106 protein-coding genes and 5 pseudogenes (1 of these 111 cut by a window edge) are annotated in these 115,343 nt (G+C 69.2%); 54 read left to right on the top strand and 57 right to left on the bottom strand.

Annotated features, from left to right (window positions below):
- Window positions 1-145 precede the first annotated feature (145 nt).
- From EV376_RS23720 to EV376_RS23775, 12 genes and pseudogenes are all read right to left on the bottom strand, one after another.
- The gene (locus tag EV376_RS23720) at window positions 146-1,072 is read right to left on the bottom strand and encodes an SGNH/GDSL hydrolase family protein (protein ID WP_130326700.1); all 927 of its coding nucleotides are present in this window, start codon (window positions 1,070-1,072) and stop codon (window positions 146-148) included.
- A 66-nt stretch (window positions 1,073-1,138) separates the two neighbouring features.
- A complete protein-coding gene (locus EV376_RS23725; protein ID WP_130326702.1) occupies window positions 1,139-4,348 on the bottom strand; it encodes a LamG-like jellyroll fold domain-containing protein in 3,210 nt (1,069 codons plus the stop codon).
- A 122-nt stretch (window positions 4,349-4,470) separates the two neighbouring features.
- Window positions 4,471-5,295 carry an exo-alpha-sialidase gene (locus EV376_RS31030; RefSeq protein ID WP_486482774.1) on the bottom strand — a complete coding sequence of 275 codons (825 nt, stop codon included), beginning with the start codon at window positions 5,293-5,295 and terminating at the stop codon, window positions 4,471-4,473.
- Window positions 5,178-5,807, bottom strand: a pseudogene (locus EV376_RS31035) (exo-alpha-sialidase); the annotation flags it as partial. The pseudogene EV376_RS31035 and the gene EV376_RS31030, both read right to left, overlap by 118 nt.
- A gap of 176 nt (window positions 5,808-5,983) precedes the next feature.
- Window positions 5,984-7,492 (bottom strand): FGGY-family carbohydrate kinase, encoded by a 1,509-nt coding sequence (locus EV376_RS23740; protein WP_130326708.1) that lies wholly within the window; start codon window positions 7,490-7,492, stop codon window positions 5,984-5,986.
- Window positions 7,492-9,126 (bottom strand): fucose isomerase, encoded by a 1,635-nt coding sequence (locus tag EV376_RS23745; protein WP_130326710.1) that lies wholly within the window; start codon window positions 9,124-9,126, stop codon window positions 7,492-7,494. The genes EV376_RS23740 and EV376_RS23745 overlap by 1 nt, the downstream gene beginning before the upstream one ends.
- 30 nt (window positions 9,127-9,156) lie before the next feature.
- Window positions 9,157-10,035 carry a dihydrodipicolinate synthase family protein gene (locus EV376_RS23750; RefSeq protein ID WP_165438088.1) on the bottom strand — a complete coding sequence of 293 codons (879 nt, stop codon included), beginning with the start codon at window positions 10,033-10,035 and terminating at the stop codon, window positions 9,157-9,159.
- A complete protein-coding gene (locus EV376_RS23755; protein WP_130326714.1) occupies window positions 10,032-11,057 on the bottom strand; it encodes a sialidase family protein in 1,026 nt (341 codons plus the stop codon). The genes EV376_RS23750 and EV376_RS23755 overlap by 4 nt, the downstream gene beginning before the upstream one ends.
- Window positions 11,054-12,580, bottom strand: a complete 1,527-nt coding sequence (locus EV376_RS23760) for a tripartite tricarboxylate transporter permease (protein ID WP_130326716.1) — start codon at window positions 12,578-12,580, stop codon at window positions 11,054-11,056. Before EV376_RS23760 ends, EV376_RS23755 begins: the two co-directional genes overlap by 4 nt.
- The gene (locus tag EV376_RS23765) at window positions 12,577-13,059 is read right to left on the bottom strand and encodes a tripartite tricarboxylate transporter TctB family protein (RefSeq protein ID WP_130326718.1); all 483 of its coding nucleotides are present in this window, start codon (window positions 13,057-13,059) and stop codon (window positions 12,577-12,579) included. Before EV376_RS23765 ends, EV376_RS23760 begins: the two co-directional genes overlap by 4 nt.
- Entirely contained in the window at window positions 13,059-14,021 is a 963-nt protein-coding gene (locus EV376_RS23770) for a tripartite tricarboxylate transporter substrate binding protein (RefSeq protein WP_130326720.1), read from the bottom strand. Before EV376_RS23770 ends, EV376_RS23765 begins: the two co-directional genes overlap by 1 nt.
- Before the next feature lie 7 nt (window positions 14,022-14,028).
- A complete protein-coding gene (locus EV376_RS23775) occupies window positions 14,029-14,703 on the bottom strand; it encodes a GntR family transcriptional regulator (protein ID WP_165438089.1) in 675 nt (224 codons plus the stop codon).
- Between the two features lie 1,027 nt (window positions 14,704-15,730).
- Between EV376_RS23775 and EV376_RS23780 the strand changes: the two genes are divergently transcribed.
- Both EV376_RS23780 and EV376_RS23785 read left to right on the top strand, forming a co-directional pair.
- Window positions 15,731-17,059, top strand: coding sequence for a toll/interleukin-1 receptor domain-containing protein (locus EV376_RS23780; RefSeq protein WP_130326724.1), 1,329 nt, complete (start codon window positions 15,731-15,733; stop codon window positions 17,057-17,059).
- A gap of 20 nt (window positions 17,060-17,079) precedes the next feature.
- Window positions 17,080-18,117 (top strand): hypothetical protein, encoded by a 1,038-nt coding sequence (locus EV376_RS23785; protein WP_130326726.1) that lies wholly within the window; start codon window positions 17,080-17,082, stop codon window positions 18,115-18,117.
- A gap of 336 nt (window positions 18,118-18,453) precedes the next feature.
- Here the strand turns inward: EV376_RS23785 and eda are convergent, their stop codons facing one another.
- Genes eda through EV376_RS23805 form a run of 4 tightly spaced genes read right to left on the bottom strand, consistent with a single transcriptional unit; the run spans window position 18,454 to window position 22,203 of the window.
- A complete protein-coding gene (gene eda, locus EV376_RS23790) occupies window positions 18,454-19,107 on the bottom strand; it encodes a bifunctional 4-hydroxy-2-oxoglutarate aldolase/2-dehydro-3-deoxy-phosphogluconate aldolase (protein ID WP_130326728.1) in 654 nt (217 codons plus the stop codon).
- Entirely contained in the window at window positions 19,104-20,072 is a 969-nt protein-coding gene (locus EV376_RS23795) for a phosphotriesterase family protein (RefSeq protein WP_130326730.1), read from the bottom strand. Before EV376_RS23795 ends, eda begins: the two co-directional genes overlap by 4 nt.
- On the bottom strand, window positions 20,069-21,391 hold the full coding sequence (locus tag EV376_RS23800) for an FAD-dependent oxidoreductase (RefSeq protein ID WP_130326732.1): 1,323 nt from the start codon (window positions 21,389-21,391) through the stop codon (window positions 20,069-20,071). The genes EV376_RS23795 and EV376_RS23800 overlap by 4 nt, the downstream gene beginning before the upstream one ends.
- On the bottom strand, window positions 21,388-22,203 hold the full coding sequence (locus EV376_RS23805; protein ID WP_165438090.1) for an SDR family oxidoreductase: 816 nt from the start codon (window positions 22,201-22,203) through the stop codon (window positions 21,388-21,390). The genes EV376_RS23800 and EV376_RS23805 overlap by 4 nt, the downstream gene beginning before the upstream one ends.
- On the opposite strand from EV376_RS23805, the gene EV376_RS23810 reads away from it, so the two are divergent.
- The 6 genes from EV376_RS23810 (at window position 22,196) to EV376_RS23835 (ending at window position 29,237) form a co-directional block, all read left to right on the top strand.
- Entirely contained in the window at window positions 22,196-23,095 is a 900-nt protein-coding gene (locus EV376_RS23810; RefSeq protein ID WP_130326736.1) for a YhfZ family protein, read from the top strand. The genes EV376_RS23805 and EV376_RS23810 overlap by 8 nt on opposite strands.
- Window positions 23,073-24,572, top strand: a complete 1,500-nt coding sequence (locus EV376_RS23815; protein WP_130326738.1) for an FGGY family carbohydrate kinase — start codon at window positions 23,073-23,075, stop codon at window positions 24,570-24,572. Before EV376_RS23810 ends, EV376_RS23815 begins: the two co-directional genes overlap by 23 nt.
- Before the next feature lie 2 nt (window positions 24,573-24,574).
- Complete coding sequence (locus EV376_RS23820) at window positions 24,575-25,552, top strand: ABC transporter permease (protein WP_486482921.1); 978 nt, start codon at window positions 24,575-24,577, stop codon at window positions 25,550-25,552.
- A 92-nt stretch (window positions 25,553-25,644) separates the two neighbouring features.
- A complete protein-coding gene (locus EV376_RS23825; protein WP_165438091.1) occupies window positions 25,645-26,700 on the top strand; it encodes an ABC transporter substrate-binding protein in 1,056 nt (351 codons plus the stop codon).
- A 15-nt stretch (window positions 26,701-26,715) separates the two neighbouring features.
- A complete protein-coding gene (locus EV376_RS23830) occupies window positions 26,716-28,221 on the top strand; it encodes a sugar ABC transporter ATP-binding protein (protein ID WP_130326744.1) in 1,506 nt (501 codons plus the stop codon).
- Entirely contained in the window at window positions 28,218-29,237 is a 1,020-nt protein-coding gene (locus EV376_RS23835; RefSeq protein ID WP_130326746.1) for an ABC transporter permease, read from the top strand. Before EV376_RS23830 ends, EV376_RS23835 begins: the two co-directional genes overlap by 4 nt.
- Before the next feature lie 252 nt (window positions 29,238-29,489).
- Here EV376_RS23835 and EV376_RS30555 read toward each other — a convergent pair whose 3' ends face one another.
- The 11 genes from EV376_RS30555 to EV376_RS23890 form a co-directional block, all read right to left on the bottom strand.
- Window positions 29,490-29,837: an NAD(P)H-binding protein gene (locus EV376_RS30555; protein ID WP_486482922.1), complete on the bottom strand. Its 348-nt coding sequence runs from the start codon at window positions 29,835-29,837 to the stop codon at window positions 29,490-29,492.
- A 480-nt stretch (window positions 29,838-30,317) separates the two neighbouring features.
- On the bottom strand, window positions 30,318-30,704 hold the full coding sequence (locus EV376_RS23845) for a hypothetical protein (protein ID WP_130326748.1): 387 nt from the start codon (window positions 30,702-30,704) through the stop codon (window positions 30,318-30,320).
- Window positions 30,701-30,886 (bottom strand): hypothetical protein, encoded by a 186-nt coding sequence (locus tag EV376_RS23850; protein WP_046566800.1) that lies wholly within the window; start codon window positions 30,884-30,886, stop codon window positions 30,701-30,703. Before EV376_RS23850 ends, EV376_RS23845 begins: the two co-directional genes overlap by 4 nt.
- A 1,171-nt stretch (window positions 30,887-32,057) precedes the next feature.
- Window positions 32,058-32,828 (bottom strand): hypothetical protein, encoded by a 771-nt coding sequence (locus tag EV376_RS23855; protein WP_130326750.1) that lies wholly within the window; start codon window positions 32,826-32,828, stop codon window positions 32,058-32,060.
- Between the two features lie 454 nt (window positions 32,829-33,282).
- The gene (locus EV376_RS23860; RefSeq protein WP_130326752.1) at window positions 33,283-34,839 is read right to left on the bottom strand and encodes an MDR family MFS transporter; all 1,557 of its coding nucleotides are present in this window, start codon (window positions 34,837-34,839) and stop codon (window positions 33,283-33,285) included.
- An 80-nt stretch (window positions 34,840-34,919) separates the two neighbouring features.
- Window positions 34,920-35,783, bottom strand: coding sequence for an amidohydrolase family protein (locus EV376_RS23865; protein WP_130326754.1), 864 nt, complete (start codon window positions 35,781-35,783; stop codon window positions 34,920-34,922).
- Window positions 35,780-37,138 carry an AMP-binding protein gene (locus EV376_RS23870; protein WP_130326756.1) on the bottom strand — a complete coding sequence of 453 codons (1,359 nt, stop codon included), beginning with the start codon at window positions 37,136-37,138 and terminating at the stop codon, window positions 35,780-35,782. The genes EV376_RS23865 and EV376_RS23870 overlap by 4 nt, the downstream gene beginning before the upstream one ends.
- Window positions 37,125-37,931 (bottom strand): alpha/beta fold hydrolase, encoded by an 807-nt coding sequence (locus EV376_RS23875; RefSeq protein WP_130326758.1) that lies wholly within the window; start codon window positions 37,929-37,931, stop codon window positions 37,125-37,127. Before EV376_RS23875 ends, EV376_RS23870 begins: the two co-directional genes overlap by 14 nt.
- 79 nt (window positions 37,932-38,010) lie before the next feature.
- Window positions 38,011-38,847, bottom strand: a complete 837-nt coding sequence (locus EV376_RS23880; RefSeq protein ID WP_486482923.1) for an IclR family transcriptional regulator — start codon at window positions 38,845-38,847, stop codon at window positions 38,011-38,013.
- Window positions 38,811-39,665, bottom strand: coding sequence for an ABC transporter permease (locus EV376_RS23885; RefSeq protein ID WP_130326762.1), 855 nt, complete (start codon window positions 39,663-39,665; stop codon window positions 38,811-38,813). The genes EV376_RS23880 and EV376_RS23885 overlap by 37 nt, the downstream gene beginning before the upstream one ends.
- A 10-nt stretch (window positions 39,666-39,675) precedes the next feature.
- Complete coding sequence (locus tag EV376_RS23890; protein ID WP_207228365.1) at window positions 39,676-40,494, bottom strand: ABC transporter ATP-binding protein; 819 nt, start codon at window positions 40,492-40,494, stop codon at window positions 39,676-39,678.
- Window positions 40,495-40,828: 334 nt separating this feature from the next.
- Here EV376_RS23890 and EV376_RS23895 point away from each other — a divergent pair, with 334 nt between their 5' ends.
- The 11 genes from EV376_RS23895 (at window position 40,829) to EV376_RS23945 (ending at window position 53,132) form a co-directional block, all read left to right on the top strand.
- Window positions 40,829-41,677, top strand: coding sequence for an acetoacetate decarboxylase family protein (locus EV376_RS23895; RefSeq protein ID WP_130326764.1), 849 nt, complete (start codon window positions 40,829-40,831; stop codon window positions 41,675-41,677).
- Window positions 41,674-41,922, top strand: coding sequence for a hypothetical protein (locus EV376_RS23900; protein ID WP_130326766.1), 249 nt, complete (start codon window positions 41,674-41,676; stop codon window positions 41,920-41,922). The genes EV376_RS23895 and EV376_RS23900 overlap by 4 nt, the downstream gene beginning before the upstream one ends.
- Window positions 41,919-43,070, top strand: a complete 1,152-nt coding sequence (locus EV376_RS23905) for a class I SAM-dependent methyltransferase (protein ID WP_130326768.1) — start codon at window positions 41,919-41,921, stop codon at window positions 43,068-43,070. The genes EV376_RS23900 and EV376_RS23905 overlap by 4 nt, the downstream gene beginning before the upstream one ends.
- Window positions 43,071-43,140: 70 nt before the next feature.
- Complete coding sequence (locus tag EV376_RS23910) at window positions 43,141-44,262, top strand: ABC transporter substrate-binding protein (RefSeq protein WP_130326770.1); 1,122 nt, start codon at window positions 43,141-43,143, stop codon at window positions 44,260-44,262.
- A 77-nt stretch (window positions 44,263-44,339) separates the two neighbouring features.
- Window positions 44,340-45,782 (top strand): FAD-dependent oxidoreductase, encoded by a 1,443-nt coding sequence (locus tag EV376_RS23915; protein ID WP_130326772.1) that lies wholly within the window; start codon window positions 44,340-44,342, stop codon window positions 45,780-45,782.
- The gene (locus EV376_RS23920; RefSeq protein ID WP_130326774.1) at window positions 45,776-46,975 is read left to right on the top strand and encodes a CoA transferase; all 1,200 of its coding nucleotides are present in this window, start codon (window positions 45,776-45,778) and stop codon (window positions 46,973-46,975) included. Before EV376_RS23915 ends, EV376_RS23920 begins: the two co-directional genes overlap by 7 nt.
- A gap of 41 nt (window positions 46,976-47,016) precedes the next feature.
- A complete protein-coding gene (locus EV376_RS23925) occupies window positions 47,017-47,853 on the top strand; it encodes a cyclase family protein (protein ID WP_130326776.1) in 837 nt (278 codons plus the stop codon).
- Window positions 47,846-49,243, top strand: coding sequence for an MmgE/PrpD family protein (locus EV376_RS23930; protein ID WP_130326778.1), 1,398 nt, complete (start codon window positions 47,846-47,848; stop codon window positions 49,241-49,243). The genes EV376_RS23925 and EV376_RS23930 overlap by 8 nt, the downstream gene beginning before the upstream one ends.
- The gene (locus EV376_RS23935; RefSeq protein ID WP_486482775.1) at window positions 49,240-50,736 is read left to right on the top strand and encodes a dihydroorotase; all 1,497 of its coding nucleotides are present in this window, start codon (window positions 49,240-49,242) and stop codon (window positions 50,734-50,736) included. The genes EV376_RS23930 and EV376_RS23935 overlap by 4 nt, the downstream gene beginning before the upstream one ends.
- On the top strand, window positions 50,733-51,617 hold the full coding sequence (locus EV376_RS23940) for an HpcH/HpaI aldolase/citrate lyase family protein (RefSeq protein WP_130326780.1): 885 nt from the start codon (window positions 50,733-50,735) through the stop codon (window positions 51,615-51,617). The genes EV376_RS23935 and EV376_RS23940 overlap by 4 nt, the downstream gene beginning before the upstream one ends.
- Before the next feature lie 30 nt (window positions 51,618-51,647).
- Entirely contained in the window at window positions 51,648-53,132 is a 1,485-nt protein-coding gene (locus EV376_RS23945) for a CoA-acylating methylmalonate-semialdehyde dehydrogenase (protein WP_130326782.1), read from the top strand.
- Between the two features lie 539 nt (window positions 53,133-53,671).
- On the opposite strand, the gene EV376_RS23950 is transcribed toward EV376_RS23945, so the two are convergent.
- From EV376_RS23950 to EV376_RS23975, 6 genes are all read right to left on the bottom strand, one after another.
- The gene (locus tag EV376_RS23950; RefSeq protein WP_130326784.1) at window positions 53,672-54,043 is read right to left on the bottom strand and encodes a metalloregulator ArsR/SmtB family transcription factor; all 372 of its coding nucleotides are present in this window, start codon (window positions 54,041-54,043) and stop codon (window positions 53,672-53,674) included.
- 205 nt (window positions 54,044-54,248) lie between these two features.
- The gene (locus EV376_RS23955; protein ID WP_130326786.1) at window positions 54,249-54,656 is read right to left on the bottom strand and encodes an arsenate reductase ArsC; all 408 of its coding nucleotides are present in this window, start codon (window positions 54,654-54,656) and stop codon (window positions 54,249-54,251) included.
- 204 nt (window positions 54,657-54,860) lie between these two features.
- Window positions 54,861-55,952: an ACR3 family arsenite efflux transporter gene (arsB, locus tag EV376_RS23960; protein WP_130326788.1), complete on the bottom strand. Its 1,092-nt coding sequence runs from the start codon at window positions 55,950-55,952 to the stop codon at window positions 54,861-54,863.
- Window positions 55,949-56,257 carry a metalloregulator ArsR/SmtB family transcription factor gene (locus tag EV376_RS23965; protein WP_130326790.1) on the bottom strand — a complete coding sequence of 103 codons (309 nt, stop codon included), beginning with the start codon at window positions 56,255-56,257 and terminating at the stop codon, window positions 55,949-55,951. Before EV376_RS23965 ends, arsB begins: the two co-directional genes overlap by 4 nt.
- An 89-nt stretch (window positions 56,258-56,346) precedes the next feature.
- Complete coding sequence (locus EV376_RS23970) at window positions 56,347-57,021, bottom strand: permease prefix domain 1-containing protein (protein WP_130326792.1); 675 nt, start codon at window positions 57,019-57,021, stop codon at window positions 56,347-56,349.
- On the bottom strand, window positions 57,003-57,341 hold the full coding sequence (locus tag EV376_RS23975; RefSeq protein WP_130326794.1) for a helix-turn-helix transcriptional regulator: 339 nt from the start codon (window positions 57,339-57,341) through the stop codon (window positions 57,003-57,005). The genes EV376_RS23970 and EV376_RS23975 overlap by 19 nt, the downstream gene beginning before the upstream one ends.
- Before the next feature lie 96 nt (window positions 57,342-57,437).
- On the opposite strand from EV376_RS23975, the gene EV376_RS23980 reads away from it, so the two are divergent.
- A complete protein-coding gene (locus tag EV376_RS23980) occupies window positions 57,438-59,672 on the top strand; it encodes a PEP/pyruvate-binding domain-containing protein (RefSeq protein WP_130326796.1) in 2,235 nt (744 codons plus the stop codon).
- Between the two features lie 93 nt (window positions 59,673-59,765).
- On the opposite strand, the gene EV376_RS23985 is transcribed toward EV376_RS23980, so the two are convergent.
- Entirely contained in the window at window positions 59,766-60,116 is a 351-nt protein-coding gene (locus tag EV376_RS23985; RefSeq protein WP_130326798.1) for a metalloregulator ArsR/SmtB family transcription factor, read from the bottom strand.
- Window positions 60,117-60,178: 62 nt separating this feature from the next.
- Between EV376_RS23985 and EV376_RS23990 the strand changes: the two genes are divergently transcribed.
- Window positions 60,179-61,297, top strand: a complete 1,119-nt coding sequence (locus EV376_RS23990; RefSeq protein ID WP_130326800.1) for a flavin-containing monooxygenase — start codon at window positions 60,179-60,181, stop codon at window positions 61,295-61,297.
- Window positions 61,298-61,343: 46 nt separating this feature from the next.
- On the opposite strand, the gene EV376_RS23995 is transcribed toward EV376_RS23990, so the two are convergent.
- Window positions 61,344-61,727: a metalloregulator ArsR/SmtB family transcription factor gene (locus tag EV376_RS23995; protein ID WP_130326802.1), complete on the bottom strand. Its 384-nt coding sequence runs from the start codon at window positions 61,725-61,727 to the stop codon at window positions 61,344-61,346.
- Window positions 61,728-61,813: 86 nt separating this feature from the next.
- On the opposite strand from EV376_RS23995, the gene EV376_RS30320 reads away from it, so the two are divergent.
- The 9 genes and pseudogenes from EV376_RS30320 (at window position 61,814) to EV376_RS24035 (ending at window position 69,461) form a co-directional block, all read left to right on the top strand.
- Window positions 61,814-61,963 (top strand): hypothetical protein, encoded by a 150-nt coding sequence (locus EV376_RS30320; RefSeq protein WP_165438092.1) that lies wholly within the window; start codon window positions 61,814-61,816, stop codon window positions 61,961-61,963.
- A gap of 14 nt (window positions 61,964-61,977) precedes the next feature.
- Window positions 61,978-62,229 (top strand): hypothetical protein, encoded by a 252-nt coding sequence (locus EV376_RS24000; RefSeq protein ID WP_130326804.1) that lies wholly within the window; start codon window positions 61,978-61,980, stop codon window positions 62,227-62,229.
- Window positions 62,226-63,470, top strand: coding sequence for a M28 family peptidase (locus tag EV376_RS24005; RefSeq protein ID WP_130326806.1), 1,245 nt, complete (start codon window positions 62,226-62,228; stop codon window positions 63,468-63,470). Before EV376_RS24000 ends, EV376_RS24005 begins: the two co-directional genes overlap by 4 nt.
- A gap of 11 nt (window positions 63,471-63,481) precedes the next feature.
- Complete coding sequence (locus tag EV376_RS24010; protein WP_486482776.1) at window positions 63,482-63,808, top strand: ArsR/SmtB family transcription factor; 327 nt, start codon at window positions 63,482-63,484, stop codon at window positions 63,806-63,808.
- A complete protein-coding gene (locus EV376_RS24015; RefSeq protein ID WP_130326808.1) occupies window positions 63,808-64,305 on the top strand; it encodes a GNAT family N-acetyltransferase in 498 nt (165 codons plus the stop codon). Before EV376_RS24010 ends, EV376_RS24015 begins: the two co-directional genes overlap by 1 nt.
- Window positions 64,306-64,381: 76 nt before the next feature.
- Window positions 64,382-65,791 carry an FAD-dependent oxidoreductase gene (locus EV376_RS24020; protein ID WP_130326810.1) on the top strand — a complete coding sequence of 470 codons (1,410 nt, stop codon included), beginning with the start codon at window positions 64,382-64,384 and terminating at the stop codon, window positions 65,789-65,791.
- Window positions 65,791-67,113, top strand: coding sequence for an MFS transporter (locus EV376_RS24025; RefSeq protein ID WP_130326812.1), 1,323 nt, complete (start codon window positions 65,791-65,793; stop codon window positions 67,111-67,113). Before EV376_RS24020 ends, EV376_RS24025 begins: the two co-directional genes overlap by 1 nt.
- Window positions 67,098-67,508: pseudogene (locus EV376_RS31040) on the top strand (FAD-binding protein); the annotation flags it as partial. The gene EV376_RS24025 and the pseudogene EV376_RS31040, both read left to right, overlap by 16 nt.
- Before the next feature lie 807 nt (window positions 67,509-68,315).
- Window positions 68,316-69,461: a hypothetical protein gene (locus EV376_RS24035; RefSeq protein WP_130326816.1), complete on the top strand. Its 1,146-nt coding sequence runs from the start codon at window positions 68,316-68,318 to the stop codon at window positions 69,459-69,461.
- An 8-nt stretch (window positions 69,462-69,469) separates the two neighbouring features.
- Here EV376_RS24035 and EV376_RS24040 read toward each other — a convergent pair whose 3' ends face one another.
- The 5 genes from EV376_RS24040 to EV376_RS24060 all read right to left on the bottom strand — a co-directional run bounded on the left by EV376_RS24040 (window position 69,470) and on the right by EV376_RS24060 (window position 76,030).
- The gene (locus tag EV376_RS24040) at window positions 69,470-71,545 is read right to left on the bottom strand and encodes a hypothetical protein (protein ID WP_130326818.1); all 2,076 of its coding nucleotides are present in this window, start codon (window positions 71,543-71,545) and stop codon (window positions 69,470-69,472) included.
- 11 nt (window positions 71,546-71,556) lie between these two features.
- Entirely contained in the window at window positions 71,557-72,543 is a 987-nt protein-coding gene (locus EV376_RS24045) for a hypothetical protein (protein WP_486482777.1), read from the bottom strand.
- Window positions 72,540-73,559, bottom strand: coding sequence for a cytochrome d ubiquinol oxidase subunit II (locus EV376_RS24050; RefSeq protein ID WP_130326820.1), 1,020 nt, complete (start codon window positions 73,557-73,559; stop codon window positions 72,540-72,542). Before EV376_RS24050 ends, EV376_RS24045 begins: the two co-directional genes overlap by 4 nt.
- A complete protein-coding gene (locus EV376_RS24055; protein ID WP_130326822.1) occupies window positions 73,556-74,926 on the bottom strand; it encodes a cytochrome ubiquinol oxidase subunit I in 1,371 nt (456 codons plus the stop codon). The genes EV376_RS24050 and EV376_RS24055 overlap by 4 nt, the downstream gene beginning before the upstream one ends.
- 93 nt (window positions 74,927-75,019) lie before the next feature.
- Window positions 75,020-76,030 (bottom strand): mechanosensitive ion channel family protein, encoded by a 1,011-nt coding sequence (locus EV376_RS24060; protein ID WP_486482778.1) that lies wholly within the window; start codon window positions 76,028-76,030, stop codon window positions 75,020-75,022.
- Window positions 76,031-76,301: 271 nt separating this feature from the next.
- Between EV376_RS24060 and EV376_RS24070 the strand changes: the two genes are divergently transcribed.
- Window positions 76,302-76,661, top strand: coding sequence for a transposase (locus EV376_RS24070; RefSeq protein ID WP_486482779.1), 360 nt, complete (start codon window positions 76,302-76,304; stop codon window positions 76,659-76,661).
- A 55-nt stretch (window positions 76,662-76,716) separates the two neighbouring features.
- Window positions 76,717-76,815: pseudogene (locus EV376_RS31045) on the top strand (hypothetical protein); the annotation flags it as partial.
- 313 nt (window positions 76,816-77,128) lie between these two features.
- Here the strand turns inward: EV376_RS31045 and EV376_RS31050 are convergent.
- Window positions 77,129-77,536 (bottom strand): DUF2267 domain-containing protein, encoded by a 408-nt coding sequence (locus EV376_RS31050; protein ID WP_130326826.1) that lies wholly within the window; start codon window positions 77,534-77,536, stop codon window positions 77,129-77,131.
- Window positions 77,537-78,434: 898 nt separating this feature from the next.
- On the opposite strand from EV376_RS31050, the gene EV376_RS24090 reads away from it, so the two are divergent.
- Window positions 78,435-79,319: a hypothetical protein gene (locus EV376_RS24090; RefSeq protein ID WP_130326828.1), complete on the top strand. Its 885-nt coding sequence runs from the start codon at window positions 78,435-78,437 to the stop codon at window positions 79,317-79,319.
- Between the two features lie 327 nt (window positions 79,320-79,646).
- On the opposite strand, the gene EV376_RS24095 is transcribed toward EV376_RS24090, so the two are convergent.
- Entirely contained in the window at window positions 79,647-80,306 is a 660-nt protein-coding gene (locus EV376_RS24095; RefSeq protein WP_207228367.1) for a DUF1345 domain-containing protein, read from the bottom strand.
- An 841-nt stretch (window positions 80,307-81,147) separates the two neighbouring features.
- On the opposite strand from EV376_RS24095, the gene EV376_RS24100 reads away from it, so the two are divergent.
- Window positions 81,148-83,625, top strand: a complete 2,478-nt coding sequence (locus tag EV376_RS24100; protein WP_130326832.1) for an ATP-dependent Clp protease ATP-binding subunit — start codon at window positions 81,148-81,150, stop codon at window positions 83,623-83,625.
- A 586-nt stretch (window positions 83,626-84,211) separates the two neighbouring features.
- Here EV376_RS24100 and EV376_RS24105 read toward each other — a convergent pair.
- Entirely contained in the window at window positions 84,212-85,756 is a 1,545-nt protein-coding gene (locus tag EV376_RS24105; RefSeq protein WP_486482924.1) for an ISL3 family transposase, read from the bottom strand.
- Between the two features lie 125 nt (window positions 85,757-85,881).
- On the opposite strand from EV376_RS24105, the gene EV376_RS24110 reads away from it, so the two are divergent.
- The 3 genes from EV376_RS24110 (at window position 85,882) to EV376_RS24120 (ending at window position 88,030) form a co-directional block, all read left to right on the top strand.
- Window positions 85,882-86,124: a hypothetical protein gene (locus EV376_RS24110; protein ID WP_130326834.1), complete on the top strand. Its 243-nt coding sequence runs from the start codon at window positions 85,882-85,884 to the stop codon at window positions 86,122-86,124.
- A 40-nt stretch (window positions 86,125-86,164) separates the two neighbouring features.
- On the top strand, window positions 86,165-86,869 hold the full coding sequence (locus EV376_RS24115; protein WP_130326836.1) for a hypothetical protein: 705 nt from the start codon (window positions 86,165-86,167) through the stop codon (window positions 86,867-86,869).
- 477 nt (window positions 86,870-87,346) lie between these two features.
- Window positions 87,347-88,030, top strand: coding sequence for a BON domain-containing protein (locus EV376_RS24120; RefSeq protein ID WP_130326838.1), 684 nt, complete (start codon window positions 87,347-87,349; stop codon window positions 88,028-88,030).
- 477 nt (window positions 88,031-88,507) lie between these two features.
- On the opposite strand, the pseudogene EV376_RS24125 reads toward EV376_RS24120, so the two are convergent.
- Together EV376_RS24125 and EV376_RS31055 are read right to left on the bottom strand one after the other, a co-directional pair.
- A pseudogene (locus tag EV376_RS24125) lies at window positions 88,508-88,826 on the bottom strand (SDR family oxidoreductase); the annotation flags it as partial.
- A 4-nt stretch (window positions 88,827-88,830) separates the two neighbouring features.
- Window positions 88,831-89,022, bottom strand: a pseudogene (locus EV376_RS31055) (IS701 family transposase); the annotation flags it as partial.
- Between the two features lie 221 nt (window positions 89,023-89,243).
- On the opposite strand from EV376_RS31055, the gene EV376_RS24135 reads away from it, so the two are divergent.
- A complete protein-coding gene (locus tag EV376_RS24135; protein WP_130326840.1) occupies window positions 89,244-90,332 on the top strand; it encodes an IS630 family transposase in 1,089 nt (362 codons plus the stop codon).
- A gap of 30 nt (window positions 90,333-90,362) precedes the next feature.
- Here EV376_RS24135 and EV376_RS24140 read toward each other — a convergent pair whose 3' ends face one another.
- The 3 genes from EV376_RS24140 to EV376_RS30330 all read right to left on the bottom strand — a co-directional run bounded on the left by EV376_RS24140 (window position 90,363) and on the right by EV376_RS30330 (window position 94,315).
- A complete protein-coding gene (locus tag EV376_RS24140; RefSeq protein WP_130326842.1) occupies window positions 90,363-90,944 on the bottom strand; it encodes a type 1 glutamine amidotransferase domain-containing protein in 582 nt (193 codons plus the stop codon).
- Window positions 90,945-91,887: 943 nt separating this feature from the next.
- Entirely contained in the window at window positions 91,888-93,318 is a 1,431-nt protein-coding gene (locus EV376_RS24145; protein WP_130326844.1) for a sugar porter family MFS transporter, read from the bottom strand.
- Between the two features lie 583 nt (window positions 93,319-93,901).
- A complete protein-coding gene (locus EV376_RS30330; protein ID WP_165438094.1) occupies window positions 93,902-94,315 on the bottom strand; it encodes a DUF2267 domain-containing protein in 414 nt (137 codons plus the stop codon).
- A 590-nt stretch (window positions 94,316-94,905) separates the two neighbouring features.
- Between EV376_RS30330 and EV376_RS24155 the strand changes: the two genes are divergently transcribed.
- From EV376_RS24155 to EV376_RS24165, 3 genes are read left to right on the top strand one after another with little or no spacing between them, the layout of a single operon-like run.
- Window positions 94,906-95,220, top strand: a complete 315-nt coding sequence (locus EV376_RS24155) for a transposase (RefSeq protein ID WP_486482780.1) — start codon at window positions 94,906-94,908, stop codon at window positions 95,218-95,220.
- Complete coding sequence (locus tag EV376_RS24160; RefSeq protein ID WP_130326850.1) at window positions 95,217-95,933, top strand: IS3 family transposase; 717 nt, start codon at window positions 95,217-95,219, stop codon at window positions 95,931-95,933. Before EV376_RS24155 ends, EV376_RS24160 begins: the two co-directional genes overlap by 4 nt.
- Window positions 95,926-96,879, top strand: coding sequence for a LysR family transcriptional regulator (locus tag EV376_RS24165; protein WP_130326852.1), 954 nt, complete (start codon window positions 95,926-95,928; stop codon window positions 96,877-96,879). Before EV376_RS24160 ends, EV376_RS24165 begins: the two co-directional genes overlap by 8 nt.
- Before the next feature lie 42 nt (window positions 96,880-96,921).
- Here the strand turns inward: EV376_RS24165 and EV376_RS24170 are convergent, their stop codons facing one another.
- The 3 genes from EV376_RS24170 to EV376_RS24180 all read right to left on the bottom strand — a co-directional run bounded on the left by EV376_RS24170 (window position 96,922) and on the right by EV376_RS24180 (window position 98,743).
- Window positions 96,922-97,365, bottom strand: coding sequence for a hypothetical protein (locus tag EV376_RS24170; protein WP_165438096.1), 444 nt, complete (start codon window positions 97,363-97,365; stop codon window positions 96,922-96,924).
- 68 nt (window positions 97,366-97,433) lie between these two features.
- Window positions 97,434-98,516 (bottom strand): saccharopine dehydrogenase NADP-binding domain-containing protein, encoded by a 1,083-nt coding sequence (locus EV376_RS24175; protein WP_130326856.1) that lies wholly within the window; start codon window positions 98,514-98,516, stop codon window positions 97,434-97,436.
- Complete coding sequence (locus EV376_RS24180) at window positions 98,513-98,743, bottom strand: hypothetical protein (protein WP_130326858.1); 231 nt, start codon at window positions 98,741-98,743, stop codon at window positions 98,513-98,515. The genes EV376_RS24175 and EV376_RS24180 overlap by 4 nt, the downstream gene beginning before the upstream one ends.
- A 424-nt stretch (window positions 98,744-99,167) precedes the next feature.
- On the opposite strand from EV376_RS24180, the gene EV376_RS24185 reads away from it, so the two are divergent.
- The 5 genes from EV376_RS24185 to EV376_RS24210 all read left to right on the top strand — a co-directional run bounded on the left by EV376_RS24185 (window position 99,168) and on the right by EV376_RS24210 (window position 101,815).
- On the top strand, window positions 99,168-99,347 hold the full coding sequence (locus tag EV376_RS24185) for a hypothetical protein (protein ID WP_130326860.1): 180 nt from the start codon (window positions 99,168-99,170) through the stop codon (window positions 99,345-99,347).
- A gap of 78 nt (window positions 99,348-99,425) precedes the next feature.
- Complete coding sequence (locus EV376_RS24190) at window positions 99,426-99,794, top strand: hypothetical protein (RefSeq protein ID WP_130326862.1); 369 nt, start codon at window positions 99,426-99,428, stop codon at window positions 99,792-99,794.
- 791 nt (window positions 99,795-100,585) lie between these two features.
- On the top strand, window positions 100,586-100,930 hold the full coding sequence (locus tag EV376_RS24200; protein WP_130328833.1) for a metalloregulator ArsR/SmtB family transcription factor: 345 nt from the start codon (window positions 100,586-100,588) through the stop codon (window positions 100,928-100,930).
- Entirely contained in the window at window positions 100,927-101,394 is a 468-nt protein-coding gene (locus EV376_RS24205; protein WP_130326864.1) for an SRPBCC family protein, read from the top strand. Before EV376_RS24200 ends, EV376_RS24205 begins: the two co-directional genes overlap by 4 nt.
- Window positions 101,387-101,815: a DUF6069 family protein gene (locus tag EV376_RS24210; protein WP_130326866.1), complete on the top strand. Its 429-nt coding sequence runs from the start codon at window positions 101,387-101,389 to the stop codon at window positions 101,813-101,815. The genes EV376_RS24205 and EV376_RS24210 overlap by 8 nt, the downstream gene beginning before the upstream one ends.
- An 82-nt stretch (window positions 101,816-101,897) precedes the next feature.
- Here the strand turns inward: EV376_RS24210 and EV376_RS24215 are convergent, their stop codons facing one another.
- Window positions 101,898-102,830, bottom strand: a complete 933-nt coding sequence (locus tag EV376_RS24215) for a GNAT family N-acetyltransferase (RefSeq protein ID WP_207228371.1) — start codon at window positions 102,828-102,830, stop codon at window positions 101,898-101,900.
- Between the two features lie 387 nt (window positions 102,831-103,217).
- Entirely contained in the window at window positions 103,218-103,637 is a 420-nt protein-coding gene (locus EV376_RS24220) for a nuclear transport factor 2 family protein (protein ID WP_207228373.1), read from the bottom strand.
- A gap of 67 nt (window positions 103,638-103,704) precedes the next feature.
- On the opposite strand from EV376_RS24220, the gene EV376_RS24225 reads away from it, so the two are divergent.
- Window positions 103,705-104,316, top strand: coding sequence for a TetR/AcrR family transcriptional regulator (locus tag EV376_RS24225; RefSeq protein ID WP_207228375.1), 612 nt, complete (start codon window positions 103,705-103,707; stop codon window positions 104,314-104,316).
- A gap of 251 nt (window positions 104,317-104,567) precedes the next feature.
- Window positions 104,568-105,611, top strand: a complete 1,044-nt coding sequence (locus EV376_RS24230) for an ornithine cyclodeaminase family protein (RefSeq protein ID WP_130326872.1) — start codon at window positions 104,568-104,570, stop codon at window positions 105,609-105,611.
- Here the strand turns inward: EV376_RS24230 and EV376_RS24235 are convergent.
- From EV376_RS24235 to EV376_RS24245, 3 genes are all read right to left on the bottom strand, one after another.
- Window positions 105,510-105,974 carry a hypothetical protein gene (locus EV376_RS24235; protein ID WP_130326874.1) on the bottom strand — a complete coding sequence of 155 codons (465 nt, stop codon included), beginning with the start codon at window positions 105,972-105,974 and terminating at the stop codon, window positions 105,510-105,512. The two genes, EV376_RS24230 and EV376_RS24235, sit on opposite strands and share 102 nt — an antisense overlap.
- A gap of 208 nt (window positions 105,975-106,182) precedes the next feature.
- On the bottom strand, window positions 106,183-107,754 hold the full coding sequence (locus tag EV376_RS24240) for an IS1182 family transposase (RefSeq protein WP_130326876.1): 1,572 nt from the start codon (window positions 107,752-107,754) through the stop codon (window positions 106,183-106,185).
- Window positions 107,755-107,809: 55 nt separating this feature from the next.
- Window positions 107,810-109,294 carry a GTP-binding protein gene (locus EV376_RS24245; RefSeq protein WP_486482781.1) on the bottom strand — a complete coding sequence of 495 codons (1,485 nt, stop codon included), beginning with the start codon at window positions 109,292-109,294 and terminating at the stop codon, window positions 107,810-107,812.
- Window positions 109,295-109,858: 564 nt separating this feature from the next.
- Here EV376_RS24245 and EV376_RS24250 point away from each other — a divergent pair.
- The 5 genes from EV376_RS24250 (at window position 109,859) to EV376_RS24270 (ending at window position 114,204) form a co-directional block, all read left to right on the top strand.
- Window positions 109,859-110,656 (top strand): GNAT family N-acetyltransferase, encoded by a 798-nt coding sequence (locus tag EV376_RS24250; protein WP_130326878.1) that lies wholly within the window; start codon window positions 109,859-109,861, stop codon window positions 110,654-110,656.
- A gap of 46 nt (window positions 110,657-110,702) precedes the next feature.
- The gene (gene infA / locus EV376_RS24255) at window positions 110,703-110,927 is read left to right on the top strand and encodes a translation initiation factor IF-1 (RefSeq protein ID WP_130326880.1); all 225 of its coding nucleotides are present in this window, start codon (window positions 110,703-110,705) and stop codon (window positions 110,925-110,927) included.
- Window positions 110,928-111,199: 272 nt separating this feature from the next.
- The gene (locus EV376_RS24260; RefSeq protein WP_486482925.1) at window positions 111,200-111,748 is read left to right on the top strand and encodes a nucleotidyltransferase family protein; all 549 of its coding nucleotides are present in this window, start codon (window positions 111,200-111,202) and stop codon (window positions 111,746-111,748) included.
- Window positions 111,749-111,785: 37 nt separating this feature from the next.
- On the top strand, window positions 111,786-112,874 hold the full coding sequence (locus EV376_RS24265) for an IS630 family transposase (RefSeq protein ID WP_165438083.1): 1,089 nt from the start codon (window positions 111,786-111,788) through the stop codon (window positions 112,872-112,874).
- Window positions 112,875-113,136: 262 nt separating this feature from the next.
- Entirely contained in the window at window positions 113,137-114,204 is a 1,068-nt protein-coding gene (locus EV376_RS24270) for a lytic polysaccharide monooxygenase (protein ID WP_130326884.1), read from the top strand.
- A 78-nt stretch (window positions 114,205-114,282) separates the two neighbouring features.
- Here EV376_RS24270 and EV376_RS24275 read toward each other — a convergent pair whose 3' ends face one another.
- A complete protein-coding gene (locus tag EV376_RS24275) occupies window positions 114,283-115,218 on the bottom strand; it encodes a helix-turn-helix domain-containing protein (protein WP_130326886.1) in 936 nt (311 codons plus the stop codon).
- Between the two features lie 104 nt (window positions 115,219-115,322).
- Here EV376_RS24275 and EV376_RS24280 point away from each other — a divergent pair, with 104 nt between their 5' ends.
- Window positions 115,323-115,343, top strand: the start of a protein-coding gene (locus tag EV376_RS24280; protein ID WP_130326888.1) for a class I SAM-dependent methyltransferase. The gene runs 735 nt beyond the window's last position; 21 of the gene's 756 nt are visible here — the first part of the coding sequence; the start codon lies at window positions 115,323-115,325; the stop codon falls past the right edge of the window.

Genomic DNA, 115,343 nt, shown 5'->3' on the forward strand with positions numbered 1-115,343 from the left:
TGCGGCAAGTTCAACTCAAGATCACTGGCTGGCGGGCGGCGACGTTTCTGCCTCCCTGCATCGGCAGCCAAAGCCGCGCGCAACGGAACGGCGTCCCACCCTATGCGGCATTGCACAGGGTGGGACGCCAGCGGAGTCCGGATCGTCAGTGCAGGTTGTTGAGGTCGATGGCCTCCGCCATGGCCAGGTAGCCGGCGTCGTTGAAGTGCAGGCCGTCGCGATAGTCATAGCGCCGGTCGATGCGTACCGGGTCGTTCGGGTCCCGTACCGCGGCGTCGAAGTCCACGACCGCGTCGAACTCGCCACTGGTACGGATCCACTGGTTCACCTCCTGCCGGATCGCCTCGCCAGCGGCCGTCCAGTTCCGGGAGCTTCCGTACGGCGTCAGCGTGGCGCCGACGACCTGTACACCGTGCGCGTGCGACCGTCGGATGTAGTCGCGGTAGCCCTCTATCAGATCGGCGGCGGTGACGGCCTGATCAGGAAGCTGCCGGGACTGGATGATGTCGTTGATGCCCAGGTAGAGGATCACGGCGGAGACGTCGTCACCGGCGAGGTCACGGTCCAGACGAGCCAGCCCACCAGGCAGTGACTGCGGATCCGGCTCGGAGGGGGGCGCGTCCCGCAACAGTCGCCCGGCCGCTATGCCATTGTTGACGACCGACACGCCGCCGCTGCCCGGTGGCTGCAGCAACCGGTCCGCCAGCTGGTCGGGCCAGGTCTTTTCGGCGCCGACCGTGGATCCCAGCCCGTCGGTGAGGGAGTCGCCCACCGCGACGATGGATCCACGATCGGCGACGTTCTTCACCTCGACGCCGGAGACGAACATCCACGACTTCGAGACCGGCCGCAGGGCGTCCGCCTCCAGGTCGGCCGTGTGGTCGCCGCCCGACACGAAGCCGGTCTCGCGCGCGAGGTTGTGCGTGGTGGCCTGGCCGGTCGGCCCGGCGACGTAGACGCTCACCGCGAGTTCCTGCCGCTCACCGGTCGCCAGCGGCACGCGGTCGGACACCACCTCGGATCCCGGGGCCGCGGTGATCGACTCCTTGCCGGCGAAGCGCAGTTCGTGCACGGTTCCCGGGACGAGCCGCCCACCACCGGCATGCAGCCCAACGGTGACTCGGTTGAAGGTGACGTCCTAGTTGCCGAACTCGTTCGACAACCGCACCCGTAGGCTGCAGCCTCCGGCTGTCGTTCGCATGACCATGCGCAGCGTCTGGTCGGCGAACCCTTCCTTTGCAACGCTGTTGGCGAGACGGGGTGCCGACAGCGCGGTCTGCCAGGTGCTGACCCACGAATCGTCGGTTGGCTCGGGCGGGCAGGGTGCGGCCGTGGCCGTTGGAGGATCGGCGCGCAGCAGGTACTCACGGATGAGGGAGAGAAGGCGCGAGCGGACGTCCGCGTCGACGAACTTCTCGCCTGGTACGCCCGCGAGCAGGTTCCTGGTCCCCTCCAGCTGCTCACGTGCTTGCCCGTACCGTCCGTTCGCCAGGTGCCCCCGGGCCGCCGACAGATGATCCGTCAGCGGGTCTCGCATCTGGTGCTTGATGCTGCCGGCTGCGATGTACCGCTTGACCTCGGCGGTGAGTACGTCGAGCAGGATCTCGCGTTGGCCGAGTGCCACCCGGTGGATCCGCACGTCGTCGATGCTGCCGCGGAAGTAGCTGCTCCCGTCGGGGCTGCGGCCGATCGAGTCCGGTTGGGTGGGCCGGCCGAACCCGTATCGGTCGCTACTGAACCGGTGTCCGGAGTCGCTGACGTCGGCGCGTTCGACGCCGTCGACGTAGAGCCGGACGGTGTTGTGTTCGAAGTCCAGCATGGCAGCGACGTGGTGCCATTGCCGTGGTCGGATGGTCGCGGCGTCGAAAACCAGCTTTCGATAGGAGTCGCCGGGGGCCCGGCTGCGGCCGGCCACCGCGATCCGTGCCTGGCCGTTGGAGTTTTCGAAGGTGACCTCGAAGCCGGCGGTGCCACCGTTGATCCGCGTGCCGAACAGCCGCTGCGCGCCATTCTGCATCGAGTGGGGGTTGACCCAGGCGCTGAACGTGATTCCGGACGCCCCATGAAGGTGGGGCCCGACGGTGTAGCTGAGGTCGACGTAGTCGTTGAACGCATCGAAGGTCAGGCCGCTGCCGGTGTGGCCGGGCGTCCAGGCCGCCCCGTCCACGGTGCCGTGGTTACCGTAACCCGAGTCGTCGGTGGCGACGTGGCCCGTCCCCTCGTTGAGGTCCCATGATCCGACGAGGTCGGCGAGGTCGCCCTGCGGCTGGGGCCTGCGTTCCGGCAGCGTGGCTCCGTAGTTCCACCGCTGGTAGTAGAGGTGCCCGTCCTCGGCGCTGATGAGCAGCGCCGGCTCCTTGCGGCCGTCCCAGTTCACGGCGGTGGGGGCGGTGTCGTGGCCGACAAGTCGGCCGTTGGAGACAGCACCGGCGTCCCGGAACCGCCACTCGTTGCCGGTGCCCACGTTCTCCAGCAGGCGAACGTTGACATCCCCGTTCCCGATGATGTCCAACCTGCCGTCGCCGGTCCAGTCGAGCATGGTGAACTTCCGCCGGCCGCTGCCACCGTTGATCTCCTGGTTCATCTGCAAGGGGCCAGCGGCACTAGCCTGCGGTACGCCGTTGCGGTTGAACTTCGAGGAGCCCTGCTCACCGATGAAGATCCGCTTGCCGGGCAGCAGGATCAGCTTGCCGTCGGTCTCGGTGCGCTCGAAGTACGCGAGGTACCCGTCGTGGTCGAGCATCACCAGGTCGGTGAGGCCGTCCTTGTTGAGGTCGACAACGAACGGTGTGGTCCGCCACTGGGTGACCAGCTCGGTGCCGGCCGGGTTCCACCAGTTCCATTTCGGCTTCGGCGCGGGGCCGTCCCACGCGACCTCGACCGGCTGCCGGGCGGCCAGTTGAGGGCTGGTGCGGGTGCCGACGTTCTCGTACCAGGTGACCTTGCCCCAGATGTCGTTCACGACGATGTCGGGCAGGCCGTCATGGTTCCAGTCCGCCACTACCGGCGCCGTGTAACCCCACTTGGCCTCGGACGGTCCCTGGATCGATCCGTTGAAGCCGGCCTGGTGCCGGATCTCCTTGCCGTCGGCACTCAAGCGCTGGGGAGCGGCCCAGGTGGGGGTGTCGCCGTCGCCGCCCAGGTTCTTGACGAAGCTCAGCCGACCGGCCGTGTCGCCGACGATGAGGTCCTGTCGCCCGTCGCCGTCCCAGTCCACCGCGCTCGGCGTCGACAGGGCGCCGACCTTGACGTACTCGGCCTTCTGCTGGAAGTACGCCGGCTTCTTGAACACCGGCAGACCGTCGCGCAGGGTGCCGGTGTTCTCCACCAGAGAGACCCGCCCGTCCTCCTCTCCGATCACCAGGTCGACGTGACCGTCCTTGGTCCAGTCCATCGCGGTGACGACGATCATCTGAAGGTCCATCGCCAGCGTTCCCCCGCCCTCCAGCGGGATCGGCCGGCCCGCCGCGTACTCGGGAGCGGTACGGGATCCCACGTTGTCGAAGAACAGCGGAGTGTCCAGGAATTCGCCGGTGATGATGTCGAGGTCACGGTCACCGGTGAAATCGGCGACCACGGGGGTGGGGGCACCGTAGACGTCGATCGGCTTACCAACCGCTTCGATCTTGACCGGGTCGGCGTACACCGGCTGTTCGGTCGTGCCCCGGTTCTCGATCAGGTAGACGTAGCCGTGGAGCGGCCCGTTCGTCCACTCCCCCTTGTCGTTCCAGGCATCGGCCGCCTCCGCCAGCGACCCGTACTCGCTCCAGTCGCCGACGCCGACCACGATGTCCAGCGCACCGTTGCCGTTGTAGTCCACCATGTGCCACTGGACTCCGCGCAGGCTACCGCCGGGCACGTCAGGCTCGTGCACGACACCGTCGAACGGGATCGCCTCACCGCCGGTGAGTCCGGTCTCCTTGACGTTGGGATACAGCCGGCCCGGGGTGGTCACGTAGACCTTGCCGTCAACGTGCGAGATGTGGCTGTTCTGCTTGCCTTCGCTCAGCCGCACCGGCTCGGCGAACAGCGGCTTGCTGTTGCTGCCGGTGTTCCGGAAGTACCAGACCCCGTTGAAGGGCGCGTCCGGTGAGTTGACGAGCAGGTCGTTCGTCCCGTCACCGTCGACGTCCATCGGAAGCGGCCAGGCCCACAGGCCGACGCCGAGGTCGACAGTCAGGTCGGGGTTGTTGTATTTCAGCCGCTCAAGAGCAGGCGGAGGCGGCGGCAGCACGATCTCCTGCGCCGCGGCCGCCGGTTGCGGTGCGAGGGCGACAACAGCGGGGGGCGTCAGTAGCGCGCAGGACAGCGCGCCGAGGAGTGCTTTTCGTGGTCGGTACCTGAGCATGCGTCTCCTTCGACCAGCGGCCGACGTTGATCTCAATCTCGGCGGGTTCGTGACCAACCCTGGCCGGTACGGGCGTGGCGATCGGCATCGTCGATCCACCCGCACCGGCCAGGCATCAGTGGTCAGCGTGGAGTGTTCACGTAGTGGCATGCAGCCGGTTGGTGCAGCGCTCCATGCCGGAACTCGACGGGAACCGTGCGGGGGTCGGATGGCAGGTCAGACCCGGCCCGCACGAACTCCTCGTTGAAGACGAGGTGCCGCATGGACTGGCGGCGGTGCGTGTACGCGAGGTGGATCATGCCGTCGCCGGTCTGCAACAGGTAGGGATACGAGAACTCGGCGCCCGGCTCGGATTCGACATCCACGTGGCTCGTCCATGTCTCGCCCTGGTCGGTCGAGAGTGACAGCCGCAGGATGTTGCGACCCGACGTGATCGGGTTGTAGGCGAGGACAAGATTGCCGTTGGCGAGCTGGGTCAGGGCTACCCGGGAGTTGTTGTTGGGCAGTCCAGTCGGTTCGGCAGCCGTCCACGTCCGGCCGTAGTCGAACGATTCGGTCATGTAGATGCCCCGGTCACGGGTACGGAGGTACGCCAGAAGATGACCGGGTTCGAGCTCCACGGTTGCCGGCTGGATGGCCCCGTTCGGCGAGCGGGGCCAGTCCGCGTCGTCGTCTGACGGATGGGGAACCCACGTCGTGTAGTTGTCGCTGGGGATGTACCAGCCGGCGGACCAGCGCGTCTCGCTGTAGATGGGAACCAGGACCTCGCCGTTGGACATTCGGAAGGGTCGGGTGCCGAAGAGCCAGCCCCACTGCTCGCGGATCTGTCGGGCGCACTCCAGGTACGGCCGTTGTCCTCGGAGCGGATCAGACGAAGATCCGCCTCTGTCCAGCCACCTCCACGGATGGTGGAGAAGAACAGGTACGTGGTGCCGCTGTCGGCCCACAGCACGGCGTTGCCGTCCGGCTGGCCGGGTTCGTCGAAGATCACGCGCGGCTCGGTCCACGTCTTGGACCCCACCGCGAGTCGGCTCAGGTAGGTCGCAACGTCGTCAGCGCCCTCTCGGGTGCCGGCGTAGAAGGAGTAGAGAAGGTCGCCGTCGGGTGCCTTCTCGAGCGACGCGACATGTACGCCCGGGTAGTCCGGGTCCTGCGGGTGAATGTCCTGGCGGCAGGCATAGGCACGGAAGACATCGCTCTGTCCGGGGGGCTCTGCGGCGCGGGCGGCTCCTGCTACCGGTACGGCCAGCACCGCGGCAAGGCCGGGAACAAGCACTCGGCGCAGCATGGTCAGATGCGCGAACATCAAGTCTCCTCTGGCTCGGATGTGCTGTACGGGTGGGGGATTTGAGCACGCACAAGGCGGCGCGCGTATCGGCGCCATGCGATCGCTGTGCCGACCGGCTGAGGCGCGACGTCGACGTGTGAAGAAGCCGTCCAAAGAGGAGATGCCCGGCATCTCGCCTCCGTTAACCGTCTACTGTTAACAGTAGATTGCCAGCGGCTCACCTCGATGTCAACGGCTTCGATGAGGAGCCTCGGGGCGCGGTCCGCAACGGGCGACGCCGGATCAGATGCGCGAGCGGGAGCCGGCCCCGCCGACTCCCGCTCGCTGCCACGATGCCGCCCGATGTCCTAATGGCCGTCGGCGACACCGGCCCGTTGCAGCCGGGCCAGCACGTGCGCCTGGTCCCGCGTGTTCCGGTACAGCGACGTGTACTGCTCGAACAGGAGGTCGTAAGTGCCGCGTACCGCGGGATCCGGTTCGATGATCTCGCCGGGACGGGTCCAGTCCGTTTCCGGCGGCACGAGGCCGCTACCGATGGCGGCCATGAGCGCGTCGCCGTAGCTCGCGCCGATGGTGACCTGCGGAACTTCCTGCCGGTGCCCGGTGACGTCGCTGACGATCCGGGTCCACAGCCCGCCCTGCGTCCCGCCGCCCACGGCGACCAGCCGGCGCACCGGGTTCGCCTCCGTGTCGAGGAGTCCCAGGATCTGCCGGATGCCGAAGGCGATGCCCTCGTACACCGCCCGGAACAGATGTCCGCGCCCGTGCCGGAGGGTGAGACCGGCGACCACGCCCCGGGCGTCCGGGTCGAAGATGGGCGTCCGCTCGCCGGCGAAGTACGGCAGCACCAGCAGTCCCTCGGAGCCGGCCGGGACCTGCGCCGCCTCCCGCACCAGCGTCTCGAACGGCACGTCCCCCACCAGTTCCTGGATCCAACTCGTGAGGCTGCCGGCGGTGGCCATGCCCGCAGCAAGGCAGTAACCGTCCGGGCCGACACCTGCGGTGTTCCACAACTGCGGGTGGCGGGCCAACTCTCGCAGGACCTGAACGAAGAACATGGTCGAGCCGTACATGAGCATCAGATCGCCGGGATTCCGGACGCCGACGCTGAAGGCCTCCGCCCACGCGTCGACCGTTCCCGCACAGACCGGGGTGCCCTCCGCCAGGCCGGTCGCCGCGGCCGCCGCGGCGGTCACCGTGCCGACCGTCTCCGCGGACCAGGCCAGGCGCGGTACGGGCAGGTCGCCGACGATGTCGTCGTACCAGGGCTGGTGCCACTGTCGCGCCTCGATGTCGTACAGCGGCACGCACTGGCTCGCGGTGTGGTGGTCCATGACGTACTCGCCGGTGAGCCGCCGGACGATGTAGGAGCTGGAGTTGTACCAGCGGCGGACCCGCGCCCACACCTCCGGCTCCCGGCGGCGGACCCACAGGGCCTTCGGGCCGACGGCCTGCGAGGTGATGGGTGTGGCGCACCGGTCGAGCACCTCGTCCGCGCCGTACCGGTCGGTGAGTTCGCCGATCTCCGCGGTCGCCCTCATGTCGATGCCGTACAGGATGGCCGGCCGTACGGGTCGGTCGTTCTCGTCGCAGAGCACCAGGCACGGGCCCACGCCGCTGACGCAGACGGCAGCGATCGGGGCGCCGTCCGCCTTCGCCGTCAGTTCGGATGCGATGGCGACGACGTCCTGCCACCACACGTTCTCGGCGTCAACCTCCGCCCAGCCGGGGCGAGGCATGGACATCGACTGCGGGCGGGGCCGGATGGCGGTTGCCACCACCGTCCCATCCGGGTCGGTGAGGACGCCTTTGCTGCTTCCGGTGCCCAGGTCGATGCCGAGCAGGAGTGGACTCATCAGATCCGTACGTCCCCACACAGATGGACGGCCACGCCCAGGGCCTCGAACATGGCTGCCTTCGCCAGCAAGGCGTTGTCCGCGGTCTGCGAGTCGGGCGCGTACACGACGTTGAGGTGGTTGGCCTTGTGTCGGGCCATCAGCTGGTCCCGGCCGACCCCGTGCAGGACGGCGTGCATGATGGGCCACTGTGGCGTCGTGGCGTCGAGGCGGCGCTGGGTCTCTTCCGCTGGCAGTTCCACCACGGTGCCTCGCCCCAGGTCGACGTGCAGCGCGCCGTCCATGATGAAGACCCTGGACCAGACGATCTCGCCCGGCTTGGACACGCCGCTGAGCGTGCCGCCGCCGAGGGGGAAGTACATCGGCGGCTGCCGCATGCTGTAGCTCTTGTCGTAGCCGCCGTTGTGCGAGGCCGGCACGGACCCGGAGATCTCCATCACCCAGACGAACTGGCCGTCGTACTCCTCGCCCCACCGGATGTCGTGCAGCGTGGTGGCCGGGTCCAGACCCATGGCGGTCCAGATGCGGTTGGTGACGAGGGAGTCGACGGCCACGCCCTCGTCAACCTCGTTGAAGTGCGGCAGTGGCTGGCCAGCGTACAGCTCCCGCTTGCCGTCGCGACTCCGCACCGGCGGGCGCTCCGCGTTGTTGAGCAGCCCTTCGGCCAGGTCGCTGGCCGGAACGGTGTCCTTCAGGCCCTGCTGGTACTGGATTCCGACGGCGTCCAGGCCGAAGTCGTCGGAGATCCGCAGAGCAGCGATGTACATGCGGAACTGGCTGAGCAGCTGCGTGTCGGTGAGTTCGGTTGCCTCATCGGTGCCGGTGTGGAACGTCATGCCAGCGGCGTCCAGCCAGTCGCGGACGGCCTGCGCCTCGTCGTCGCCGACCCGGGCCATCTCCGCGACCAGCGCGCTCTGCGAGAGCCGCTCCTTGTAGATGCCCAGGGGGTTGAGCAGCTCGTCGTCGATGATGGCGTTGTACATGCCCATGCAGCCCTCGTCGAAGACGCCGATGATCGCCTTCTCTCGCGTGAGCTGCGCGGCGAGGGCGCGGCCCAGGTCGACCTCCGGGGCAGGGGGGAGTTCTGGGAGATCCCGGACGTGACTCTGGTCGTGGGTGAGCGCGCCGGTCTCCAGCCAGGTTCGGAGTCCCTTGAGCGCCCAGTCGTCGGTGAAGTTCTCACTCCACAGGATGGAGTGGGCGACGCCCGCCTTGGTCAGGCTTGCGGTCAGGCCGAGCAGGCCGACCAGTCCGGGGTACCGGCCGCTCCAGTTCGCCACGACGAGGATCGGCCCGCGATGGGTACGCAGCCCGGCGAGGACGTGGTGGCTGTACTGCCACACCGCCTCGGCGACGATCACCGGAGCCTCCGGCGGGATCGTCCGGAACACCTCGATGCCCTGTCGCTGGCTGGCGATAAATCCGTGGCCGGCCTCTGCGTCCACGGGGTGCGCGCGCTGCGTACGCCAGCCCAGAGAGGCGACGGCCTTGGCCAGATCCGCCTCGAACTGCTGCTGCACCGGCCAGCAGGTGACGTTGGCGCTGAGCCGCAGGTCACCGCTTGCGACAGTGTAGACGACGCCCGGCTCGGCAGTTGCTTCCTCGGCCGGGACGGGAAGGGTGTAGGTGGTCACGGATGGCTCCTCTCGCGCGGGGCGGGTAGGTCAGAGCAGGTCGGCGATGTCGGCCTCGAGCGCGCGGCGCTCCTCGGGCGAGATCGGGTCAAGTGGAGCCCGCAGGCCGCTGGCGGGGATACCCCGCAGTTCCAGGACCGCCTTTAGGTGGGCGAGATTGCCCTGCCGGGTGGCGGCGACGGCACGGTGGGCGCGTTCGCGAGCGATGCTCAGCGCTGCGGTGTCCCCGCTGCGCAGGGCGTCGCGTACCGCGAGGAAGGGTGCCGGCAGCGCCGAACTGACGCCGGAGACCACGCCTGCCGCGCCGAGGTTGACCACCTCGGCGAACTCGGAGTCGGCCCCCGAGTAGACCGGGATCTTCCGGGCGCCGAGTGCGGCGAGGTACTGGCTGACGAGCGCGCTGCCCTCGCCGCTGATCTTGACTCCGGCGATGCCGGTGTCGGCCACCCGAGCGAGCAACGCCGGTGTCACGGAGGTGGTCGTCCTGGCCTCGAACAGATACCCGTAGACGGGAACGTCGCCGGCCCGCGCGACCACCGCCTCGTAGTAGCGCAACAGGGCCGACTCGGTCGCGGCGTAGTAGTACGGCGTCAACGCCGCGAGGCGGCGGGCACCGCGGTCCACCGCGGCCGTGGTGAGGCTAGCCGCCTGGTGCGCGGATGCGGCGCCGACGTGCCAGTATGTCCGGTCGGGGCCGAAGGCGTCGTTGGCGGCGGCGCAGACGCTCAGACGCTCGTCGTCGGTGAGCGTGGTGAATTCACCGGTCGTGCCGGCGACGAACACAGCGTCCAGTGGCGCCTCGGCCAGTTGCGCGTAGGCCGCCTTCGTCGCTCCGATGTCGAGGGCGCCCTCCTGATCGAAGAGCGTCGTCAGGGCGCTGATCAGGTTGGCGGCGGGAAAGGCAGTCACAGTTTGCTCCGGTTCGAGGGGTTGAGCAGGGCGAGCACGATGCCCCGTCGCTGCCAGGTGTAGGTCGCGGCGAGCCCGTCGGGCGTGCGGACGAGGCATGGGTAGGAGAACTCGTTGAAGCCGGTGGTGATCACGCCCGAGTCGGCCGGGTGGTAGGTCTCACTGCCCGCTCCCTCAAGCGATTCCTCGAGGGTTGCCCAGGGCTGCCAGGAGGCGCCGTCGTCGGTCGATCGTGAGATCAGCAGTGGTGCGCGTGATGCCCAGTTGCCGCTGGTGGGGTTGTGGGCCAGGTACACCGTCTCGTCGATGGCACAGACGCTGATCCCGGAGTTGTTGTTGGGGACGCTGCTCAGTGCCCCGGCGGACCAGGTCTCGCCGTCGTCGGTGCTGGACGAGGTGACGAGCCACCCGGCGGTGCTGCGGGCAAGGACGCGGACCTCCCCGGCTGGGGTCTGCCACAGTGCCGGCTGGATGATCCCGGCGCCGGGGAACGTGTCGTGGTCGATGCCGATGTCCTCGGTGCGGCGCCACGATCGGCCGTCGTCGTCGCTGATGTCCACGAAGCAATCCCAGCGCGGTGTCGCTCCCCAGGTCTCGGTGGAGGCGCCGGCGAGCAGCCGACCGCAGCGGAGGCGAAGGGGAGGCGTCCGCACCGGTCCACGTCCGCCGGGGTCGTCCGTCGACAGCGGTTGGGGCGCCGACCACGTCCCGCCCCCGTCCAGCGACGTCGTGTGGAACGTGCGCCACGACGAGATGCTCTTCCCCACCTTGAAGAACAGCAGCAGGGCGCCGGAGTCCTGCCGGTGCAGGACCGGGTTCCAGCACGGTGCCAGGTCCCCGCTGACCACCTCGGGCGCGGTCCACTCGCCGCCGGCTCCGCTGCTGAGCCAGATCCGACAGTTGGCGGCGCCTTCGTGGTCGCCCTGGAACCAGGCGACCACGAAGGAATCCCCAACCTGGCAGACCGTGCTGCCATGGCACTGGCCGGGAACGTCCCGAATGACGAAGTGCTTCTCGGTCACCTGCCGACTCCGGCCGGATCGTGAGTCTCCGCCGGCTCCGGCGGTGCAGGGCGGCGGCGAGCCTTCATCCGGGAGCGGATCCGGGGCACCGCGAGGGCCAGGACCGCGGCGATGAGGAGGAAGACGGCGATCGGGCTCGTGTAGATCGTCTCGAGACCGCCGAGTTCCATCGAGCGGCGGAAGTTGCGCTCGGCCAGGGGGCCGAGGATCAGGCCGAGCACGACCGGTCCGGCGGGGATGCCGAACCTTCGGAACAGCAGGCCGATCACGCCGAACAGCAGCATGAGGCCGACGTCGAAGATGCTGTTGTTGACCGCGTACGTCCCCACGATGCAGAAGGTCACCACGACCACCCACAGGAAGCGGCTCGGCAGCTCGAGCAGCTTGGCGACTCCCCGCATCCGCAGGAGGCTGAGGCCCAGGGTCAGCAGCGTCGCGAAGATCAGGATCCCGGCGATGGAGTACACGAGGTCGGGCTGCTGGGAGAAGAGGCTGGGACCGGGCTGGATGCCCCAGATGATCATCGAGCCGAGCATGACGGCCATCACCGAGTCCCCGGGCACGCCGAGGGCGAGGGTGGTCAGGACCGATCCGCCCACACCGGCGTTCGACGACGAGTCCGCTGCGGTCAGTCCCTCCAGCGAACCCTTGCCGAAGAGTTCCGGTTCCTTGGAGACCCTCCTCGCCTGGTCCCAGGCGACGATGCCACCGATGTCACCGCCCGCTGCGGGCAGGATGCCGACGACGGTGCCGACCGCCGAGCCCACGGCGACGGGTTTGATCATGGCGCGGTTCTCGGCCTTGTTCGGCCACCAGCGGCCGAAGCTGCGCACTGCCTTCTCGTGGGTGTGCGCCCGTTCGAGCATCTGGCTGAACACCTCGGTGATACCGAACAGACCGATGATGACGGCGATGAACGGAATGCCCTCGACGAGTTGGTCGATCCCGAAGGTGAAGCGGTCCGAGCCGTCCAGGGGGTCGCGCCCGATGGTGCCGAGGGTGAGGCCGAAGAGGCCGGCGATCATGCCCTTGATAATCTTCCCGCCCGAGACCTCGATCATCATGGTCAGACCGAAGACCACGAGGGCGAACATCTCCGGTGATCCGAACTCCAGCGCCAGGTTGCTGAGCGGGATGGCGGCCACCATCAGGACCGCGATGCCCACCAGCCCGCCGATGGCCGAGGCGTACGCCGAGGCGGTGAGCGCGATGCCCGCCTTGCCTTGGCGGGCGAGCGCATAACCGTCGAAAGTCGTCGCGATGGAGGCCGGGGTGCCGGGGGTGTTGATGAGGATCGCGGGTACGCGGTCGCCGAACTGTGCGGCGACGAGGATGGTCAGGAGCACCGCCAGTCCCGGCAGCGGATCCATGGTCAGGGTGAAGGCGCTGGCGAGTGCGACCGCCATGGTCGCGCTGATGCCCGGGAACGCTCCGACGAGCATGCCGATGGCGGCACCGGCGAGGACGCACAGGCCGATCTGGAGGGTGAGGAGGGCGCCGAAGCCCTCCACGAGAGCATTCATACCGGGACTCTCAGAACGATCGCGAACAGGGCGTACAGCACCACCGTGATGCCGGCGGGGAAGAGGATGAGGTCCTTGATTCCACGCCCACCGGCGATCCACGTGAGCGCCGCGACGAACACCATCCCGGACGCCAGGAAGTGGATGTAGTACCAGAGCACGCCGAACGCGAGGGTGGCCAGCACGAAGCCGGCCACCCGCAGCGCGCCGACGCGGGTAGCCGGCTCGAGATCGTCACCCTTGGGCGCAGAGATGAACACGCTGATGATCTGCAGGACCGACATGCCGATCATCCCGATGCCCAACGACTCAGGCCAGATGCGGGGGCTGACGGCGAGGGCACGGTCGGGCAGTTCGATCGAGCGGGCGAGGACGAGGATCACGACGCCCAGGACCAGGAAGACTCCTCCCAGTGCTGCCTCGCGCCACGGCGAGGCAGCACTGTGGTCGCCCTGTGGGACCGGGTGGGTATGGGTCATTACTTGTAGATCTCGCCGAATCGATCGAACTCGGACTGGGCGAACGCGGCGGCCTCGTCAGGCGAGGTTGCCATCGGGGTGTTGCCCGCCTTCGTCATGACGTCCTTGAAGGTCTGCGACGATGCCGCCTTCTTCACGGCGTCAGCGAGTCGCTGCTTGACCTCGGACGGCAGGTTCGCGGGCGCGCCCATCAGCCCCCAACCGCCGACGACGAGGTCGACACCGAGTTCCTTCGCGGTCGGGACGTCGGGCAGCGCGGCAACCCGCTCCGGCGCCATCACGGCGAGGATCCGCAGCCGGCCGTCCTTGGCTGCCGCGCCGGACTCGCTCACGCCGGCCATGACGGCGTTCACCTCACCCGACACGCCGGCAGCGACGGCCGGAGCGCCACCGTCGTACGGGACCGGCTTGAAGGTCACCCCGGCGGCGTCACCCAGTGCCAGGGTGGCCGCTTCCCAGATGGCGCCGGCGCCGGAGTTCGAGACGGTGATGGTGCCGGGAGCGGCCTTGGCGGCCGCGATGAGCTCGTCGAACGTCTTGTAGGGGCTGTTCGCCGGCACCGAGAGGGTCGCGGGTGCGTTCATGACCTGGCCGAGGATCGTGTACTGATCCGGCTTGATGTCGGCGCCCTGGTGGCCGAGCATCGACACCTCCACCGGGATGAAGCCGATGCTGTAGCCGTCGGCGGGCCGGTCCTTGAGGTAGGTGAGGCCGACTCGGCCGCCGCCCCCGGTGCGGTTCTCCACCACGATCGACTTCCCCAGGTCCGCCTCCATCTCCTTGGCGAGGGTGCGGGCAGTCAGGTCGGACCCGCCTCCGGCGCCGGCGTGGACCACGAGAGTCAGGTCCTTCTCGGGGTAGTTGGCCGAGGAGGTCTCTTCACCGCCACGGTTGGCGCACGCGGTCAATGCGAGGCTGCCGGCGGCGGCCAGGGCGACAATCTTGACCAGTCTTGAACGCATCGCTAGGTCACTTCCTTTGGACGGGGGTGAGGGGCACTGCGGCCTGAAGCCGCGAGCAGGTCGTCTGCAGGTGGCGGTGCAGCTCGACCTTGACTTCGGTGACCTTGCCGGCGGCGATGAGCGCCGCAAGGTCGTGGTGTTCCCGCGCCGAGGGTGCGAGGTCGTCCATGCGCTTGCCGGAGGCGTGCAGCAGGCCCTCGATCGTGGGGCGGAACTGGTGCCACAGGACGCTGAGCCGGGTCAGGCGAGCGGCCTGGAAGAATGCGCTGTGAAAGCGGATGTCGGCCGTGGTGAAGGCCGTCGAATCGCGATCAGTGACCGCCGCGTCCATGTCGACCAACGCCGCCCTCAGCTCAACGGCGAGATCATCGCGGCTGGTGGCGATGGCACGTTCCACCGCGAGCAGTTCGAAGGACTCCCGCAGGGCCATCAGCTCATCGATGTCAGCCTCGCTGAGTGAGCGGGTGACCACGCTGCGGCCGGCACCGGTGACGAGTCCTTCCGCGCGCAGGATCTTGATGGCGTCCCTGACGGGACCCCGGCTGACCCGGAACGACTCTGCCAGCTCCTCCTCGACGAGGCGCGTGCCCTCGGGTAGATCGCCCACGATGATGCGGCGACGCAGCTCGTTCGCGAGCCTCTCCCCTAGGGACTCCACCCTGATGGGCCTGACATCAAACACTGCAGCCTCCCGATAACTGTTAACAGTTAACACTTGGTTCCAACGACGGTCAACGGTTGACAAGACGAGAGTCTCCCCCGCTGCCCGGCTTCCGGCCGAGAGGCACACGGCGGGACGGATCGGACGCGCAACGGGCCGACGGGTGGAATCGGGCAGCCAGGGAGCAAGGGTGCGAGAAGGCCCTCCATCCGCTGGAGCGGTCCCCGGATAGAGGGCCTTCCGTATTAGCCCTCGGCGGCCGGTCGTCGACGTGGAGTCGTCTTCAGCCCGTCGCCGTTTCACCGCACATCCGTCGACGTACGTGCGCTGGCGGCTTGCCGTCCGAACCGACCTGCCGCAGGACGCCTACCGAGCCCTCGCGGAGGATCCGACTCCCGGCATCCGCGGCGACGTAGCCGCGAACCCAGCCACCGACGCAGCACATCCTCGTGGCCGGTCGTGGCCGCCGCATGCGAAAGGGAGGACCTGCCGCATCCCGGCGGATTCACCACGGCATTCGAATTCCGCCGCTGCTCGGCCTGCGGCCAGCCCGCCACCGTCAAGGACGATCGTCCCAACGGCCGTCGCCGCAGATCCGTTCGTCCGTACATCGCGGAGCCCACCCGGCTGGCGATGATCGAGCAGGTCCCTTCGTGACTCACGGTCCGCCGACAGCACCAAGCATCAGAAGATTGACATCAATAACATTCGTCATCGCATTGCGACGTGCCCGCCGACGCCAGACGTGGTGATCGGCGGTCGGGGCGGGTAGCCGTGGCGGGCGTACAGGTCATGGACCTTGATGGTGAGCGGTCAGTCCAGGCGGGCAAGTCCGCGCGGTCGACGCAGACCTGGTGGTGGGCGAGCATCGCGGCGCCACGGCCGGCGCGCTGGGCGTCGGATTGCACGGCCGGGACTGCCAGGTGGTAGTGCGGTTGTTCAGTGGTGGCCCGGACAGTAGCTGGTCGAGCAGGTTGAAGCGGCCGGTGTGCGGAGTCGGTACCTGTGGTTCTTGACGGCCACGCAGGGTGCTTGCAATTGTCACCGGGTGACCGCTCCCAGTGACCGGCTTAACGTCAAGGTCTTTCTCAGCCACCGCTACCGGTCGCCCGCGGTGAACCTGCAGTTCTTCGACCTGATTGACCAGGTCGCCGATGTTCAGTTCGAGGTCGACCGGGGGCTGAAGGCAACGAGCACAACCCGCCTGGAACGCATGATCCGCGACGTCCAGATCTTCGCTGGCCTCTATTCGTTGAGCGACGATCCGTTTGAGCATCTGCCGACCGCAGCTCTGGTGCGGGCCACACGGTACTTCAGGCTCGAGCTCGACATGGCGATGCGCTACCGCAAGCCGTCGATCCTGTTCATCGACCGCCGGTTCGGGAACAGGCTGCATGGGCCGCCGGGCTTCGTCAGCCTCCGCTACTCGGCGCAGGAGATCCTCAGCGAAGGCATGGAGACGGCACGGCGGCAGCTTCGCGACGAGTTCGCCACGTTCTGCCGATCGATCGGCAACCACCTCCAGAAGCGACCAGCGCGCGACACCGCCGCAGTCGGATTGCTTGTGCCGCCAACGGGCGAGGTGCGAGGCGCTGCCGCGGCCGCCGTCGAGGCCTTCAACTACGCGGTGGAAGTCCTGCCCTGGCCCATCGCCATCGACGGTGACTTCATCGCGCAGCTACAGAGGTGCGACTGGGTGCTAGCCGACATGAGCCAACCGTCGGCCGTACCCGCAGTGGCGTTCCTGCGGGGCCATGGGATACCTGTCCTGCGGATTGGGCCGGTGGATGGACCACCGGACGTCGCAACCGAAGAACTGATCTACGGCGATCTCGCCCCACATTACACAAAGGACCTTATTCGATGGAGTGACCCGGAATGCCTGCAAGTCGCCTTGGAGGAGCGGATCGGGCAGATCGTCAGTGAGCCAAGTCTTATCGACAACCGGGTCGACGCCCAGGACTACTTCCGGTCGGCCGCCAAGCTGAACCACCTCGTGTTTCTCAGCTATGCGAAGGAAGATCACGAGTACGCAGATCGAATCGGCGCCGAGCTCAGCAGCGCTTTCCAAGAGGTCTTCGACTACAGAAAACCAGCCGCAATACCGCACGGGGCACGATGGCTCGACCACATGCTGACCAGCTTGGCGACGGCCGCGATCGGAGTGCCCCTGCTGTCGCCGAACTATGCCGCGAGCTCCTACTGCATGGAAGAAGGGCGACGGATGATGGATGCCGCTCTCAGCGGTCGAATGCGGGTGTTTCCGGTGCTGCTTGCGGGCTCGGGCGTGGACCTGTTCAGCCAACTGGAATACCGTCGCGCCACGCGGATGTCTCCGAGCGAGATCGTTGCCGGCATCGCCCGGGAGGTGGCATGAGCTCGCCAACGGTGGCTGTCGTGGGCAGCGTGACGACAGGACGTTCCTACGATCCACCGCTGCGTGACGTAGCGGTGGCCGCCCGCGCCGCCGAGGAGATCGGGCGGGAACTGGCACAGCATGGGTGCCGGCTGGTGGTCTTCAGCAGCGACGAAAGTTTCGTCGAGTCCGCCGTCGTGCGCGGCTACGCCCGATCCGGCCAGGCGAGGCCGGGCGCCATCGAGGTGCGCGGTCCGTACCGGGCTGACCCAACAGACTTCCCCGAGGCGCAATCCAACCCCGAACTCTTCGACACGCGACCCGAGCCCACACCCGACTGGGAGGTTTCGTTCTACCGGGCGCTGCTGCACGTCGATGCGATCCTGCTCATTGGCGGCGGCCGGTCGACGTTCATCGCCGGGCTCATTGCGCTGTCCCGGCGAGTCGCAGTCGCGCCGGTCGGCACGTTCGGGGGAGCTGCCGAGAAGGCGTGGCAACGCATGCACGGCGAGCCGGACGCCGCGTCTGAGGAAGACCTGTCGGCGATGGTGTCCAGATGGCGTCCTGGCTCAGCAGAGGCCGTGGTCGCGTCGCTGCTACGGCAGTACGAACGGCGCTTGAGCGAGCAGGAACAGTTGCTGCGTCAGACACACGCCGAGACCCGCCGTCGAGCATGGAGTCTGCTTTCCGCGCTGGTCTTCCTGGCCGCCGGCCTCGCAACGCTGCCTGCTGCCACGGCTTGGCGGCCCGGCACCTGGGCCGCCGCGGCGTTACTCGTCTTCGGACCGCTGTGCGCGGCGGTGTCCGGGGCGCTGATCCGCAACGTCTTCGACCAGGGCGGCGAATGGCTGCGCGCTGCGGTGTTCGGTGCTGCCGCCGGTGGACTGTCCGCAGTCCTCTTTGTCGCGGCGCAGCTCACTACCAACCCGGATCTGCTCCAGGGCGACAGCGCTGCTCGCCTCGGATACTTCGTCGTGCCAGTCGGATTCGCGGCCGGACTCGCCTTCGACGCCGTGCTGACCAAGCTACGCGGCACCGACGTGGTGAGGACTCACCCGGTCGATGCCGCAGCGCCATGACAGCACAGCAGCCAGCGTGGCCGCAGCTAGGACCCAACAAGCCACAACGCAAACTTCAATCCGCGCCAGGTCAGAGTCATCTCCGCCACGGAGCGCTGCCGCGAACGGAACCTGTGCAGGTCCCGTCGACGAGACCAGACTCCAAGTGTCCAGAATAATCATTATGTAGGCGTCGTCTGGGCGAGTGATTCCAGGGAATCAGGAGCCGCCCTCTCGGGTCAGCGTGGCGGTGCGACGGGCAGCCGGAGACCCTCCATCCGCCGCTGCAAGCGGGACTGTCCGAGTAAGGGTGTAACCGGTCGAGGAGTTGTCGCAGACGATGGCGGATCCGTTCGTTCAGCCCGCTCGGGCCGCCGGCACGGCGGCTGCAGCGCGGCTGGCAACCTCGCTCCAGCGGCCTGCGGCGAGTACATCGGGGGCGACGATCCAGCTGCCGCCGACCGCGAGCACGGCCGGATGGGCGAGGTAGCCCGCGAGGTTGCCAAGGTTCACCCCGCCGGTCGGGATGAACCGCACCGACCCGAACGCGGACGCCAGTGCGTTGATCGTCGCGACGCCACCCATTTGCTCGGCAGGGAAGAACTTGACGGTTTCCAGTCCAGCGTCGAGCGCCATCTGGATCTCGGTGGCGGTGCAGACTCCAGGGAAGACCGGTACCCCGCGTTCCTGGCAGTGCTGCACGACGGCAGGGCTGAACCCGGGGCTGAGCACGAACCGGGCACCTGCCGCGACGGCTCGGTCGACCTGTGCTGGGGTCAGGACTGTGCCCGCGCCGACGAGCAGGTCGGCACGCGCCGACATCACCGAGATCGCGTCCGCCGCCGCGTCGGTGCGGAAGGTGACTTCGGCGATGTGCAGGCCGCCCGCGGTGAGTGCGGCGGCGAGCGGTTCGGCATCGTTGACGTCGTCGATGACAACGACGGGAAGAATCCGGCAGGCCCGAATCAGCTGTACGGGGTCCGGTGTCGGACCAGTATGTACGCCGGTCATGCGCGCGCTTCCTGCTGTACGGTCCGCAGGCGCAGTGCCCGGCGGGCGTTGGTGACCAGAGCCGCCTCCGGGAGGTCGGCCAATCCAGCCGATCGGAGGCGTGGCACGAACGTGGCGAGCAGGTAGGCCAGCCCTGGGCCGCCGCCGAGCGAGGTCCAGTAACTGCGCCGGGCCAGATCGCTGGCGAGTAGGATCCGTTGGGCGTGTCCTGCGGCGACTAGCTGCTCCAACAGGTCGACGATCTGCGAATCCGGGCCGTACTTGGCTCGCCCTGGCATGTCGAAGGCCAGGTACGCGCCGCGGGCGGCGAGTTCGGCGAGCAACACGGCATCGGGATTGTGGTCGATGTGGCCGAGGATCACCGCGTCGGTGGGGACGCCCGCCTTCTCGAGCAGGTCGAGCTGGGTGTGACCCATGGTTCCCTTCTCCGTGTGGGTGGAGATGGGGACGCCGGTGCGAGTGTGTGCCGCGCCGATGGCTTCTGCGAGCTTCTCTATGACGGGGCCGGCACGGTGGTACTCGGTGGAGAGTTTGATGACTCCGGCGCGGGCCGGGACAGTTTGACGCAGGGGTCCCTCCATGCCGTGCTCGTCCATGCCGATTTCGATCTCCTCGATGAGGAGGTCGGCGATCTGTTGCGGGCTGTAGCGCCGCAGCCAGTGGTTGTCGGCATAGTAAGCGAGTTTGTGGAATCCGGTGCAGGCGATAACGTGGACGCCCGCGCGGCGGGAAATCTCGACGAGACCGGCGGGGCTGCGACCGAAGCCGAACGGAGTCATCTCGACTAGCGCCTGTCCGCCGAGAGCGGTGTATGGCTCGATTTCTCGTACCGCCGACGCGACCGAGTTCAGCCGGAAGTCCGGCTCGCGCATGACCGGCCAACCGCCGGTCATGAGCAGATGTTCGTGCACCATCGTGACCCCGAGGCGGTCATCGTCAATGTCACCTAGCACTGTTCTGATCACAGCAGAACCCCTTCGTCCATGAGCCGGCGACGCAGCCCGAAACGGTCGACCTTGCGTGGGGTTACACCTTCTGCCGCTGCGGTGGCAGCCGCGAGGCCGGCCGCCTGCCCCATCGCCATGCACTGCCCGATCGAGCGCACGGAGGCGTGGGCGTCGTGGGTCGCCGACAGGCAGCGGCCGGCGACGAGCAGGCCCTCGACGTCGCGCGGCACGAGGCTGCCGTAGGGGATGTCGTATGTACGGCCGGTCGGCTGATCGCCACCACCGACGTACTCCCATCGCGTGGCGGAACCGTGTGCGTGGTCCTCGACCGGGGCCCCGCATCGCGCGATGCCGTCTGGGTGGTCTGCGGCTGCCACCACGTCATCCCGTGTCAGCACGTATTCTCCGAGCAGCCGCCGTGTCTCCCGTACGCCGACGCGTGAGCCTGTGTTGAGCAGGTACGACGACTCGTACCCGGGCACCTGTTCGCGCAGTAGGCGCTGGTACTCCTCTACCTGCCGGCGGCCCTCCTGCTCGGCCTTTGTCAGGTCCCACGGATCGGTGAGGTCCAGCCCGGACACCCGGGTCAGGTTGGCGTGCCGCACCCCTGGGATGCAGGTGATGTGAATGGAGCCTTCAAGGCGCGGCAGGCGATACTCGCCGAGCGCCGCAGCCCTTGCCATGATCTCGTGTAGTTCCTTGGTTGTCGCGGTCTCGTTGGCCACCCCGCCCATTCGGAAGGTCGCCGTCGCTGGCTGTAGCCGCTGCGCGTCCGTGCTGCGCTCGAGCGCCGCACCTGCCCGCCACGCGATCTCGGCATCGCCGCTTGCGTCTACGACAACGGCGGCGTCGACGCGCCCCGGGCCACGGCGCGTCTCCACGACGATTCCGACGACTGCTTGGCCGTCCATGACGACCGCTGTCGCCATCGCGTAGAGCAGGACGTCGGCACCGGACTCGCCGGTCATCTCGTCCCACACGAGCTTGAGCGCCTCGGGTTCGTAGGTGACACCGGTGCCAGCGCCGTACGTGTTCGGTCGTTCGAACGCCATCTCTCGGGCGAACAGCCGCTCGCAGACCTCCCACGGGATGCCGCCGACGACCCGCTGCCCGTCTCGGCCGGGTGCGTAGAAGCCGTAGAAGGTGTCGAGGACGCGCGCGCCGGTGCCGCCGAGGAAGGCGCCGGATTCCACGAGCAGGGTGCGCGCGCCCGCGCGGGAGGCTGCGACGGCTGCCGTTGAGCCGGCCGATCCTCCGCCTACGACGACGACGTCACCGGACCACTGCACCGGAAGTGCGGCGACGTCTTCGGGGCGATAGCGAATAGAAGGGGTCATCGAAGCGTCCATCCATTGTCGACAACAATCTCCGCGCCGGTGGTTCCGGCAGCGGAAGGGGAAAGGAGCCAGGCGACGGTGCCGGCGACTACCTCAGGGGTGACCGCGTTTCCTCCGAGTGGTTGCAGCTCGGGCAGGCGGGCACGGCCGGGGCCGCCCTCGCGCAGGGCACGGGCGGCCATTGGGGTGTCCACAAGTCCGGGTGCGACGACGTTCACGCGCACCCTTCGCGGCGCGACCTCCCGCGCCGCGACCCGGCACAGCGACAGGAGACCGCCCTTGCTGGCGGCGTAGGCGGCGGTCAGGAAGTCATCGTCGGTCGATCGGCGCAGCACAGAACCGATGAGTACTGCCGCGCCGCCGTCGGTCAGCGCGGGGAGCCCGGCCCGCAGCACGCGGAATGCGGATTCCAGGTTGACCCGGAGGACTTCCCTCCAACCCTCGTCACTACATTCTGTGACTGCCCCGTCACCAAAATTGCGTCCGCTCATGCCGATCGCGTGGACCAAGCCGTCCAGCCCGCCGAGGGCGTCTACGGCGCCGTTCACCGCTCGCTCCGCACCGCCGGGCCGCGTCACGTCTACCTCATCGCGGTCCACCGACGCGACCGCATGCCCCTCGGCCTGCAGCACCGCAACGCACGCACGACCGATCGCGCCGACCCCGCCGACGACCAGGACTCGACGCGGCGACGGCGGCCGACCCCTCTCCCTGATGAAAATCACGACTCCCGGGTTGACGTTTTCATTTTTCAGAATACTGTAAGGGATCGTAGCAGGGTCGATCGTGCGAAGGAAGGTGACGATGGGCAAGGCCGACGAGGCGCAACAGGTGGTCGCCCGGCTGCTCCTCGGCCTGGCGCAAGGCGCGCAACTGCCTACCACCGCAGAGCTCGCGAAGGCTGCGCGGGCTGGGTTCGGCACGATCCAAACGGCGTTGCGCTCGCTGGAGGCAGACGGGGTCATCGCGACCACGGCGCACGGCGGGCAGGGACGACGCCTGGCAACCCGCAACCTGCCGGCACTATGGGCGGCCACCGGACGGGGCGCCCTCACCGGCGTGCTACCCCTGCCGTACAGCCGAGAGTTCTCCGGCCTCGCCACCGCGCTGACGCAGCTGGCGGAGGATCGTGGATTGGCCCTGCAACTGCTGTTCCGCCAGGGCAACAACGACCGTTTGCAGTTCTTGCGCAGCAGCCGGGTGGACTTCACCTTGATGTCGCTGCTGGCGGCGCAGGCTGCCGCCACCGAGGTACATCATCGCTCTCTCGGCGACTTCACCTACTACGGCCAGAAGTCGGTAGTCGTCATCACGCCCGCCGGTCGCCAACTGGACCCGCACGGCCGGGTGCCGGTGGACCACAAATCCTTTGACCACACCGCGCTCACCCGGGCCGAGTTTCCCGACGCGCAGCTCGTCGATACGCCGTACCTGCTGATCCCCGAGCTTGTCGCCGCCGGCGAGTTCGACGCGGCCGTATGGCACCAGACCAGCTCCAGCCCGCTACTCACTGCCGCGGACCTGGCCATCCACCCACTGCGCAATCCGAGTCCCGCTGAGGATGCCGGCATGTCGTGCGCCGCCCTGGTGTGGCGGGCGGACGACGACGGCGTTGCCGCCGTCCTCGCCGAGGCGTTCGGCACAAGCGAGATCGAGGCCATCCAACGGGAGGTGATGGCGGGTGCTCGCATCCCGCAGTTCTGATCGCGCCGCGCCTCTGCTGCTCGGCCTGGACATCGGCACGACGATGTGCAAGGCCGCCGTCTTTGACCTGGCCGACCCCGGCCGGCCGATCGCTGTCGCCCGCGCGCAGTCGGCCACCACCAGCCCGCGTCATGGCTGGTCGGAGGCGGACCCGACAGAGGTGACGAGGCGGCTGTTCGCCTGCGTCCGAGAGGCTTTGTCGCACGTGGACGCCGACCGCGTGAGCGCGATCGGCGTGAGCGGAACGGCGTGTGGTGCGTGGCTGCTCGACGCAGCGGGCCGACCCGTCCGCCCGGCGATTCTGTGGAACGACGGGCGCGCCGCCGGAATCGTCGAACGCTGGCAGCAGGACGGCACCCTCGAAACGCTCTTCGACCGGTCCGGCAACGTCCCCTTCCCCGGCTATACCCTGCCGGTACTTCGTTGGCTGCACGAGCAGGAGCCGGCCTCGCTGGCGGCGGCGCGCACGCTGCTGTGGTGCAAGGACTGGATTCGGTACGAGCTGACCGGCGAGCTGGGTGCCGAGGAGACAGACGCCTCGTACGTGCCGTTCGACATCCGGGCTCGCCAGTGGGACACGCAGCTTCTCGAGGCCTGCGGCGTCGCCGAGCATGCCGGCCTGTTCCCTGACTTGCTGGACTCGCGGTCCGCTGCGCCGATCCGGCCGTCGGTCGCCCGTGAACTCGGGCTCTCGCCCCGGGTTCAGGTAGCGCTTGGCGCGACCGACATCGTCGCCGCGCTCGTCGGCGGCGGGGCCGTCGACACCGGTCAGGCCCTGACGGTGCTCGGTACGAGCGCCAACAGCAGCATCATCACCACAACGCCGGAGTTTGAGCCTCGACTGGTCGGGATCATGGCGGCGGCGCCGCTCGGCCGCTATGCCCGCACGATGATCAACACGTCGGGTTCCACCACCTTGGACTGGGCGGCACGCCTCGTCGCAGGCGGCGATGTGCCCCGGCTGCTCGAGTTGGCGGCCGAAAGCCGGGCCGGCGCCCAGTCGCCCGTCCTGCTGCCGTTTCTCGCGCACGCCGGGGTCGTATCACCGTTCGTCGACCCGAACGCCCGCGGTGTGCTCGCCGGGCTGCGTGTGGATCACGGCCCGCCGGAGGTCGCCCGTGCCGCCGTCGAAGGGCTCGCACTGGCCGTAGCTGACTGCTACGACAGCATGCCGACCCCGGTGCTCGAGTTGACGGCGGTCGGTGGGGCGGCCCGCTCCGACCTTCTCTTGCAGGCCATCGCTGATGCCTCGGGGGCGCGCGTGCTGCGCCCGTCCGGCGAGGAATTCGGCGCTCGCGGTGTCGCCCTGCTCGCCGCGTGGGCGATCGGACTGCTCTCCGACGACGAGTTCCGGCGCACAGCGCGGGACCTGCGGACTGAGCGCTGCTTCGAGCCCGATCCGCAACGGGTCGAGCGCATCGTGTCGCGGTACCGCGAACTGCGGGATCAGACGAGACCGCTGTGGAGGACCTGGTGAACATGTTGACAACCTCGCCCGCGGTGAGCGGGGAGCCGGTCCGCGGGCCGCGGCTACGGCCGAATCTGCGCCAGTCCGCCGTGTGGTTCGCGCTGGCGGCTGCGGTGCTCGTCGCGGTGGCAGTCGCGCCGTCGGTGGTGGGCCTCGGGAACTGGCCCGTTCTCCTGCGCCAGGCCGCCCCGCTGGGGTTGCTCGCGCTCGGGCAGACCGTGTTGATCCTCGGTCGGGGCTTCGACCTGTCTGTCGGCGGCGTGGTGGGTTTCGTCAACGTGCTCGCCGCCGGTGCGCTCGCGCGTGAGGGCGGGACGCTCAGCGTCGTGCTCGCGTGTCTCGCTGTCGGCGTGGTCATCGGAGCGGTGAACGGCAGCATGGTCGCCTGGGGGCGCGTCTCGCCGCTGGTGGCGACACTCGGCACCGGCTTCGTGCTCACCGGCGCGATGCTCATCTACACCGGTGGCGCACCCACTGGAGATGTCCCGGCGGGTATCCGCGGCCTCTCCAGCGGCCGTTTCCTCGGTCTGTCGTGGGGCACGTACCTCTGGATCGCGGCGAGCCTCGCCGTCGGCCTGCTATTGCGCTTCAGCTGGCCGGGACGCTGGGTCTACGCCGCCGGCAGCAACCCGGATGCGGCCCGGCTAGCCGGTGTGCGGGTGCCCTGGGTCCAGTTCGGCTCCTACATCCTGTCCAGCCTCTGCGCCGTACTCGGCGGCCTCCTCGTGGCCGGTTTCGTCGGCACGGGCACGCTGGGCGCCGGTCAGGAGTTGATGATGGGCTCCCTCGCCGCGACGGTGGTCGGCGGGACGCTCCTCGCCGGCGGCAAGGGCGGGGTCTCCGGCACCGTTGGCGGCGCGATCCTGCTCACCGTCCTCTCCGCCTTGCTGACCGGCGTGGGCATGGGCAAGGCCGGCAACCTGCTCACCCAGGGCATCGTGATCCTCGCTGCCGCGGCGCTCTTCCGGCAACGGCGCGTGAGCACATGACCGTCTCTCGTCTCCAATCTCCGCTCACCACAAGGAGTCCCATGAAGAATCAGTCTCGCCGAACGTTTCTGCGGTGCCTGGCCGCATTCACCGTGGGGGCGCTGCTTCTCACCGGTTGCTCGAACGAATCCGACGCAGCGGGCGGCGGCGCCGTCGATGAGCAGGCACTGGCGCTGTTCAAGGACATGACCCCGGCCAGCGACGCCAAGGAGGTGGACACCTCACCGTACAAGAGCGACAAGGGCAAGCTGACCATCGGCTACGTCGACTTCGGTCTGGTCAACAGCTGGCGTGTGCAGGCGCTTGGGTCGGCGAAGCAGATGGCAGAGCAGCTGGGCGCCGAACTCATCGTCACCGACGCCGGTGGCGACGCGACCAAGCAGATCTCCGACGCGGAGGACACCCTCGCCCGCGGAGTCGACGCGCTGCTCATCTCGCCCGTCTCGCCCGAGGCGGTCGTACCCGTGGTGGAGCGGGCGCACGACGCCGGCATTCCCGTCATCGTCTGGGGCTCGGACGCCAACACCGACAAGTACACCGCAAAGGTTGTCGCCGACGACCGGTTCTTTGGTGAGGCTGGCGCAAAGAAGCTCGTCGAGGACCTCGGCGGCAAGGGCAAGGTCATCATGCTGCGCGGCATCGCCGGAAACAGCGTGGAAACGGCGCGATACGAGGGTGCCGTGTCGGCCTTCAAGGGCACGGACATCGAGATCGTCGGTGAGGAGTACGGCGACTGGGCCTTCGACAAGGGCAAGTCGGTGACCGAGAATCTGCTCGCCGCGCACCCGCAGATCGACGGTGTCTGGTCCTCCGGTGCCGCGATGACCCGCGGCGCGGTCCAGGCCTTCCAGGAGGCGAACCGGCCACTGGTCCCAATGAGCGGTGAAAACCTCAACGGGTTTCTGAAGATGGCCGCGCAGTTGGACCTCAAGACCGGCGCGCCGCAGTTCCCCACCTGGCAGGCGCCGGAGGCGGTCAAGCTCGCCGTGCGCGCGCTACGCGGTCTGCCCATCCAGAACTCGTACCTGTTGAAGCCGCCGCCGGTGACCGACCCGAAGGCCGCGGTTGTCGAGGACGTCTCCGACGACTACTGGGTGGAGTCCTACCTCAAGCGCGAGCAGATCGTCGAGATCTTCCCCAACAACTGACACGGAGGTAGTGGGATGTCGGCGTCGCCGGTACTCGCGGTCGAAGGCATAGCCAAACGCTTTGGATCGACACAGGCCCTGGCCGACGTGTCGGTCAGCGTCACCGCGGGACAGGTTCTCGCTCTCGTGGGCGAGAACGGCGCGGGAAAGTCTACCCTCGTCAAGATCATGAGTGGCGTGGTACGGCCGGACAGCGGCCGAATCATGCTCGACGGTCGCGAGGTGTCCTTCCCCGACGCGCGATCCGCCGCCGACGCCGGCATCCACCTCGTGCACCAGGAACTCGCGCTGTTGCGAGACCGCTCCGTCACCGAAAACGTGTTCCTGGGCCAGGAGCTGCGAAGTGGCCTCGGTCTCCTCGACTGGCGGGCGATGAAGGAGCGGACCCGCAAGGCGCTTGCCGAACTGGGAGTCGCCCACGTGGACGTGAGCACCCCGGTACGGGAACTGTCCACCGCGCACCAGCAGATGACCGAGATCGCACGGGCACTGGTACGACAAAGCCGCCTCGTCATCATGGACGAGCCCACGGCGGCGCTCTCGCCAGAGGAGTCCGTGCAGCTTTTCACGGTGATCCGTCGGATGGCCGCACAGGGGATGGCCTTCATCTACATCAGTCACCGACTCGATGAGGTGCTCGACATCGCCGACACGGTGTCGGTGCTCAAGGACGGCCGTCACGTGGCGACCCAGCCGTCAACGTCCATGACGGTCGACGCCACGATCTCACTGATGGTCGGCCGCAAGGTGGAAGACCTGTTCCCACGGCCGATCCCGAACACGCACGCCACGGACACGGCGCTGGTCCGGATACGCGAGCTGGTCGACCCACCCGCCGTCACCCACGCATCATTCGACCTACATGCCGGCGAGATCGTCGGCCTCTATGGCCTGGATGGACACGGCCAGGACGAGGTCCTCGCCTGCCTGGCCGGCCAGCGGCGCCCAGCGGCCGGCACGCTCACGATCTCCGGCCAGCAACGCCCATGGCGGGATACAGCGCGCGCCGTCGCAGAGGGCTTCGGCTACGTGCCCGAGGACCGCAAGAACGAAGGGCTCCTACTCGACTTCTCCTCCATCGACAACATCACCCTGCCGCTCCTGCCCACCCTCAGCCGTGCGGGTGCCGTCGACGGCGCGCGGGCGACCGCAGTCGCCACGACCGCCGCCGCCGACGCCGGGGTACGCGGAGACATCCACCGCCCTGTCGCCGCGCTATCCGGCGGCAATCAACAGAAGGTGGCACTGGCCCGGTGGATCGCAGCCGGATCCCGCGTCTTGCTGCTCAACCAACCGACCCGCGGCGTTGACGTTGGCTCAAGATCCGAGATCTACCACCTGATCCGCAGGCTCTGCGCCGAGCAGGGCATCGCCGCGCTCGTCGCCTCCCGTGAGATCACCGAGCTTCAGGGGCTGTGCGACCGAATCCTGGTGATGTCGAACGGTCGGCTGGTGGCAGAACACGACAGGACAGCCAGCGAGGAAACGATCCTCGCGAGCGCAGTAGGAGGCTCAGCGTGAAAACGGCGGAACACATCCGGCGCTTCCCCGCATGGCTGCGCGCCGTCGACCCAATGGCCATGCCCGCCCTGGCCTTTGTCGTCGTCCTGATCCTGATCGGCGTCTCCACCAGCGACAGCTTCCTGTCACCATTCAACATCTCCAACGTCCTCGTCCAAGTGACGCCCCTGCTGCTTATCGCACTCGGGCAGAGCTTCGCAGTCGGATCCGGAGGGCTCGACCTTTCGGTCGGCTCAACGGCCAGCGTCGCCGCAGTGGTGGCCGCCACCCTGTTCGCGCCGCTCGGTGCACCGGCCGCGATCGTGATCGCGCTGCTCTGCGGCCTTGCCGTGGGCCTGGCCAACGGGCTCGCGATCGCCTGGGGGCTAGAGCCCTTCCTGGTCACACTGGCCACTCTCTCGGCTGCGCAAGGACTCGCGCTGCTGATCCGGCCCACCCCGGGCGGCGTGGTGCCCACGTGGTTCACCGAGATCGCACAGTTTTGGGGCACGATTCCAAAGGTGCTCCCCATCGTGCTGATCATCGCCGTCCTCAGCGCGATCTTCCTGCGCCGGAGCCGGACCGGATCCGACATTCTCGCCGTCGGCGGTGACGCCGCCGTCGCCCGACTGCTCGGCGTCAGGGTCGAACGCACGCTCATCAAGACCTATGTCATCGTCGCGCTGTTCGCCGCGCTCGCAGGGCTGTTCCTCGTCGCCCGCACGCGGACCGGTGACCCTATGATTGGTAGCCGTTTCGCCCTCGATTCCCTCGCCGCGGTAGTCGTCGGCGGTACCATCCTCGGCGGCGGCCGCATCACCATAATCGGTACAATTTTCGGTGCCTTCGCTCTTGGGTTGCTCCCCAACGTCCTCAACCTCGTTGGCGTGCCGACCTTCTACCAGACCCCGGTCAAGGGAGGACTGCTTATCGCAGCGATCCTGCTACCGAGCATCATCTCGCGGGTCGTCGCCGCGCGCAGAAGGCAAGCAGTGACCCGTACCCTGCAGCCCGCGTCGGCCGCCCCTGCGGCGTAACGACGCCGGCATATAGCCAGCCCATCGGTTCATGCCCACTTGGACTGATCGCTCTACGACCTGACAAGCGCACCGGTGCGATGCGGGCGGCATCGCCCGACTCGGTAAACAGTGCTCTATGGCACCGTAACGGTATGGACCATTTGCCGGGTGGGAGCCCGGCTTGACCCCCGGGCCGAGCCCGACTCCCCCGCTGTTGGTCCGCTCGCGGTCGTGACGACGGCGACGACCTGCCGAACCAACCGGCTGTCGTCAAGCAGCCGGAGCGTGCTCGCCGCCAAATCGGCTCGCGCGGGTGAACCGGCCGGCGGCATGACCCTCGACCATCGTGTAGTCCGTGACCGCCGGAAGTTCGTACGGGCCGGACGGGCGGACAAGGGTCCAGTCCAGGCCGCTCGCCCGGACCAGGGCTTCCATGCGCCGCATGTCGCCGTAGAGCGCCTTGCCGACCACCCGGGTCATGGAGGGCTGGACGCGGTTGAACAGGAATCCGGCGTCCGGGTAGTGCACGGGCTCGACCGCGCTCGAACTGACGACCGCGGGCTGGCGCACGCCGTGCCGCTGCATGGCGGCGACGATGTGAGCGTGCCCTCGGAGTATGTCGTAATCGGCCGTCGGCTGTAGGGCACGCCGAGCACCGACAGCACGGCATCGCTGCCGACGACCACCGCGTCGACGGCTCTCGCGTCGTTGATGCCCAGGTCACGCGCGACCTGAGTCCCCCACGATTTCGGTGACCACCGTGATGGGCAGACCGACGTCGGCCAGCGCCGCGCGTAACTCATGCCGAGCCGGCGCGAGGTTCGGACAGTCCCTCTGGTGTGCGATCTGCTGCCGCGGTCATCACAGCCCACCGAACAAACGGCCCGGGTGGCATCCCGCGTCGCCGACTGGTCGGCACGGCTCTACCCGTACCTGACTGAACCTTTCAGTCAGGGGAAGGTCAAGGCGCGACGAGAGACGCCAGATGCGGATCGGGAACTTGCTTGATGCCGGAGATATGCGCCGGCCGCGTTGACCGGTGTACATCTGGTCTGGCTCGCCGTCGCGGTGGCGGATCCACGCCGCGTAGTGCCTGGGTCAGATCGGGATGACCGGGCCGCCGCCGGCGATGCCGCCATACAGGCCGGGCTGGCCGGTCAGGACGCTGCAACCGAGGTCGATCGCGGCGAGCACCGCGGTGGCGGCGTCGACCCTGCCGACCGTGTCGAGGGTGACTGCGAGGGCCTCCCAGCTGTCCGGATCGGGCGAGAGGATCTCGGCGATCGGGTGGTTGACGAGCAGCTGCAGACGGTCTGTGTCGATGACCACCCGGGCGGCTTCGGCCACGCACAGTACAGGCAGCCCGAACACGCAGTTCTCTTCGTCGGCGACCTCGGCGATCACCTCACCGACGTCGATCGACCCTCGGGTGAAGGCGATGATCGCCGAGGCGTCGAGGACGACCCGGACAGCCGGTTCGGTCACGCGGCGCGGGCCGGCAGGCCAAGCTGCTCGCGAGCCTGGGCGTCGAGCTCCGCCGTCCACCGCTCCCGGGCCTCGTCCAGGCGGCGGCGCGCGCGAGCCTTCCCCTCGTCGGAGACGACGATGCCGGCGGCGGCGAGGATCTCCTCGCTGCGGGCGCCGGTGTTGGGGCTCCTGTCGGCCATGCCCGCAGGATACCCCGTGGTAGGTGCGGGAGTCACCAGCACGCCGCCGACGCTGCTGCCGGGGCGCTGGGGCTACTGGTGCTTTTGGGGCTATTGGTGCTGGTGGGCAGACCCCACCTCTCACGCGAGCCGCGTCAGGCTACCAGCGCATGTGACAGTGCCAGCTTGGGAATCGGATTGATCCACACGGTGCGTAGCGGTGAGGCGGGGTCGCTCTGTACGCACGGTGTCGAGCGTGAAGACCAAGCCGCTGCTGCCCCGTCGTGACCCTTGCATAGGGCACGGATCGGGCACGCGGTCGTCCCCGTCTGTTAATCACCGCCGGCGGTTCCGCCTTGCAGTTCGGATCGCCCATACGTTGGCAAGAAGGCAACCGCCAGCAAGTCCCAAGAGGAGCGCCCCGCCTGCACCGACGAACCCGGTAAACCCGGCGAGGACCGCCCCAACGATGGCGGTCAATCCCGAGATCGTTGCGAACGCGGACGGGATCGCCTGACCGCCGAGCCACCGGCGGATCCCGATGACGATCAGTGACGAGCCGACCGCCAGGCCAACCAACAGGCACAACGCTGCATACGCTACGTGGTTGGAGGCTGCTGCCACCGTGACGTCGGCCGCGACCACCGCCAGACCAACCAGGAAAGAGAAGGGCGCCGCGCCCTTTGGCCATGCACGGTCGTCGCGATACTCAATCTCCGTCTCAGTCGCGGGCGCATCGTGCCTGCCTAGCCATCGCGTAGTCCAGCGGGCTAAATGGTGGTGAGCTAGGGTCCACGCCGCATGGGGGCACGATCCGCCCAGCGGCCGCGATCATCGCGCTTCACAATAGGGCTCGACCTGTTCGGTGTGAACGAGGGCACGGGCCACCGGCGAGTGCCATCCGCTGCGGTTCTGCACCCGTGAGTGTGGCCTCTGTACGAACCTCGATGGGGCCTTGGGACCCTTGAAGGCGAGAGAATCGACCTATGGGTCGCCAACAAGCTAGCGGGCAAGGATCCCAGCACCTTTCCTCAAGTCTTGGCTGATGAGAGTTCCAGGGCCATTCGACGCCTTCGTGGCGAGCGCCCAATAAGCATCCGATGCCCTCTTGCGCTACAGAGCAGAGGCTTCTCCGCTGCCGTTGTTCGTCTCCTGCCGCCCGCTGCTGGTCGTTTCGATGCTTCCTCGCTGCCTATCCCCGCTTGGAGGCCGGCCGACACGGGTCGCCCACCGTCGCCGCGGCCGCATTTAGCACGGCCCGGAGTGGGGCATATGGAAAACCGTCGCCCGTGCCGGAATCCGGCCCTAGCCGCGTACTGTAAAAGGGTTCGCCGTCGCGGTCGGCGTCGTCCTGGTAGGCCCAGAGGTTGCCGGCCTCGTCCCGCTGCCAGATGACGTTCTCACCACGGAAGTCGACGCGTTCGAGCCAGTCAGCGCCGCACGGCCAGTAGCCGTCCCACTGCGGAGGACGTAATGCGGTGTATGCCTCGTCGACGGCGGCGACAGCCTGGTCCACGTCGTCATCGTCAAAGACGGCAGCGAACCGGCACAGCAGGGCCAACGGAGCCCCCGGGTGCTGCAGCTGCGGATCCCGCGCGACGATCGCCCGGCAGATCAGGTCGAGTTCGGACCAGCGCAACGCATGCGGGTGCCAGTGTGCAAGGTCGTCCCATCCGAGCTCGGCTGGCTCGGCCAAGTCAGGGGTGGTGATGCCCAGGCTGTAGGAGTCGGCGGAGGCGTCGATGCTCAGTACGACGTGGTGGCCATCGCCGACCTCGAAGGCCACGTCGAGCGACGAGTCGGCGGAGTCTTCATCCTCATCCGCATCGTCGTCATCGTCGTCCAGCAAGCCTTCGAGATCACCAAGCCGATCCGCCCCGGGTCCCTCCTCGTGAGCGAAGGTGTACCGCGCCCAGAACACCGGATCATGCAGTGACTCTTGCAACACTGATGGAATCGCCACCAAGAGCACTATAGAGACCACACCAGCGGCATCCCGAACGAGGTCAGCGGCGCGGTGGGCCTTCCTGACGTGACACTGTCAGCTTGAACATTGCCGGCAGCCGGCCGGATCGCACGGGTGTTCGACTAGGCTGCCCACGGTGCGGCTGCGCGGTCGCTGGTGCAACGGGTCCCGGGGTCGCCTGGCCCGGAGGATATCTGGCTGTTCTCCGACGGCCATCTGTGGCGGGTCCGTGGCCGCCTCGGTGGTGGCGGGGGGGTTTCCTGCGCAGCCTCGGGCGCCAGCTTAGAAAGCCAGTTCATCTGACGCCGGAGAACAGCCCGCACCACCCCTTGATTATCTACTCGCCCATAGACGACGAGTTCATCCCCACCACTTGACGGAAATAGGCTGAGCGGCCGTGCCGCAAGCACCCGCGGGCCGCGCGCCGCCGGGGCATGCTGCCGACCGATCGCTATTCGAAGGTGAGCTTGCTGCTGCGGCGCGGCATCAGCAACAGCGCGCCCAAGGCGAGGATCGCTATCACGACGAGCGCGATGAAGACGTAATGGGTCGCGTCGTACAGCGCTGTGCGGAGGTACGCGGCGGCCTCCGCCGGGACGGGCCCGCTGTGCCCGCCGGGCACGAGACTTGTCGCGTCCAGGTGCTCAGGTACGGCACCCGCTGGCTCGGGCGGGTGGCTGAGACGGTTGGCGAGGGTGGCGTTGGCGATCGCGCCGCAGACGCCGGCGCCGATCGCCCCGCCGAGTGACCGGCTGAACATGTTCGCCCCGGTGACAACCCCGCGGCGGTCCCACTCGACCACCGACTGCACGGACACGAGGATGGGGCTGCTGGTCAGGCCGAGTCCGACGCCGATGACGAAGGCCGCGCCGGCGACGGCCCACACGGCCGAGTCCGACCGGAGCATGGTGGTCAGCGCGGTGCCGCTGATCACGACGACGCTGCCGATGAGGGCGGTGTCGCGGAATCCGATCCGGAGGTAGATACGCCCTGCGGTGCCGGCGGCCAGTGGCCAGCCGATGGCCATGGCGGCGAGGGCGAACCCGGCGACCGTCGCGTCGGCGCCGAGCACGCCTTCGGCGTAGGTGGGCAGGTAGGAGTTCAGTCCGGCGCTGAGCGCCCCGACGCACATCGCGACGAGGCTCGCCGCGGCGAGGGCACGGCGGCTGAACACCCACAATGGCAGCACGGGGTCGGCGGCGCGTCGTTCTACGACGATGAACGCGCCGAGCGTGGCGGCGCCGACCGCGAGGATCGTCAGGCTCTGGGGCGATGCCCAGGGCCAGGTCACGCCGCCTTGGAGCAGGCCGAGGATGAGCAGTCCGAATCCGACGGCGAGCAGGCTGGCCCCGGCGTAGTCGACGCGGTGCCGGCGGCGGGTGACGCGTTCGGTGAAGTGGCGGGCGAGCATCCATGCCGCGATCGCGCCGAGCGGCACGTTGAGGTAGAAGATCCACCGCCAGGACAGGTATTGGGAGAGGGCTCCGCCGAGCAGCGGGCCGAGTACGGCGGATGTTCCCCAGACGGCGGCCAGGTAGCCCTGGACGCGGGCGCGCTCGGCGACGGTGTAGAGGTCACCGATGATGGTCATGCCCATCGGCTGGACCGCGCCGGCCCCGATGCCTTGCAGGGCGCGGGCGACGATGAGTGCGGGCATGCTCCATGCGGCGCCGCACAGGATGGAGCCGAGCAGGAACAGGGTGATGCCGACGAACATCACCGGTTTGCGTCCCAGTGAGTCGGCGAACTTGCTGTAGATCGGTACGGTCACCGCCTGGGTGAGCAGGTAGATCGAGAACAGCCACGGGAACTGTGCGAAGCCGCCGACGTCGCGGACGATCGACGGCACTGCGGTGGCGATGATCGTGGTGTCCAGCGCGACCAGGCTTGTGCTGAGCATGACCGCGGCGAGTACGGGGCCGCGTTCGGAGCGCAACCCGACGCTCTTCGTAGTCGGGCGGTCATCCGCGGGTTCGGTGCCGCTGCCGGCCGCGGATGTCGCCACCATGCAAGCCATCCCTCTCGTGGTGCGTCGCCGAGTTCACCCTGCTCGGCGACGCGTCTCTCCCCCGGTGTCCGCCGGATCCGTCATTTGATCTTCAGGTCATACACCTTAAGCGCGTTCTCGCGCATCAGCTTGGCCTCCGACTCCGGGCGCAGGCCCCACGCGGCGATCTCCTCCCGGGCGCGGGCGTGCGGGATGACCGGGAAGTCGGTGCCGAACATGACCTTGTCGGCGCCCCAGCCGTTGATGTACGTCACCAGCTTCGGGTCGAGGTACTTGGGGGCGTATGCGTCGATGCCGATGTACACGTTGGGGTGCTTGTACGAGACGGCGATCATCTCCTCGGTCCAGGGCCAGCCGACGTGGATGCCGATGATCTTCAGTTCGGGGAAGTGGCAGGCGAGGGTGTCGAGCAGGATGGGCCGGCCGACCGACGGCAGCGGGTGGTCGTGGCTGTAGCGCAGGCAGTGCCCGACCTGCATCTGGACGGGCACGCCGAGTTCGGCGCACTTGGCGTAGAAGGGGTAGTAGCGCGCGTGGTCGGGTGCGAGTTCGAACCAGTGCGGGTAGATGTGGGCGCCGACCATGCCGTACTCGGTGACCATCCGCTCGAGTTCGCGTACTCCCTTCATGCCCTCGTAGGGGTCGATGCCGACGAGCCCACTAAAGCGGTCCGGGTGGGCCTGGACCAGGTCGACGATCGTCATCGGGTCCAGCCGCCAGGACTCGGAGAGCCCGTCGCGGCCCATCTTGGGGGCGATCATCAGTGCGTGCTCGACGTTCGCCGCGTCGAGTGCGGCGAGGTGCTGCTCGATGGTGAGGCCGCGCAGCGTGGTCTCCGAGGCGTTGACCTTGCCGCCGAGGAACTGCCGGTTCCAGGCGGGCCGCGAGGCGACCACCTCGGGGGTGAACAGGTTGCAGACGATGTCGATGGCGGCGGTGCTCATGCGGACTCCTGTCGTTCGTCGACGAACCGGCGGGGCTTCATCCGCTCGTCGGCGGGGAAGAGGGCGTCGAGGGTGGTGACCTCGATCGTGGGTGTGACCCGGGTGGCGAGCTTGACGGCGGACGACACCTGCTCGGTGACGGCCGGCTCGGTGGCGGGCGCCAGCGCCACCTGCACGACCAGGTCGTCGCCGGAGAGCGGGTCGGCCGGGTCGCTGCGGCGGACGAGCGCGCGGTGGTCGGCGACGCCGGGCACCGCGGCCACGGTCGTCTCAAGCACGGTGGTGTCCACGAGCTGGCCCTTGATCTTCAGCGAGCCGCCGGAGCGCCCGTGGTGCGCCACCACGCGCCCGCCGAGCCGGCCGCAGTGCGGGCACGGGCCGTGGTCGACCTCGACGCGGTCGCCGAGCAGGTAGCGGATCAGGACGGTGCCGTGCCGGTCGAGGTGGGTCATCGTGAACGCGCCCGGGGTTCCGGGCGGCACGGGCCGGCCGTGCTCGTCGACCGCGTCGAGGTGCAGCAGTTCGGGAACGGGATTGTGGAACCCGGCGCCGGGCACGCACTCGACGAGGCCGTACTGCAGTTCGGAGGCGCCGAGGCTGTTGGAGACCACGACGTGCGGGGCGCCGACGGAGGCGAGCAGGTCGGTCAGCTGCGCCGCCATCGGCGCGGTGGTGGCCTCGCCGCTGAGGGCGAGCATCCGCACGTGCGGCAGGGTGCCGCCGAGGCGGGCGACCTCGTCGACGACGCGGCGCACGTAGCTCGGCACGCCCCACAGCACGGTCGGCCGGGTCCGGATGAGCAGGTCCGCCACCTCACGCAGGCGCCGGGTGACGTCGAACCAGGGGCTCGCGCCGCTCATCCCGCACACGACGGTGGCGCCGAGGACCGCGGCGGCGTGGTTCGCCCGGGTCCACGCGCCGTGTGGCTGCGGGGTGAGCGGGTAGAGGTTGGCGATCCGGTCGTCGCCGCGCATCCCGCGGATGGCGGCCATGCGGACCTGCGCGGCCAGGATCGCGTGGAAGTCGTAGGCCGACTGGTAGATCGGCGCGGGCGCGGAGGTCGATCCGGACGTGTACGCGATGTCCCACAGCTGCCGCTCCGGTGACCCGTCGGGCTGCAGGCGGAACCGCTGCGGGGCCGCCGTGAACATCGACTTGGTGGTCAGCGGCAGCAGCGGCAGGTCCTCGACGCCCCGCACCGCCCGGGGGTCGACGTCGTGCTCGGCCCAGAGTTCGCGGTAGTACGGGTGACTCGCGGCCGCCCGGGCGAGCATGGTCCGCAGCGCGCGGTCCTGGACGTCGCGCAGCCGTGCCGGGTCGGCGCCCGGTGCTACGACGTCGTCAGCGAGCGCCACCGGTCACGCTCCCCGAATGCTCGGCGACGAACCGTTCGATCAGGTCGGCGCAGACCTGCGGCTTGCGGACCGGGATCTGGCCGATGCAGTCCGGCACCACCTCGTATGGCAGTCCGAGCTGCTCGGCGGCGCGCCGGGTGCCTTCCTCCAGGAACTCGCCGTCGGCGGCCACGCACAACACGGGGCAGGTGAGGCCGGCGAGCGGGGTGATGGGGTCGTATTCGAACGCCGAGTGGTAGGCCCAGTTGTAGCGGTCGAGCGCGCCGAGCATCGTCCACACCGCACGCTGGCGGGTCTGCAGGTCGCAGCCGCGCCACAGGTCCTGATACCGCTGCCACGCCGACAGGAGATGGGTGGCCTCCTCGGTGACGGGCTCGTCAGGTGCCCAGTTCTGCCGGCGGTCGCGCTGCTGTTCGGGCGTGTAGGTGGCGATGCCGAGCAGCACCAGGCCGGACACGAGGTCGGGCGCCTGGTGCGCGGCCTCGATGGCGATGCTGGCGCCGGTGTGTGATCCGACGAGCACCGCGGGGCCGTCGAGTGAGCGGAGCAGTTCGACGACCGGCTTGGCGTAGCCCGGGATGTCGAGCCGCTCGGGCGGGGCGTCGGACATGCCGTAGCCCAGCGTGTCCGGCGCCAGGACCCGCGCCCAGGGGGCGAGCAGCGGCAGCACGTCGTCGTAGACGAAGGAGGAGAGCGGGCTCTCGTGCAGCAGCACGACGTGCGGACCGTGGTCGCCGGCGACGCGGGCGTGGATCTGCCCGGAGGAGGTCTGGAGGTAGGTGCGGTGCGGCATGGGTGCGTGCCTTTCCAAGATGGGTACGACAGCACGCCACGCGCCGTCGCCGGGTGTGGCGAGGCGGGGCGGGGACGGGTCAGCCCGGCAGGTGCCCGATGGCGCGAGAGGTCTCCTCCGCTGCGGCCCGCACGAGCACGCCGAGGCGCTCGATGTCGGCGGCTTCGAAGCGACCGACCGGCCCGCAGACCGATATCGAGCCGAGCACCATGCCGTCCATGCCGAGCACGGGGGCGGCGACACTCGCGGCGCCGGCGTCACGCTCGCCGGCGCTGCAGGCGTATCCCCGCTCGCGGATCTGGACGATCTCCTCGAGCAACCGGTGTCGGCTGGCTATCGTGGCCGGCGTCAGCAGATGCAGGTCGTGGGAGGCGAGGTACTCGTCGATCGCGGCGTCGGACATCGCGGCCAGGATGGCCTTGGAGGACGATCCGGCGTGCAGCGGGTACGGCACGCCGGTGGCCACCGACATCCGGATCTCCTGCGGCGAGAGCACCTGGTCGACGTAGATGCGGCTGTCGCTCTGCTTGAGGGAGAGCGTCGCGGTTTCCCGTGTCTCGCGTACCAGGCGTTCGAGGACCGGTCGGGCGGTCTGCTGGACGTTGGTCTGGCGCAGCGCGGCCAGTCCGATCGCGAGCGCGCCGGTGCCGAGCCGGTAGCACTTGGTGCTGGTGTCGAAGGCGAGGAACCCGTCGGCCACCAGGCCCTTGAGCAGCCGGTGGGTGACCGCCTTGGGCTGGTCGACCTCGCGGGCCAGGGCCGAGACCCCGATGCCCTCGGGGCCGGCCGCCGATACGGCGTAGATCACCCGCAGCACCCGCTCGAGTCCCGACGTCGGCTCTCGCGTCGGGCGAGCCGACTGGACTTCCGCTAGCGACATCACGTCCCTCGCTTGCTCTGGTCGCCGGACCAGAATACGAACCTACGCTGGCACACCTTCACCACGCCATGGGCGACCATGCCCATGATCGACAGGACGATGAGGACCGCGAACATGGCCTGGATGTCGAACCGGTAGTTGGCCTGCATCAACTGGTAGCCGAGGCCTTCCTGGGCACCGATGTACTCGCCGACGATGGCGCCGAGGATCGCGAAGACCACGCCTGATTGCAGGCCGGCGAAGATGTACGGCAGCGCGCTCGGGAAGCGCACCATCCGGAAGACCTGGAAGCGGGTCGCGCCGAACGACGTCAGCATTTCGATCTTGTCGTTCTCCGCGGACTTCAGGCCCGCGATCACGTTGATGAGGATCGGGAAGAAGGCGATGATCGTCGCCATCACGATCTTCGAGGTCATCCCGAAGCCGAACCAGACGACGAACATCGGGGCCAGGGCGACCTTAGGCACCGACTGGAACGCCACGATGTAGGGCAGCACGGTGCGCTCGACCACGGTGATCTGGGCGACGCAGGTACCGATCACCACCGCGAGCACGGTGGCGATCACGAATCCGGCGCCGGCTTCCTGAAGGGTGACCCAGAAGTTGTGCCAGAACGCGGGCTGGCCGAGCTGGTCGATGAAGACCCGGAAGATCTGGCTGGGTGTGGGGAGCACGAAGTCGTCGATGCCGAGCCAGCCCGGGATGAACTCCCACGCGGTCATCACGACGACGAACACGATCGGCACCAGGGCGATCTCGGGACGCTCGTGCAGGTCGGGCACCAGGCTTCGGCGCCGCTGCGGGGCGGGTGCGCCGGACTCTTCTCTGGCCGGTGCGACTGTCTGGGTGGTCATGTGTCCGTCCTCAGTCGATGACGCCGGCGCTGTTGAAGTAGGCGCGGATCCGTTCGACGTACACTCCGGCGTCGTCGGAGGCCATCATCCGCAGTTCGCGCGGGCGCGGTAGGTCGATGGTGATGATCTCGGCGATGCGGCCCGGGCGCGAGGTCATCACGATGACCCGGTCGGAGAGGAACACCGCCTCGGGGATGGAGTGCGTGACGAGGATGGCCGTCTTGCGGCTCTCCTGCCAGATGCGCAGCAGCTCCAGGTTCATGAACTCGCGGGTCATCGCGTCGAGCGCGCCGAACGGCTCGTCGAGCAGCAGCACGGCCGGGTCGTGGATGAGCGCGCGGCAGATGCCGGCGCGCTGCTGCATGCCGCCGGAGAGTTCGCCGGGGTACTTGTTCTCAAAGCCTCGCAGGCCGACCAGCTCGAGCAGTTCGCGGGCCCGGGCCTCGTGTGCCTTGCGGTCCAGTTTCTGGATCTCGACCGGCACCATCACGTTTTCGAGGATGGTGCGCCAGGGCAGCAGCGTCGCGGCCTGGAACACCATGCCGACGCCCTTGTCGGGGCCGCTGACGCGTTTGCCGGCGATCCTGGTCTCGCCTGCGGTGTAGGGGATCAGGCCGGCCAGGATCTTCAGCAGGGTCGTCTTGCCGCAGCCGGAGGGGCCGACGATGGAGATGAATTCGCCGCGCCGGGCCGCGAACGAGACGTCTGAGAGAGCGTGGGTCGGCGCGGACTTGCGCGGCCGGTAGACCTTGTCAAGGTCGCGGGCCTCGATCCAGCGCGAGTCGAGGTCGCCGTCGAGGGCCGCGGGGACCACGGGGGCTGACGTCACGGCGGGTGTCCTTCGAGTTGGGAGTCAGGGCGGTTCCGAGACGGTTCCGAAGCAGGTCGACCAAGTCGTTCACCTGAGCGGTACGATCGACCGCTTGCCGAAACGCTAGGAGCAGCCCCGGGACGCCGTCAATAGCTGGCGCCAACCTTTCTTACGCACACCCGTCTTGGCTGAACACGGCCATCTGCTGGCGAACGGCCAGGTCATCACATTATGGCGACTACCCCTTGACGGCGATCGCTACCCGTGTTTAGCGTCTGCCATCACCAGCGAAACAGTGTTCCTGTCAGCGGAACAGACCTGGAATCTCCCCCACCACAGTCCAGGAGTCGCGATGCATCTGCGAGGGTTCACCAACCCGCTCTCGCCCACGGGATCCGCCAGCCTCGTCGAACCGCCCCCGCACCACATCGGTTCCGACGCCATCCGCGTCTTGTTTCGCGCCGGCGCCGACCTGGCCCGACGCTACCTACCCGAGCCCCTGGAGCCGGTCGACGACGGCGTCGGCTTCGCGTTCGTGGCCGACATGATCAAGGTCAGCGACAGCGACCCCGACCAGGCGTTCACCGCGCCCCGACGCACCCAGTACGGCGAGGGCATCATCGGCTTCTACGCCACGCACCGGGGCGAGCCCGGCCGGTTCAGCGCCTTCATCTGGGTGACCGAGGACTGGTCGATGGGCTTCGGCACCGTGATGGGTTGGGGCAAGAAGATCGGCGAGGTCCGCCGCACCCACATCAACCCCTACAACCCGGCGATGGGCCCGATCGGGCCGGGCACCAAACTGTCCGGCTCGGTGACCCGGCTCGGTGAGCCGGTGCTCGATCTGGGCATCGAGATCACGGAGGCGGTCGAGGCATCCGAGATGCCGGCGTACGGCAACCGGGGCTTCCTGCTCTCGCACCAGCCGTCACCGTCGCCCGCCGTCCCGACGCGCACCTGTCTGCTCGGCCTGCAGCTGGCCAACGTCCGCACCGGCGAGGTGTTTCGCGGCATTCCGCACCTGGCGATCCACGACGCGGTCAACGAGGATCTCGCGCCCCTGCGCGACGTGGAGCCGTTCGCGGCGTACGCGTTCAAGCAGGGCTGGACCACCGACACCGCCGCCGAGGTGCTGCACGACTACACGCCCGAGCAGGCCAGCCTGCACGACCGCGTCGAGAGCAGGGAGGTGAGGGCGTGAAGACCGTCCGCGGCAAGCGTCCCGTCTATCTCGGCGACGCGCACACCGACCGGCTCCTGGCCGCCATCGTCGTGCTCACCCAGGAGATCGGCGTGCTGCAGCGCCGCCTCGCCGCCCTCGAGGCCGCCAACGGCATCGAGGGCGAGGACGTCGCCGGCGGCTCGATCGCCATGAGCCGCCTGGTCGAGGAGCTGACGGCCCGGACCGAGCCGGCCGGCACGACACCGCAGGGAGGACCATCATGACCAGCTTCCCCACCCTCGCCGACGGCCAGCTCGCCCACGCCGTGCTCGCCACGCCGACCGTGGCCGAGGCCTACCGGCAACAGGAGATCTGGGACCTGAAGGCGCGGCTCGCCTACGACGTCGCCGGTCGGATCCGGCGGCGGTACGAAACCGAGATCGCCCCGGCCTACGCCCGGCAGCACGGCTCCGCTCCCGCGAGCAGGCACGTGATCGGCGAGCTGATGGCCCAGGACCCGGCCACGCAGATGTGGAGCGCGCTGCGCCGCAGCGGCCAGGAGCAGATGTGGGAGCTCGTCGCGCAGAGCACCGCCCGGCAGTTCATCCGGCTCACCGACACCGCCGCCGCCCTGGCCGGCAGCCTCGGGACGCTCAGCCTGGACGCGTCCGTCGAGATTCCGGCGTACCTGCAGACCGTCGACATCCACTGCATGCCGACCGGCTACTACCGGGAGACCGCGCCCGACGACCTCACCGCCGGCGCGCTCTACGACCGCGGTGTCTACATCTACGCCGCCGGCCAGCTCGGTGCCGCCAACGACGACAAGGGCCGCTCCGTCATCGAGCACTACCTCGACGTGAGCTACCCCGACCTGGCGCCGTCGGCGATCCTCGACATGGGCTGCTCCGTCGGCCACAGCACGCTGCCCTACGTCGAGCGCTACCCCCGCGCGGAGGTGCACGCCATCGACGTCGCCGCGCCGATGCTGCGCTACGCCCACGCGCGCGCGGCAGCGTTCGGCCTGCCCGTGCATTTCTCCCAGCGCAACGCGGAGGCGACCGGCTTTGCCGCCGAAAGCTTCGACCTCGTCGTCTCGCACATCCTGCTGCACGAGACCAGCACCAAGGCCGTGCAGAACATCCTGACCGAGAGTTTCCGGCTGTTGAAGCCGGGCGGGCTGATGGTCCACGCGGAGTACCCGCCGTTCAGCACCATGGATCCCTTCGCGCAGTTCCTCGTCGAGTGGGACACCACGAACAACAACGAGCCGTTCTGGAGCACCGTGCGAACGCTCGACCTCGAGGGCATGGCCGTGCGCGCCGGATTCGAGCCCGACAAGGTCAGCCGCGAGCTGATCCCCACCGGCCGCCGCCTGGTGACCGGTCAGTCCTCCGCGGGCCGCATCGGCCTGCTCGTCGCACGCCGTTAGCCGCCAACACCACCGGACCTCGAACCGTACTCCCCCACGCAGCGCGTGGACTCACCCCCGAAGGAGAACAATGACCCGCCGTCCCCTCGCGCTGGCCGCCGCCCTGTCGGCGCTGGCGCTTCTCACCTCGGCGTGCGGTGGTGGTGGCTCGTCGACCACCACCACCGCCGACGGCCTCACCAAGGTCACCTACGTCACCACGGCCTCGGTGCCGGGCTCCACCCAGATCTCGCTGTACGCCGTTCCCAAGCAGATGGGCTTCTTCAAAGAGGAGGGGCTCGACGTCGAACTCAAGACCGCCAACGGCTCCTCCGCGGCGCTTCAGGTGATCGCCTCCGGCGACGCGCTGGCCACCAACGCCGAGGTCGCGTCCACCATGGCCGCCGCCGAGCAGGGCGTGCAGGTCAAGACGTTCGGCTCGATCAACACGTCCTTCCCGTGGAAGATCGGCGTTCCGGCCGGTTCGGGCATCGCCGCACCCGCCGACCTCAAGGGCAAGAAGATCGGCGTCATCTCGCTGGCCTCGGGCTCGAACCTGTTCACCCGCTCCTTCTTGCACGAGAACGGCATCGACCCGGACAAGGACGTCAAGATCCTCCCGGTGGGTCAGGGCCAGCAGGCCAAGGCCGCCCTCGAGGGCGGGCAGGTCGACGCGATCGCCCTCTACGCCGAACTGTTCGCCCAACTCGAGCAGACCGGCAGCACGTTCAGCTACCTCGACAACCCGGCGCTGTTCGACGCCATGCCGAGCATCGCGTTCACGGCCAGCTCCCGTGCTCTCGGCGGCAAGGACCGCGAGGTGCTGGTGAAGTACGCGCGCGCCGCCTACAAGGGCCTGATGTTCGCCCGCCTCAACCCCGAGGCCGCGGTCGACATGGGCCTGAAGACGTTCCCCGAGATCGCCGGCAGCAGCGGTGACACCCCCGAACGGCGCACGGAACTGGTGACCCTGCTCAAGGCGTGGATGTCCACCTCCACCCCGCAGACCGACGACCCGTCCACCTGGCCCGCCTGGGGCGAGCTCACCGACGCGCAGCTGAAGAAGGCCGCCGAGTACGCCGTCTCGACCGGTCAGGTGAAGAAGGAGCCGACCATCGCCGACGTCTTCGACGGCTCGCTGATCAAGGAGATCAACGACTTCGACCACGACGCCGTGATCAAGGCGGCGGCGGACTACAAGACCGGCAGCTGACGCCTCACCGTGCGGCCCGGCGATCCCCCCGGGCCGCACGGTGACCAACCCCCTCCCCCACGGACCAAGGAGCCCTGGTGAGTACCACCCCAGACGTCGATCACCGCTGGGACGTCATCGTCGTCGGCGTTGGAGCCGGCGGCATGTCCACCGCGATATCCGCCGCGCGCCGCGGGGCGCGGGTGCTGGTCGTCGACGCCGCACCCGAGGAGGGCGGTGCCCTCCACATCGCCACCGGGCAGCTCAGCGCCGCCGGCACCCGGCTGCAACGGTCCAAGGGCATCGACGACACCCCTGAGGCGCACCTCGCCGACATCCTGCGGATCAGCAAGAACACCGCCGACAAAGAGCTGACCTGGCTCGCCGTGTCCCACGCCGCCGCGACCCTCGACTGGCTGCTCGACGACCTCGGCATGCCCGTGCTGCCCGAGCACCCGGTCCGCGGCCAGAACCACGAGCACTACAGCCAGGACCGCTACTACTGGGGACCGGACCTCGGCCGCTCGATTCTGGCCGCCGTGCGCACACCGTTCCGCGAGCTGATCGCCAGCGGAGCCATCACCCCCCTGTTCGGCACCGAGGTCGTCGACCTGGTCCAGGAACCCAACGGGCGCGTGACCGGCGTCGTCACCCGACCCACCGGTGACACCACGGCCGACCGCGACACCCACACCGGCAGCAACGTCGTGCTCGCCACCGGCGGCTACAACGCCGACCCCGCCTTCTTCGAGCACATGAACGGTGTGCGCGCCTACGCCGACGCCTCCTACCGCTTCGCCAAGGGCGCCGGGCACCGGCTGGGTGTCGCAGCAGGCGGCTACACCCGCAACCACGACCTCTACCTGTGCTCGTTCGGGTCCGTCCTCCACCACGACGAGTTCCCTGCGCCGGTGCTGTGCCGGCCCATCCACTGGCCGGAGATGCGCATGCCGTGGGAGATCTACGTCAACGTCGAGGGCCGCCGCTTCATCGCCGAGGACGAACCCAGCGTCGACGTGCGCGAACACGCGCTGCTGCGCCAGACCGACCTGCGCCGCTACATCGTGTTCGACGAACGGATGCTGCGCGAAGCCCCGCCCATGATCCCTGACTGGACCGCCGACGACGTGCGCGCCCACGCCGGCCGCCACCCCATGTTCCACGTCGCCGAGGACCTGCGCACCCTCGCCACCGCCGCCGGCATCGACGCCGACAACCTGGTCGCCACCGTGGCCGAATACAACGCCTGCCTCGACGGCGACGACCCGCTCGGACGCACGTTCCGTCCCCTGCCCATCGCCGAGGCGCCCTTCTACGCGATCCGGGTGCAGGGCATGTCGATCACCTCCACCGCCGGCCTCGCCGTGGACACCGACCTGCGCGTCATCCGCCCCGACGGCACGCCCATCCCCGGCCTCTACGCGCTCGGCGAACTGCTCGGCTCCGGCACCTTCATGGGCAACTCGTTCTGCGGCGGCATGCTCGCCACCCCCGCCCTGACCTTCGGGCGGCTGCTCGGCACCGGGATCCTCGCATGGTGACCGGCACCGGCCCGCTGGCCGGCATGCGCGTCATCGACCTGTCCACCATCCTGGCCGGCCCGCTCGCCTGCCAGATCCTCGGCGACTACGGCGCCGAGGTCATCAAGGTCGAACACCCGGCCAAGGGCGACGGCATGCGCGGCCACGGGCCCAGCAAGGACGGCGTGCCCCTGTGGTGGAAGGAGATCTCGCGCAACAAGCGCGCGATCGCCCTCAACATCAAGGATCCCGAGGGTGCCCAGGTGCTGCTCGACCTGGTCGCGTCCGCCGACGTGCTGGTCGAGAACTTCCGGCCCGGCACCCTGGAGCGGTGGGGTCTCGGGCCGGACGTCCTGCACGCCCGCAACCCGCGGCTGGTGATCGCCCGCGTCACCGGCTTCGGACAGACCGGCCCGTACGCGCACCGCGCCGGCTTCGGCACCCTCATCGAGGCGATGAGCGGGTTCGCGCACCTCACCGGCCCCGCCGACGGCCCACCGACCCTGCCCGCGTTCGGTCTGGCCGACAGCATCTGCGGCATCGCCGCCACGTCGGCCATCACCATGGCGCTGCTGCACCGCGAACGCACCGGCACCGGACAGGTCATCGACGTCGACCTGCTCAGCCCCCTGACGACGGCGGTCGGACCCGGCCCCACCGCCTATCAGCAACTCGGCGTCGTCGAGACCCGGCACGGCAACCGCTCGACCAACAACGCGCCGCGCAACACCTACCAGACCCGCGACGGGCACTGGGTCGCGGTGTCCTCCAGCGCCCAGTCCATCGCCGAGCGGGTCATGCGTCTCGTCGGTCACCCCGAGCTGATCGACGAGCCGTGGTTCGCCTCCGGCCGCGGACGCGCCGCACACGCCGACGACATCGACGCCCACGTCGGCGGGTGGATCCGCGAGCGGGACCGCGACGAGGTGATCCGCGCCTTCACCGACGCCGGCGCCGCCGTCGCACCCGTCTACTCCGCGCGCGATCTCGTCGAAGACGAACACGTCCGCGCAACCGGCATGCTCACCGAGGTCGACGACGACGAACTCGGCTCCGTGCTCATGCACAACGTGATGTGGCGGATGTCAGCCTCCCCCGGCTCCATCCGCTTCACCGGGCGCCGGCTCGGCGCCGACACCGAGGACGTTCTGGCCGACCTCGGCTACGACGCCGACCGCGTCGCGGACCTGCGGTCCCGGCAGGTGATCGCATGAGCCACCTGCACGACAGCCGTCACCACCAGCAAGGAGAACCCGTGCCCCACCCGGCCGCCACCGCCGACCCCCTGATCGCCGCGGTCAACGCGGGCGTCGAGATCTACGACCTCGGCCGCACCCTGCGCATCGGCATGCCGCAATCGCCCAACCATCCGCCCTACTGGCACGCCCTGCCGCGCCGCCACGGCGACATGGTCCGCGGCGACGGCGGCTCGGCAGCCAACGACATGATCTCGATGGGCACGCACGTCGGCACCCACATCGACGCGCTGGCGCACGTCAGCCACGACGGCCGGCTGGCCGACGGCACCGACGCCCGCGAGGCGTCCGTCGGCGGCCGCTTCGACAAGCTCGGCGCACACACCATCGACCCGATGGTGCGCCCCGGAGTGCTGCTCGACGTGGCAACCGCCCTCGGCGCGCCGCAGGGCCTCGACGGCGGCCACGAGATCACCCCCGCACACCTCGAGTTCACCGCCGACGTACAGGGCACCCCGATCGAACCCGGCGACGTCGTCCTGGTCCGCAGCGGCTGGGGCCGGCACTTCGACGACTACGCGACCTACGTCGGCACCGACACCGGCGTCCCGGGCGTGAGCGAGGACGGCGCGGCGTGGCTGGCCGGCCACCGGCCACACGCGGTCGGCGCCGACACCATCGCCTTCGAGTGCCTCAAGCCCGGCGCCGGCCACGGCCTGCTCCCGGCCCACCGCGTGCTGCTCGTCGAGCACGGCATCTACATCATCGAAACGATGGTCCTCGACGACCTCGCGGCCGCCGGCGCGCACCGATTCACCTTCGTGCTCTCGCCGCTGAAGCTCTACGGCGCCACCGGCTCGCCCGTCCGCCCGCTGGCGGTGGTCTCCCGTGGCTGAACACACCCTCTCTCGCCGCATCGCGGAACTGGCGGCCCAGACGCAGCTCGACCGCCTGCCCGCCGACGTGGTGGCCAGCACCCGGCTGCGGATCCTCGACACGCTGGGCCTGGCGCTGCGTGCCCAAGAGCTCGACTCCAGCCGAGCAGTCACCGGCTACGTGACCGACCAGGGCGGCCGGCCCGAGGCCACCGCGATCGGCGTGGCCGAGCGGGTACCGGCGGCGCTCGCGGCGCTGGTCAACGGAACCCTCGCGCACTCCCTCGACTACGACGACACCCACCTGCCGTCGGTGCTGCATCCCAGCGCTGGTGTCGTTCCCGCCGCGCTCGCCGCTGCCGAGGCAGTAGGCGCCTCCGGCGCCGACCTGGTCGCGGCAGTGGCGGTCGGGCTCGAGGCCTGCGTGCGCATCGGCATGGCCGGCTACGACCACGAATCCCGCAACTCCACCTTCTTCGAGCACGGCCAGCACGCCACCTCGATCTGCGGGGCGCTCGGCGGCGCCGTCGCGGCCGCCATGCTGCACAGGCTCGACGCCGACGGCATCCAGTCCTCGCTGGGCGTGGCCGCGTCGATGGCCTCCGGCATCATCGAAGCCAACCGCACCGGCGGCACCGTGAAGCGTCTGCACTGCGGCTGGGCCGCGCACAGCGCGGTCACCGCCGCCGACCTGACCCGGCGCGGCATCACCGGCCCGCCGACGGCCCTCGAAGGCCGATTCGGCTTCTTCCAGGCCTTCCTCCACGGCAGGTTCGACGCCGACCAGGTCACCGCCGGGCTCGGTGAGACATGGGCGGTGCCGGACATCTTCTTCAAGCCCTACCCGGCCAACCACTTCACCCACACCACGATCGACGCGGCGGCCGAGCTGCGCCGCCGCGGCGTGCATCCCGCGGACGTCGAGTCCATCGAGGTCCGCGTTCCGGGCCCGGTCATCCGGACCATCGGCGAACCGATCGACATCAAGCGTGCGCCCCAGACCGGATACCAGGCCCAGTTCTCCGCGCCGTACGCCGTGACCGTCGGCCTGTTCGGCGGCGGCGGCCTGGGCGCAGCCCTGCAGGACTACACCGACGACCTCGCCACCGACCCGGTCCGCCGCGAACTGATGGCCAAGGTCAGCGTCGTTGCCGACCCGCGCTGCGACGCGATCTTCCCCTACCAGTTCCCCGCGATCCTCACCGCGCGGCTCAGCGGCGGCCGCACCGAGACCGTCGAGGTCCTCGCCAACCGCGGCGGAGACCAACGGCCACTGACCGACGACGAGGTCGGGCGCAAGTTCACCGACAACGCCTGCGCGGTTCTGCCCGCCGCCGAGGTCGAGCGGCTCCGCGCCACCGTCCTCACCCTCGACACGGTCGCCGACGTGCGCACCCTTCTGCACCCGTGACCCGGAAGGACACCAACATGACCAGCTACGACCTGATCATCCGCAACGTCCGGGTGGTCTCGCACGACGCGCCTGAGCCCGCACCGGCCGACATCGGCGTGGTCGACGGCACCATCGTCGCCGTCGCCGAGGGCCTCGACACCAGCGGCGCCGCCCAGGTCGTCGACGGCGCGGGCAGGCTCGCGTTCCCCGGTGTCGTCGACGCCCACCAGCACTGGGGCATCTACAACCCGCTCGAGGTCGACACCCAGGTGGAAAGCCGCGCCGCGGCTCAGGGCGGGGTCACCACCGGCCTGAACTACATGCGCACCGGGCAGTACTACCTCAACAAGGGCGGCGCGTACGCCGACTTCTTCCCCGAGGTGCTCGGCCTGAGCGAGGGCAACGCCTTCATCGACTACGCCTTCCACCTCGCCCCGATGAGCAAGGAACACATCGACGAGATCCCGACGCTGATCGACAAGCACGGCGTCACCTCCTTCAAGATCTTCATGTTCTACGGCAGCCACGGCCTCCACGGCCGCTCGTCGGACCAGTCGACGTTCCTCATGACCCCCCTCGGGGAGCGCTACGACATCGCGCACTTCGAGTTCGTGATGCGCGGCATCCAGAAGGCCCGCCAACAGTTCCCCGACAAGGCCGAGGCCATCTCACTCAGCCTGCACTGCGAGACCGCCGAGATCATGGCGGCCTACACGAAGCTGGTCGAAGAGGAGGGGCAGCTCAGCGGACTCGAGGCCTACTCCGCCTCACGGCCCCCGCACTCGGAGGGCCTGGCGATCACGATCGCGTCCTACCTCGCCCACGAGACCGGCCTACCGAAGATCAACCTGCTGCACCTCAGCTCGGCCAAGGCCGTCGAGGCCGCGCTGCTGATGGCCAAGACGTTCCCGCACATCGACTTCCGCCGCGAGGTCACCATCGGCCACCTCATCGCCGACATCCACACGGCCTCCGGCATCGGCGGCAAGGTCAACCCGCCGCTGCGCCCCCGCGAGGACGTCGAGGCGCTCTGGAACCACCTGCTCGCCGGCGAACTCGACTGGGTCGTCTCCGACCACGCCTGCTGCCGCGACGAACAGAAGTTCGGCGACGACCGCGACGACGTCTTCCTCGCCAAGTCCGGCTTCGGCGGCGCCGAGTACCTCCTGCCCGCCCTGGTCAGCGAGGGACGCAAACGCGGCCTCGGCTGGGACCGCATCACCGCCCTCACCTCGTGGAACCCCGCCCAGCGCTACGGCCTGCCGACGAAGGGCGCCATCAAGGAGGGCTACGACGCCGACCTGTGCCTGTTCGACCCGGACCGCCTGTGGACCGTCCGGGCCGCCGACTCGCTCTCGGCCCAGGAATACACGCCGTTCGAGGGCTTCGAGCTGACCGGCGCCGTCACCGACACGTTCGTACGCGGCATGCGGGTGCTCTGCGACGGCGTCATCACCGGCGAACCGCGCGGACGATACCTGCACCGCCCCACCGGCCGGGCCGACGCGTGACCCCGACCGCCACCACCGACCCGACCGGAACCCTCAACCTCGTCGCCCTCTACGTCCCCGGTGACCGGCCAGCGCGCTTCGACAAGGCACTGGCCGCACCGGCGGACGTGGTGATCCTCGACCTCGAGGACGCCGTCGCGGCAACGGGCAAGGACGACGCGCGGGCGGCGGTGCGCGACTGGCTCACTGCGCTGCCCCCAGCTTCCCGCGCCCGGGTGTCGGTGCGGATCAACGCGATCGGCACCCCGGCCGGCGACGCCGACCTGGCGGCCCTGGCCGGCGTCACCCGGCTCCACTCGGTGCGCATACCCAAGGTCGAGTCGCCGGCCGACATCGCGCGGGTCGTCGCCGCGCTCGGGCCGGTCCCCGTGCACGCCCTGCTGGAATCGGCCGCCGGCGTCGAGGCCGCGGCGGCCATCGCCCGCGCCCCGCAGGTCGCCGCACTCGCGCTCGGCGAGGCGGACCTCCGCAGCGATCTCGGCGTCACCGCCGACGCCGGCCTGACCTGGTCACGCTCGCGGGTGGTGGTCGCCGCCCGGGCCGCCGGCCTGCCCGCCCCGATGATGTCAGCCTGGACCGACCTCACCGACACCGACGGGCTGGTCGCCTCCTGCCGCACCGGCCGGGCAATGGGCTTCCTCGGCCGTACCGCGATCCATCCGAAGCAGATCGAGCCGATCCTCGCGGGCTTCGCGCCAAGCACCGAAGAGGTCGCCGCCGCCGAGGACCTCCTCGACAGCCTCGCCACCGCCGAGGCCGGCGGGCGGGCCGTCACGGTCACCACGGCAGGCCGGATGGTCGACCCCGCCATGGTTCGCGGCGCCCAGCGCACCCTCACCGTCCACGCCCGCGTCCGCCAGCGCCTCGACAACCCGTCCTGACCACCCTCACCCAGACCGGAGTCGCCCACCATGACCATCGTCCCGCACTGGATCTCCGGCACCGAGCAGCCGGCCACCGACCGCACCGCGCCGGTGACCAATCCGGCCACCGGCGCGGAAACCGCCCGGGTCGCCCTGGCCGACCGGGCCGTGGTCGACGACGCCGTAAGGGCCGCGACAACCGCATTCGCCGCGTGGAGCGACACCTCGCTCGCCCGCCGCACGGCGGTGCTGTTCCGGTTCCGTGAACTGCTCAACACCCGCTCGGACGAACTGGCAGCCATCATCACCGCCGAGCACGGCAAGGTCCTCGACGACGCGCGCGGCGAGGTCGCCCGCGGGCGGGAGGTCGTCGAGTTCGCCTGCGGCATGCCACACCTGCTCAAGGGCGGATTCACCGAGAACGCCTCGACCGCAGTCGACGTGCACTCGCTCCGACAGCCGGTCGGCCCGGTGGCGATCATCAGCCCGTTCAACTTCCCGGCGATGGTCCCCCTGTGGTTCTTCCCGATCGCGATCGCGGCCGGAAACACCGTCGTGCTCAAGCCCAGCGAGAAGGTGCCCTCCGCCGCGCTGTGGCTGGCCCGGCTCTGGAAGGAGGCAGGCCTGCCCGACGGCGTCTTCAACGTCGTCAACGGCGACAAGGAAGCCGTTGACGCCCTGCTCGCGCACCCCGATGTGGCGGCCGTGTCGTTCGTCGGCTCCACGCCGGTGGCGAAGTACGTGCATGAGACCGCGAGCCGGCACGGGAAGCGGGTCCAGGCCCTCGGCGGCGCCAAGAACCACATGCTGGTGCTGCCCGACGCCGACCTCGACCTCGCCGCCGACCAGGCCGTCAACGCAGGGTTCGGCTCGGCCGGCCAGCGCTGCATGGCGATCTCGGTGGTCGTCGCCGTCGGCGACGTGGCCGACCCATTGGTCGAGCGGATCGCCGAGCGGGCACGCAAGCTGCGCACCGGAGACGGCCGGCGCGGCTGCGACATGGGCCCCCTGGTCTCGGCCGCCTCGCGGGACCGGGTGACGGCGTACATCGCCGCCGGGACGGCAGCCGGCGCCCGCGTGGTCGTCGACGGCCGCACCGACACCTACGACGCCGACGGCGACGGCTACTTCGTCGGCCCGACCCTGCTCGACAATGTCGAGCCCGGCATGTCCGTCTACACCGACGAGATCTTCGGTCCGGTGCTGTCGGTCGTCCGGGTCGCCTCGTACGAGGAGGGCGTCGCGCTGATCAACGCCAACCCCTACGGCAACGGCACCGCGATCTTCACCGCCGACGGCGGCACGGCCCGACGCTTCTGCCGCGAGGTACAGGTCGGCATGGTGGGAGTCAACGTCCCCGTCCCGGTACCGGTGGCCTACTACTCGTTCGGCGGCTGGAAGGCCTCGCTCTTCGGCGACGTGCACGCGCACGGCACCGAGGGCGTGCACTTCTTCACCCGGGCCAAGGTCGTCACCACCCGCTGGACGGACAACCGCCGCGGCCTGGAACTGGCCTTCCCGGTCACCACATGAACTCCCCTCCTCGCCGAGCAGCAGCGGCCCCGCCATAGACCAACAGGTCCGCAGTGACACGTGCGTGCCGCACCCACGGCGCCAACGTCCGTACTCGAACGACACATCGGCGTCATCAGCTAGCAGCGGAAGCGTGGGTTCTAGCGGCACACAACCTCGGCTGGAAGACGCCCGCCGAAGCTATTCGACGAGCAGTTACGGTTACTCCAACCAGCAAGCGTTGCAACGACCGGTTGAACCCAGGCAGTACACGTCGTTCCGGTTCACCACCCACCCCGTCGCTGCCGGCATCGACGCCTCCGTCGGCACCGTCGGCGACGCCCTCGACGCGCTGATGGAATCCACGATCGGCCTTAATGGCCCCCATCAAGCGGCGTTGGGGGCTGCTCGCCGTTGCGTCCGTGGTGGCTCTCACCCCGGGTAGGGCGATGGCTCGACCTGGCGGTCCAACGGCTGTCACGTCCGACGACTTTACTGACGCGTTTGATCACGGGTAGGTGCCGGGTCAGCCGGCACGGCGCCGGTCTTCGGGGTGCCGGTCAGCGGGTCTTCCGCGTCGTCCGCTTGCGGGGTGGCGTCAATAGGTCGGCGATTCCCGCGATCGCGGACGGCACGAGGCGGTAGTACGCCCAGACGCCGCGCTTCTCCCGTTCGAGCAGTCCGGCCTCGGTGAGGATCCGAAGGTGATGGCTCACGGTCGGCTGGGAGAGTCCGAGGGGGGCGGTGAGGTCACTCACCGATGCCTCGCCCTCGGGGGCGGACTGGATCAGGCTGAGCAGTCGCAGCCGGGCCGGGTCGGCGAACGCCTTCAGTACTCCCGCGAGCCGTTCGGCGTCGGCGCGCTTGATCGGTTCGCCAGCAAGAGGCGAGATGGCAGGCGTCCTAGTTTTCGCGGTGACCACATCTTGCATCGTTGCAGCATGGCGGCCGGTCGGTTCATGGAACGAGAGGCGGATCACGATAAGTTCACTGGCTCGAGGACCTCCTTGCACTCGTTCGCTTTGTGTCCGCCAGTGTGCGCATCGAGGTTGGTGCCGAGGTGCCGGTCAGGGCCGCGCTCCTCTGGCGGGGCGGGCTGCCTGCCGGGGTCGGTGCCCGGCGGCAGCGAGGGCGGGGTCAGGCGGTGGTACCTAGCTCGGTGAGCAGCTTCTCCACCCGGGTGCGGATCTCGTCGCGGATCGGGCGTACTGCGTCGACGCCCTTGCCGGCGGGGTCTTCGAGCTTCCAGTCCTCGTAGCGCATGCCAGGGAAGACGGGGCAGGCGTCGCCGCAACCCATGGTGACGATGACGTCGGACGACTCCGCGGTGGCGTACTCCAGGAGCTTGGGGGTCTGGTCAGTGATGTCGATGCCGACCTCGCGCATGGCCTCGACGGCGGCGGGGTTGATCTGGTCGGCGGGGGCGCTGCCCGCAGAGCGGACCTCGACCGTGTCTCCTGCGAGGTGGCGCAGCCAGCCGGGGGCCATCTGGGAGCGGCCGGCGTTGTGGACGCAGACGAACAGGACACTGGGCTTGTCGCTCATCGGGTTCTCCATGTATGAGGTGGTTGCCGGACGTGGGCCACGTTGCAGACGCTGTGCATTTGCCAAGCGGGAGAGCCGACGGCGGCCGGACGGCTGATCGGCGTGATGCGGGTCAGGCGTCCATCGCTGATGACCACTGGTTGCCGCGGGCCGCGGCAACCAGTGGATGCAGATCCCGATGACGGGTCGGACTCGCATTTCGAGTTACCTCCCCGCAGGGGTTGCCGGGGTGGGCAACAGCCGGCTGCGGGCCCACAGCGACAGGTAGACCAGGCCGACGAGGACGGGGACTTCGATGAGCGGGCCGACGACGCCGGCGAGTGCCTGGCCGGAGGCGATCCCGAACGTGCCGATGGCGACGGCGATGGCGAGTTCGAAGTTGTTGCCTGCCGCGGTGAACGCCAGGGTGGTGGTGCGTTCGTAGTTCAGGCCGATGGCCCGGCCGAGCAGGCAGGAGCCGGCCCACATGAGGGCGAAGTAGGCCAGCAGCGGCAGGGCGATGCGGGCCACGTCCACCGGTCGGTCGGTGATGGCTTCGCCCTGCAGGGCGAAGAGGATGACGATGGTGAACAGCAGCCCGTACAGGGCGACGGGTCCGATCCGGGGCAGGAACTGCCCCTCGTACCAGTCGCGGCCCTTGGTCCGCTCGCCGAGGCGGCGGGAGAGGTAGCCGCCGAGCAGCGGGATGCCGAGGAAGACGAGCACGTTGCGCGCGATGTCCCAGCCGGAGACCTCCAGCGCGGTGCCGGCCAGGCCAAGCCAGCCGGGCAGGACCGACAGGTAGAACCAGCCGAGCAGGCCGAAGGCGAGGACCTGGAACACGGAGTTGAGGGCGATGAGGACGGCGGCGGCCTCCCGGTCGCCGCAGGCGAGGTCGTTCCAGATGATGACCATGGCGATGCAGCGGGCCAGGCCGACGATGATCAGGCCGGTGCGGTATTCCGGCTGGTCGGCCAGGAACACCCAGGCCAGGGCGAACATGAGGGCGGGGCCGACGATCCAGTTGAGGACCAGCGACGAGACCAGCAGGCGCCGGTCGCCGGTGACGGTGTCGAGGCGGTCGTAGCGGACCTTGGCCAGCACCGGATACATCATGATCAGCAAGCCGAGAGCGATGGGCAGGGAGATGCCGCCGACCTTGACCGCATCGAGCGCGTGGTCCAGCCCGGGAAGGATCCGGCCGAGCAGCAGACCGGTGATCATGGCCAAACCGATCCACACCGGCAGGAGTCGGTCAACGCGCGACAGGCGTGGCACCACCGGTGCGGCGTGGTCGGCTCTGGTGGCGGTGCTCATGGACACTCGCGTGGGCTGTCGGTGCTGGCGTGTGCGCGTCGGGCGAGGTCACCCAGGTGTTGGGCGGCTGCCTCGAGTGCCTGGGGGTTGAGGCGGTAGTAGGTGTAGCGGCCGCGAGGCTCCGGGGTGACCAGCCCGGCTTCCCGCAGGGCGCGCAGGTGGTTGGAGACGTTGCTCTGCCGTGCCCCGGTGTCCTCGACCAGGTGGCAGGTGCAGGCGGGGCCGTCGGCGAGCACATCGACGATGCGGGCGCGGAGCGGGTCGGCCAGCAACCTGATCACATCAGCGTCGCGTGATATCAGCACGGAATGATGTTAGCTGGCCGCTTGTCCCCGCCACTGCCCCAGGCCGGGGGGTTGCCTGGCAGGGCTCAGCCAACGGACGGATTCGATGATCAGGCGGGCGGCGAGGTGCACATCGCGGTGGCGTGGCGCATCGTGACCAGGCTGCAGGCGATCCGAGTGAGGCTCCCGGCTACCGCGACAACAGCGAGTGTCTGCATGGGGATGCCTGACCGGACGTAGGTCACGATCACCGTGACATCTCCGGCGAGCGCAAGGGCGGCGATGGTGGCGGTGGCGGCAAGGGCGTGTTGAGGGCCTGCTTCGGGGAGCCACCGTATGAGGCGGCCGGTGGTGGCAATGGTTCCGGCGGCGGTGGCGATCGCGATGATGATCAGTGGGATGACAGGGATTGCGGCCAGCAGTGCGATGAGGCCGGTGCGCCAGGGGTGGGGCTGCAGGAGCACGAGCCACCAGATGCCCACGAGGGGTCCGGTGGCGATGTACCAGGCGATGGTGCGCCGGGCGTAGGCGGTGGCGAGTTCCCCGGTGAAGGCCTCGGCGACCGCTTGTGGGGTGCCGAACTGGGCGATCGCGGTGGTGACCGCCTCACCGTGGGGTAGGCCGGTGGCGGTGCGGTCGGTGATGGCGTCGTGGAGTCCGTCGCGTAGTTCGGTGAGGATCTGCTCGCGGTGCCGGCGTGGTCCGCGCAGTCGTGCGGCGAGGTCGCCCAGGTAGGCGTCGAGAAGCGCTTCGCCGGCTTGGGTGGTCAGGCGGTCGTCGGCCATGTCCGCGTGCCCAGAACTGCGGTGACGGCAGTGGAGAAGTAGTCCCACACTGCCCGCTGGTCACGGAGTGCGGCCTGTCCGGCTGGGGTGAGGTGGTAGGCGCGGCGTCGGCGGCCGCCGACGGTGTGCCAGTTGCTGGCGATGAGGCCTGCGCGTTCGAGGCGGTGCAGCGCCGGGTAGACGGTGCCGGTCGGCAGGTCCAGTGCCCCGTCGCTGCTCGTTCTCAGGGCTTCGATCACGGCGTAGCCGTGCTGCGGCCCGGGTTCCAGGACCGCGAGCAGCAACGCGTCGAGATGGCCCTTGAGCAGTTCTGGTCGCATCGGCAACACCTGTGGGTCCTCGTTCTTGCTGGTGGCAGCCCAGCGGCTCTACTGTAGCGTCACAAAGTATTGTGACGCTACATATGGTGGTGGGTGATGAGCTCCAACCTGACGGTCGTGGACCTGGCGCAGGCGAGCGCGGTCGACCGGGCGGTGATCGGTGGGAAGGCGGCCGTGCTGGCGGAGCTGTCCGCGGCCGGGTTTCCGGTGCTGCCCGGGATCGTGGTCACCACCGCCGTCCTCGACGATCCGCAGCTTGACCGACGGGTTGCGGCCAGCGTCGTGGGCTTGGGCGGGGACCGGTTCGCGGTGCGTTCGTCGGGGGTGGCCGAGGATCTACCGGATGCCTCATACGCGGGCCTGTATGAGACGTACCTGAACGTGTCGGCCGACGGGCTGGGTGCGGCGGTGCGGCGATGCTTCGCCGCGGCGGCCAGCGAGCGGGTCACCGCCTACCACCGGCGGCAGGGTGGGGCAACGGCGGCGATGGCGGTGCTGGTGCAGGTGATGGTGGACCCGGTTGCGGCCGGGGTGGCGTTCACCGCGCATCCGGTCACCGGCGACCGCGATCAGACGGTGGTGGCCGCCGTCGCGGGATTGGGTGATCCGCTGGTGTCGGGTGAGACGACCGGGGAAGAGTGGACGGTCACCGCGAGCCGTACCGAGATGACCCGGTCTAGCCCCGGCGGTGAGCGGGTCCTCGCTGACGTCCAGGCCGACGCGGTCGCGGAGCTGTCGCGCCGGATCGCTGACCGGTACGACGGCCGCCCGCAGGACGTCGAGTGGGCCATCGACCGGGCGGGCCGGCTGTGGCTGCTGCAGGCCCGGCCGATGACCGCGGTGCCGGAGCCGGTGTCGTGGACGGCGCCGGGGCCGGGGTTGTGGATGCGTAACTTCCGGCTTGGGGAATGGCTCCCCGAGGCGGTCACTCCGCTGTTTGCCAGCTGGCTGCTGCCGGTGCTCGAGGACGGGTATCTCGATGGGATGTACGGCAGCGTCGGGGTGCGGGTGCCGTTCCGGTACGCGCTGGTCAACGGCTGGTACTACAACGCCACGCCGATCCCGTCACCAAAACTCCTCGCTGGGGTGCTGTGGCAGGGCCGCACGCGGGCGGTGAAGATCCTGTTCAACGCGTTGATCCAGGTCAGCCATGACCCGGATGCCGCCGACCGCGCCGTCCTGTCCGAACTGGAGCGGACCTGGCGCGAACAGCAGCTGCCCGGCTACCGGCGCCTCGTCGCCTCGGCAGAGGCGGAGGTCGGCACCGCGCCGGCTCGGCGACTGGCCGAGCTCGTCGACGCACTCGGGCGAGAAGCCGGAATCTACCTCTGGTATCTGGCGATCGTCGGCGGCTCGGCGTGGAAGATGGAAGCCTGCCTGACTCGCTTCGTCCGCCGGCATCTCGGCGACGTGCTACCCGACGAGGAGGGCGGTGCGCAGGTGCTGTTGCGCGGGCTTCCCGGCGCCCAGCCGGTGCCCGGCGCGCACGCCGTCCAGAGCGTCGACTGGTATCACCCGGTCGCCGGAGAACTGGCCATCGGCCGACCAGCCCGAGCTGGGGACCGCTACCGCTCGCTGGCCGAACAGCGGATGGTTGCCGAACAACGCTGCCGAGCGGCGCTGGCCGACCGCCCGCGGCTGCTGGCTGACTTCGACCGGCTGCTGACGGTCAACCAGCGCTACGCGGTCATCCGCGAGGAGCAGGCGGCCGAGTTCACCCTCGCCTGGCCGGTCCTGCGGGCCTGCACCGCCCGCCTCGGGCGGCACCTGGTCAACCTGGGGGCGATCGAGCAGCCCGAGGACATCTACTTCTGCACTCGGGACGAAATGACCACGGCGATCGCCGGCGACCCGAGCCGGCCAAGCGCCAAGGCCGCCGAGCGGCGCGCCCTCTGGCAGCGCCAACGCCGCCTGACCGCGCCGTTGACCCTGGGCCGTCCCGCGCGACTGATCGGCGACGTCATCGAACGCGCGGTTCAACAGGCCCGTGGCACCACGGGGACCGCCGAGGGTGCCATCGTCGGGCATCCCGCCTCGGCGGGCCGGGCCACCGGCGAAGTGGCCATCGTGCACGGACCTGAGGATTTCGACGGCTTCGCCGATGGTCAAGTCCTGGTGGCGAAGGCCACCGCCCCGGCATGGACAGCGTTGTTCTCGCGCGCCGCCGCAGTGGTCACCGACGGCGGCACCCTGGCCGCACACGCCTCCCTGGTGGCCCGGGAGTACGGCATCCCCGCCGTCGTCGGCACCGGCGACGCCACCCAACGACTGCGCCCCGGGCAGTTGGTCACCGTCGACGGAACAGCCGGCACCATCACACTTCACGCCTAACCTGTCACGCCCGCAGGTGCGGTATGCGTATCGCGGGACTGCGCAGCTTCCGGGCGGAGGGCCCTGACTGCCGGTCGCCGGTGGGCGACCTGGTCAGCAGCAGGTCGCCAGGTAGGACTGCAACTCCGCGAGGGCGGCGAGCGCACCGTTCCGATCGGCCCGGTAATACACGGTCTTCCCGTCGCGACGGGAGGTCACCACCCGTCCGCGTCGTAGCAGTGTCAACTGCTGCGACGCCGTGGCCTGGCTGATGCCCGTGCGCTCGGCCACCTCGCCCACCGACAGCTCGGCGCCCTGCGCGAACAGCATCATGATCCGCTGCCTGGTGGGGCTGCCCAGGGCCTTGAGGAACTCCTGCGTCTGCGGCGCCAGGCCTTCGGGGACTCCGGCCGCGCGCACGGGCGAGGGTGCCCCCGTGGGCCCTCCGGCTGTGGCGTCGCTCATGGCCCTACCTTCCCTCACCATCATCGTATTGTCATTCAACAAAATGACGATATGGTCGTCCCATGACATCCGAGCCAGTGATCATCATCGGCGGCGGCCAGTCCGGCCTCGCCGCCGCCCGAGCCGCCCTGACCGCGGGCCTGCGGCCTGTCGTCCTGCAGGCGGGCAGCGAGCCCGTCGGCTCCTGGCCCGACTACTACGACAGCCTCACCCTCTTCTCGCCCGCCCGCTACAGCGCCCTGCCCGGCATGCCCTTGGACGGCGACCCGGACCGCTACCCCCGCCGCGACGAGGTCACGGCCTACCTGCGCCAGTACGCGCAGACCGTGGACGTCGACATCCGCACCCGCACCCGTGTCACGGCCGTGCACTCTCGCCGAGACGACGGATACCTCGTCCACACCGACACCGGCGACGAACTGGCCGCGGTCGGCATCGTCGCCGCCAGCGGATCCTTCGGCAACCCCTACCTGCCGACACTGCCCGGGCACAACGACTACGCCGGCGACCTCCGGCACGTCGCCCACTACCGCCGCCCCGAGGTGTACGCGGGCACGCGGGTCGTCGTCGTGGGTGCCGGCAACTCCGCGATCCAGGTCGCCTACGAGATCGCGGCCCACGCCCGGGTCACGCTCGCCACCCGCGAGCCCGTACGCTTCCTGCCCCAACGCCTCGGCGGGCGGGACCTGCACCACTGGCTGCGGGTCACCGGCGCGGACCGCGTGCCCCGCCGCGTCCTGACCCGTCTTGTCCGACACGCCACCGTGCTCGACACCGGCGTCTACCGCGACGCCCTCGCCTCCGGGCTGCTCTCCCGGCGGGACATGTTCACCGCCTTCACCCCTGACGGCGTCGTCTGGGCCGACGGAACGCCCGAGCCGGTCGACGCGGTCATCTTCGCCACCGGCTACCGCCCGGACCTCGCCTACCTCGAGCCCCTGGGCGCCCTCGACCGGGGCGCGCCCCGGCAGGTGGGCGGGATCTCCACCACCCATCCGGGGCTGGCCTATCTCGGGCTGGAGTTCCAGCGGTCCTTCGCCTCTAACACCCTGCGCGGCGTCGGCCGCGACGCCGCGCACGTCATGACCGCGCTCGCCGCTCACGTGTCCGGACGGCCTCGCCAACGCCGGCAGCGCAAGGCGGAGGTCGCCTCGCACACGGGATCCGGCGCTCAACGCTGATCGCGATCCGCGACCGGCACCGGTAGGTACGGGTTTGCCCGGCGGTTTACGCCTGCGACGCGGGGGCCGGCTCGACCGACAGCAGGCCGGCGAGCTGGCGCAGGATCCCCGGGCGGGCCCGGTAGTAGACCCACGTGCCCCGCCGTTCGGCGTCCACCAGGCCCGCCTCGCGCAGCGTCTTGAGGTGGTGCGAGATCGTCGGCCCGGTCAGGTCGAACGCCGGCGTCAGGTCGCACACGCACGCCTCCCCGCCCTCGGCGGAGGCGATCATCGACATCAGCTGCAGCCGCACCGGGTCGCCGAGGGCCTTGAACGCGGGAGCGAGCACCGCGGCCGTCTCGGCCGGGACCCGGCGCTGCGCCAGCGGGGGGCAGCACGGCGCGTCGGCGTTGAGATCGATGACGGCGAGGGATGCCTGTTGCTTTGACATGCCTCTAGGTTGACATCTCTCTAATCAGCGTGCAAGTCTCTGCTTAGACGGACGTCAAGACAGGCGCCTGGAGGAAGGGGACCACCATGTTCGGCTCCACTCGCCGCTCATCGGCTCTTCGCGCTGGTGTCCGCTTCTGCGACTCCTGCGCCCAGGTGTCCACCGCCGACCAGTGTGCGCAGCGCCGCTACGACCGTGCCCGCACCGCCGTCTACATGCTGATCAGCCCCCGCTGACGAGAGGACCTGTGATGAGCGAGAACACCCAGACCACCGGCGGTTTCGCGGGCGACCCGGCCGCCGCCCTGCAGGTCACCGGCTCCGGCGCCTGCTGCGGCAGCCCCGCCCAGGCCGTGGGCTCGATCCTGCCGCCCGGTCGGCGAGGCACCGGCAGCACCGGCCCGTGCTGCGGCACCCAGGAGGCCGCGGACGCGGCCGGCTCGTGCTGCGGCACCCAGGCCAAGGCCGACGCGGTGGCCGCGGGGCAGGGGTGCTGCGGATGACCACCCCAGACCACCTCGCGGTCCTGCTCGCGGAGGTCAGCGCCGACCGGATATCCGCGACCGTCGCCGCCCTCGCCTCCGACCGCATGGCGGGACGGCGCGTCGGGTCGGCCGGCGGCGCGGCAGCCCGGGCGTGGCTCGTTGACCAGTTCGCTGCCCTCGGCGCCACGGTGCGGACTGAGGGGTTCCCGGTCCGGGCGGTGCCGCAGGTGTACGCAGAGCCGACGGTCATGTGGGGCGACGGGACCGGCTCCGCGCCGCTGGTCTTCGGTCGGCAGGTGGCGATCCATGCCGCTTCCGCCGACGCCGCCGAGCCCCGCCGCGGCCCGCTCGGTGTCGCCGATGCCGACGACCCGGCCGGGCGGTGGCTGGTCGTGCCGGCGGAGATGAGCTTGTTCGACGCGTACCGGGACACCCGCGGCGCGGCCGGGCTGCTGGTCCGCCGAGCCGTCGACGCCGACGGCTGGCAGTTCACCACCCTCGCCGGCCCGGACCCGGGGCCGCTGCCCGTGCTGGCCCTCGACCCGGACACCCACCGCACCGTCCTCGCCGCCGCAACCGGCAGCGCCGGCTGGTTTGCCGGCGCCACGCCGGTTCGCCGCGACGACGTCACCGGCACCAACATCCACGCCCGGCTCCGGCAGGCCGTCCCCGGCGGGGCGGAGCTGCTCCTGACCGCCCACTACGACGGCGTCGGCGACCACCCGGGGCTGCGCCAGCCCGGAGCGTCGGACAACGCCAGCGGCGTCGCAGTGGTCCTCGAAGCCGCCCGCATCCTCGGCGGCGGACTTCCCGAGGGCGTCGGGCTCTGCGTCGCCCTGCTCGACGGCGAGGAGGTGGGCGCGCTCGGCTCCGCTCACCACGCCGCGCAGCTGCGCGACCAGGGCGCCGCACCCCTGGTGGTCAACGTCGACGGAGCCGGCCGCCTGGACGGGGCGGCGGCAGTCGAAGCCGGCGGCCCCGCCCACCGCCTCCTGGCGCTGCTGGACCAGGCCGCCCGGCACACCGGCGTCCCACTCGCTGCCGGCCCGATGGCCTCCGACAACCGCCGTTACGGCGCCGCAGGTCTCGCCGCGGTCGGTATCGGAGCCGGGATGGGCGGCTACCACAGCCCCGCCGACACCCCCGACCGCGTCGACCCCGCCACCCTGACCGCGATCGCCCGCCTCGTCGTCGCAACGGCCCACCTCGTCGGAACGGCGCCTGATAAACTTTCATCGTCAATCGGCGATAAACGATAGAGGGAGTGGTGGTGGGCGAGCTGCTCGACCGGGCGACCGCGCAGACCTACGCCTCGTGGTTCCGGGCCCTGGCGGACCCGACCCGGGTGCAAATCGTGGAGTACCTGGCCCGGCACGCCCGGCCGATGAGTGTCGGGGAGATCGTCGCCGCCGTCGGCCTGGCCCAGTCCACCGTCTCCCAACACCTGAAGATCCTGACCGAGGTGCGGTTCGTGCTCGTCGAACCGGTCGGCACCGCCCGCCACTACCGCATCAACGACGCCTGCGTCGACTGCTTCCCGTCCGCCGCCGACGTCGTCATGGGCCGTCCGGCCCCCAACCCGATCGGAGCCTGCTGATGGCCGACATCACCGTCCGCCCGATGAGCGCGGACGACGCCGATCGTGTCCTGGCCATCTACCAGGCCGGCCTCGACGCCGGAAACGCCAGCTTCGAGACCACCGCACCGACCTGGGCGGCATTCGATGCGGCGAAGCTGCCTGAGCACCGTCTCGTGGCCGTCGACGCGGACGACATCGTCCTCGGGTGGGTGGCGGTGTCGCCGACATCGAGCCGGGCCGTCTACGCCGGGGTGGTCGAGCACTCCGTCTACGTCGACCCGGCCGCCCAAGGCCGAGGGGTGGCCCGGCTGCTGCTGGACGCGCTGATCGCCTCCACCGAGGCTGCCGGGATCTGGACCATCCAGTCCGGCGTCTTCCCGGAGAACACCGCCAGCCTCACCCTGCACCAGCGGGCCGGGTTCCGCGTCATCGGCACCCGGGAGCGGATCGGCCGGCACCACGGCCGGTGGCGCGACGTCGTGCTGCTCGAGCGCCGCAGCCCCGCCATCACCTGAACCCCGTTCGGTTCCGCCCGCCGCAGCACCACTACACCTTCCTGATTCGACAGTTTTCAACACAGAGGAGTTTCCGATGAGTGTCCTGGACGAGCTGCCCGTCGTGGTGATCGGCGCGGGCCCGGTGGGTCTGGCCGCCGCCGCCCACCTGCACGAGCGTGGCCTGCCCTTCCTTGTGCTGGAGGCCGGTGACACCGCCGGCGCGGCGGTGCGGCAGTGGGGGCACGTGCGAGTGTTCTCCCCGTGGCGGTACAACGTCGACCCGGCCGCGCGCCGGCTGCTCGACGACGCCGGCTGGGTCGCCCCGGCCAAGGACGCGCTGCCCACCGGCGCGGAGCTGGTCGCCGCCTACCTCCAGCCCCTCGCGGAGCTGCCGCAGCTCAAGCCCCACCTGCGCTACGGCGCCCGGGTGGAGGCGATCAGCCGCCTCGGCCTGGACCGGCTGCGCACCGCCGGCCGCGAGCAGACGCCGTTCCTGATCCGCCTCACCGACGGCGACGAGCTGCTCGCCCGCGCGGTCATCGACGCCTCCGGCACCTGGGGCACCCCGAACGTCCTCGGCGCCTCCGGCCTGCCCGCCCGAGGCGAAAAGAATGCGGCAGCGTTCCTCGAGCACGCCCTGCCCGACGTGCTCGGCACGGACCGGGACCGCTTCGCCGGCCGACACACCCTCGTCGTCGGGGCCGGCCACTCGGCGGCGAACACGCTGCTCTCCCTGGCCGAGTTGGCCTCCGCCGAGCCGGGCACCCAGGTGACCTGGGCGATCCGCTCGGCCAGCCCGGCCCGCACCTACGGCGGCGGCGACGCCGACGCGCTGCCCGCCCGCGGCGCCCTCGGCTCCCGGCTACGCGAACACGTCGACGCTGGCCGGATCCGGCTGCTCACCGGCTTCTCCGTGCACGCGCTCACCCCGACCGACGGCCGGGTCGCCGTGGTCGTCCGCCACGCCGACGGCGGTGAAGAGTCGATCGTGGCGGACCGGATCGTCGCCGCCACCGGCTTCCGCCCCGACCACACGATCGCCGCCGAGCTGCGCCTGGACCTCGACCCCGTCATGGGCGCCACCCGCGCCCTCGCCCCGCTGATCGACCCGAACGAGCACTCCTGCGGCACCGTCCCACCGCACGGCGTCGACGAGCTCGCCCACCCCGAGGTCGGCTACTACGCCGTGGGCATGAAGAGCTACGGCCGCGCGCCGACGTTCCTCATGGCCACCGGCTACGAGCAGGTCCGCTCCGTCGTCGCCGCCCTCGCCGGCGACTGGCAGGCGGCCCGCGACGTCCAGCTCGACCTGCCCGAGACCGGCGTCTGCAACAGCAACCCCGCCGAGGCGACCGGCAGCGACAACTGCTGCGGCCCCACTCCCGAGCCGACCGCCAAGGGACTCGCCACCGGCATCTCCGGCGGCCTGCTGTCCGCGCCGCTTCAGCTCCTCAGCCTCGACACTGCGGCAAGCGGCCAGACCGGCGGCTGCTGCACGAGCTGATGACCAACACCAGGATGGTGCCCGCCGACCCGACCGCCGGCGGGCACCACACCCACGGCTGGCGGTTGGTGGCCGCCCTGGCCGTCACCTCGACCGTCGGCTACGGCACCCTTTACTACGCCTACGCCGTCCTGCTCAACCCGATGGCCGACAGCCTCGATGCCTCCACCACGGCCGTCACCGGGGCCCTGACCGCCAGCGTCCTCGCCGGCGCGCTGATGGCCATCCCGGTCGGCAGATGGCTCGACCGGCACGGCGGACGCGCTCTGATGACCACAGGCTCGATCACGGCCACCGCGCTGCTGGTCGCCTGGTCCCAGGTCCAGAGCATCGGGCAGCTCTACGCCGTCATGATCGGCATCGGCATCAGCGGCGCCATGGTCCTCTACGAACCCGCGTTCGCCGTCATCGTCTCCTGGTTCACCCCCGACCGACGGCCCACCGCCCTGCTCGCCGTCACCGTCGTCGCCGGGTTCGCCAGCACCATCTTCATGCCGCTGACCGGCCTGCTGACCGCGCAGCTCGGCTGGCGCGGCGCGCTGCTCGCGCTCGCCGCCGTCCACGGCGCGCTGACCGTGCCGCTGCACGCCCTCACCATCCGGCGACCGCCGCACGCCACCACACCCACCACAGCGCCAACGCCGCAGGCCCCGCGGCGGGCGGCCGCCCGCGCCGCGATGCGCGACCCCCGGTTCTGGATCCTCACCGCCACGCTCCTCACCCACGGCGCTGCCACCAGCACCATCGGCGTCCACCTCGTCGGCTACCTCACCAGCCGCGGCCACCCCGCCACCTTCGCCGCCACCGCCGCCGGCCTGCTCGGCGTCCTGTCCGTCACCGGACGACTCGTCCTCACCGGCGCCCGACGCCGCCTGCCCGTCACCACCATCGTCGGCGCGGTCTTCGCCATCCAAGCCGCCGCCGTGCTCGCCATGCCCCTCGCCGCCGCGACCCGTGCCGGAGCCATCGTCACCGTCACCGGCTTCGGGCTCGGCTTCGGCATCGCCAGCCTCGCCACCCCAGCCCTGCTCACCGACCGCTACGGCACCACCGCCTACGCCACCATCGCCGGACGACTCGCCGCCCCCGTCACCCTCGCCAAGGCCACCGCGCCCCTCGCCGGCGCCGCAGTCCTACACACCAACGGCGGATACAACCTCCTCCTCGCCGCCGTGGCCACCTGCTGCCTCCTCGCCGCCACCGGCATACTCACCCGCCCGACGCCTCCACCGCCCCGCGACCCCGGAGGGCGCGCCCGCGGCACGTGGCTGACGATCAGCGACTCTGACCGCACAGCCCAGCGCTGGCCCGTCGAGCGGTGAAGCTGGACAGCGGCATTCTGACCGACTGGTCGCACCGGACGCTGACGGCACGGCCACGCCGGTCGCGTTCGCCCATTCCACGATCCTGAAGTCGAAGGTCACCCGGTGTCTACCGCTGGCGACGATGCGGCCGAACCCGCACAGCCCCGCCCCGGCCCGGCCCATGGCCGTCGAGCAGCTCACCGCCGCTGTCGGCGAGGCGGACAAGCCGGCGAAGATCGTCGAGTGGGTCGCCGAGCAGAAGGGCCCCCGCCCCGAACTCACCCAGGCCTGCGTCGTGGTGCTCAGGTGGTCGCAGAGCTGGGTAACGCCGACAACTTCAATCTCGTCGAGAGCTGGCCGACCTGCTCGGCGGTGCGGTTAGCTCGTCCCGCGGCGCAGTCGACTCGGGCTTTGCTCGCCCCATGTCGGGGTACGGCCTGGAGTGCAGAGCTACGTACAGCCGAATGTGCAGAGCTCGCCGTACCCGCCCGTATCCCAGAAGATCATTCGGGCCATCGACGTCCATCGAGCGCGGCCACTGACCCTGTCCCATGCAGTCCAGCTGCGGCTGGAGCTGTCCGCCGGACAGGCTCGCCTGATCCGCCCGAGGGCCGGTGAGCGTGCTACGGCAAATCGGGACCAAGCCGACCCGCACCGCGGCCGCGCAGCGGCGAGGAGGGGAAGCGGCGCGGTAGAGCCTTTCTGGGCCATAACTTCTGCGGGCGGACTGTCAGATGGATCCTCCTCCCATGGTGCGGCTGGCGGTACGTCGTTGCGACGTACCTCTATCTCTTCAAGGAGATTAAGACACCGTCAGCGGGCCGTCTCGCCGTGCCCGGCGGCCACATCGCCGCTGAACGTGATAAGTCACGGCTGATGCAGCCTCCTGGTCGGATCGTCGCCTCCTCCTGCCGCCCTCTGCGCGGCCCCAACCTCGCAGGCCGAATTCCATCTCTTTCGGCCTGCGGGGTCACCGTCGTCTGATCGAACGACGCGCTCCCCGCCCTTCCTCGGGAGCGTCCCGTGCTCGACTTGCTCAAGTCCCTCCTCGTCGGAGCCGGCCCAGCGGCGTGGATCGTCCTCGGCGTTGTCGCCACCCTCCTCTTCTTCGTCGGGACCACTCTCTTCGTGGCCCTGTTCTCGCCGGACAAGGTGCGCGCCGACCGCGCTCACCGCATCCTGCGCGAGTTGCTGGCGGTGTTCACCTTCCGGCGGCGTCCGTGCGGGAGTATCTGGTGGTCGGCGCGGGTGACCCGGAGATCGGCTGGGGCCTGGAGCAGGTGGCGGCCGGCCGGCGCACCACCGTCGTGGCCGCGACCCGCACCGCCGGCGTCGACGCGGTCGTGGCCGGCAACGGCCGCTTCGTCCAGGGCACCATCGCCGACCTCCCGACCGGATACCAGTGCACCGTCGCCCGGGAGGAACTGCACAACCCGGCACAGCTTCCCGACCCGGAGACCTTCGTGACCCAGCGGGTGAACCGGCTGCGCCCGGGCGGCCAGTGGATCGTCGTGACCGAGTCGCCGCAGGTCGCCCGGCGCCTCGCCGGGATCGCCCCCCGACCGGACGTGCGCATCTGGACCACCGAGTACACCACGATCCGCAACGGGGCCGCCGTCCCGCGCCACGTCGTGGTCGTCGCGCGCCCACGTCCCACGACGATGACACCGATCACCGGCCTGGCGCAGCCGCCCGGACTCACCACCACCCAGGTGAGCGGCTACCTGCAGACGCTGCTGGCGCCAGCCAACCTTCCCCGCCTGCAGCGCAAGCTCACCGACCTGTGGCACCAGGGCATGCTCGAGGGCGGCCAGGTCGCCGACTGGGTGCTGCGCAACCTCACCGGCAACATCGGGGAGATCCTCGCCGACGGCTACAAGGCGGAGGTCCTCGCGGCACGCCGGGCCGAGGCGGCCACCGCCGACGCCGTGCTCCAGCGGGGCGTCCGCCGCATCGACGGGGCGAGCGGACAGTCCAAGGAGTTCACCGACGATCTGCTCACCATCGAACGCGACGGCAACCTGGTCGTGCTGGACGTCTTCGAGATCAAGGCCGGTCCCCGCGGTGGCCAGGAGGGTGTGCGGCAGCTGTTCGAGTGGATGGAAAACGAACTCGAGGTGGGCGACCGGATCCTCGTCGGCGGCCGGGAATTCCGTTACGACCCGGCCAGCACCTCGCGCGGGCGAATCATCCGCCTCGGTTCGGCCCCGCGTCACCTCGTGGTCGCCAAGGGCGCCGAGACCGCCGGACGGCGTACCGCCGACCTGGTCGCCGCACCCGTGATACGCAAGACGTTGGACCTGTCCGCGGCAGAGATCCGCTACCTGGCCCGGCGCATCATCGAAGGACTGCCCCCGGCGCCCTGATCCGGCGGCTACGCCTCCCGGTAAGCGGCCGCGGCGTCGTGCCAATCGGCGACGGCGAGCCGCTGAATCACGTTGTAGTGGACGTTGGTGTTGTCCGGCGGCGGCGCCCCGACCCAGGGGCGCAGCTTCCCAGCCAGGTTGTCCGCGAGAGACCGCGCGGTGGACGGTCGGGAGTTGAACCGCGCGTAGGCGAGGAACCGTCGACTCAGCTCGTCGGACACGGTGACCGGCGGCACTTTACCGGCCAGGTACGCGATCATCTCGTCGAGGCGGACGTGCAGCTCGGCGGCGACCAGTTCGATCGCCGCCGCCCATCCGTTCACCGTGCCCACCTCGAGGCTGCGGGTGAAACCGGCCTCGGTCCGGACCTCGGTGCGGTCCCAGTTCACCGCGGCGGCGACGGCGGGATCGACGTAACCGGCGGTGACCAGGTTGAACGTGTACTCCGCCCGCTCGTCGACGGCACCGGCCGGCACCTCGGGTGGAATCGCGGGCCGGCCGACCGGGAGCCGACCGGTGCGGTAGACGATCAGGTCGAGGCCAACGAAGTCGTACGCCTGCAGCACCTGGTTGGCGTCGAACGCACCGGACGTGGGCAGGGCGAGAGCGCCGCCCTCGCCGAAGAAGGCCACCTGGAGGAACTCCGGCGACAGCCCGTGGCGCCCGGCGGATTCGCGAAACAGGCCGTACAGCGCGCTCTGCGGGCGGTTCTTGTCGCCCCGGGGAACGATCCACGCCAGGCGGGCGTCGACGTTCCAGTGCGTGCTGGCCTTGTTCTGCAGCTCCGCCTGGCGACCCGCCACCGCACGGTAGCCCTCCCAGACCATCGCCGCGTCGTAGGCGCGCAGATGGACGTCGATCGCGGCGCCGGACGCCGCGCCGAGCGCGACGTCGACGGCGGCCTGGGGCGGGCCGCCGGCGAGCCGGGGCGGCGACGGTGGCAGACTCAACTGGACCTGGTCCCCGGAGAGCACGACGGACGGGTCGGCAGAACGGGGAACGACCCACAGCCGGTAGGTGTCGTCGGCCAACGGCACGTGAACAACGCCGGACAGCGGCAGCCGCAGCGACTTCGTCGGGCCGCCCGCACTCGGCCGCCAACACAGCTGGTGAGCGGGGTACGGGCGCCGGGGCGCGGCGCTGGAGTCGGGCCCCGGCAGCACAGGGCGCCTCAGCTCGATGCGTCGGTAACGCCGCCCGTCGGGCAGAGGGGCAGCCAGCGACGACCGCAACGGCGCCACCGCATGGTCCGGCGCGTACGCGAGGTCCGGCGCGTCCTGGAACAGGGCCCACGTGGAGATCACGCTGTGCGCCGGGTGCGCCGGGTTGGACAGCTGATCCGCCAGCGTCCGCAGGGCCGGCGGGACCAGCTGTTCGCCGGACAGGTCGTCGTAGGCGGGGCGCTGGTCGAACCAGGTCGGCGACAGCACTTCGAAGCTCGTCGAGGCGACGCCCACCCGCAGCCGCGCCCTCCCGTCCGAGGGCGGCGCTATCACCGGCATCGGCAGTGCGGCCGTGTCCCTGCCAGGGTCGGCAGGATCGACGGTGATCCAGATCCGTCCGGTGCCCGAGAGGACACTGATCACCAGTTTTCGGTGGAAGTGAGGGTCGTCCTCGGTGATGATCACGCCGCCCAGGGTGAACCGTCGACGCGGCACCGAGGCCAGCGTGGTGAACAGAAAGTCCCGGCTCAACACGACCTTGCTGTACCGCACGATTTGCGGCACGGGCGTGAAGGCGGCCAGGTGCTGTCGGAAAGCGTCCTCCTGCACCGACGCTGGCGTTTTCAACACCAGATCCCCGGTCACCGACCATCGGTCGTAGCGGCCCTCGACGACCTCACCGGGCACCGTCGGATTACCGACGGCGGAGTCCGGAATGAACTGCAGCGCGCCTTCCCAGAGTGGCGCGATCTGAACGGGCAGGTCTGGTGTGTCGGTGTCGAAGGCCAGCTCCAACGTCTGGGGAAAGGGATCCCCCGGCTTGGGGTCGCCCTCCGCCGGCATCTCGCTGACCGTCAGGTTCTGCAGGCGGCTCTGGACGTCGGCTCGGATCGGGGTGCGAAGAAACGCGTTGACGCGCAAGGACGCCTCCTTCAGCTGTGCCGGTGACGGCACGAGTTCGCATCCCCAGGATCAGATGCTGTCGACCACATTGGAACACCCTGGGCGCGACCACGTAGGAAAGCACGGTATCCGCACTGGCGCCTCGACGTGAGCGAGTGGGCTAATCGGTCGAACCGGCCCGCTGGGAACGGGAGGCGACGATCCGCCACCACCAACTGGCCGTCTGGAATCGGCCGGTGATCGCCCTCAGGCAGCGCCGACTTCGGTGGTGAAGGTCGCGAAGGCGAGCAGGCCGGAGTAGGCGGCCAGGCCGACGGTGAACCAGGTGAGGCTGGAGTGCCGTTCGGGGGCCAGTTCGTCGACGAAACGTTGAGCAGGATCCCGCCGCCCAGGAAGGCGGTGAGCACGTTCATCAGCACGCCGGTTGGCTGGATGGCGACAGCGGTCACCCAGCCGCCGGCGGCGCCGGCGACCAGGACGAGGCGCCACCCGGTGGTGAGGCTGACCGGGAAGTGCTCGGCCAGGACGCCGTCGGTGGCCAGCACGTGCAGCCCCATGGCGACGGCGAACAGCACCGCCGGCCCGAGCCCCGCGTCCAGCTTGGTCGCCAGGGTGTACGTGATCAGGCCGCTGTACAGGGCGAAGAAGCCGAGCTGGAACCCGAAGACCAGCCGGGTGGGCTCCTGCCGGCGCTGCTGCGAGCGGTGGGTGAAACGTTCCAGGGCGTAGAACGTGAAGAGGCCGACCAGCGCGACGAGGAACAGCACGAACCCGCCGGCCGGGGTGGGCCTGACCTCCTCCTCCAGGACGTGGGCCACCGCCTGGTTGCCCTCCGCGAGGCGCGGCAGCGGGTAGAGGAACACGTACGCGGCGGCGATGCCGCCACCGAGGGAGGTCGCCGCGTGGGTGGGCACCGGCAGTCTCCGGCGAATGGCCGGCGCGAGAAGGTGCAGGGCTCCCAGCGCCACCGCCGCCGCCAGCGCCGCCCACAGGCTGCCCGCCCGGGTGAGCGTCACCGGGGCGGTGGGTTGCCGGCGGCCGGCTTGGAGCGCTGGAAGATGCCGAACAGCCAGAGCAGGGAGGGCGCCAGCAGCAGCGCTCCGACCGCGAGGACGGCGAGCACCGTGGCGAGCACGGTGGGATCACCGGCCGCCTCGGTGACGGTCAGGTCGGGCGGCAGCAGGTCCGGGTACTGGGCGGCGCCCCAGGCCCAGAGGACGGCCGCGACCGCGAGGGCCGCGGTCACCCGCACCGCCCGGTAGCGGCCGGTGGCGATCAGCACCAGCGACCCGAGCCCCGCGGCGAACGAGAGCAGCACCAGGGCGAGCGCCCGGCCCCGAAGATCGGCGAAAAGGTCCGGCGCGTCGGCGGCGACGACGGCCAGCCCGGCCGCTGCGCCGACGCCCACCACCATGCCGGTGACCAGGGCGCGGCGGCGGAACTGGGCCACGAGGTCGGCGGCACCGGCGCGGCGCGCGTCGTGGATGAGGTAGACCGCGGCGAGGTACGCGCACACGCCGATCGCGAGCAGGCCGGCGTAGATGGAGGTGGGATTGAGCCAGCTGCGCCAGATGTCACCTTCGGCGATGCCGGGTGGGACGCGACCGGAGGCGACTGCGCCGACGATGGAGCCGAGGAAGAACGGGGTGGCCACCGAGGAGAGCGCGAAGGTGGCGCCGTAGAGGCGTTGCTCGGTGAGGGTGTGACTGGCCTTGCGGAAGGCGAAGGCCGCGCCACGACCGATGATGCCCAGCGCGGCCAGGGTCAGCGGGATGTAAAGGGTGGAGGCGAACGCGGCGAACGCGGGCGGAAAGGTGGTCCAGAACAGGGTGATCACCAGGATCAGCCAGACGTGGTTGGCTTCCCAGACCGGGCCGATCGAGTGCGCGATCAGTTCCCGGCGGGCTGCGCCGCGGTGCGCCCCGCCGGCGAGGAGATCCCAGATCCCGGCGCCGAAGTCCGCGCCGGCGAGCAGGGTGTAGAGCGTCAGACCGGCCAGCAGCACCCCGAGCAGGACGTCGACGACGGTCATCGGCCGCTGTCCACCGGTTCGGGTACGCCCTCCTGCGGAGCGACCGGCTCGTCGCGGTGCCGGGCCATCCGCCACAGCACCGCGACGGTGGCGACGGTGAGCACCGCGTAGACGGCGGCGACCAGGGCCAGGCCGGTGGCCAGCCCCGGCGCCGGATTTACCGCCTCGGCGGTGCGCAGCACGCCGTACACGATCCAGGGTTGCCGCCCGACCTCGGTGACGACCCAGCCGGCCTCGACCGCGACGGCGGCGGCGACCCCGGACAGGGCGGCGGCCCGCAGGAACCACGGCGAGCGCGGCGGACCCCGACGCCGCCACCACGCAAGCGCCCACCAGGCGGAGAGCGCCACCAGCCCGAGGCCGATCGCCACCATCAGCTGGAACGCCCACTTGACCACCGTCACCGGTGGCTCCTGATCATCGGGCACCTGGTCCAGGCCCATGACCACGGCGTCCGGATCCCACCTGGCCAGCAGCGACAGGGCGTTGGGCACCTCGACCGCGTACCGCAGTTCCCCGTCGACGTAGACGCCGCCGAGCGAGAGCGGCGCGCCGGCCTGGGTGCGGGCCAGCCCCTCCATCGCGGCGAGCTTGGTGGGCTGGTACTCCCCGACGAAGTGCGCGGCCCAGTCGCCGACCACGACCTGCACCGGGGAGAGCACCGCGGCAACGGTGAACGGGATGGCGAAGCCGAGCCGGTGGTAGCGGTCCCGGCGGCCGCGCAGCAGGGCCACCGCGTAGACGCTGGCGATGCCGAAACCGGTCACCATGAACGCCGCGACGATCATGTGCAGGGTCTGCGGCGGCGTCGCCGGGTTGAACATCGCCTGCCACGGCCTGACGTCGGTGACCTCGCCGGAGACCAGGTCGAAGCCGCGGGGCTGGTTCATCCAGGCGTTCGCCGACACCACGAAGAACGCCGACGCCACGCCCGCGACACAGACCGGCAGTCCGGAGAGCAGGTGCACCCGGGGTGGCACCCGGTCCCAGGCGTACAGGTAGATCCCGACGAAGATGGCCTCGACGAAGAACGCGATGCCCTCCATCGCGAACGGCAGGCCGATCACGTCGCCGAAGCGGCCCATCAGGCCCGGCCAGAGCAACCCCATCTCGAACGACAGGATGGTCCCCGACACCGCGCCGACCGCGAACAGCACGCCCATCGCCTTGGCCCAGCGGTGCGCCAGCCGGGTGAAGGTCGGGTCCCCGGTGCGCAGACCGCGCCACTCGGCGAAGACGGTGACCGCCGGCATGCCGACGCCGAACGAGGCGATCACGATGTGCCAGCCCAGGGACAGGGCCATCTGCACCCGCGCCGCCATGAGGTCTCCCGGGGCGGCGTCCTGGGCCAACAGGTCAACCAGCATCGGGTTCCCCACCTTCGTTGCGTGTCGGCCCCATGGTGGTCTAACGGCCCGGCTGCGGGTCGGCAACGCGAATGCCGCATCCCGGGCGCCGAATCAGGGCTTGTACTCGCTGCGGGTGCGGGGCAGCCACTGCGGGTGGTTCTCCCGCAGGTAGCGAACCATCGCCTCGCGCAGGTCGCAGCGGAGGTCCCAGGCGCTCGGCCCGTCGGCTGCGGAAGCCTGAATCTGGATGACGACCGTCTGCGGGTTGGCATCGACCAACTGGAGCACCCACTGGTGCCGGTCCCACAGCGGCGACGCCTCGATCAGGCGCTGCGCCTCGACGCGCAGGTCGTCCAGGTTGGCGGTGTGGTCGACGTGGATCTGGACCTTGCCGACCACCCGGGACTCGTGTCGCGTCCAGTTCTGGAACGGCCGCTCGGTGAAGTAGGTCGTGGGCAGAATGAGCCGGCGGTCGTCCCAGAGCCGGATCACCACGTTAGTCAGTTTCACCTCCTCGACGCGACCCCACTCGCCGTCGATGACGAGCACGTCACCGACGTAGAGGCCGTCCGCGAAGGCGACCTGGATGCCGGCGAAGGCGTTGCCCAGCGCGGTCCGGGCGGACAGGCCGATCACGGCGCCGATCACACCGGCCGAGGTGAGCACCGAGATGCCGAACAGGCGTAGCGGCTCGAAGCTGGTCATGATCAGACCGATCGCGACGATCGTGACCGCCGTCGAGGTCAACCGTCGCACCGGCCGGATCTGGGTGCGGGTGCGGCGGATCCGACGGTCGGCCACCACCCCGGCCGGCAGCCGGCTGAACGCCATCCTCTCGGCGACGTGCAGCGCCCTGACCACCAGCAAGGCGACGCTGCCGATCAACAGCAACAGGATGGCGTGCCGGCCCTCGCGCAGCCACCAGCTCGGCCCTGCCGGCAACGCGGCGTAGAAGCCCGCGAGCAGCAGAACGGCGGTCGTCGGGCGGCGGCAGGCCTGGCGCAGCGGCACCAGCAGCCATTTGTAGCGACCATGGGCGATCCGGTTGACGAGTACGCCGCTGAGCACGTCCACCAGCACGGCCGCCGGCACCGCGGCCAGCATGATCACCGCTCGGCCCATCAGCTGCCGTTCACCGCGGTACCGATGGTCATTACTTCCGCTCCCGTCCGGGTCGTCCCCACGGCAGCGTGTCACGAGACGGCCGATCGCCGGGCGTACATCGCGACCGGCCGAAGTCCCCCGGCGGCCCCGGCACGCGGCGCCGCCGCCCCGCGCTCGGTGGCGAGGAGGTCACCGTGATCAGCCGCGCCGGCTAGGCGGTGTCTTCAAAGGATCTTGGTGTCGGATGATCTAGCACGTAGGTCGTCGTTACGAGCTGTCGGGAAACCGAGTGGGAGACGTTGTCGCGGTATCTGCCGTCGACGGAACGGGCGGGCGGCGACGCGCTGACGACCGGTGGGTGCCCAACGGGATCGTGTGGAAGGTGCGGGTGGGCGGGACCTGGCGTGACATAGCCGCCCGCTACGACTCTTCGCAATCGATCTACACGCGTTTTCGCAGGCCGGCTCTGGACGGCACGTTCGCGCGGATGCTCGCCGCAGTGCAGGCCGACACGGACGCGGCCGAGGACATCGACTGGCTGGTGTCGGCAGACCCCACCATCGTGCGAGCGCACCAACACGCCGCCGGAGCCAAAGGGGGCGGGAAACGGACGAACCACAAGATCATCCCTCGGTCGAACTGGTGGTGAACTCACCAGGAAGATCCACCTCGCCTGCGACGGCGCCGGCCGCGCACTGCCGTTCGTGCTCTCCCGCGGCAACGTCAACGACTGCACCCGCTTCACCCAGGTCCTGGCTGCGATCCCCGTCGAGCGGTCGGGGCCGGCTCGACCCAGAGCCCGCCCGGACCACGTCATCGCGGTCGAGGGCTACAGCTCCAAGGCCATCCGTGCCGACCCCGCGTCGGCGCGGGGGTCGCACACACGATCCCCGAACGCGCCGGCACCAGCAAGCCGGCCGCCACCGACGCGGCAGCCGCGGCGGCCGGTGTTCGACCAGGATCTATACAACCGGCGCACCGTCGTCGACCGTCGCTTCAACCGCATCAGGCACACCGCAGTGTCGCCACCCGCTACGACAAGGCCGCCACATCCTAGCGGGCAACCATTACCATTGCCGCGCTACTGCAGTGGTTGTAGACCTTTGAAGACAGTGCCTAGGTGCCGACCCGACGCGTCTCGAGCCGTCCCCTCCCCGGCCCGGTCAACTGCCAGAACTCCTGCGGCAACTGGTCGACGAGGTCCCCGTACTCCTTCGCGCTGGCCGACTCACGAAGGGTATCCAGCACGGCCCGTGCTCCGTCGGTGGCCACCTGGCGATCCACCCCGGCCCGTGACTGCATCCGTTCGAAGAATTCGGCCAGCCCGAACCGCTCCGGATCTTCGGTGGGCCTACGCACCAGGCCTTGTAGCTCCTCAGGGAGCTGGGAGGCGAGGTCCTTCGCCTGGCCGCCAGTGATCCGTTCTGCCAACGTCTCGAGCGTGGCGCGGGTGATCGGTTCCGCCTGCCCCGGCGGAACCTTCGGTCGCGCTGCCACGGACTGGATGAACTCTGCGTAGTTCACCTCGGATCCCCTCTCGAACTGGATTGCGGCGGGTACCCGCGCCCGCCGGGGTGAAACGGCGTTTCGCCCGCCCTCAGCCGGGTGGTGGCGGAGCCGGTGGGTGATCCGGCGGGTCACCTGCAACTGGTACAGGCCCGGCGCCGGTGACGGCGTAGAAGACGGGCAGGAGGAGAGAGATTGGCGAGGCGAATAAGCAGGGCCGCAGACTAGTGGTGCACAACAATCTGTCGGTCGCGCACCGGTCCCGCCCGGGGGTCCGGCTCCTGCGTGAGTTCCAGCCGAGGCAGGCGTGGGCCTTTGTTCACCCCCCGCAGCTCGGTAAGCGGCCAGATCTGGGACGTCGCCGCGCCGACTAGCATCAGCGCGGCGGCCGCGAAGAAGGCGCCGACCAGTCCGTCGGAGTGGGCGACAATTCCCAGGCGCAAGCGCCGACCGCCTGCCCACCTTCCGTGGATCACCTGATAGACGGCGAGCCCCGGCGCGCGCACACGGCCATGGACGACCTGGTGGCGGAGCTTGCCTTCCCCGATGGCCGTGGTGCGCCGGTCGCCTCCGGGATAGCCTGTCGCCCAATCTCAACACGGTGACGACCACCAAGCAGGCCGTCACCAGCGCGAGCGGCATGATCGTCATGACCAGCAACGACAACACCGATCGCTGCTGCCATGCCGACCTGTCGTTGGGGTCGTCGTGATCGCGGGCCACAGGTGGGCAGGTCTGCTCACCTCTCGTCTTCAGGACGCAGCTGATCCGCCGTCTCCTCGGCCGCGCCCTGAGCCGTTTGATGCATCCGCACACGGGTAGACCGCGACGCGGTCCAAGGGGGTGGGCCGAGGGCCGGAGCCACATACGGGGTTCCGTAAGGTCCGCATGCGAGGCGAGGCCCGAGGAGTGCGGAATGGCCGAACCGGAGAGCCGGGACAGGGGCGCACGGGAGTCGCCCGCGCAACCGCACGAACAGGTCGATCGGCAACGCGACGCCGAGGAAGGCACGGAAATCGCCGGTCGGGGCCAGAACCTCAGTCCCGGCGGCGAGCCCACGGGTACCGAGCCCGACAAACGCCCCGCCACCAAGCGCGGTGGGCACGACCTTCCCCAACCGGCTGGCGGGCACAGCAGCAAGACGATGTCAGACCCAGACGTTGTCCTCCAGATCCCGCAGGTCAAGGTCGAAGAGATCTACGTCGAGGTCGACGACCTGGACGCCTCCGTCTCACTGCGAGCCCGGCTGGGGAGCCTGCTCCAGCTCGACGTCGGCGTTCAGGCGCATCTCGGCACGGTGAAGATCGACATCAAGGGCGTTGAGGCCGAGGCGATGCTCGAGGTTCGACTCGAAGAGGTCCGCGGCATTATCGACAGCGCCCTGCGCACCATCGAGCGCAACCCTCAGATCATTGAGTCGGTGGTGAAGACGGTGGACACCGCCGTGAACCAGGTCGGGCAGACGGCTCAGCAGGTGCTCGGGCCGCAGGGGCCGCTCGCGCGGACGCTCGACCACGTCGGGCGCACGGCGCAGGAGGCGCTGGGACCCAATGGGCCGCTGTCGCAGACGCTGCAGCAGGCCACCCAACAGGTCGGTCAACAGCTCGGGCAGACCACTCAGCAACTGGCTCAGAACCAGGGGTCGGCTGGCGGCGGTGCCGGGGGTCTGGGTGGCGTGACGGGCGGATCTCCGGCCCGAGCGGCGTGGCAACATATGAAGAAGATCGCCAACAGCAGCCAACCGTTGAGGCAGGTCACGGCGCGGCTGGTAGGACCGCAGGGGCAACAGTCGCAGAGCTGATCGACGTCCGCCGTGGTGCCTAAACGCTTAGTTAAGGGTCGGGTTGCCGGTGCTTTAGAAACGACGGGAGAATTCGGTGCGCCGGATCGAGGCCAAACTGAGTCCAACAGGGACCGGCGAGGTCCGAAGGGGCTCACCGACCGCTGCCTGGCTCACCACCACTCCCCTGCCTCGCGCGCGTTCAAGCCGCCGCCGGGCCCCTCCGAACGCGCGCGCTACCAGCGATAACGCCACGTCTATCGTCATCGAAAGCCGCTCCTCAGCGACGGCGGAGATCCTGCCCGTGCGGATCCGCTCCAGCAGCGGGGGCTTCTAACGCTCGGTGGGTCATGACTGACCAAGGTTGGTGACCAGGTTGACGGCGACGGCCAGGATGCCGGTTCCGAAGGTGTACGAGAGCAGCGCGTGCCCGAGCGCGATGCGGCGCATGTGATTATTCGTCGGTTCGTTCTCGCCCGGGGCGTAGGACATGCCTATCGTGAAGGCGATGTACGCGAAGTCGGCGTACGCCGGTGGGCTGTCCCGCTTGAAGTCGATACCAGTGCCGTCGTCGCGGTAGTACAGCCGGGCGTACTTTAACGCGAAGACCGTGTTCACCAGCGCCCACGCCAGGACCACCGCGATGACGCTGAGGATCACCAGCGTGACGGCCACTGCGTCATGCTGGTTCGAGGCGCGCACGAGCGCCTCGGCCACGGCGGCGAGACTGACAACGGACGCGATCAGGATCGCCGAGTCGGTGGAACGGGAGTGCTGCTCCGCCTCGGCAAGCTGCTCGGTACGCTCTGGGCTCGCCGACCAGCAGGCCCGCCACACCCAGACGAGGATCGTGCCCGCCGCGATCGTCCAGATCACCAGCGGCGTCAGCTCCGGCGCCCCGACGAGCGCGGTGGCCGTCCCGGCGACGACACCGGCGGCCAGCGACCACAGGGCACGCCCGACGGACAGCAGGCGTCCCAACGCGCGTCGTCCCGATCGCCGCTCCACCTGTGCAGCGTCCCGCCTCGACCGGGTCGCTCGGGGGAAACCCCGAGCGATCACCGGATCGGGCGGCATCGAGGGTGGCCAGTCGCCGGCGATGCACGCTCCGGCCTTGGCCGACCTTCATCCGCCAAAGGCCCTGACGTCTGAGCTGAAGTGCCGCCGGCGGCGTCCGGTAAGCGGTGTCCCGGGTGCGCTGCCCCAGTCCAACACCCGGACTGCGGCTTCTCACGGCCGCCGGACGCCGGTTACAGCGGCGGTAGGGTGGGGTGCCGCCGGTGTGCTGCGGGGAGAGTCCCTTATCCGCGACCGCAGGTACACCGCCGCCTTCGATCACGTCTTTGCGGCCGTAGCTCGGCGGAGATGTCTGGGGGCGCACGACGGTGGAGTGCGTGGTGCTGTCGGAACACCGAGCGCGACGTGGTCGCTCGCCGATGGCCAGCCTCGGACGCCTGCCGGACGCCTGGGTCAAGTCCACCGGTAACAACGCAGCGCTCGTGAGGGCAGGCCGCAGGGTCCGCGGGACCGGGAGTCCCGTGCCTCCCGGCCTGCCGATCAAGGCGCGGTCCTTGGCCTTGGCCGGTCTCCGACGGCCCGCGACTGGGCCGAGCTTCCCTGGAGTTCCGGACTGGTCGCGGATCCGATTGGTGGGCAGGCCGCAGGCGCCGACGGGCCCGCGCCTGGGACCTCCACTGCGACCACCCTCGGTGGCTCCCCTGCACCCGCAGCGAGTACAAACCCTGACCTCCCCCAAAAACTCATGAAGGCCAGCTTTATGGGCGAAAGGTGCGTAGCGTTCAGGTGGGCCTGTGCCGAGGGACCCACCCGGCCGACAGGAAGGTACGAGATGTCACTCGACGCGTTCCGCATCCCCGGCGGCTCCTTGGACGACCTGATCAGTCGGTTCTTCGGCGGCGACCCGTTCGCGGAACGTCCGGTGGAGCGCGTGGACCTGTCCCGGCTGCTCTCCACCGAGTCGCGGCAACTGCTGCAGCGGGCAGCCGAGCAGGCTGCGGCGTGGGGCAGCCCGTACCTCAACGTCGAGCACCTGCTGTGGGCCGCCGCCCAGTCCGACCCCACCCGCCGGATCCTCGACGCGAGCGGCGCCGACCCCGACGACCTGGCCCGCCAGATAGAGGCGGCCGTCGCCAGAGACAGGCCACGCGAGGACACGCCTCCGCTCGCGCCAGCGGCGAAGCGCGCCCTGCTCGACGCGCACCGCGAGTCGCGACGCTCTGGCGCGACGTACATCGGCCCCGAACACATCCTGCTCGGCATCGCCGCTAACCCGGAGACGACGGCGGGCCAGGTGTTGCGCGCGCTCGGCGGGGCCGTTACCGGCCCGGCGCGGCCGGCGGGCGGCGGCGACGGGCGTGGCGTCAGCACCACCCCCACCCTGGACCAGTACGGGCGGGACCTCACCGAGGACGCCCGGGCCGGGCGGCTCGATCCGGTCGTCGGGCGTGACGACGAGATCGACGACACGATCGAGGTGCTGTCCCGGCGTACGAAGAACAATCCGGTGCTCACCGGCGAGCCGGGCGTCGGCAAGACGGCGATCGTCGAGGGCATCGCGCAGCGCATCGTCAACGACGACGTGCCCGAAACCCTCGCCAACCGGCGTGTGGTTGCACTCGACCTGTCCGGGATGGTGGCGGGTGCCAAGTACCGCGGTGAGTTCGAAGAGCGGCTGAAGAACGTGATCCAGGAGGTGACGGCCGCCGAGGACGGGCTGATCCTCTTCATCGACGAACTGCACACCGTTGTCGGCGCGGGCGGCGGCGGCGAGGGGGCGATGGATGCCAGCAACATGCTCAAGCCCGCCCTGGCCCGCGGCGAACTGCACGTGGTGGGCGCGACGACGCTGAACGAGTACCGCCGCTACATCGAGAAGGACGCGGCGCTGGAGCGCCGGTTCCAGCCGATCCTGGTGTCGGAGCCGAGCGTGGAGGACACCGTCGCGATCCTTAAGGGCGTACGCGACCGGTACGAGGCGCACCATCAGGTGCGCTACACGGACGAAGCCCTCGACGCCGCGGCCGAGCTGTCCCACCGCTACATCACCGACCGGTTCCTGCCAGACAAGGCGATCGATCTGCTCGACCAGGCGGGGGCGCGGGTCCGGCTGCGTTCCCGCACCCCGGCTCCGGACAAGAAGGAGATTGAGAAGCGGCTGTCCCAGTTGCGCCGGGAGAAGGACAGCGCGGTGGCGAACGAGGACTACCAGCGCGCAGGTGCGCTGAAAGCCGAGATCAGTGCGGCCGAGCGGGACCTGGCGGCGGCGCAGGAGGGCACGCGCCCGGTGCCCGAGGTGCACGTGAGCGACATCGCCGAGGTGGTCAGCCGTCGTACCGGGGTTCCCGTCACCCAGCTCACGGAGGTGGAGAAGCAGAGGCTGAGACGCATCGAGGAGCAACTGCACGAGCGCGTGGTCGGCCAGCACGAGGCCGTGCGGGCCGTGGCGGCCGCCGTACGCCGATCGCGTTCCGGGCTGAGCGACCCTCAGCGACCCGACGGGTCGTTCCTTTTCCTCGGCCCCACCGGCGTCGGCAAGACCGAACTGGCCCGGGCCCTCGCCGCGGCGCTCTTCGGCGACGAGTCCAGCATGATCCGCTTCGACATGAGCGAGTTCCAGGAGCGGCACACGGTCAGCCGGCTGGTCGGGGCGCCCCCGGGCTACGTCGGGTACGAGGAGGCTGGCCAGCTCACCGAGGCGGTCCGGCGCCGGCCGTACTCGGTGCTGCTCTTCGACGAGGTGGAGAAGGCGCACACGGACGTGTTCAACACGCTGCTACAGGTGCTCGACGACGGTCGCCTCACCGACTCGCAGGGTCGCACGGTCGACTTCAGCAACACCATCCTGATCATGACGAGCAACATCGGCGCGGACCGTATTCTGGCCGCCCAGACAGCAGGGCGTGCGGTCAGCGAGCTGCGCGAGGAGCTGATGGGGCTGCTGGGGCAGCGGTTCCGGCCGGAGTTCCTCAACCGCGTCGACGAGATCATCATCTTCACCGGCCTGGACCGGGAGCAACTCTTCGAGATCACCGGCCTGCTGCTGGACCGCACCCGCCGCCGGTTGCAGGCGCAGGACATCAATCTTGAGGTCAGCCCGGACGCCGTGCAGTGGCTAGCCAATCGCGGCTACCAGCCCGAGTACGGGGCGCGGCCACTGCGGCGCAGCATCCAGCGCGAGCTGGAAGACCGGCTGTCGACCCTGCTGCTCGAGGACGGGGCGAATCCGGGCGACACCATCGAGGTCAACATAGTCGGCGGCGAACTCGACCTCTCGGTCCGGCCCGCCGCCGTACCGGCCGGCGCGTGACGCCCGCCCCGGCCGGGCTGACGACACGCAAGAAACGTGCGGGGCGGCGCCCAAGAGACGCGGTTCTCCTGGCTCCCAACCGCAGTGTCCATATCTCAGCGGAGAGCCCCCGAGACGCCCACTGTCCGCCTGCGGCACGCCTGCCCCGGGTAGCACTCACGTCGTCCCTTGGTACGGCCGCGCGGCGGCCTGTTCGAACGCGAAGCCCAGGGCCAGCAGCGACGTCTCGCATGCGGTGGAGTCGACTTCCGGGCCCATTCACGTGAACTTGGTGACGTCGGTACGGGGCGGGACGCGCTCGGAATGATCGGCTCAGGGAACCTTCGTTGCGCGGTGCGGCAGGCCGCCGACCGGCTGCACTCTGGGCGAGGCCGACATCGACCTGGAGCGGCGGGCCACACAGCACTGCGCTACGCCGTGGGGCTCCACCGCAGTGCGGGAGCTTGCACGACCTCAACAACGCCGCACGCGGCTCACCACCCAATCGCTGCTGAGCCGCAGATGCTGGGACCAGTCTCGGCGTACGGGCCAAGGTGTACAGGCAGGTACAGTCGAACGGGGTCTGTCGCTGATCTTGTGACGTCCCTCAGGCTTGCAAGAGGATCCGTTTGCGGAGCAGGTCGAAGTTGGCGCGGCCGTAGCCCATGCGCTTGATCAGCTTTGCTCTGGTGTTCTGGCCTTCGACCTGGCCGGAGCTCCATGGGTTGGAGAGGCCGGCGACGACGGCGTCGTAGTCGTGGTGGAGCCCGTCGGCGAACTGCCGTAGGTGGGGTAGGTCGTCCTGGCGCACCTGGTCGATCCAGGCTGGTAGTTCAGTACCGGTGAGATTGGTCATCATGGCGGCGAACGCGCGCACGTGTCGGGCTGTGGCGTTCAGGTGGGGGCAGGCAGCTTGGACGTCGTGGAGGGTCACGGTGTAGTCGGGTTGGAGTCGGTCGGGGTGGGTCAGGAGCCAACGCGCCATGGCGCGGGGAGCCGGAATCGGCCGGGCCGCTGGCGGGGTGACCATGCCGGCTTTGAGTAGGCGGATGTATCGGCCGACGGTAGTGCGCTGTCCGGTGTACCCCTGCTCGCGGATCTGCCGGTAGAGGTGTGAGGCGTTGCGCTGGCCCTGGGTGAACTGCTCGTAGAGCCAGGGCTTGTAGGCGTCGAGCAGGCTCCGGCGGTGGATCGCCGGCGCGAGGAGTGTGTCGAGGCTGTCGGCGCGTGCGTAGCGCCGCACGGTGTAGTAGTCCAGGTCCAGGTCACGGCTGATGCCACGCAGCGATCGCCCGGCGGCGACCAGCTCCTGCACTGCGGCATAGCGGCTGCGGGTGCGGGCCACCAGCGGTCGAGGACGACCACGCACGTCGCAGTACTCGTCAGGCAGCGGTGGCGGCGGAAGGTCGGCAGGGGCCGGTTCCGCTGCGGCGAACGCGGCTTTGATGCACCCATGGTGCGCGGCGACGGTCTTCTCCACGGCCTCGCACAGGTTGTGCCACAGGTGCCAGCGGTCCGCCACCTGCAGGGCCTGCGGTGCCCCAGCACGGGCGGCTTCGGCGTAAGCGCGCCCACGGTCGCGGCACACCACCTCGATCTCGGGATGCGCCTCCAGCCACGCCGCCACCGGACCGGCGTCGCGGCCCTCGAGCACCTCGACGGGCCGCCGCGTCTCAAGATCCACCAGGATGGTTGCGTAGACGTGGCGTCGGCGCAGGGCGAAGTCGTCGACGCCCACCACACGCACGTCGCCGGTCGGCTGCTCAGGCAACGCGCGGACCAGGCGCAGCAGAGTGTCCTTCGCGACCGGAACACCGAGCCGGCGAGCGAGCCGGGCAGCCGGCCGGGCCGCGAGCGCCACGGCGATCTGAGCAAGGATCTGCTGCAACAGCGGAGTCCGCCGCGCGTGCGGCCGGGTCAGATGCTCCACCTGCTCAACGAACGTCACCACCGGGCAGGAGCCCGCTACGCACTTGAACCGGCGCACCACGAGTTCAACCACCACCGCGCAACCGCCCAGGGCGGCATCGGCCAACCGGCGAGCGTATCGGCCATGCACCCGCCCTGACGGCGTACCGCAACGTGGACATCGCCCGCGGCGAGCGCGCGACCGCCCCCGCATCCGGACCGAGCCAGCTGACGTATCAACCATGTCGATGACCAGGTTGGACAGATGAGGAAGGACTTCCTTCAGGAATCGCGGATGCACGGCGCAGATGATCACGACCGCCGGCAGCCGTCACAAGATCAGCGACAGACCCGTCGAACGTGCACAGCGTGATGCAGACGGACGATGAGACGAGCGAGGCACGCTGGACGCTTCAACAGTTCGACTCGAGCAGCGGACCCAGCGAAACTTACAAGATCCGTTCGGCGGCCATCGCGACGTTCCGTTACGACGACCTCGTCGACCATATGACGCATCCGCTTCGAGGTGAACGCAGTTTCGATAAGACCAGCACGGATGCCGCCGGCCAACACGACCGACGTGCTGAAGCGGACCCACTCAATCCCGAGTAGAGTCCAGGGTTCGAACTACAGGATGGGACCGAAGGATTCGATGAGCCGGAGCAGCGCGACTCCTCGGATCGTGAGGGAAGAGGACCTCGCTGGCTTCACAGCCGGCCAGATTCTGGCCGCGACAAAAGCCCTCACGATGATTCTGGCTCTCCCGCCGTCGGCCGCCGACCACGTCGATGCGCTCGTCATCGCCAGCGGTCAAGGCGAAGAATGGCGTTTCACCCATGCGATCCGCAACTGGGAGGCCAACCCTGAACTCCGTTACCTCCTGGTGGCAAACGGCAACCCGGCCGAAAAGACCTACGTCGAGATCACGCTCGGCTACCTGCGCAGCCTCGGTCTCCGTCGAATCAATGGGGTCCACCTTCAGGCCGAGCCGGCTCCCAACACGGGTCTGCAAGCTACATGGATCGTCAACCAGGTCAAAGGCCACGGCATCACGAGCCTCGCGCTCGCCGTCTCTCCCTACCACCTGCCCCGCGCCTACCTCACGCTCCTCAAAGCATTCAACAAGACAGGTGTTCGCCTTCCCATCATTCCGGTCCCCGTGGCCGTCCCCCCGGACAAACCGGTCCCGGAAACCGGAGCCACCGCCTACGACCTCATACCGGGGGAAGTAGTGCGAATCCTCACCTACATGGACGAGGGATGGATCGCGACACTCGAGGAACTGCAGCAGTACCTACAGTGGCTATGGAGCCATCACGAATCCCTTCTAATCAGAGCCTCGGCCTCCGGCTCGTGAAAGACACGCACCGTTCTTGATCACTGCGGTAGTCACGCAGCGCTCTGCTGGCGCCGACTCCTCCCACACTCAAAGAGTTAGGAATTCCAAGTCTCAATCCACCGGGTCGCCGGGACCGGCGGCCGGGCGTAGGCCTGTGTCACCGCTGCCTCCTCGGGTCCCTCACGGTGCGTCTGCGGCGCCCGGCACCGCTCGGCGCATACGTTGCCCGCATCCCCCACAGGAATCGTAGAAGCTGGGCAGCCCGGAAACAGCCCGTTACGCGGTTCGCCCCTCGCACCCGACCGGTGCCCCGAATCGGTGCGCCGGCGACGGCGGCGCGTGGGCTGGGCAAGAGCAGACTAGTCCCTGAGCAGGTCGACCAGTTCGAAAATGTTGACCGCTAACCGGTTCGGCTACGGCTGCCCCGACCGCCGGACGACGCGGCATCGAACGCGAAAAAATCACCTCGGAAGGCCACGAACTGGAGGGAGCCCGATGACTACCGCAACGATGACCCGGACTGATGAGCAGCTCCAGCGGGATGTGCTGGCTGAGTTGAAGTGGGACGCCCGGGTGCAACCCAATGAGATCGGCGTGTCGGCCAAGGATGGGGTGGTGGCCCTGACCGGGTGGGTCGACACGTACATGAAGAAGTGGGCCGCTGAGCAGGCGGCACACCGCGTACGGGGGGTGAAGGCGGTCGCGAACGACATCGATGTGCGGCTGCCGACTGCGGCGGAGCGCACGGACCCGGACCTGGCGGCGGCGGCGACCCGTGCCCTGGAGTGGGATGCTCTGGTGCCGAGCCAGAACATTCACGTCACTGTCAATAGGGGATGGGTGACGCTGACGGGCGAGGTCGAATGGGAATACCAGCGGCGGGCCGCGGAGCGGGCCGTGCGTCACCTGTCCGGGGTGCGCGGAGTGACCAACCAGGTTTCCCTGCGACCGCGAGTAAGGGTGGACATGGCGGAGGCGCGGCGCCGGATCGAGGAGGCGCTGGTCCGTACGGTGGACACGCCCGGCGAGCGACTCACCATTGCCATCGAGGACGACAAGGTCGTCTTGACCGGTGTCGTCCGATCCTGGCGCGAGCGCGAAGAGGCAGCGCGGGTCGCCTGGTCGACGCCAGGAGTGACGTCGGTGGAGAACCGCATCGTGGTCAACCCGGCGGCCTAGGTGACTGGTGTTAAACGATGGCCGTCACCGGCGTGGCGGCCATCGTCTCTGTCGATTGCTGATAGTCCTTCGGCGTTGGGTGTGGCTTCGGAGCAGTTGGATCTGCTGGATCCGGTGAGCCGGCTCTGCGAACTTTGCTGTCTCGATCGCCGGACGCGCGGCCACGCCCCGGTTGATCGGCTGGGCGCCAGCCGATCAGGAGCCAGTACGGCGTATCACCCGCTGCACCCCGATCAGTGGCGGCCATGGCTGCCTCGGCAGCTGATCCGTAGGGCACGACGACGGTGCCGACATCGCTATCCCGCCGGCACGTCAGGAGTGCAGGCAGGCGGCACCTGCGATTTGGTTACCCTCCGTGATGACGGTTCACAGCAGATCCGCGCATCGGCCCTTCGCTCCGATGCCGTCGGTCTCAGCTCTGGACTCTGCGTGGAGGATCCTCGGGTTGGGCCCCAGGCTGCTTGGCGCGGCGGGCGTTCAGGAGTGTGGAGTCCGTACCTGCTCAGAGTGGAACTCGCGGATGAAGCAGTCTCGTGGTTGACCGACCGCGAAGACCACGCAGTCGATGACTGACTGCGCAGTGAGGTGATGCCTGCCTGCCGCGGCCCGTTCTAGACGAAGTCCGGTGGAAAGAGAGAGATCACCGGGATGCCTTCTGGCCGGAGCCGATGCGACAGGATCTCAGCGAGCCCGGCGTGGGCATGCTTGGCCGCGTAGAACGCGGGATGCGCGCCCGAACGGGGATGCCCACCTCGCCACACGTGGAGATCATGTTGACGACGTCGGGCCGCGGCGATGCACTGCATCCGATTCGGCGTGGTGTCGCCAGCGGCCTCGGCGAGGGTCCAGCCGTTCTTGCTCGCCAACGGCGACAGCAACCCGACCAGGTACGCCAGCGCCTGGCGGCGAGGTTCCGCACGCCCGAACCGGTGCGCGAACCGCGCCAGCAGATCATCCAGACCTGCCCGCCGGCCCACAATCTCATCGATCAACACAAGCACGGCAGCCTGCCCGCCCTGCAACCAACCACAACAGACAGACGGTGCGACCGCTTACCCGTCGGCCGGATAGCATCGACATCCACAGCTACACGGCAGCCACAACTCCGACGTCGATCATCACCGTGAGCTGCTGAAACGTTAGATCAGGCAAGTGCGGCTGGAGTACTAGTGTCCTGAGTCGTTAATTCGGCTGCAGATAGTAGGCTGTCGGTATGGCTGGTCGCCCGCGTGGTGTGGTGGAACTGACCGTCGACGAGCGTGCGTGCCTGACCCGGTGGGCGCGGCGGGGCAAGTCGTCGCAGGCGTTGGCGTTGCGGTCGAAGATCGTGTTGTTGTGCGCCGATGGCCTGGTGAACACGCACGTCGCGCAGCGGCTTGGAGTGTCGCGGGACATGGTGGGCAAGTGGCGAAGCCGGTTCCTGGCGCGCCGGTTGGAGGGGCTGGTCGACGAGCCGCGGCCCGGGGCGCCGCGCCGGATCACCGACGATCGGGTTGATGAGGTGATTGTCAAGACTCTCGAACAGCAGCCAACCAATCAGGACAGCCACTGGTCAACGAGGTCGATGGCGCGTGAGACCGGATTGTCGCAGACGGCGGTGTCGCGGATCTGGCGGGCATTCGGTCTCAAGCCGCATCTGGTGGACACCTGGAAACTGTCGGCTGACCCGATGTTCGTGGAGAAGGTCCGTGACGTCGTGGGCCTGTACCTGGATCCGCCGGTCAAGGCGATGGTGCTGTGCGTCGATGAGAAGTCGCAGATGCAGGCCCTGGAGCGGACCCGGCCGATGCTGCCGATGATGCCCACCGTCCCCGCCCGGCAGACCCACGACTACGTCCGTCACGGCGTGGCCAGCCTGTTCGCGGCGTTCGATCCCGCCACGGGCAAGGTCATCGGGCAGCTGCACCGCCGGCACCGCCATCAGGAGTTCCTGAAGTTCCTGAAGGTCATCGACACCAACACCCCACCCGACGTGGATCTGCACCTGGTGCTGGACAACTACGCCACCCACAAAACCCCGGCCGTGCACCGCTGGCTGGCCACGCACCCCCGCTTCCACCTGCACTTCACCCCGACATCGGCATCGTGGCTCAACCTCGTCGAGCGCTGGTTCGCCGAGCTGACCAACCGTAAACTCCGCCGGTCAAGCCACCGCAGCCTCGCCGATCTCGAAACCGACGTACGGACCTGGATCGAGGCATGGAACACCGACCCGAAACCGTTCGTCTGGACCAGGACCGCAGACGAGATCCTGAACAGCCTCGCCGCATACTGCGGCCGAATTAACGACTCAGGACACTAGGCTGTTCCTTCCGGCCTGGAGCCCACCGGGTCAGGCTGTCGCCATCTGGCGCACGTGTTTGCCCTCTGCGAACTCCTCGACCATCTTGGCGCAGAAGGCCGGAAGGTCGCTGGGGCTGCGGCTGGTGACCAGGCCGTTGTCGACCTGCACCTGTTGGTCCACCCAGTTCCCGCCCGCGTTGCGGATGTCGGTGCGCAGGCTGGGAAACGACGTGACGGTCCGGCCGTTGACGATCCCGGCCTCGACCAACGACCAGGGCCCGTGGCAGATCGCCGCCACCGGCTTCTGTTGCTGGAAGAACGCCCGGACGAAGTCCATCGCCTGCTGGTTCATCCGCAGCCGGTCAGGGTTGACCGTCCCGCCCGGCAGCAAGAGGGCATCGTAGTCGGCCGCATTGGCCTCGTTCACGGTCCGGTCCACCCGATAGCGATTGGCCGGGTTGATGTCCTGGTTCATTGACTGGATCTCGCCAGAATTCAAGGAGATCAGGTGGACCTCGGCCCCCGCCTGCTCTGCGGCGGCCCGGGACTGGGTGTACTCCACGTCCTCCACGCCATCGGCAGCGAGGCATGCGACTCGCTTGCCGGTCAGTGGCTGCTGGCTCTGCGCCATTTCTGTGGGCTCCCTTCACGGCGCCGCCCCGTCGGCGGCGCATCGCTCGCTCGCGGTCGCCTTCCCGGTGGGGACAGCGGCAAACAGGCCAGCGAACGCCGCCCGAGAGCGGACAATCCGGCCAGATGCCCGCTGGGGCGCACAGCGAGGGCCTCATCTATGCACAATTGGCGGGCCGAGAGATTCTCGGTCACTCGCGCCGTCCCGGGCAGGATCTGTGCCGACGCGTAACCCTCGAGATCCAGATGCAGACCCGTCCGCCCCGGGACCGGCGGCGGGCTTCGCATCTGCCAGCGGGGCAGAGCCACAGAGCGCCGAGATGAGGTTCCGACGAGGCCGGCCAGCGCGCGGGGCCAACGCCTTGAAGGGAATGTCTTGTCAGACAGCGCCGATGTCCACCTCCGTCGCCGCGTAGGCCAACCGAATACCGCCGAGGGGTCAGCAGGATGGCGAGGTACGCGAAGTGGCCTTGCAGACCCGGTGAGGGTGTGCGGGTCGGCGAGCCGCTACCGCTTCAGCTGCACCGAAACGCGATGCAACCAGCGCGGCGCGGTCCTTGGGGGAAAGAACCAGTCGACACTGCTCAGGGTCAGGACGTACCCGGTGTCGACCTTGCGGACCAACCGAACTCGGTGAACATGTCCATGGTCGCGGTGACTGTCGGCGGTGTGACCGGGCCGCCGAGCAGCTCGGCGAGGGGTCGCGGTGTGTCCCGAGGGCTCGACCCCGGCCCTTCATGCTGTGCCAACCGCACCTCGGTGTGACCCGCCGCTGAAAGGCGCGCCTCGGGGCCGTTCGGCGGCGGGACGCCACCGCGGGTCGCCGCTGTCACGGCAGACGTACGGCGCGTCGGGCAGGGTTCATGTCGTAAGCGACCTGGGGCGAGCAGGAGTGAGTCAGCGGAGTTAAAGCCTCTGGAGGGAGGATCCGGAGCTGGGCGGAACTACATCGCTTCCAGTTCTCGTCCCTTCGTTTCGGGGAGAAAGCGTTGGACGAAGACGAGGGCGAGGGCCGCGAATCCGGTGAATATGCCGTACGTGAGGGGCAGGCTGACGTCGGCGAGGCTCGGGAACGAAACAGTGACCAGCCAGTTGGCGATCCACTGTGCTGCCCCGGCGACCGCGACCGCCGTGACGCGGATCTGGTTGTTGAACATTTCGCCGAGCAGCACCCAGAGCGTCGGCCCCCAACTCGCCGCGAAAGACAGGACGTAGAGGTTGGCCGCGAGGAGCGCGACGATATCCACGCCGGGCGCAAGTGTGACGTTTTCCCCCGTCCCGGTGGCGCGACTGAAGCACCAGGCGAGGGTAGCCAGAGTCAGTACCATGCCGGCGGCGCCGACCCGCAGCAACGGCTTGCGGCCGACCCGGTCGATGAGGGCGATCGCCACGAAGGTGCCGATGAGGTTGATCAGGCCGGTGATGACGCTCGTCAGGAGGGCATCGTTCTCGGTGAAACCGACGGCCCGCCAGAGTGTGGTGGAGTAGTAAAAGATCACGTTGATGCCGACCAACTGCTGCAGAGCTGCGAGAATAATGCCGATCCACACGATCGGCAGCAGTCCGAAACGTCGGTCCCGAGGAGAACGGCCGCGGAGGTCAGCGAGATCGATGGTCTGCTTTGTGCCGGCGAGCGAACGTTTGATTTCCCCGAGGCGCTCGCCGTCGCCGACATACCGCTGCAGCACCTCACGTGCTTGCTCGTCGCGGTGGCGTCGAACCAGGTAACGCGGGGACTCGGGGATCCGCAGCGCCAGTAGGCCGTAGAGTGCCGCGGGAAACGCGGCCGAGGCCAACATCCACCGCCACGCCGTCCCGCCCCACGGCACGTCGTTGCCGGCACCACCGGCCAAGGTGGCCAAGGCGTAGTCCATCAGGAGGGCGACACAGATCCCAATCACGATGGCCAGTTGTTGCAGGGAGCCCAACCGTCCTCTCTCGCCTGCAGGAGAGATCTCGGCGATGTAGGCCGGGACGACGACGCTGACAGCGCCGACGGCCATTCCGGCGACGGCCCGCCAGGCGGTCAAGCTGATGGGACCCACGGCGAGTGCCGAGCCGACGGCGCTCACCCCGAACATGAGCGCTGTGATCAGCATCACCCGTACACGGCCAATCCGATCAGCCAGCGGACCGGCGAACCACGCACCGATCGCACCGCCGAGCAGCGCTGCGGATACCGCGGTACCCAGCACCAACGCCGAGAGGTGAAACTCGGCCCTGATCGCATCAACCGCACCATTGATCACCGCGGTGTCGTAGCCGAAGAGGAAACCGCCGATGGCTGCGGCCGCAGCAATCAGAACCGCCCCACCTGGCCTTCTGGCTGGCGGGCGGGCGGCATCTTCATCGGCGGTCACACTCGGTGGATCCATGCTGTTCAGCGTGCCGCAACAGCGTAGCATTTGTCCTAATTTCCGGAGCTGTCCGACAACCGGCTGCCCCGCCGCCGGGTGCATCGGGACACCCCGGCTACACATAGCGGCAGGGGCTGCCGCACATCAGTGCGAGGACGTGTCGGACCCGTACGAAGAGGTACCAGCCCGAGGACGCCTACCAGGAGCCCGGCGGGCGACACACAAGGCACCGCCACCAGCAATACGAGCATCACCCCACGACCGATCGTCAGGACGAGTAGCGCGAGGTACGCCGGGACCACGAGCCGTACGGACCGATCCATGCCGGTTCCGTTCACGAGCACGCTTACGGCGCGCACCGGCGGACGAATTCGCGGCCGGAGGTGATGGCACCGAATCTGTCTGTAGGCCTTCGGCCACGGCCGCAACCGCCCGCAGCGGACGACCTCTTGTAATGAGACGACCTCTTGTAATGAATGGCAGCCGCCTCCTGCCGGCGTACTCTCAGGCCAGGCGGCGGGGCAGGCCAACGCGCCGATCAGCCGCCCGGCTCACCAGGCAGCCGGTCGGCCGGGACCCATTCCTGCCTCGACTGGGCGTGTTACGAGCCGGAGCGCCGCCCGCCACCAACAGCGACCGGTTCGATGGCCTGCCGGAACTCCTTCGGGAGCTGGGCCAGCGCATTCTCGAACTCGTCGCGGGTGACAGCCTCACAGAGCGTGGTAAGCACCGCGCCGACCCCGGCATCGGCGAGCGCAGGGTCGACGTCCGGGCGATCCGCCACCCGCTGCACGAAATCGTCGAACCCGAGCGACGCCTCGACCTGGTCCTGCCTAAACGGTTTGCGCAGGCAGTCGTCAAGCCCGTCGGGAAGTTGATAAGCAAGATCCTCAGCCTGGCCGGCGCTGATCCGATCTGCCAATGCCTGCAACGTCGCGCGGGTGACTATCGCCGCCTGATCGGGCGACACCTTTGCCCGCGTGGCCACTGCATTGATGAAGTCCTGGTATTCCACCTGGTTCCTCCCCCTCGGATCGCCGTCGAAGCACCAGTTGCGAGCCGCTTCGGTGCGCCTTGCCACATCTTCCTGCAGCGGTGGGTGACCCTGCCTCATCCCGATCGGGCGACTACCAGGACGCCCTACGCCGGGCAACAGCCCCATCGCAGAAGACGTAGTCGTGCGGATTATGTGACTCCAGCCCGGCCTCGGCATCGTGCTGGCCGCCCGGGTGCTCGGCGAGTTCGGCGACGGTCGCACCATCACTCCGATGCCCGCAGTCCGATGGACTAGCTGGCGCAGGCCCCGGCGTAGCAGGCGCATACGACCGATAAGGCCAGCAGCGCCCAGAAAGCCGACATCCGGCAGAGAGCACCGCCAGCGGACGTAGCGGGCGAGCGCCACTGAAAGCGGCGGAGATCGAGGCCGCTGCTGGCGATCGGGCAGGAGCGGTCCAAGCTTGTAACGAGGGCATCAACCCGGAGTGGGACTCTGGCAGCTGACGCCTTCGACAGCGTTGGAGCCACGTCACCGGGCAGGTAAGCGTCGTGTGGGCTTCCCCCTGAGATCTGGACACTCTGAGACTGGGCGTTGGTCCAGAGGAAGGGGTGTCCCCGTTGGGGCGTCCATCGAAGAACACGGAAGAGTTTCGGCGTGACGCGGTTGACCTGGTCCGTTCGTCGGGGCGGCCGATCAATCGGGTCGCTCGTGAGCTCGGGATGAGTCACGAGACGCTGCGGAACTGGGTGCGTGCCGAGGAACGCCGAACGGCAGGGCCGTCAGCGGGGGATGGCAGCGGGTTGTCGGTGGCGGACAAGGACGCCGAGATCGCCCGGTTGCGCCGCGAGGTGGCTGAGCTGCGGCAGGAGAAGGAGATCCTGCGGAAGGCAGCCGCCTATCTCGCGAAGGAGATGGATCGGTGACCAGCCGCTTCCGGTTCATCTCCACCCACTGGGCCGTCTACGGCGTCAAGCGGCTGTGCCGGGTCCTGGCCGTGTCCCGGTCCGGGTTCTACCGATGGAACGCCAGCGAGCCCGCCCGGCAGCAACGCGCTGCCGCCGAGGACACCCTCGCGGAGCAGATCCAGGCGATCCACTCCGACTCCGGCGGCGCCTACGGCTCGCCAAGGGTGACCGTCGAGCTGCGTGCCCGCGGTGTGCGGGTCAACCGCAAACGCATCGAGCGGGTCATGCGCCAGCGTGACATCGTGGGCCGGCACCAGCGTCGCCGCAAACGGACCACGATTCCAGATCCGGCGGCCCCGCCGGCGCCGGACCTGATCGGCAGGGACTTCACCGCTACCGCACCGGACCAGCGGTGGTGCGGCGACATCACCTACCTGCGGGTCGGCGGCGGCTGGTGGTATCTGGCCACGGTCATCGACATCGCAACTCGGCGGCTGATCGGCTGGTCGATCAACACCCACATGCGCACCGGCCTGATCATCGACGCTCTCGACGCCGCGGTCGCCGCCCGTGGCGGCCGGGTCGACGGCGTGATCTTCCACTCGGACAGGGGTGCCATCCGCGAGGTGATCGACCCGCTGTGCGCGTCGGGTATCGGTGCTGAGCGCCCTTCGCCGGTCAGCTTGGGGTTGAGCGGTCGCGCAGCGGCAATAGGCTGCGCGCATGATTGACTCGTGGACCTTGCGCGTTCTCCTGGAGGTCGCCAACCGAGGGTCGTTCTCCGCCGCGGGCGAGGCGCTGTCCATGACGCAACCAGCTGTCTCGCGGCAGATCAGCGGATTGGAACGGCGCGTTGGCGTGCCGTTGTTCCGTCGGCTTCCGCGTGGTGTGCGGCTCACCGAGGCCGGGCGAACCGCCGTCGAGCTCGCGCGCGACATCCTGGTGCGCACCGACGCCCTGGAAGCCCGGTTGCGCGCGTTCACCAGCCTGACCGGCGGTCAGCTCAACGTGTCGGCGTTCCCGAGCGCCAACTCCCGGCTCACGCCTGAGGCCATCCGGCGCTTCGCCGAGTCTCACCCGGGTGTCGCGGTGAACCTTGTCCGCCCGGATGAGTCCGGCCCGCTGGCGGCCATCCGGGACGGCCGAATCGACCTGGCCCTGGTGACCTCGTGGGAATTGTTCGCCGACCCGAGCAGCGCCAAGCACGACCTGTCAGCGTCTCGGCTCAGCGGCGAGGCACTGGACGGCCTTGACCTGGTGCCGCTGTGCGACGAACGGCTGCACGTCGCCCTTCCGACCGACCACCCGTTGGCGACACGCAAGCGGGTGCGGCTGCGGGATCTGAAAGACGAGCGGTGGATCGAGGGGGCCTTTCCGGACTGTCTCGGTCCGATCCCGCCGATCGCCGAGGCATTGGGCGCTCCCCCGCGGATAGCGTTCTTCTGCGACGACTGGAACGGCAAGCAGGCACTGGTCGCCGCTCGGGCCGGTGTCATGCTCGTGCCGACGCTGACCCAGGCCGCGCTACGGCCGGACATCGTCCTGCGGCCCACCGTTCCGGCCCTGCCGACCCGCCGGTTGTATGCCGCAGCGGCCGCCCCACCGTTCCGGTCGCCAGCGGCGACCGCGATGATCGCGATCCTCACAACGATCTGCCGGCAGCCGGCCGACGGCTGACGGCCGGCTGCCGGCATCTGGAATGCCTGGCGGCGTCTGTGACTATCGAGCGCCGGTGTTTGTCGCCGGTCGCCGGCCGTCCTCGCGAATCGGCCGCTTCGTGGGCCAGCCGGGCGCCACCGCCAGCACCACTGCGGCAGCCAAGGTCAGAACACCCGTGCCCTGGAAAAACACGTCGCCCGAGAGGCGTGCATCGCCGGTGACGGGATAGAGCTCATTGATGAGGGTCTGAGCGTCCAGCAGCCGCAGCACGGCGAACAGGGCGTGATTGAACCCGCCCTCGTACAGGCCGACCGCCGCCACCCAGAAGGCGTAGACCAGCAACCAGAAGATCACGCGAGCCCACCGCATCGCCGGTCCGAGCCGGTACGTCAGGTACGTGACGGCGAAGACGGCGCTGAACACCAACGCCAGAACATTGCGTTCGGGGCTGTCGAACCGCAAGCCCCCGTACACGTGATGGGTGAACGTCACGAGGAAGACCACCGTGACCCAGATGATGGCGGTTCGAGCCCGCTCGGCTGGCATTCGGTTCATCGGTTCTGTCCGTCCTTTCAGATGGCCGGCATCCGGCCGGCCGGCGGCTCGGCCGCAAGCGGCGGCGGTTGCTCGTGCACGGTCAGGTCGTGTCGCTGCATCGCCTTCAGAAACGCGCCGACGTCGACGACTTGGTCGATGTGATGCACACCGGGCGGGTAGCGGCGCTTGATCACGTCGGCGGCGATCTCCGCGGCCACCACACCGGTCGCCTGGCACTCTTGCCGGCCCGTCACCGCCGACCACACGCGCCTCCCGCCTGCGTCGGTGGCCGAGGCGTGCACCACGAACCGGTCCCCGCCACGCCGCAGCCGGCTCGACGCGGCCGTCAGCAGGCGAGCCCCGCCCAGTCGGTCCGCCAGCCGGAGGACGCCGATGGCGCGCAGCCAGAACACCGCCGCCGTGACGGCGCCGGAGTCGAAACACAGGCGGGTGGTCACCGGAACTCCGAGCGTGCGGGCCAACGTGTGCTGATCCGAAAACGGAAACGGGTACGCGGTACGCGATCCGAACCCCGGCAGGTCCACCCGAGCCCGTCCCGGCCGCCGAGTCCGGTCGAGCGGCGCCATCAGTCCCTCTACCGTCCACCGGACCGAGTCGGGTCCATGGTCACCTGCCGTACCCAGCAGGATGGTCACCTCGACGGACGTCGCGGACGGAAGGCGCCCGGTGCAGCGACGGGCCAGCACGTTGGTCAGTCCGGGTGCCAACCCGACGCTGAGAAGCGCGGTCGCTCCGGTCCGCTTCGCGATGGCATCGAGCCGTTCGATGCCGACCAGCACGTCGACTGACGCGCTGATGTCGACAACGGAAACACCGCGTTCCAGGCACGCTCGCGCCAACGCCTCGTTACGGTGCTCCACACACATGACCACCACGTCGGCGTTCGCCAGCAACCCGTCGAGCCCCCGCAGGTCATCCAGGTCCAACCGGCGCGGTACCAACCCGTCCGGACCGGTCCGGACCAGGGCCTCAGCGCGCGCCAGATCACGACCAGCGACAACGACCTCGTTCGCCGACTCCCGGGCCAGCATGGTCGCCACCACCCGGCCCACGGCGCCGTAACCGCCGATCACAACGGCCGTTCCCGCGCTGGTCATGGCCACCTCGCCGCGACAACCCGGTGCGAACCGCTCAGGCGGACACCGGTGCCGCGGTCGTACGGCCGGCCGTCGGCCGGCAAGCGATCGCGCACCGGGGCAGGCGAAACTTCAGGATGGTCTCCCGTGAACGCCCGGATGCGGTCGGTACCGACGAAGAGCTCGGCGGCGGTCGCCCCGAACATCGCCTTTTTGCAGACCGCGGCGGCCCGGGTGCGATCGAGCATCAGCCGTGATGCTGCGGCCGCCCAGCCCTGGGCGCACCGTCGGGGCGCATTCCGAGTGGGGCAACGCGCTCTGCGTCCGGTGTCGGGGACGACGACGGTGTGACTGTTGGCAACCGGCCGGAGGCGGCGGTCGAGCAGCGCAGCGTCGAGGTCGTCCCGCCGGCCACGGAACTCGGCCCGGTGAACCAGTTCTCGGCCATTCCACGCCGTTGCCTGATGAACATGTGCGACGTGCACCCGATCACCTCCTCAGGGGGCGGGCTACGAACATCAGTTTCAACGCGCACAGCTATGAGCACCACTGCGAGGTAGTAGGACATGCCATAACCAGAGCGCATGGCACGGTGTGTCCGGTCTCGGGGACCTGCGTGAAACATCGGTATCAGGAGCTGCGTGACACTCCGCCGAGTGTTGATCGGAACCGGTGCGGGTCGAGCGCCGCGTCAGCTGCCGAGGCGCGCTCGTCATTGCTGGTCAACGCATCCACGTCGGCATAGGCCACGCCGGCCGCGCCGTCACCGTCGAGCAAGCCGAGACCACCTTCCGGGTCTATGACGGCGACCTGCTCCTCAACGAGACCACCCGCACCACCACAGACAGGTGACGCGGTTCAAGGCGCGAAAGCCCGAGCCACCACGACGCCCGCCGCTGCCCACCCAACCGGGTCTGCGACCATCCCCGCATGGTCAACGTGGTGATCGACGACAACCGGGACGACCCCGCTGTCGTGATGGTGATGCTGCAGGGGCCGTCATGGGAACTGCACCTCTGGATCCACCTCAGCGACCTCGCCCGCCTACGCTCACTGCGCGAGGCCGACTGGACAACACGGCGATCCGTGCAAATCGGCGAAGACGGCGGCGGCTCGCCCGTGCACTGGTCGATCAAAGACGACGTCCTCACAGCCCTGATCGGTCCCGACGATGAAACCTGGCACACTGCCATCTCCATGCCCCTCGACATGATCGACGGCCTCACACAGGAAGCTGCGGGCCTCCTGCCCCCGGCAGAGCCGCCGACGCCTTACTCTGGCCAACTAGAGATCTTCTAGCCGGACGTGTCACCCACGTCCCGGGGAGCGTCAGGGGCCGCACCAGCGAGACCCACGGGTCAGCCGACCATTCGTGGCTCCCCTCTGTGTCAAGACACCGCTGGGAGGAGAGTCGTATCCTGGGTCTCGGCGGGTCCGGGAAGTGACTTCTCCGAAGAGCCGGCTGGGGGATGAGAGTCGGTCACGCTGGAGCCAGTTGCCGTTCCCCGGTGTCCTCCCGGGCCCGCCGCCACGGCGGCCGCGTCGCTGACCATGCGGCGGTAGATGATGTCGGACAGGCGTCGTTTCAGGGCGCGCATCGCTTCCATCGATGTCTTGCCGGAGGCTTTCTTCCGGTCGAAGTAGGCGACGAGGCAGCACTGACCGGTGCGCTCGATGACACGAACAACGAAGCAGCCAACGGTTGGTTCGAGTATCCGCTGGCAGGCGTGCCCACGCTGGTTATCCGGCTGGCGCAGTCGCCCGCATCGAAACGCTGCTGGACCTGTAGCGACCCGGGGAGCACCAAGCCGCGCGTGTCCGGATCTGCCACTGGTCGAGCACCGACATTCCGGCAGTCCCTGATCTGGCGCCCGCGCCGCAGGACTGCCCGTATCACGAACGCACGCACCTGGTCGTACGAGCAGTCAACAGGTAGCCGCGATCCGCAGGCGAGGGAAGCAGCACAGCCGCTACAAGGCGTGGCGGCCTGCACGGTGGCAGGCATCCGGACATGCCGAGTTGAGCGCGTCGTCACGTGCAGCACCACGGTGACGTTGAACCTGAAGGTTCAGTGTCGTAAAGTGAACTACATGGTTCACCAACAGGTCCTGGACCGGGTGTTCGCCTCTCTGGCCGATCCGACCCGCCGAGGCATTCTGATCCGGCTCGGCGACGGCCCGGCCACCATCGGCGAACTCGCCGAGCCCACCGGGATGAGCCTGACCGGCATGAAAAAGCACGTTCAGGTGCTCGAAGATGCCGGACTCGTCGTCACGGAGAAGGTCGGCCGGTCACGTCAGTGCCGCCTCGGCGTTGCGCCTTTGGATGAGGCGATGGCCTGGATCAGCTTCTACCAACGGCTCTGGGCCCGCCGCCTCGACGGTCTCGACGCCTACTTCACCCTCCAGCCCGGCCCGAAGGGACAGGATTCATGACGCTCGACATGCGGATGACGCGGCAACTGGCCGCGACACCCGAGGAGGTCTTCGACGCGTACACGGACGCCGAGAAGCAGAAGATCTGGTTCACCATCCTCGACGAGCAGCCGGGCATCGTCGAGATCGAGGTCGATCTGCGGGTTGGCGGACAGCAGACTGCGGTGTGGGGACCCAGCCCCGACATGCTGTTCCGGGAGACGCAGACATTCCTTGAGATCGACCGCCCGCACCGGCTCGTCACCGAGTCCACTGGCGCCAGCCCGGACGGCATGACCATGACGACCCGCATCGAGGTTACTTTCGAAGAGAAGGATGGCGGCACCCTGATGACCGTCGTCCAGAGCGGCTTCCCGGTGCCCGAGGTCCGTGACTTCTTCGTCAGCGAGGTGTGGCTTGGTGCATTCGCCCGTATCGAGGCGTTCCTGACCCGTCAGGGCGGAACGGCGCCTGCTGATGTCTAGGCTCTCTCGGCCGGCGGTCGTCGCTCTCGGCGGCGTCACCGCTGTGGTGGTCAATCTCATCGTCTACGGCGTCGGGCGAGCAGCTGGCGGCACGTTCCAATTCACCTCCGCCAGCGGACCGGCCGAGGTCGACGCCGTCACCGTCGCCGGTTTCAGCGCAATACCGCTGCTGATCGGCCTTGCCGCCGTCGCCCTGCTGGCACCGCGTGCTGCCTGGATCGTCCGGGCCGCCTTGGCCGTCGGCCCGGTGCTGGCGGTCGGCACGATCGCCCTCATGACCCTGCCCACCGACTTCGACACCCCGAGCAAGGCCACCCTGGCCCTCTGCCACCTGACACTCGTCCCGATCACCATCGCCGCCGTGGTCGCCATCGGCCGACGAGTGGCGTCCAATCGCGCCACGAAAGCGACACCCACCTGAGCCGCACGGCACGCCGGAAGGAGATCCGGGGTGCGGGCGCTGGACCTGGACCTGGATCGGCTCAGGTCCAGCGCCCAGGTGATCATCGCCAGGTCATATCGATCTGGCGCTGGATGGTGACGTAGCCGGCCCGGGCGAAGGCGGCCGCCATCGGCGTGTTGCCGACGTCGGTGGCTGCCCGGATCCGCGGTACGTTCTGCGCTGCGAGCACGCTCGTACCCATGGCCAGGATGTCGTGGATGTGGCCGCGGCCGCGATGCGCGGGCACCACTGCGAGGTACGCGATGATCGGGTTGTAGCCGTTGTGCGCGGGGATGACGAACCCGACCGGTTCTCCGTCCGGAAGCGTCGCGATCCGCCACCAATCGTGTGGGCTGGCGTAGCGTTCGAGCTCGTTCTGGTACTGCTCCTGAGCGGCCTGGCGGGCGGTCATGCGGGCCAGGTCGTCGCGACGGTGCGCGTCGAGGGTGCCGTCGAGCACGAGCGTCATCAGCTCGATGAGCTCGCCCTCGTTGCGAACCGGTCGGAAGACGAGCCGCCCGCTGAGCTCGGGGATGGGCGTGCCGGGTCGCCATTCCAGACGCAGCCGTTCGACGAACAGCTTGGCTCCGACACGTTCGAGTGCGCCCATCCGGTCCTCGAGGCCCTGACGGGTGTGGTGGTGGTTGCGCCAGTCCGTCGGGAGGAACCGGCCGTACTCAGGGGGTGTCGCGCCGGCGGGGACCACGGCGGGCAGTGCGGCCGTCAGCAGCCGCACACCGTCGTCGACGTCACCGTCGATGTCGAAGATGTCCATCAACAGCGCGTGCTCGTCCCCGGGACGCGACCACCATCCGGCCCGGGCCACCACGCGATCACCGCGTAGCGCGAGCCACAGCCATTCCGGGCGGCGGCGACCGGCCGCCAAGTCACTGCCGAGTTCTTCGTTGAGGACGTACGGCAAGCTGTTGAACAGGTCTAGCTCATCGGGCCCGGTGATGGGGCGCAGGGTCAGATCATGCTGGTGCAACGTCAAGGCAGTCTCCATCTGGAGGCGCCCGCCCGCTCCGGGGTCAGCTCAGCTGGTCACCCGGGAGGACACGAGCGCGGTGTGCGTGGCGTACATGGCTCAGCCCTCCTTCCTTGTAGGTTCGGCTGCCAGTTCTAATCAACGCGTCCTTTGCCCGCAACCCATTAGCCGAGCACCTGGACAGGGTGTGTCACTGGATCGGCTCCGTGCCGGCGGGACCGATCAGTACCATGACCCGCGCGGCTCGGGCACGGCCATGCCGCTGGCCCCGCGCCTACCAGCCTCAGGTGCACGGATCCGCCGCGATCCGCGCGCTACGCAGGGTTACGCGACCGCTCGGGCTCGCGGTGCGGATCTGCCGGGAAGCGGCTACCGGTTCCGATGTTCGGCCCGTCATGCCGGTTGCGGGGTGCTGCCTGGTGCGTTGTGGGAGACGTCCCGCGACAGTTGTTCGACCCGGCGGAGGCGGCCATCCGGGGTGAGCTCACCGAACATGTGGATCTCCGTCGCGATCACCTGGCCGCGACGCATCACAGCGGTCAGCGTGTAGCGAGCGGCGACCTGCCCGCCGGAGATCAGCGCATCGTGGACCTCGACGTGGATCTGCGTGGCGTTGCGTCGGCCGACCTTCACGTGGGCCAGTAGCCGCTCCTTGTCCAGGGGTATGCCGTCGTTGCGGAGCACGAAGTCGTCGGTGTGGTAGCGGCCGAACACGGCTGCCGGGTCCTCGTCGCCGAACGTGAGTTCCTGCGGGTAGCGGGTCAGGTACCCGACCAGGTCGTCGGCGGGCGTACGGAAGGGTTGCTGAGCCACGACGGCACCTCCACGCTATCTTCGACATGTGTGTCCAAGATAAGCGTGATGCTTAGGCTTGCCAACCGTGGCCGAACCTGTTGCACCCCGAAGCCGTAAACGGCGTCTCGATGCTGAGCGCAGCCGCGCCGCGGTGCTGGACGCGGCGATCGCCGTGCTGGGCCGACGACCGGAGGCGAGCATCGAAGAGATCGCCGCGGCCGCCGGCGTCGTGCGGCAGACGGTCTACGCCCACTTCCCATCCCGTAAGGCCCTGCTCGGCGCCGTGATCGAGTACCTCACGGCGGAAGTCGCAAGAACGCTGGACGCACTCGACCTGACGACACCGCCCGCGGACGAGGCACTACGCCGGTGGTTGACGGCCAGCTGGGGCATCATCGAGCGCTGCCCCGTCCTGCTCACTCCCGCCATCGCGGATGCTGCTGCGCCCGGCGACGAGTACGACCGGCACCGGCCCGTCACCGCACCACTCATGGACCTCCTCCGTCGCGGTCGGCGCATCGGTGTGTTCGAGGCGCGCCATCCCGACGAATGGATCGTCACCGCCGTCATCGCCCTGGGTCATGCCGCCGGAGGGCAGGTCACAGCCGGTCGGATGAGCCCGGATGAAGCCGGAGCGGCCTATCGCGACAGCGTCTTGCGGCTGGTCCTCAGGCAACCAGTCACCGAGGACGGTTGACCCGGCGCGGCAACCGCCCCGCGCTGCACGACAGCCTTCCCCGAGTTCTCGGGCGGCTGGTCCGGTCTCCGGATCGCCCGCAGATTGAGCGTCACGGAACACGACGAGGAGCGGCGGCGGCCCGGTTACGGTCCTGGCCGATGACAGCGTGTCCTGGCTCGCGTACGTTGGCGCCGTGGCACCCCACTGGATCTCGGGATGCGATGCCGACGCGAAGGCCTGACGATATGCGTGAGCGGAGTTTCGCTGGTATGCGGTTGATCTCCGCGGAGGATGTCGCGTCGACGATGTTCACCGCGGCCATGGACGCTCTCGAGGCGGCCTTGCTCGCCGGCTTCGACCCGGAGAACGATGCACCGCGCTCCACGATGTCGACCGCCGCGGGCGAGATCCTGCTGATGCCGTCCACGCTGGGCACCTTCTCCGGGGTCAAGCTGCTGTCCAGCACACAGGGCAACTCGGTTCGCCACCTGCCCCTGATCCAGGGCGCCTTCGTTCTGTTCGAGGGTCCCGGGCAGCGGCCGGCCGCCATCATCGACGGCAGCGCCCTCACCAACCTGCGCACCCCTGCCGTCTCCGCGCTCGCCGTGCGCCATCTCGCCCCGGCACCGGCCGCCCCCGAGCGGCTCACCGTTTTCGGCACCGGCCCGCAGGCCCGCGGCCACGCCCTCGCCCTGTGCGAAAGTCGCGACATCGCGCAAGTGGCTCTGGTGGGCCGCAACCCCCGCGCCGCGGAGGAGATCGCTGCTGACATCGCCGAAACGGGCACGCCCACGGCCGTTCACGCCCTCGACGACTGCGCGGAGGCCGTTGCCCAAGCGGACATCATCTGCACCTGCACCTCCGCATCCACCCCGCTCTTCGACGGAACCCTGGTCAAGGACGACGCCGTCGTCGTCGCCATGGGCTCGCACCACCCCGACGCACGCGAGACGGACGACGCCCTCGTCACCCGGTCGAAGGTTGTCGTGGAGTCGCGCACCAGCACCTTGCGGGAGGGTGGCGACGTCGTTGTCCCGATCAGCACCGGAGTCCTCGACGCCGAGATCCTCACGCTTGCCGACGTGGTCACCGGGCGGGCGGCGCTCCCCGCTACCGGCCCGCGGCTCTTCAAAGGAACCGGGATGCCCTGGGAGGACCTCGTCGTGGCCGTGCAGATCTACCAGCCGAGCAACACGAAGGAACACCCTGGGTCAGCCACGGCGCGGTGGCTTTCCACGGACCGGGCGGTGACCGGCGAACGCGGACTCGAGCACCCCTTCGCCGCCGGTCACCGCCGGCAGCATCCGGTGTAGCTCCTGAGCGTCCGCCGCGGTCAGAACCGCCACGATCACCATCTCGTCCGCGCGTGCCACCTGGTTTTCCACCATGGCCCCCAGCTTGCTGAGCAGGCTCAGCACCCCGCTGAGTGTGCGCGCCGGCACCTCAAGGGTCACCCGGGCCAGCGGTTCGCAGACCACCGTCCCGCCGGCGGCCAGCGCCTGCGCCACGACGATCGGCGTGAGCTTGCGAAAATCCTGTGCCGTGCTCGTCGGCCCGCGCAGCGACGGCGGCCCGTCGGCCACGCTGTAACCCGAGTCGGTCATCGTCACCACGCAATCGGTCACCGGCCATCCGTACGGACCGGCCGTAAGCGCGTCGCGTACGTAGTCGCCCATCGCCTCCTGGAACAGCTCCAGCGTCCGGTAGACGTAGAGCGGCGCTAGGAGAGCCCTGAACAATCCCGTTCTGAGGTCCGGGCGTCAGCGATGGTGACGGGGAAGGCTTCTCAATGGCCGTGATGCGGCAGTCAGGTCACAGCGTGAAGCTGGACAACGAGCTTGCCTTCCCCGTCATGGACAAGGGTGCGCGGTTGGTGCGGGCGGGTCAAGCCAACGTCCACGTGCCGCGCCGGTGGTGCAGTCCGAGGTTGAGCAGGCGGCGGAGGTTGAGTGCGGCCATGCGGTGGTGTAGCCAGAGGTCGTTGGCGTCCACGCCGCGGTAGCGCAGTCTGCGGCATCGGCCTTTCGGGCCGATCAGCCAGGCGATGGAGCGTTCGACCATGGGCCGGTGCCGACGGTAGGTGGCTTGCAGGTCGGGTCTGGCGGCCCAGTCTGCGCGGGCGGCGCGTAGCAGCCGGTCGTGCGGGTGCAGGGTCAGGCTGCGGCCGGTCTTGGCGGTGGTGCAGCTCTGCCGCAGCGGGCAGCCGCGGCAGGCGGCGCCGAACGTGACGGTGCGGCTGGCGGTGATCGGCCGGGTGATGCCGTTCGGGCAGGTGACGGTGCCTGCCGTCTCGTCGACGGTGAAGTCGTCGAGGGTGAATCCGCCCGTGACCGCGGGGCGCAGCGGCGCCGGTTTGATGATCGCGGTGTGCCCGGCCTGGTCGAGGGCAGCGCGGGCGTCGCCGGTGCCGTAGGCCGAATCGCCCAGTACCTCGAACCCGTCCGGTGGACTGTCCTCGATGTCGTTGTCGAGCAGGCCCAGCCCGACGACGGCTTCGTGGTTGGCCTCGCCCGCAGCTTCGGTCATCTCACCGGCGGTGAACAGGCCGCTGTCCGGCTCGACCGCGACGTGGCCCTTGTAGCCGTCCTGACGGTGGTGCACGGTCTTGTGCACGTGCCGGGCCTGCGGGTCCACGACGGAGATCACCCGCTGTTCGGCGACCCGGCGGGCGATGCGCCATCTGCCGTCGGTGCCATCGGAGCCCTCGGCGGGTTCGACGTCCTGTCCGGCCACCAACGCCAGCAGCGCGAGGGCCTGCGCGGCCCGGGAGTCCAGCTCCGCTTCGGCCAGCGCCTCGACGATGGTGTTCGCGTTGTTGACCAGCGCCGAGACGAGCCCGTCGCGGGCTGTCTTGTCGTCCCAGGCGATCCGCGGCTTGCCGGGATCGTCCCAGTCATGGGCATGGCAGTGCTGCGCGATCAGCTCCGCGGCGCCGGGCACCTCACGGCGCACCCTGCGCACGGCCGCGATCAGCTGCGTGACCGTGTCCTGCGTGGCGACCGCGTCGTCGAACACGACCGAGTCCAGGGCCCGGCGGGTCTTGCCCTTGAGCACTCCCGTTTCGGCGATGACCTGACGGACCGCTTCGAAGATCCGCTCCGGGCGGTCCGAGGCACGCAGCCGGTTACGCCACACCGTCAACGTCGTCGGATGGAACCCCTCATGATCAATCGGCAGCCCGCACGCGACCTTCCAACGCAGGTCACAGCGCAACGAAGCCATCGCCTCACTGTCGGACAGGTCCTGCAACGTCTGCAGCACCAGCACCGAGGCGATCACCTCACCGGGCACCGACGGACGGCCCCGCCCCGACGGGAACAGGTCAGCGAACAGCCCATCGGGGAAGACCTCACCACGATGCCCGGCCAGGAACGCGTACACACTGCCCGCCGGCACCAGATGACCTACCAGCGCCGACGTATCAAACAGCTCACGATCAGACGAACAACCCTGCACCCACCAATAATAGACAGTTATCTATTATTGAGCCAACTCCGACACACCGAATTGTTCAGCGGTCTCCTAGGCGGTAGTCCACCGGCACGTGCACCGTCACGCCAGAGCCGGGCGGCCCCGGCTCAACCCGCAACCCGATCGTGGCCTGATAGGGATTCGACGGCGTGTTCAGCCGCTCCAGCCCCTCGCCGGTCGCCTTCGGCCGCTCCACGCACAGCGTCGTGGTCTGCAGGAAGTCCGCGTCGACACCGAAGTCGGCGGCCAGGATCGTCTGGATGACCTCCTTCTGCACCTCGCCGTACAGCGACACCGCCGTGCCGTCACGCTCGTCCGCGCGTACGTTGATCAGCGGATCCTGCTCGGCCAGCAGCATCAGCGCCGAGCGCAGCCGCCCGCCGTCTCCTGGGCGGCGGGCAACGGCGACAGCTTCCAGCATCGGCGGCGCGAAGTGCTGGTCCATCTGGGTGACGCCGTCGCCCAGGGTGTCTCCGACCCGGACGCCCGCCAAGCCGCGCAGCGCCGCGAGCTGGCCCGCCGTCACCGTGTCGCGCCGCACCCACACCCCGTTCTCGAGCATGTGGATCGCCGTGATCCGGTCGCGGCCACCGGTCGGATGATCGCGCACCCGCAGCTCACCGTCGAACATGCGCACGTAGGCCACCTTCTCGCCGGCGTGCCCCCGCTCCACCTTGAAGATCCGGCCCCGCAGCGGCCGGGCGGGCTCGCCGGCGGCCGTGGGCAGCAGATCCACCAGGCCCGCCATCAGCTCGTCCACCCCGGCTCCCGTGATCGCCGAACCCGCGAACACCGGGTGCACGGCGCACCGAGCCGTCTGGGCCGCCAGTGCCGCGCGCAGCCGCCGGGCCGTCACGCTCGCCTCATCCTCGACGAACTCCCGCAGCAGCGCGTCGTCCACGGTGCTCAACGCGTCGGCCAGCGCCTCGGCGGGTGCGGTGGGCACCACCGTCACGTCCAAACGCCGCGCGATCTCCGCGTAGACGCGCCGCGCGTCGGCACCGGTCCGATCCGTCTTGTTGATGAAGATCAGGGTGGGTACGCGCAGCCGTCGCAGCGCCCGCATCAGCAGACGGGTCTGCGGCTGGACGCCCTCGACGGCGGATACGACCAGCACAGCCCCGTCGAGCACGCCGAGCACCCGGTCCACCTCGGCGATGAAATCAGGGTGCCCGGGCGTGTCAATGATGTTGATCTCGGTGCCGCCGATGCGCAGCGATGCGACCGCGGAGCGAATGGTGATGCCCCGCTGGCGCTCCAGCGCCAGGGAGTCTGTCTGCGTCGTGCCGTCGTCGACGCTGCCGAACTGGTCGATGACCCCGGCCGCGTGGAGCAGCCGTTCGGTCAGAGTGGTCTTGCCGGCGTCAACATGCGCCAGAATCCCGAGATTGAGAGTGCGCACAGCGCGCAGCGGATACGACGACAAACGGCACGTCCTTCGAGCGAATGGGCAACCGGGCTCCGAAAGAGGTGACCGTCGCTCGCATGCCTGCTCCCTGCTCGATGGACGTAACTCGTGTGCCACGAAACCACATCACGCCCTCCGCGCGCGACCGAGTTATCCCGTTCACCCGTGAGTTGACTGATCCCGCGCGAAGGTCCAGCCCGTACCGACTGCCAGGCGACAGGCACGACGCCGAGGATCTGGTCGCCGGCCGAGGCCGGACTGTGGTCGAGTTCTTCGACGAGGCCGCCGAACCGCTCGGATATCCGCCGTGATCGGGCACCTGTACGAGCAGCCTGCGGGCCATGCAGCGGCAACCGGTGGCGCGTCACCATCCGCCGGGACCGGGCCGACAAACAGTCCGGCCGGCGTATCGGTGATCGAGCGCGTCGCCGGCGCACTGTCATCGGCCGTTCCGCGCACACTCAGCGGCAGACGAATGCACGGGCGAGGTCGGTTCGTCAGCGAGTAGACGCGACACCGTGCGCGCCGATAACCTGACGTCCGGCCGTGGCATTGCGCGAGGAGGTGAGCACCGTGAACGTTGTATCGATGTGGGTGCTCCCCTCGTCGTCACGGTCGGGCGATTGATGCAGACGTCGCCCGGGAGCGTCTGGACACGGCACTCCCGAGAGGTGACACCCTATGGATTCTGCGCACTTGTTTAGCGGCACCGGCAAGCATGCCGCTGCCATCACGCGGATCGCGGAGCGGCAGTGGCACGCTCTGGAGGACGACCAGGTGGTCGGCCGCGGCGAGGTGTCCCACCGTCCCGACGGGCGGCTCTTCCTCAGCATCGACGCGTGGCACGACGTGGTCTTCGACCGGCTTGCCGACACCATGCTGGCGGACCTGCCGAGGCCGCTGTACACCGTCGTCGACGAGGCCGACCTCGACCTGATGCTCCAGTGGGAACGAGCCGGCTTCGCGCCCCGCCGCCGCGAGTGGGAGTACGTCATGCCCACCGACCCACGGATCACGGGACTCGGCTCGGCGTCACCGCCACACGGCGTGGCAACGTTGGCCGTTGGCGAGGCCGAAGAGGGTCTGCTCCACGCATTGGACCGCGTCATCCGCGACGAGATCGACACCACCGTCGGGTGGCAAGAGATGCCGGCGGAGGTGGTGTCCGGTCCGGACGGCCCGCCCCGACCGGACCGGGCGACGTACGCCGTGGCGGCGACGTCCGATCAATATGTGGGATTGATACGCGTCGTGCCGCTTGCGCGGCAACCACGGATCGGTCTGATCGCGGTCCGGTCCGATCAGCGGCGCCGAGGTATCGCTCGGGCGTTACTGGCCGAGGTGCTGGGTTCGGCCCACCGGCGCGGGATCGCGACGGCGTCGGCGGATGTCAACCAGTCCAACGGCGCGGCGATCGCGCTGTTCGAAGGCATCGGCGCCCGGCGTACGGGCAGCAACCTGGAGCTGGTGCTGCGGTGACGTTCTCTCCTCGACCCAACCGTCTTCGAACGGAGTACTAGGAAACATGGCCAAAGCTAACGGCGGCATCCAACTCGAGGGCACCGTTCTCGAATGTCTTCGCAACGCCACCTTCAGGGTGGAGCTCCAGAACGGGCACAAGGTGCTGGCCCACATCAGCGGGAAGATTCGGAAGAACTACATCAAGATCCTGCCGTTTGACCGCGTGCTCGTGGAGATCAGCCCGTACGACCTCGACCGCGGCCGGATCCTTTTCCGCTACCGCAACTGACTACCGGCGTCCATCGGACCGGAACGTCTCGGCAGGTAGGACAGGCACCTCGCTGAGCAGCACGACGGTGGCATCCGTGCTCGGGGCCCGAGCCTCGTCACGGATGCCGCCGTCGTCTCTCCTTGGCCGGATCCGACGCGCACATCGCCATGAGTGCGGATGTCTGCGGTGACGATCGCGCCCGGGGTACGTCGGTGACAGATTTTGCTGCGCCCGCACCCCCGCCTCGCAAGCGGTGCGCGCGTCCGCTGGTCTAGGGTCTCTAGGTGGTCATGAACGCGCAGGATGTTGTGGGCGTGATCGAGTCAGACCCGGGAGCGATGAGGGTCCTTCGGGCCGCGGCCGGCCTTGGATTGCCGGACTGGTGGATCGGTGCCGGCTTCGTACGCAACCGCGTCTGGGACGCGATCAGCAACCTCCCGGGCGCACCGGAGCGCGACGTGGATGTCGCCTACTTCGACCCGGAAAAGCGGGACCCCCGCGAGGATGCGCGCGCCGAAGCCCGGGCCAGAGTGGCCCTGCCTGGGGTGCCGTGGGAGATCCGTAATCAGGCACGGATGCATCTGCGCAACGGCGATGAGGCCTACACGTCCGCGCTGGACGCGATATCGCGCTGGCCCGAAACGGCAACATGCGTCGCGGTTACTGTGCGGGGCGACTCCGTTCGCCTGGTGTCCTGCCATGGGCTGGCTGACCTTGTGGGGATGGTTGTCCGTCCCTCTCCAGCCTTCGACAACGCAGCGGGCCGCGCGACGGTACAGCGCCGCGTCGAGGTCAAGGGTTGGCTCGACCGATGGGCTGGACTGCGGGTGGAGATCTAGTGTCGTGAGTCGTTAATTCGGCTGCAGATAGTAGGCTGTGGGGGTGGCTGGTCGTCCTCGTGGTCTTGTCGAGCTGACTGATGATGAGCGTGCGTGTCTGACCCGGTGGGCGCGGCGGGGTAAGTCGTCACAGGCGTTGGCGTTGCGGTCGAAGATCGTCCTGTTGTCCGCCGATGGGCTGGTCAATACCGATGTCGCGCAGCGGCTTGGTGTGTCGCGGGACATGGTGGGCAAGTGGCGTAGCCGGTTCCTGGCGCGCCGGTTGGAGGGCCTGGTCGACGAGCCGCGGCCTGGGGCGCCTCGCCGGATCAGCGACGACCAGGTCGAGGAGGTCATTGTTCGTACGCTGGAGCAGCAGCCGGCCAATCAGGACAGTCACTGGTCGACACGGTCGATGGCCAAGGCCACCGGGCTGTCGCAGACCGCGGTGTCGCGGATCTGGCGGGCGTTCGGCCTCAAGCCGCACCTGGTGGACACCTGGAAGCTGTCGGCGGATCCGCTGTTCGTGGAGAAGGTCCGTGACGTGGTCGGCCTATACCTGGATCCGCCGGTGAAGGCGATGGTGCTGTGCGTGGACGAGAAGTCGCAGATGCAGGCCCTGGAGCGGACCCGGCCGATGCTGCCGATGATGCCCACGGTCCCGGCCCGACAGACCCACGACTACGTTCGTCATGGTGTGGCGAGTCTGTTCGCCGCGTTCGACGTCGCCACTGGCACGGTCATCGGGCAGGTCCACCGCAAGCACCGTCACCAGGAGTTCCTGCGCTTCCTCAAGGCCATCGACGCGAACACCCCCGCCGAGTTGGACCTACACCTGGTCCTGGACAACTACGCCACCCACAAGACCCCGGCCGTGCAGCGATGGCTGGCCGCGCATCCCCGCTTCCACCTGCATTTCACCCCGACCTCGGCGTCCTGGCTGAACCTCGTCGAGCGGTGGTTCGCCGAACTGACCAACCGGAAACTGCGCCGATCCAGCCACCGGAGCCTCGCCGAGCTCGAAGCCGACGTCCGCGCCTGGATCGACGCATGGAACGCCGACCCGAAGCCCTTTGTCTGGACCAGGACCGCCGACGACATTCTCAACAGCGTCGCCACCTACTGTGGCCGAATTAATGACTCATGACACTAGCGCTCGCGCCACGCGAACCGGCCGTTCGCCCCTGGTGATCGCCTGTCCGTTGGATGGGACGTCAGCTCGTAGCGGCCCGGGAGATTCGTCTCGATGAATATCTTTGCTACCATCCCCGTTGGAGCCGCCAAGCGAGGTAGGCAGGACGACAGACGTCGCCTGCCGCCACGGATCGTTCACATCGATCGACGCATGTCCCCCGGGTTGGGCATCCCGGGCGACGAAAACCGGCGTCGGCGGATCAACCGGAGCATCGATGAAACTCTCACGCACAGCACGCCGTCTTGGACTCGGCGCGGTCACCGTACTCCTCGCCGCGTTCACGATGGCCGTCATCAACCAGGCCGGCCCGGCCTCGGCGCACGGATCGGTAACCAACCCGCCCTCCCGCAACTACGGATGCTGGGAACGCTGGGGTTCCGACCACCTCAACCCCACCATGGCCCAGACCGACCCGATGTGTTACCAGGCCTGGCAGGCCAACCCGAACACGATGTGGAACTGGAACGGCCTGTACCGCGAGAACGTCGGCGGCAACCACCAGGCAGTGATCCCTGACGGACAGCTCTGCAGCGGCGGCCGCACCCAGGGCGGCCTGTACGCCTCGCTCGACGCGGTCGGCGCGTGGACGGCGAAGCCGATGCCGAACAACTTCACCCTGACGCTGACCGACGGCGCTCGGCACGGCGCCGACTACATGCTGATCTACATCACCAAGCAGGGCTTCGACCCGACCACCCAGCCCCTGACCTGGGGCAGCCTCGACCTGGTGCTCCGCACCGGCAGCTACCCGACCACCGGCCTCTACGAGGCCCAGGTGAACGCCGGCAACCGGACCGGGCGGCACGTCGTCTACACGATCTGGCAGGCGTCCCACCTCGACCAGCCGTACTACATCTGCAGCGACGTGATCTTCGGCGGCGGTAGCAACCCGCCCCCGACCACCCCGCCGCCCACCACCCCGCCGCCCACCACGCCGCCGCCGACCACCCCGCCGCCGACCACCCCGCCGCCGACCGGCAACGGTGCCTGCACCGCCACCTACCGCAAGACCAACGAGTGGGCCGGCGGCTTCGGGGCCGAGGTCGCCGTCCGGGCCGGCAACACCGCCATCTCCGGGTGGACGGTGAGCTGGACCTGGCCCAACGGCCAGGGCATCACCAACTCCTGGAACGCGTCGATCACGTCGAGCGGATCGTCGGTCACCGCCGCGAACGTCGGCTACAACGGCAACCTGAGTGCCAACAGCAGCACCACCTTCGGATTCAACGGCTCGTGGAGCGGCACCAACTCCGCACCAACCCTCAGCTGCACGGCCAGGTAACAGCAGGCACGACGGGGGCGGCGCCGGCCGGCGCCGCCCCCACGCCATCGGGGCGCGGTGTACGCGGACGAGCCACTGTCATGACCATGCCCGCTGGGTGCGGCGCCACCGCTGGGGAGTGATGCCGTAGCGCTCCCGGAAGCGGCGGACGAGATAGGTGGCGTCGCGCAATCCGGTTCGGGCGGCCACGGCATCAAGCGGCAGGTCGGTCTCGCGCAACATCCGCCGTACCTCGATCATGCGCCGTTCCGTGATCCAGTCGAGCAGGGGGCGACCGGTGCGCCGGCGGAGCACGGTCGTGAGGTGCCCCGGGGTGTAGCCGAGAGTGCGGGCCACATCGGCGGCGGAAACCGGTTCGCGAAACGCCGCCTCGATCTCGGCGAAGACCCGCTCGACGAGTGCGTCCGGCGTGACCGGAGCGCCCGGCGCCAGGCGCGCGGCCGCGACCAGAAGCCGGGTGAGCAATGCGGCGACGGCTTCGTGGGCGCCGAGACGGCCCGGGTCGGCGAGTTCCTCGGCCAGGTCCGTCAGCCACGCCGACCAGTTCGCCTGGTCGGGCTCGGCGATCCGAACGTAACCCGCGTCGGAGGCGAACAGAGCGAGGAGTGGATGGTGCGCCCAGGCCAGTGGGGAGACCGCCGACAGGGCGGGGACGGCGTCCGGTGTGAACGCGACCGACCACGCGCGGCCGAGGGCGAGCTCGGGCCCCGCCGCTACGTTGATGACCTGCCCGGGCGATACGGCGTGGACCTCGCCAGCGCGCAGTGACCGTGCGGCGCCGTCGACGGTGAACGAGCCCGTGCCCTCCTCGACATACATCAGGACGAAGAAGTCGTGGGCGTGCCGGCGCTCCGGAAGGCTCGGGTGGTGGGCGGCTTCGGCGTCGACGTGGATCACGGAGACCGCAGGGAAACCGGGGCGCTCCCGGTAGCGGTAAACCGGCGTCCCGTCGGCGCGCACCCTGCCCAGCCTCGACGCGACTTCCGGCACCTCACTGACCGAAGAATGTCCCATGGTCCCCACGGTAACTCCTGCACGATAACCGCAGATTGTCCAAGACTTGAAGGTGCGACAACCGGTCCGTGACGGGCCGCCACCACGCGCACAGGAGGGCATCCATGCCAGCGTCGAACCAGGTA

It is taken from the genome of Micromonospora sp. CNZ295, assembly GCF_004217535.1.

Bases quoted from the DNA above. Each gene is read 5' to 3' on its own strand.
- EV376_RS23725 (WP_130326702.1), bottom strand. From the start codon at position 4,348: ATGCTCAGGTACCGACCACGAAAAGCACTCCTCGGCGCGCTGTCCTGC.
- EV376_RS23740 (WP_130326708.1), bottom strand. From the start codon at position 7,492: ATGAGTCCACTCCTGCTCGGCATCGACCTGGGCACCGGAAGCAGCAAA.
- EV376_RS23760 (WP_130326716.1), bottom strand. From the start codon at position 12,580: ATGAATGCTCTCGTGGAGGGCTTCGGCGCCCTCCTCACCCTCCAGATC.
- EV376_RS23765 (WP_130326718.1), bottom strand. From the start codon at position 13,059: ATGACCCATACCCACCCGGTCCCACAGGGCGACCACAGTGCTGCCTCG.
- EV376_RS23770 (WP_130326720.1), bottom strand. From the start codon at position 14,021: ATGCGTTCAAGACTGGTCAAGATTGTCGCCCTGGCCGCCGCCGGCAGC.
- eda (WP_130326728.1), bottom strand. From the start codon at position 19,107: ATGACCGGCGTACATACTGGTCCGACACCGGACCCCGTACAGCTGATT.
- EV376_RS23800 (WP_130326732.1), bottom strand. From the start codon at position 21,391: ATGACCCCTTCTATTCGCTATCGCCCCGAAGACGTCGCCGCACTTCCG.
- EV376_RS23810 (WP_130326736.1), top strand. From the start codon at position 22,196: ATGGGCAAGGCCGACGAGGCGCAACAGGTGGTCGCCCGGCTGCTCCTC.
- EV376_RS23820 (WP_486482921.1), top strand. From the start codon at position 24,575: ATGTTGACAACCTCGCCCGCGGTGAGCGGGGAGCCGGTCCGCGGGCCG.
- EV376_RS23830 (WP_130326744.1), top strand. From the start codon at position 26,716: ATGTCGGCGTCGCCGGTACTCGCGGTCGAAGGCATAGCCAAACGCTTT.
- EV376_RS23850 (WP_046566800.1), bottom strand. From the start codon at position 30,886: ATGGCCGACAGGAGCCCCAACACCGGCGCCCGCAGCGAGGAGATCCTC.
- EV376_RS23860 (WP_130326752.1), bottom strand. From the start codon at position 34,839: ATGGTGGCGACATCCGCGGCCGGCAGCGGCACCGAACCCGCGGATGAC.
- EV376_RS23865 (WP_130326754.1), bottom strand. From the start codon at position 35,783: ATGAGCACCGCCGCCATCGACATCGTCTGCAACCTGTTCACCCCCGAG.
- EV376_RS23875 (WP_130326758.1), bottom strand. From the start codon at position 37,931: ATGCCGCACCGCACCTACCTCCAGACCTCCTCCGGGCAGATCCACGCC.
- EV376_RS23885 (WP_130326762.1), bottom strand. From the start codon at position 39,665: ATGACCACCCAGACAGTCGCACCGGCCAGAGAAGAGTCCGGCGCACCC.
- EV376_RS23895 (WP_130326764.1), top strand. From the start codon at position 40,829: ATGCATCTGCGAGGGTTCACCAACCCGCTCTCGCCCACGGGATCCGCC.
- EV376_RS23905 (WP_130326768.1), top strand. From the start codon at position 41,919: ATGACCAGCTTCCCCACCCTCGCCGACGGCCAGCTCGCCCACGCCGTG.
- EV376_RS23910 (WP_130326770.1), top strand. From the start codon at position 43,141: ATGACCCGCCGTCCCCTCGCGCTGGCCGCCGCCCTGTCGGCGCTGGCG.
- EV376_RS23920 (WP_130326774.1), top strand. From the start codon at position 45,776: ATGGTGACCGGCACCGGCCCGCTGGCCGGCATGCGCGTCATCGACCTG.
- EV376_RS23945 (WP_130326782.1), top strand. From the start codon at position 51,648: ATGACCATCGTCCCGCACTGGATCTCCGGCACCGAGCAGCCGGCCACC.
- EV376_RS23950 (WP_130326784.1), bottom strand. From the start codon at position 54,043: ATGCAAGATGTGGTCACCGCGAAAACTAGGACGCCTGCCATCTCGCCT.
- EV376_RS23955 (WP_130326786.1), bottom strand. From the start codon at position 54,656: ATGAGCGACAAGCCCAGTGTCCTGTTCGTCTGCGTCCACAACGCCGGC.
- arsB (WP_130326788.1), bottom strand. From the start codon at position 55,952: ATGAGCACCGCCACCAGAGCCGACCACGCCGCACCGGTGGTGCCACGC.
- EV376_RS23970 (WP_130326792.1), bottom strand. From the start codon at position 57,021: ATGGCCGACGACCGCCTGACCACCCAAGCCGGCGAAGCGCTTCTCGAC.
- EV376_RS23975 (WP_130326794.1), bottom strand. From the start codon at position 57,341: ATGCGACCAGAACTGCTCAAGGGCCATCTCGACGCGTTGCTGCTCGCG.
- EV376_RS23980 (WP_130326796.1), top strand. From the start codon at position 57,438: ATGAGCTCCAACCTGACGGTCGTGGACCTGGCGCAGGCGAGCGCGGTC.
- EV376_RS23985 (WP_130326798.1), bottom strand. From the start codon at position 60,116: ATGAGCGACGCCACAGCCGGAGGGCCCACGGGGGCACCCTCGCCCGTG.
- EV376_RS23990 (WP_130326800.1), top strand. From the start codon at position 60,179: ATGACATCCGAGCCAGTGATCATCATCGGCGGCGGCCAGTCCGGCCTC.
- EV376_RS23995 (WP_130326802.1), bottom strand. From the start codon at position 61,727: ATGTCAAAGCAACAGGCATCCCTCGCCGTCATCGATCTCAACGCCGAC.
- EV376_RS30320 (WP_165438092.1), top strand. From the start codon at position 61,814: ATGTTCGGCTCCACTCGCCGCTCATCGGCTCTTCGCGCTGGTGTCCGC.
- EV376_RS24000 (WP_130326804.1), top strand. From the start codon at position 61,978: ATGAGCGAGAACACCCAGACCACCGGCGGTTTCGCGGGCGACCCGGCC.
- EV376_RS24005 (WP_130326806.1), top strand. From the start codon at position 62,226: ATGACCACCCCAGACCACCTCGCGGTCCTGCTCGCGGAGGTCAGCGCC.
- EV376_RS24015 (WP_130326808.1), top strand. From the start codon at position 63,808: ATGGCCGACATCACCGTCCGCCCGATGAGCGCGGACGACGCCGATCGT.
- EV376_RS24020 (WP_130326810.1), top strand. From the start codon at position 64,382: ATGAGTGTCCTGGACGAGCTGCCCGTCGTGGTGATCGGCGCGGGCCCG.
- EV376_RS24025 (WP_130326812.1), top strand. From the start codon at position 65,791: ATGACCAACACCAGGATGGTGCCCGCCGACCCGACCGCCGGCGGGCAC.
- EV376_RS24050 (WP_130326820.1), bottom strand. From the start codon at position 73,559: ATGACCGTCGTCGACGTCCTGCTCGGGGTGCTGCTGGCCGGTCTGACG.
- EV376_RS24055 (WP_130326822.1), bottom strand. From the start codon at position 74,926: ATGCTGGTTGACCTGTTGGCCCAGGACGCCGCCCCGGGAGACCTCATG.
- EV376_RS24060 (WP_486482778.1), bottom strand. From the start codon at position 76,030: ATGGGCCGAGCGGTGATCATGCTGGCCGCGGTGCCGGCGGCCGTGCTG.
- EV376_RS24090 (WP_130326828.1), top strand. From the start codon at position 78,435: ATGGCCGAACCGGAGAGCCGGGACAGGGGCGCACGGGAGTCGCCCGCG.
- EV376_RS24100 (WP_130326832.1), top strand. From the start codon at position 81,148: ATGTCACTCGACGCGTTCCGCATCCCCGGCGGCTCCTTGGACGACCTG.
- EV376_RS24105 (WP_486482924.1), bottom strand. From the start codon at position 85,756: ATGGTTGATACGTCAGCTGGCTCGGTCCGGATGCGGGGGCGGTCGCGC.
- EV376_RS24115 (WP_130326836.1), top strand. From the start codon at position 86,165: ATGAGCCGGAGCAGCGCGACTCCTCGGATCGTGAGGGAAGAGGACCTC.
- EV376_RS24120 (WP_130326838.1), top strand. From the start codon at position 87,347: ATGACTACCGCAACGATGACCCGGACTGATGAGCAGCTCCAGCGGGAT.
- EV376_RS24135 (WP_130326840.1), top strand. From the start codon at position 89,244: ATGGCTGGTCGCCCGCGTGGTGTGGTGGAACTGACCGTCGACGAGCGT.
- EV376_RS24140 (WP_130326842.1), bottom strand. From the start codon at position 90,944: ATGGCGCAGAGCCAGCAGCCACTGACCGGCAAGCGAGTCGCATGCCTC.
- EV376_RS24145 (WP_130326844.1), bottom strand. From the start codon at position 93,318: ATGGATCCACCGAGTGTGACCGCCGATGAAGATGCCGCCCGCCCGCCA.
- EV376_RS24165 (WP_130326852.1), top strand. From the start codon at position 95,926: ATGATTGACTCGTGGACCTTGCGCGTTCTCCTGGAGGTCGCCAACCGA.
- EV376_RS24175 (WP_130326856.1), bottom strand. From the start codon at position 98,516: ATGACCAGCGCGGGAACGGCCGTTGTGATCGGCGGTTACGGCGCCGTG.
- EV376_RS24180 (WP_130326858.1), bottom strand. From the start codon at position 98,743: ATGCTCGATCGCACCCGGGCCGCCGCGGTCTGCAAAAAGGCGATGTTC.
- EV376_RS24190 (WP_130326862.1), top strand. From the start codon at position 99,426: ATGGTCAACGTGGTGATCGACGACAACCGGGACGACCCCGCTGTCGTG.
- EV376_RS24200 (WP_130328833.1), top strand. From the start codon at position 100,586: ATGGTTCACCAACAGGTCCTGGACCGGGTGTTCGCCTCTCTGGCCGAT.
- EV376_RS24205 (WP_130326864.1), top strand. From the start codon at position 100,927: ATGACGCTCGACATGCGGATGACGCGGCAACTGGCCGCGACACCCGAG.
- EV376_RS24210 (WP_130326866.1), top strand. From the start codon at position 101,387: ATGTCTAGGCTCTCTCGGCCGGCGGTCGTCGCTCTCGGCGGCGTCACC.
- EV376_RS24230 (WP_130326872.1), top strand. From the start codon at position 104,568: ATGCGGTTGATCTCCGCGGAGGATGTCGCGTCGACGATGTTCACCGCG.
- EV376_RS24235 (WP_130326874.1), bottom strand. From the start codon at position 105,974: ATGGGCGACTACGTACGCGACGCGCTTACGGCCGGTCCGTACGGATGG.
- EV376_RS24250 (WP_130326878.1), top strand. From the start codon at position 109,859: ATGGATTCTGCGCACTTGTTTAGCGGCACCGGCAAGCATGCCGCTGCC.
- infA (WP_130326880.1), top strand. From the start codon at position 110,703: ATGGCCAAAGCTAACGGCGGCATCCAACTCGAGGGCACCGTTCTCGAA.
- EV376_RS24260 (WP_486482925.1), top strand. From the start codon at position 111,200: ATGAACGCGCAGGATGTTGTGGGCGTGATCGAGTCAGACCCGGGAGCG.
- EV376_RS24270 (WP_130326884.1), top strand. From the start codon at position 113,137: ATGAAACTCTCACGCACAGCACGCCGTCTTGGACTCGGCGCGGTCACC.
- EV376_RS24275 (WP_130326886.1), bottom strand. From the start codon at position 115,218: ATGGGACATTCTTCGGTCAGTGAGGTGCCGGAAGTCGCGTCGAGGCTG.